The following is a 100,349-nucleotide window of genomic DNA, read 5'->3' as shown; positions in this document are numbered from 1 at the left end:
CAGCTTGCGGTAGGCCGCCTTTGCTTCAGCGGCAATCTGCTTCGAATACGTCAGCGTGTATTCGCCCCCGAACACCGCCGCTTCGTTCACCTGTGCGGCCAGCCAATCCGGCGTCAGGTCGAACGTCACCTCGTCCGCGACAAGCTGGACGCGCTCCTTCGGCAGCCCTTGCCCGTCCAGGTGCCGCTTCAACGTCAGCTGCACATGGCGTTCGATCTGCGTCTGCACCTGCGAGACGAAGTCCTGATGCAAGGCGGCCAGCCGTTGCTCCCGTTCGGCAGCCGTCTTCGCCGCCGAACCGAGCCAGCCGACCTTGAAGCCGGGCCGGCGGCTCTCCAAATACGCGTGAGCGAGGTCGCGCGTCGCCGCCGGGATGACGTTGGCGTTGTCAAGCAGCGCCGTCACATCCTTGCGGAGTAGAGTGAGCAGCGCATGGGGCAGCCCTTCCAACCGCTGCAGCTCGGCGGTGGCCTCACCGTATTCACGCTGCGCCGATTCCGCTTCTTCGTCTTCAGCCAAACGCGCATGCAGCGCTTCCTTGACCGGCTCGTTCGCCTCGGCCTGCTTGGCCGCATGAGCGAGCGCAAGCGCGCGGGCGGACTTCTCCAAGCTTTGCGCCACGAGTCCCTCACGCCGGCCGATCAATTCGCCGATAAGCCAGTCAAGCTTGCTCCATTCGCTGGCCGGATGATCGGGGACCTTGACGGACGTGTAAACGATCCCGTCCGGCCGTACGCCCCAGCTCGCGAACGCTTCCTGTACGCCGGCTTTATAGGTCTCAAGCTTCACTTCGTGCTCGCGATGTTTATCGATCATATTCACGATCAAATAGAGCGGCTTGCCCCATTCGGTCATTTTTTTCGTAAAAGCCAAATTGACTTCCGATTGCACATGATTGTAGTCCATCACATAGAAGACGACGTCGGCCAGATGAAGCGCCGATTCCGTCGACATTTGATGCGCGTCATCCGTCGAGTCGATCCCCGGCGTGTCGAGCAGCGCGGCATGATCCTTCAGGAACGGGATCGGGTACGTGATTTCTACCGTTTCAATCTGTTCCCCGTTGCGGCAATGAGCAGCCAGATCTTCCAGCGGCACCCGCTCGGACCGGGACGCATCGGCAGCTCCAGGCTCCGAATCCGTTCCCCCCCGGTACACGACTCGCGCTCCCGCCTCCCCGCTTGCGATGCTGACGATGTTTGCGCTCGTCGGGATGGGACTTGAAGGCAGCAGCGGATGCCCGCACAGCCTGTTGATCAAACTTGATTTTCCTGCGGAAAAATGCCCGCAGAACGCCAAATTCAGCCGTCCGCTCTCGGCTTTCGCCAGCAGCTGCTTCAGCTTGTTCGCGTGCTCGTAGTCGCCCGCTTGTTCCATAATAGCCTGTAACGCGTTAACCGCTTCAACGGGCGAAGCCGTGACTGCCGGCTTATCGCCCTCCTGAATCGCGGCCAGGTCCGATGATGTTGTCAGTACGCTTTTCATCCGATTGTCTACCCTGCCCTCTCTCTGATCGAAACGATCCGTACGAAGAAAAAACGAAAAGAAAAAACGAAAAGAAAAAAACCGAATCGCTTCGGTTTTAGTGTATCACATTTTCCGTCTCGGGAATAAATATTTCGAACACGTCGCGGTGTTGTAAAATCGTGATGTCCTTATCCTTCACTTTCATCACTACGACTTCCGGGCGCTGTTTCATACGGGTCAAGTAGTTTTCCGGCACGCTGCCGGATTCGGACACGATAATGCCGTCTACCTGCAGCTCTTCATTTTCTTGAAGCGGTGTCTGGAGCACCTTTTCGTAAATATCTGAAAATACCTCAAAGTCGTTCGTATACACCGAAATGCATTTCATTGTAATCCTATCCTTTCTTCGCTTGAATCTCGCGTTTGGTTTCTCGTTTAGTTTCTCGTTTGGGTCCCTTTGGTATAGGTTTCCTGTTTGTGCCCGTTTTCATACGTTTCTTTCCTTCACGGCATACTTCGACGAGCGGACAAATCTCGCATTTCGGCGTTTGAGCCTTACAGTGGTAACGACCGAAAAAAATGAGCCGGTGGTGCGTCTGCGTCCATTCCTCGCGCGGAACGATCTTCATCAGCTTCTTCTCGACTTCTAGCACCGAGTCGTTCGCGCCCGCCAGTCCAAGCCGCTTCGAGACTCGTTCGACATGCGTGTCCACCGCGATGGCGGGAACGCCGAAAGCGTTCGAAACGACGACGTTAGCCGTCTTGCGTCCAACCCCGGGCAGCTCCACCAGCTGCTCGTGCTCATGCGGCACTTCCCCGCCGTGCTTGTCCAGCAATATGGCGCACAACGCTTGAATGTTCTTCGCTTTGTTGCGGAACAACCCGATCCGGCGAATGTCCTGTTCCAATTCCTCCAGCGGCACGGCCAAATAATCTTCCGGTTTCTTGTACTTCTGAAATAACGTCGCGGTCACTTTGTTAACCGTCTCGTCGGTGCACTGTGCTGAAAGCAGGACGGCAATCGTCAACTCGAACGGATTGGAATGAGTAAGCTCGCAGTGGGCGTCGGGAAACATTTCTGCCATCGTGTCCAGGATCGCTCGCACTTGTGTTCGATTCAATGGCATCCCGCCCCCTCCTTCGAAGCTGCTGTCTATTTAGTTTACCGAATCATGGAACCCGAATCAATGAAATCTGATAAGAAAATAAGAATTTTTTACGAAATTCGTGTTAATAAGCGAAAAACCGCCTAACCAGCAGGAAATCCTACTAGCTAGACGGTTCCAATTCGTAAAAAGTTTCAATAAAGTGCGGTTAAGGCTTCTCAATTTCAACAATTTTATCGTCGATCACGAATACGTTCACTTCTTCGCTGTCGGCGAATGCGCCTGGCGTTACGGTTTGGGCGCCTTTATGCAGATAAGCGCGGGCAAACAAGTTATAACGATCTTTGCTGCCGTTTCCGATCGGTTTGAATACGACCTGATTCAAGACGCTGTCGAAGGAGGCGAAGGTTCGTTTCGCTGCGGCTGCAACGCGCAGGATCGTCTTCTCGCTTGCATCTTTCACGATCTCGACACGATCGTTTGCTTTCAACGAGGTCAAGGTCGCCGTGACGGTGCCGTCCGCTTGTTTGACCGTAAAGTTTTGTCCGAGCGGCAGCACGTGTACGCCGCCCTGGAAGTCTTGAACCGTTACCGTGCCGATGGACGCATCAACCGCGTTCACTTTCCCGCGAATCGTATTCAATATCGTAAGCTGATCCAGCTTGGCGCCGGTGAAGCTCACCTTCACATACTCATCGGTCAGAATATCTTCGAACGCGGCCGCAGGTTTATACGGGTTGACGATTTTATCGAGACTGTCCACCGTGAACGTCACCAGACCGCCGCCGTTCTCATCTTTTACGCTAACCTGTTTCGTGTTCGCATTCGTCACTTGCGTTTTGTACAGACTCGATTTCTTCACGGCGAATGAACCGATCATATCCTGCGTGAACAGAAGCGTTGCGCGTACGGGATCGCCTACCTTCAAATCGGCCAGCGTGCCGTTTGCTTTATCCTGCATTTCGACGGTAGCGCCCGGCGCTTTAAAGACCAGACTCTTGCCGCCCGCCGTACGGATCGTCACTTCGAAGGTCGCCGTATTCACTTGCGTGACCGTCGCATCCAGCGTTTGAGTCATTTCGAGGGCTACGATACGTTTTTTCGATACTTTCAAGTTGACTTTCTTGTTACGGTCCGTGTTCGTTGCGCCCGACTGGGTTCCAATAAACGTCGTTTGGAACTGCGAGACCGGCAGCGTCGAACCGGCATACTTGATCGTCGTTTCATCGGTGATCTGGAATGCATCGACCTCATCGTTGCCTTTGGTCACCGTCAGCACTTTAGACGTCGGTTCGTAATTGATAATGCCGGCGAACTCAATCGTTTCAACTTCGCGGCTTGTCACCGACACCTTCACGACCTTGTCGTTCAGCAAATCAAGCGTAAGCTCGTCGCCTTTCTCCAAATCGAACAAGCTTGCGGCCGATAACCCGTTGATGGACACGATCGCGTTATCGTTGACGAAATAAGAAGCGAGCGAGCTTCCTCCCGACTTCGTGATCGTAATGATTCGCGAATCTTTGCTGACATCGGCCGTGAGCGTCCCTTGTACCGTCGTCACCACGTCCGCCTGTTTCTTCACGGAAACGGACACAAGCTTATTCGCTTTCACCTCATACCCGACCGAATCGCCCACATGAAGCCTCGATAAGTCGGCCGGCGTTCCGTCCTGCAGCGTCACGAGAACGGGATCGACCAGGGAATACGTTTCGCTTTGGCCGCTCGTTTTCTCCAGCAGACTGATCACGTTCTGCGTCTTGTCGACGCTGAGCACCGTGCCTTCCGCCGTCTTGCTCAGCGGCACCTGCTTCACGACAATATGCGTAATTTTCGTTTCCTTCAGCAGCGTATTGCGCTTCAACTCGATGACGCTGCCGAGCGGAATGGAGCCAATGCTTTGGCCGCGACCGTCCTTATCCGTAACGGATACATTGGATGAAAGCTCGAACAGCTTCTTCTGATTGCCCTGCTGGACCGATACGATCATCTGATCCAGGAATACGTCGTTCAGGGTCGCTTCGACGATTTCCATTTTTTCCGATTCGTCCGTCAGTTCCACATACAAGGCGTTATTCAAGTTCTGCACCAGATACACTTGATTCGTCAGCTTGATTTGCGAAAGCGGTATGCGGCTGTCGTCTTTCGCATTGTAAATCACCGTATCGGCCGAAAGGTTGTATGTAATCGTTTCGTTTTTATCGTTCAGGACACTGATTTTCTTATCCGTCAGCTCCATCACGTATCCGATCGTAACACGCTCGGAACGCGTCGTCAGCTCTTTGTCCGCCCGGCTCAAGAACGTGGCCATCTGCGCCCGCGTTACTTTCCCGCCCGGTTTAAAGCCCCCGTCCTCGAAGCCTTGCACGATGCCGAGCAGCACAGCCGCATTCACGTAACCTTTAGCCCATGCCGAGAAATCGGCTGCGTCCGTGAACGGCACGGTCGAACTCGCGTGCTGCTTCGCCAAATCCGTTTTGTCGATTGCGCGGATAACCAGCTTGGCCACCCATTCGCGGGACGCATCGCGGGAACCCCAGACCGACTTGGCAGGCGTGCTCTCAAGCTCTTCCGCCGGCAAAATCAAGCCTTTGTCGAAAGCGTACGCGACGTAAGGTTTGGCGTAGTCGCTGACGAGCACCGGAAGCACGGTTTCCGCTTTGTTCGCCAGCGCTTCGTCCTCAAGCCCCATCATGCGGATGGCCATGATGATGACGTCCTGCTGGGAAACCGTATTCTCAGGCCGGTATTCCGCTTTCTCGTACCCTTGTATGATACCGAGCGACGCCAGCTTGGTCACGTGTTTGATCGCCCAGTGACTGGCTTCGACGTCGGAGAAGCGCAGCACGAGGCCGCTGCTGCTCGACGTCGTTGTCGGAACCGGATCCGCCGCGAAAGCGGATCCGCTGAAAGCCAGCGTCAGCGCCAGTACGGCAGCCGTCAGCTTGCGGGTTTGTTTCTTTTTCTTTCTGTTCATGTAAGGGCGAACTCCTCTCGGTCTCTTCGGATGTCAGTTATCGGATGGCTCTTACGGCTATCGTTTGATAGGATGCGGAAGCTCCATATGCCCCATCAAGCTTTCGACTTGTTTGCCGTCGAGCAAAATTTCAATCGTCTTCACTTCGCTGAATTGAAATAACGTTTTCTTCAAAGCGTCCAGCAGCATTTCTTCGCCCGGCGAGCCAAGACGCGCCGCGTCCGGCAGGGAGAGGTCGACGGTGACTTGACCGTCTTTCAGCACGGCCGACTTGAACGAGATCTCTTTGCACAAGGAGATCGTTGTATCGTCCGGCGTTTTTTTCAACTGATTCAACGCGGCCAAATATTGATCGGCCTCGTTCTTGAACTCGATCTTGGCTTGCTGCTCTACGAGCTTCGTGAACTCGGCGTCGCTGTAATACGTTTTAATGACCTTCGATATCTTGGACTGCTCGGACGCTGCGGCAGGCGCTTGTGAGTTCGAACCGCCGCCGGACGTTTGGCCTTGTTCCGTTTGGTGGGCGGGCTGCTTAGCCGTTTGGTTCGATTGTGTTCCGTTTAACGGTTTGGCTTGTCCGCACCCCGACAGCACGACCGCGAGAATGGCTGCGGCAGCTAAGGTATGACGCCAATGGTTTTGCATGGAAAACACTCCTTATTCCAGGTGAAGCTGCTTCTTGATGCCTCGTACGATGGCTGCAGCTACCTGGTTTTGAAAAGCATCTTGAAACATCAGTTCTTCTTCGGTCTTGTTGCTCATAAATCCGATTTCCAGCAGCACCGACGGCATGGTCGTTTCGCGGACGACGTGCAAATCCCCGAACTTCACCTTGCGGTCCGGGAAGCCTGTGGCGTTCAGCAGTTCCTGATGCATAATCTTTGCAAAAGGCAGGCTTTGCTCCGTGTTATAGAACGTTTCCGTTCCGCCGATTGATTCTTTGCTGCCGGAGTTGGCATGGATCGATACGAACAGATCGGCGTCCGCATTGTTCGCCATCGCGACACGGTCCTGCAATTTCACGAACGTATCGTCCGAGCGCGTCATGGCAACCTGAATGTTCGGCTCCTTCTCGAGCAGCGCGGCCACCTTCTTGCCGACCGCAAGGACGAACGTCTTCTCTTGACGTCCCGTCGCTTTAGAGCTCGTGCCCGGATCTCCGTCTCCATGACCCGGATCTACATAGACGAGAAACTTCGAACGCCGCTCCGAGAATTGAATCGAGAACTGACCCGGCTTATCGGAAGGCGTATAGCTGAATGGAACCTTCTTAGCCAAATCTACTACTATTCTAACGATAGAATCTTCTTTTGAAAATAGAGAGTAACGAATTTTTGATACCTTATCGTTCGCAAGCGCCAAGATTCCTTCGGATTGGCCGTTCATTACAGCCGTTAATGCGGTATCGAGCTCTACGCCGGGCACGTCGATAACAAGACGGTCCGGATTTGATAAACGGAAAATTTTCGGGTTTAACACGCTCTCGCTTGACGTGTGTACGACAAGCTCGTCGTTGTTCAGGGCAATCGCATAAACCGCATTCGGCAAAGTCGCGGCGTTACCCGCCCCGACCGGCAGCTCGCCTGCCTTCACCGGCTGTCCGTCCGGTACGGGCAGCACCGCCGTTTGATCTTTGCCTGCTCCGCCGCTCGCCGGGAGCTCTTGCTGCGATCCGCTTCCCCCGCCGTTCGGTTTCGGGTCGTCTTTCGCCGCTGGCGGCTGTCCCGAATTCGGGCTGCCCGGCTTTGAGGCAACGCCTCCGGCGTTAACGTCCGGTTGACCGGCTTCAACAGGCTTGGCGCCGCTGTCTTCTTGCTTGTACATAAAGACCGAGCGCGTCAGCTCGTCCCACGTCACTTTCGTATTCAATTGTTCGACCACAAAACGAAGCGGCAGCATCGTATTCCCGCCAATAATGACCGGCGGCGCTTCCAACTGATGCGTTTTTCCGTTCACCACGGCGGATGTTTTGTCGATAAACAGCTGGATACTCGTTTGTCCTTGATCGACGCTGACCTTCCGCTGCTTGGCATCCCAAGACACCTTGGAACCTAGAGATTCTGCGATAATCCGGACCGGCACGATCGTATTGCCGTTGACGATGCGGGGGGATACTTCGGGGACCAACTGCTTTCCGTTCATAAACAATTGAATCGACGGCGATTCGGCAAAAACGGCCGGAATCAGCAATAACGACAGCAGCAGCAGCGTAAACCAAGACGTTAGAAACTTCATCGTACACCTCGAACCTCAAAAATTTGACAATTTCTATTACTCTATTAGACTATGATTCGCCAAAAAAGTTGCAGGTTCGGTCATTTTTTTTGATTTCGCCGGAAATCATGCGAAAAAGGGGCAATCTCATCGGATTGCCCCTTGTTATTGTCTAAAATCTATGCGGTTTGCTGTGCAGCTTCAATCTTCTTGAGCAGTTCGCGGAACTGATCCCCGGACAACACTTCCTCAGCGGTCAAAATGTCCAGCGATTCCATGAACACCTGGCGATGACGCTCCAGCAATTCGCGCGTCGACTGCGTCAGCTCGTCCAAAATCGCCGCATTCTCCCTCATCAGCTCCTGCTTCGTCACCATATTGCGGTCGATGATCCCGAGCTTCGTCAAACCGGAATCCATCATCGTGCGAACCATCTGCAGCGCCTGCTCGAAATCGTTGCGCGAGCCGGTGCTGCGGCTACCGTAGAACATCTCTTCGGCCACGGAACCGCCAAGCGCGATCATGATCTGCTCTTCAATTTGCTGTTTCGTGTACAAATACTGGTCGGCCTGCGGATTGTGCCGTACGAATCCGAGCGCCTTGCCGCGCGGACTAAGAGACACTTGAGATACCGATCCCGGGCGAACGCATTCGGCCACGATGGCGTGTCCAAGCTCGTGCAGCGCGACCCGGTCCCGTTCCTCCTTCGTCGATTCGCGGTCCGTCTTCTCGCCCAGCATGACTTTATCGACGGCGAGCGACAAATGCCGGGCTTTGATCGTCTCGGATTGTTCGCGCATCGCATAAATCGCGGCTTCGTTCATGACACTCTCAAGCTGCGCGCCGGAGAACTGGAACGTCTCTTTCGCGACCGCCTCCAAATCGACATCCTCGGCGATCGGTTTATTTTTCGCGTGAATCTTCAGTATATGCAGACGCCCCTTCTTATCGGGCAAATCGACCTCAATATGCCGGTCAAATCGGCCGGGACGCAGCAAAGCGCTGTCGAGCATCTCTTTGCGGTTCGTCGCGGCCATAATCAGCACGCGCGGACTTTCAGTCGTATGAATACCGTCCATTTCGGTAAGAAGCTGGTTCAAGGTCTGGTCATATTCGCGTTGTTGACCGCCTTCCCGCTTCCCCCCGATGACGTCAATCTCATCGATAAAGACAATCGCGCTTTCTTTATTTTCCTTTACGGCGCGAGCGCGGGCTTCTTTAAATAAATCGCGAATTCGGCTTGCCCCGACACCGACATACATTTCAACAAACTCACTGCCGGAAGCCGCCATAAACACAGAATTCGTATAGTGCGCGGCCGCTTTCGCCATCAACGTCTTCCCCGTTCCCGGAGGTCCTGTCAGTAATATGCCCTTCAACGGCCGTATGCCGAGCTTCTTAATATCTTCATGCCGAATAATAAAATCAAGCGCTTCTTTCAGTTCCCGCTTCGCCCGCTCTTGTCCGCCAATGTCGTCGAACGTCATAAATACCGGAGATTTCGCTCTTGCCTTCCGGTCCGAGCTGAGCCCCATGCCGCTGCGGGCACGGCTCATATACAGGAAGGTACCCAAAATGACAGACATAAATACAATCGGGATGATGTTCACACCCAGGAAATATAAGAAAAAGATCACGACCGGCACGGCGCCGATCAAAATTTCTTTACCGTACTTACTCACTTGGCCACACCCCCATTTTCGCAGGCGTTCTAGGCAGCATGATATATTTGCTCGATTCACCGTCCGTTAACGTAATATAAACATACCGATCGTCCATTTCAGTCGTCGCGCGGATCCCGTTCGGGTCAGCTTCCGTATGCGCCTGCAGCGTCTTCGGAATTTGCGCGTATTGCTTCGTTTCCATCGCTTGCGCGACCTCGAACAACACCGAAGACCACCAGGCATCAAGCCGCGGCGAAGAACCGTTTTGCACCTTGATCTGAAGCTCGCGGTCGCCGATGACCGGCTTTCCTTCCGTTTGAATGGTGCTGTACACTTCCCGCAAGCTCTTGCCCGCGGCCAGTTTCACGTCAATGGCAGCCTTGTCCGCAGTCAAATGTGTAGATACGAGCTCAACGCCCTCAATCCCGTTGACGATCTTCTGCAGCGGATTTTCCATCGCATAGCTTTGATAGGCGAAATACCCTCCAAACAATAACGTAGAGGAGATTACAACGCTCAATATGACAGGTAAGAGACGTAACTTCATAAGCTGACGTCCCCCTTTCTTTGAATATATTTAATTGGGTGCCGCACAATTCGTATATCAACATTTCTGTATTGAAAGTATATCATATAATATATACGAGTTGTGTATACAAAGTGTGGCAATTCCAAAGCAACGCAAAACCGCCTCGGCTCGTGCATATGCACGAACCGAGGCGGCTGAGACCGGACTTTATTGGATGGACAAACGCCATGTATCGATCCAGGCGCCATCCTGAAACTGATAATAATCGTAAAAATGCTGTTCGCGATCTTGCCCTTCCGGTGTCAGCTTGTAGAACACTTCCCATACCGGCTTGTCGTTCATGATGCCGGGTGTCGCCCTGAGTATAGTCGCCGAAGGGTGCTTGGCCGTTACTTTAGCCGCAGCCTCGGACATCGGGATGCCGCTGGCAGCCATCTCCGTACGTATCTCGTTCTCGCCCACCCATACGTATACCGGCTGACCGAGCTTATTTTCCCCTGTAATGACCGTATACGACTTATCGCTTATAAACCTCTCGACCTTAACTGCTTTCGTCAGTACGGTCTTCTCATAAGCGCTGATTACAGCTGCGCGCTGTACGTTCCACTCATCGGCCGACACCGCGCGGTACAGCCAATTGAAACCGACCGCGGCGACAATCAATATAGCGGCCGCGGATAGCGACCATTTCCATCGTTTACGCACGGACGGCGCTCCTTTCTGGCGTTCGTTACACGCTCGTCAAACGTTCGAAACTGCGCTGCGCCTCAGCTTTGATTTTCTCTTCGTCCAACGTAAGACATTCCCCCTTGCGCACGACCCAGCGACCGTTAATGCAAACATCGGTCACATCGCGCGAACTTGCAGCGTACACCACATGAGAGATGACGTTCGTGCGCGGATAATAGTGCGCTTGGTCCAGATCCAGCGCGATAAAGTCAGCCTTCATCCCCGCGCTTAACGCGCCCACGTCGTTCAGCCAAATCGATCTCGCCCCGTCCAGCGTCCCCATTCTTAACGCTTCCGCAGCGGAAACCGCAACCGGATCACCGGATACCCCTTTATGAATTAACGCTGCAAGACGCACTTCTTCGAGCATGTCCAGATTGTTGTTGCTCGCCGCGCCGTCCGTTCCGAGCGATACCAGTACGCCCGCTTTCATTAAATCCGGCACACGCGCTACCCCGCTCGCCAGCTTAAGATTGCTGCCGGGGTTGTGAGAGACCCGGACGTCGTATCGCTTCAGAACGGCGATCTCCTCATCGGTCAAATGAACGCCGTGCGCAACGAGCGTCGGCCGCGAGAACACGCCGAGCTTCTCCAAGTGAGCAACCGGCCTAGCTCCGTACTGGTCCACATTGTCCTGCACTTCCCGGGCCGTTTCGGACATATGCGTATGAATCGGCAAATCAAGATCGTGCGCCGCCTGCACAATTCGCTCAATATAGTCGGGCGGGCATGTATACGGACCGTGAGGCGACATCATCGCCGTAATGCGTCCTTCGGCTTGTCCGTGCCAATCTTTGGCGAATTGGACGGCTTCAGCTAATTTAGCGTCCTGCACATCGCGCGGACATAAACCGATCACCCCGCGCGTCAGGCAAGCGCGAATTCCGCTTTCCGCGGACGCCTGAGCCACTTCGTTCATATGATCGTACATGTCGACGAAGGTCGTCGTCCCGCCTTTAAGCATCTCCAGTATCGAAAGCAGCGTCCCCGCGCGAACGTCCGCCGCAGTGAACCTGGCTTCCATCGGCCACATTTTTTCCTGAAGCCATACCTGCAGCGCCATATCGTCACCATAGCCGCGAAGCAGGGACATCGCCGCATGACCGTGCGTGTTGACGAATCCGGGCATAAACAGCTTGCGGCTGCCGTCGACCGTTTCGTCGAACGAATCGCTTGGATCCGGCGTGCCTTCCCCAATATGTACAATTCGCTCTCCTTCTACAATCATAAATCCGCGAACGAGCGGCTGCCGTTCATCCATTGTAATAAAAAGTCCGTTCGTAATTACCGTTCTCTTCATCGTTTCCGTTCCTTTCCTCTTCGCTACATTCCCGTTATCAATGTACAATTTCAACGACGCAAAATCAAGCAGCAAGCGGTGCGAGAGCCTTTCGCACCTTCACATGGAAGGATGCACATCATCATAGACGATTCTGGAGAAACTAGGATTGCATTCCGACATTCGAGTGTGTTATTTTTAATTTTGTGTTAATTTACCCCTTATTTCTACATAAACCGTAGTTACAGTATTTATATATTGTAAATTTACGATAAATTTAGGAGGCGAAAGCCATGTTGTTTACAAAAAAGAACGATACCGATTTTTTACTGCTGCTCATTAAGGCTTCTGAAAACACGCTGCAGGCCGCTCAAGTTTTCCGAACCGCCATGATGGGATCGGAGCCGCCGGCGAACTTCTACCCCCAGCTGCGGGATTTGGAGCATGCCGGAGATCAAATCACGCATCAAATTTTCAAGGGCTTGAATAAAGTGTTCATTACGCCTTTGGACCGGGAAGACATTATGGAGCTCGCTTCCAAGGTCGACGACGTGCTCGACGGAATTGAAGCATCGATCGCACGTTTTGACTATATGAACATTACGTTTACCGATAAATATATGAAGGAATTTTCTGCGGTGCTCGTAGCCAGCTGTCAGCATATCCTCGATGCCTTCAAGCTGCTGTCCAAGAAAAAGTATATGCAGCTGACGGAGCATACCGTGCAAATCAACAGCTTGGAAAATGAAGGAGACCGTTTAATGCGCGAGGGCATCCGTGAAATTTTCACCAATCCGAAAGATCCTTACCACGATTTTAAATTGAAAGAAATGTACGAACGCCTTGAGCAAACGACCGATGCCTGTGAAGATGTCGCCAACATCTTGGAGAGCGTTGTGCTGAGATACTCTTAACCTTGCCGGCCAGTCCGGACCGGTTAGTGGTAATATGCACAATGACTTAGGAGGAAATTATGTTAACCATATTGATTGTAGTCGTTGCTTTGGCGCTTCTGTTCGATTTTATCAACGGATTTCACGATACGGCCAATGCTATCGCTACTTCTATTTCAACCAAAGCGCTGTCACCGAGATTCGCCATCATCTACGCGGCCGTTTTGAACTTTCTCGGCGCAATCTACTCGTCAGAAGTCGCTAAAACGGTGGGCGGTAAAGTCGCGAATCCGGCTACCATTGAGAACGGTATTTATATCGTCATCGCCGCCTTGATTACGGCTATACTTTGGAACTTGCTCACCTGGTATTACGGCATTCCGTCCTCTTCTTCCCACACACTTATCGGCTCGCTTGCCGGCGCCGTCATTGCAGGCGCAGGGATGGACGCTTTAAACTGGTCCGGGTTTCGTGAAATCATTCTGATTCTTGTCTTATCGCCAATTGTCGCGTTCGCTACCGGTATCGTGATTATGTGGATTATCCGGTTCTTTATTATGTCGACCGGTAACCAATCGCGTTCCAAGCTCAATCGCACGTTCCGCATTTTCCAAATTTTCTCGGCGGGACTGCTTTCCTTTTCCCACGGCGGGAACGACGCTCAGAAAGCGATGGGGATCATCGTATTCGCCTTGGTTGCGATGAACCAGCAAGACACGCTGGACGTTCCGCTCTGGGTTAAATTAGCCGCTGCAACCGCTATGGGCCTCGGAACCTCAATCGGCGGATGGCGCATTATCAAGACGATGAGCCGTAAGCTGCTGAAGATCGAGCCGATCAACGGCTTCGCTTCCGACTTGAACTCATCGATCGTCATTCAAACGTCGACCCATCTCGGGATGCCGTTATCGACAACCCACGTCATTTCCTCCTCGATCATCGGAACAGGTTCCGTGATGAGATTCCATGATGTCAAATGGGCAACGGTAACACGAATGATCTTGACCTGGATCATCACAATTCCGATCAGTATGGTGATTGCGTTCCTCATCTACAAAATCATTTACGCATTCGTATAATAATAGGACAAGCCCGTGCCGGTTCGGCACGGGCTTGTTGTTATTCATTTATCGGATACATTAATCCAAATAATAAGCGAGGCTTTGCAGGTCCGTCGTGAAATCCGCATGGTGTACCCGTACATCGCTCGGCACTTTAATAATGAGCGGCGCAAAGTTCAAGATCGCTTCGACGCCCGCTTCGGTGAACTGGTTGGCGACCTGCTGCGCTTCCGGCGCAGGAACGGTAATAATCCCGATCCTGATCTGCAGCTCGCGAATCGTCGTCCCGAGCTCTTCCATCGGCTTTACTTTTAAGTTATTGATCGATTCGCCGATTTTGTTCGGTTGCGCGTCAAAGACAGCGACAATTTTCATGTTGTCTTTTAAATAAGCGTTGTAATTGCATAACGCGCGGCCCAAATTGCCCGCTCCGACCAGCGCGACGGGAATCACTTTATCAAGCTTCAAAATTTGTCTGATTTTCTCGATTAAATAATCGACATCATACCCGATGCCCTTCTTGCCGAATTCACCAAAATAAGCGAGATCTTTACGGATTTGGGCCGGATTCAGATCAAGTTTTTGTCCAAGATCCTGTGAAGATACGGTTGAAATATTTTTCTTGCTCAGCTCATTCAAGAATCGCAAGTAAATCGGCAGCCGTCGGACGACCGCCTCGGAAATTTTCATCGTTTTCATGCTTCGTTCTCCTCCATCCACCGCTTAATACGTGGAACCAACTGATTCGCAGTCATATGCTCGATCTTAGGTCCCGGCAGCGAATACAAGAAGTATTTCCCATAGTTCGTATCGATGACCCGGGTATCGTAAATAATGACGATCCCTTTGTCCGATGCGGTACGAACCAATCTTCCGAATCCCTGCTTGAAGCGAATAACCGCCTGTGGTACCGACAGCTTCATGAACGGATTCATATTCTTGGCCTTAAGCTTTTCCGTCTTCGCTTCCACAAGCGGATGCGTCGGCGGCTGGAACGGCAGCCGGACGATGGCCAGACAGGTGAGCGCGTCGCCCGGAATGTCGACGCCTTCCCAGAAGCTGCTCGTGCCCAGAAGCACGCAAGCAGGACTGCTCTGGAACATGCGCGTCAGCTTGCTTCGATTGCCGCTGTCCACGCCTTGTCCGAGCACGTTCACGCCGAACGGCGCCAGCATTTCCTTCAAACCGGCATGAACCGTCTTCAGCATGCGATTGGAAGTGAAAAGAACCAGCATGCGCCCTTTCGTTTCCAGCGCGACTTCGGCCAGCGACGGAATCAGGCGGTCGATAAACTCTTTGTCGCCCCCGCTTCCGCCGCGCAGCCCCGGAAAGTCCCGGGGGATAGCGACAAGCGCCTGCTCCCGGTAATTGAACGGCGAGGGAAGCTGCACCGTTCTCAATTGTCCGGATGGCTGCGATTCGTTCAGCCCCAGCTGTTCGCAGGTGTAAGCGAACGATTTGCCTACCGAGAGTGTGGCCGAGGTCAGTATTACGCTATCTTTCGGCTCGAAGAAATGCTGCTGCAGCAGCGAGCTGACATCGACCGGCACGCAATGCAGCTGAAGCGAGCGATTTTTGTTGTACAACCCGCCCTCTAACCAATACACATAGTTGTCGTCCGGCATCGTCATAAAGAAATGGAGCGCATCTTTATAACGATGAAGTTCTTTCACGGTGCCGCTTAAGTCGGTTACGACGCTCTGCACTTCGAATTCGTCCTGCACCTCTTTCAGCTCGCTGACGACCTTATCCAGCTTCTTAAGCGCTTCAAGCGCGTGCAGCTGAAAATTCTCTTCAAGCACCGCGAGCTTATCCCACCCGAGGGGCAGCGCGTCCTTCCTCACCCGAAGCACGAGGCCGCCGCCTTCCTGCTGAGCCGCCGACTCCCCGCTGCGCGATGTCAGCAACTGATACAGCAGTTCCGTCAGCTGCTCCCACTCTTCTTTCATCTCCATCACTTTCTCGACCGCGCGGTCGATCTCAGCGCTCCAGCCAGCCACGCGCGGATCTTCGTCCGCCTTCTGCAAACGAAAGCGGAGGCTTGACAATTGCCCGGAACGGCCGTCCTTATACAGCCAATGAAGCGTGTTCATTAACCCGTGATAGTGAAGCTCGATCCCCAGATGCTTGCTCGCCACTTCTTCAAAATGATGAGCCTCATCGATAACAAGATGCTTATAAGCAGGCAGCAGGCGGTTGTCCGCTTTCATATCCGTAAATAAGAGCGAATGATTCGTGATGATGACGTCGGCCGTGTTCGCCTCGTGGCGGGCTCGATGGTAAAAGCATTTTTTAAACCAGGGGCAGGCGCGATTCAGGCAAGAATCGGTGTCGCTTTCCACCGTATGCCAAAACGGCTTTCCTTTGTTGGCAAAGAAAAGCTCCTCGTCGTCGCCGTGTTTCGTTTCCCCGAGCCACACGAGCATCTGCCCGGCGGTAATCCGGTCTTCCTTGCCGTTCTCGAAATCGAGCGTGTTGATTTTGTGCTCGAACTTGCGCAGGCATAAATAGTGGCTTCGCCCTTTCAACAGCGCGGCCCGGAACCCGATCGGGAACAGCTCGTGCAGCAGCGGAATGTCGCGTTCCCGCAGCTGCTCCTGCAAATTGATCGTATGCGTGCTGACGAGCACCTTCTTATCGTGCTTGAGTCCGTAGTACAGCGAAGGAATCAAATAAGCCAGCGATTTGCCGGTACCCGTGCCCGCCTCCACCATCAGATGATGTCCCGCTTCAAAAGCGCTCTCCACCTCGCTGAGCATCGTCACCTGGGCTTCCCGCTCTTCATAAGCGTCAAACCGCCGTTTAAGCACATCCTTCAGCTGCTCGTAAAAGGCGGAGAAAGGCTCCTTCAACGTCTTCGCCTCATCCTCTTCGCGAATCGATTCCTCTTCGCCCCAATCGCCGACGCCCAAAGCGAATTGGCGGAAATACCGGTCCGCATCCGGATCGAGCGGCTGGTGCAGCTCCCGGTATTGCAGCATCTCATGCACGATCCAGCCGAAGTCGTTGGTGGATTCGGCAAAGATCATATCCAGCCGCTGCAGCGTCAACAAAGGAAGCCCCTGCAGCCGCTCCATGCAGCGAATCCAGATAAGCGCCGTTACTTCGGCGTCGCTGTCCGCTTGATGCGGCCGCTCGTGTTCGATGCCGAAAGCGTGAGCCACCATCGACAGCTGCAGGGTCGACAGCCCCGGGTACAGGACGCGCAGCGCATCGAGCGTGTCGAGCACGCGTCCGTCGAACGAGAAATAACCCGTTTCATCGAGCGCCCGCTGCAAGAACCCCAAATCAAACCCGATATTATGGCCGACAAGCGCCGTATCTTGCAGCAGCGGCACCATCTCGGCCATAACCGTGTCGATTGACGGCGCATCCTTCACCATAGCGTCATCAATGCCCGTAAGCGTTGTAATAGAAGAAGGTATACTCATACCCGGATTGACGAGGGAAGTATACCTATCCGTTATTTGCATATCCTCTATAATCATGAGTCCGACTTGGATAATCCGATCGGTTGCCAGACTCCCCGTCGTTTCAAAATCCAAAACCGCAAATTTCATCGGTGCCTTTCTCAATCCCTTCCTCCACTGTTCTCAATAAGCATACCACACAACGTGGAAAAAGGAATAGCAAACTTATTTCCGCAGCACAATCGGATGAGCGTTCTAAAGCGGCTGGCCCGACCTGCGGGACTGCGAGAACGTGAAGTGAAGCCCGCCCTGTTTCTCCCGGCACACGCCCAGGTCGATCAATGGCTCGACACTGGAAGGGTCAGTGCGGTAAGCTAAATTGAACAGCTCGCAAGCTTTTTCCAGATTGTTCTGCTTCACCTGAATACACCCCATCGCGTTTAACGAGATGGCTTTCAGCTTCAGGTTTTCCGTTAACTGCGACAAAAATTGGAAATGGGAATAGCTGTCTTCCGTATGTCCTTGATGAAAATACGACATGGCGAGGTAGATCCGGGCTAGCGTGAAGTCAGGCTGATTGTGCAGCAGCTCGGCAAACTGATCGATCGCTTCGCTATACATGTGCAGCTTGTAAAAGCCTTGCCCGCGCACGAATAGATCTGATCGTTTCGCCGCAAATTCCGGATCGAGCGGATCGGCGCCGCCCAGCAGGGAAACCATGCCGGTCGCCTGCATCATTTGGCCCAGCTTCTCTTCGAACAACAGCCATTCTTCAATACAGCTGTCACTCATTGCCTTCAAAGCCCGCAGCTTTTCCTTCAAATGCTTCCGCTTCACAGCGGTTGAGGACGGGTATTCCGACATCACTTCATCCAGCATTTCATTCATCGATGCAAACAGATGCTTGAACATACGCACATCCCACCTTTACGCCGCTTGGTAACATGGTATCTTCATTGTGCGTCTCCCCGTCCCGTTTCATTCGGCTTAGAGCACGGTGGAATGAATTTCTTCCTTCAATACGCTGACGACCTCGTTGCCTTCGCCCATAATGGCGATGCTCGGGGTATGCTTGCGCGCTTCTTCGTCCGTCATCATGGCATAAGATAAAATAATGACTTTATCCCCCGGCTGCACCAAGCGAGCCGCGGCGCCGTTCAGACAAATAACGCCCGAACCTCTCGAGCCTGGAATAATGTACGTTTCAAACCGGGCGCCGTTATTATTATTCACGATTTGCACTTTCTCGTTCGGGAGCATATCGAGCAAATCCAGCAGGTCTTGATCGATCGTAATGCTCCCGACATAGTTCAGATTCGCTTCCGTCACGGTAGCGCGGTGTATTTTCGCTTTGAGCATCGTGCGAAACACGGCGTTCGCCTCCTTATAGTTGGGTGTCCGCCGGCCTCTCGGGCCGGGACATGGGATAGGTGTAGGTTAAGGAATTCGGACGATACAATTATCGATCAAACGTGTCTTACCGAATTTGACCGCCAGCGCCACAATGATGCGTTCACCTTGTGTGAACGATTCGAGCGGTTCAAGCGAAGGGAACGCGAGAACCTCGGCATAATCGATTTCGGCTAACGGCGACCGGCGGATATGCGTTCGCACGTTCTCGATAAGCTGCTGCGGCGTTAAGCCGACGCCGCTCTCGGCAAGCGCCGTCTCCGCTTCGCGCAGCGCGGCCGACAATACGGTCGCCTGCTTCCGCTCCTCTTCGTTCAAGTAAACGTTCCGCGAGCTCTTGGCCAAGCCGTCCGCTTCGCGAATCGTCGGACACGGGACGATCTCCACCGGCAGGTTGAGGTCGAGCACCATTTGCTCGATGACGGCGACCTGCTGCGCATCCTTCATTCCGAAAAATGCGGCATCCGGCTGTACGATATGGAAGAGCTTGGCGACAACCGTCGCCACCCCGTCAAAGTGACCCGGCCGCGAAGCTCCGCAAAGCCGTGTGGTGACCTCGCGCACCGACACCATCGTCTTGATCGGCTGCGGGTACATTTCGGCGACTTGAGGCAGGAAAACGATATCCGTTCCAGCCTGCTCGGCAACGGCCAAGTCCCGCTCTTCGTCGCGGGGATAACGTTCGAAATCTTCGTTCGGACCGAACTGCAGCGGGTTCACGAAGATGCTCAGCACCACGATATCGCAGGAGCGCCGCGCCGCTTCGAGAAGCGAAGCATGTCCTTCGTGCAAAAAGCCCATCGTCGGCACGAAGCCGACGCGAAGGGACGGCTGCTCCGCTCTCCGCGAGCGGATGCTCTGCCGTAAGTCTGTTATATGCTGGATGACTTGCATCGTTATCGGATTCTCCCTCCGCCGTACAGATGGCTCGCTTCCTCTTCCGTCATGCGGAACGAGTGTCCTTCAGCAGGAAACTGTCTGGCCTTCACTTCATGCACGTACTGCTGCAACGCACCTCGTATCGTCTCACCGACGTTCGCGTAAGCCTTGACAAACCGCTTCGGCTGAACGTCCGCTCCGTAACCGAGCACATCGTGAAAGACCAGCACTTGCCCGTCACAGGACGCGCCCGCCCCGATCCCGATCGTCGGTATGGTCAACCGCTCGGTGAGCTGCTCCGCCAACTGGTCGGTCACCAGCTCCAGCACGATGGAGAACGCGCCCGCTTCTTCCAGTGCCCGGGCATCCTCCAGCAGCTTCTGAGCCTGCTCGCTCGTCTTTCCCTGCACCTTGTAACCGCCGATTTGATGAATCGATTGCGGCGTTAAGCCGACATGTGCCATGACCGGAATGCCCGCCTGCACAAGCGCCTTCACGACAGGCGCAATTTCCGCCCCGCCCTCCACCTTGACGGCTTTCGCAAGCCCTTCCTGCATGATGCGGGCGGCGTTGCGCAGCGTCTGGTCCATACTGCCGTGATACGTCATGAACGGCATATCCGTGACGACGAAACTGGATTGAACGGCTCTCGTCACGGCCTTCGTATGATAAATCATGTCATCCAGCGTGACCGGAACGGTCGATTCGTAACCGAGCACAACATTGCCGAGCGAATCGCCAACCAGAATGACATCGACGCCGGCTTGGTCGGCCAGCATCGCGGATGGGTAATCATACGCGGTAATCACACTAATCGGCGTTTTCTCTTGTTTCATTTTCCGCAGCTTGGCGGTAGTAATCGGTTTGCGCGTTTCCATGGGCAGCACCTGCTTTCTTCCGATTTTCGTCCGATGAACATAGTATTGCGATTCTTTGCCGGATTGTTGCGGAAGAACAAAAAAACCTTCCAGCTTGCCCGGGAAACGGGAGCTCAAAGGTTCACATGTCTAATTTCATATGATCCTTCTGTCTCGGTCCAATAGGCTCAGAGCAGAATCCGACATATTGCAAAAAAGTATGAAATTTTCGGTACATCATTCCATCATACCGTGAACACGGAACAAAGTGCAGTTCCTGCGAGGATACCGCCTTCGTTACTGCTCATTATATCAAACTTAACATGAAAAGTCATCTAAATTCAACGTCGCCCGAAAACATTTTGCGCACGCTGCCATCGTTTAGCCGGACGAGCAACGCCCCTTGCTCGTCGATCGCCTCGGCAAACCCTTCAACCGTCTCCTGCGGCATTCGGCACACGATCTCCCGTCCGAGCGAAACCGTCAACGCTTCCCACAGCAGCTTAATGGGCGCGAAGCCTTCCGAGCGATACAGCGCGTACAAGCGCTCCCATTCCGCCAGGAGCTCCACGAACAGCAGCGAACGGTCGATTCGACGACCGGCCGCGATCGCGAGCGATGTGGCAATTGCACGAATGTCGGGAGGATAGTCGTCCTCCGTCAAGTTGACGCTAATGCCGATGCCGGCGACAACGTGCTGCAGGGTGCCGTTCTCCACGTTCGCTTCCAGCAAAATCCCTGCGACCTTGCGGCCGTCGATCAACAAATCGTTCGGCCACTTAATCCCCGCATCGAGTCCGGTCACCTGCCGGACGGCACGGCATAACGACACGGCTGTCAACAGCGTAAGCTGCGGCGTTTGGGAAAGCGGCAACCAGTCCGGACGTAAAATAAGGCTGAACCACAGCCCCTTCCCTTTCGGAGAATGCCAGCGTCTGCCCATGCGGCCGCGGCCGGCCGTTTGCAATTCGGCAAGCACGACGGCTCCCTCCGGCGCTCCGGCTGCCGTAAGCTGCTGGGCGACGATTTGGGTCGAGTCGACTTCATCGCGAAGATGAAGCTGCCTGCCGAACCGCTCCGTACGCAGGCCGGCCAGCAAGGAAGGCAAATCAAACTTCTCCGGCGCCGACAGAAGCCTGTAGCCTTTGCGTGGAATCGCTTCGAATTGAAACCCCTGCTGCTTCAGCCGCTCAATCTGCTTCCAGACGGCCGTGCGGCTAATGTTCAGCTTACCGCTAAGCTCCTCACCCGAGATATAATCGCGGTCCGACTGCTTGAACAGCTCCAATAACCGATCTGTCATCGTATTCCCTTCTCCTGCATTTCGCCGTATAGTTCCCTTGCCGCTTGGATTAACGCTTCCTTCCGATTCGGCAGCGAGCCTAAAGCCGCCTGCCGGAGCAGCGCTTGCAGCAGCTTGCCCGTCCAGGGACCGGCTTTGCCCTGCAGCGCCTCCAGCACCTCTTGCCCAGTTACCGCCAAATCCCGCAGCCGCGCAACGGGCATTTCTGCAAGCCACGCTTCGCCATGCCGAATCCACTCCGTGAATATGGGGTGCGTCACCGTATCCGTACCGGCAGCGTGGCGTATATTCCGGTCCAGCTTATAAATAGTTCTTAACGTTTGCAATCCGTCGATCCCATATCGAAGCGCCGCTTCCACCCATAGCTCTCTGGCCTCATGACTCGGTTCTCCAGCATCCCTCACCGTGTATGCAGCCAGTTCATGCATAAGCCAGGCATTCGCCTCCACGATACGGCCGACCTCTTCGATTTGTTTCTTGGCGAACGTCAGCTTCCGCATATCCGTGTCATAGTCGCCTTGACCGGCGCCCAGTTTCAAGTACAGGTAAGCCAGACGATCCTCAAGCCGCGTAAGCTTCCTCAGATCAAGTTCTCCGACGCTATCGATCTCATCCAGTCTTGCCCAGCAAAGCTTTTCTTTGGTATGCGCAAGCAAACGGCAATCCTTCAGCAAGAGCATGGCTCCGCTCGGGTCGCTTCCGGTCAGCATCCGTTCCAATTCGGCTCGAATGCGTTCCATGGCGATATGCCTAAGCAGCGGCGCAGCCCCCAGCAAAGCCAACCAGGTGCCGGACTCCGGCTTCAGGCCGTACTCCGCGGCGAACCGAATACAGCGAAGCATCCGCAGCGCGTCCTCGGAGAACCTTTCTTGCGCCGAACCGACGCAGCGCAGGATGCCTCGCTCCAAATCCGCTTGTCCGCCGAACGGGTCGATCAGACGCCCGTTCAAATCCATCGCCATGGCGTTCATCGTAAAATCGCGCCGCTGCAAATCTTCGTGCAGGCTGTCGATATATTCGACCGAATGCGGGCGACGATAATCGGAATAATCCCCTTCTTTACGGAACGTCGTGACCTCGAACGGCTGCCGATGGACGACAACCGTAACCGTTCCGTGCTGAAGTCCGGTCGGCACGGTGCGCTGGAAAAGCGCCTCCACCTGCTCCGGCCGCGCCGATGTAGCGATGTCGTAATCTTTAACCGGTCGGCCGAGCAGCTCGTCCCGCACACAGCCGCCGACGAAGTAAGCTTCGAAGCCGGCTTCATTCAGCCGGGCCACGATTCCGAGCGCATGTTGTTTTAACGCCTGCCCCTCCGTCTCTTTCATGCCGCACTCATCCCTCTTAGCATTGTAGCGGCTTCTCCTGAAGCTCGCTCGGTACCGGTTTGCCCAAAACCCGGTAATACAGCGCTTCATACTGTCTCGAAATCACATCATTACAGAACGTATAACGCGCCCGGTGCAAGCAAGCCTCCCTCATCGTACGGTAAGCCGACTCATTCTTCAGCAGGTTGATTGCAAGCTGTGACATCTGCTCTACATCGCCGATTTCGGCGAGATACCCCGTTTCCCCATGCGTAATAAGCTCTGGGATGCCGCCTGCATTGGAAGCAATCGTCGGCACGCCGCACGCCATCGCTTCGAGCGCCACCAGGCCGAAGCTCTCCTTCTCCGAAGGCAGAAGCATCAAATCGGCCAATGACAGCAGCTGCGCGACATCATCCTGTTTGCCGCAAAACGTTACGCGATCCAGCAAGCCGAGCTCCTTCACTTTGCATAACACCTTGGACAGCTCCGGACCTTCTCCGACGAACAACAGCCGCGCAGGCATTTCCTGGCGAACCCGGTCGAAAATTTCAACCACATCGGTCACCCGTTTAACCGGGCGGAAGTTGGAAATATGTATCAATATTTTTTCGTCCGGATGCGCAAACTCCTTGCGTAAGCTCGTCACCTCGCGCGGATAATACACCCGTTTGTCGACAAAGTTGTAAGCGAGCTCAATCGGCTTCTCGATCCCAAGCAGCTGTCTCGTCTCTTGAATCAAATCTTGGGAAACGGCCGTCACCGCATCGCTTTCATTGATCGCGTACCGGATCAGGTCGCTGAGCGATTCATCTTGGGCGAGCACGGTAATATCCGTGCCGTGGAGCGTGGTCACGACCTTCAGCTCCGGCCCTACCATTTGCTTCGCCAATAAAGCGCAAACCGCATGCGGAATCGCATAATGGACATGCAGCAGGTCCAAATCCTCCAGCTTCACGACTTGCGCCAGCTTACTGGCGAGCGATAAGTCGTAAGGCGGGTATTTAAACACGTAGTAATCATTAACCTCGACTTCATGATAAAAAATGTTCTTATCGAATTTACCGAGCCTAAACGGCATGCTGTGGGTAATAAAGTGCACTTCATGCCCTTTTTCCGCAAGCAGCTTGCCGAGCTCTGTCGCGACCACCCCGGAACCTCCGAGCGTAGGGTAACAGGTAATCCCGATCTTCAACCGCTCCATGGGCGCTGCCTCCTTCTGCTAACGCTGCGATTCGCTTGACGTCGTTGGTTATAGTAGCTCCGTCATATAAGGCAGTTTGCTCATAAAGCCTTCGGCATACAACACCGAGCGTTTCTGTCCCAGCAGCAAATCGCGCGCTTCCACGCGTTCCATATAACCTTGATTCAACGGAGTGCTTACATAATCGCCGCCCGGCGCCGCCGTGAACTGCGTGCGGTAAGCTTGTAAAGCCAATCGTTTCGTATCGTAATAAGCGGTTACATCGACCATTACGTCAGGATCGATCGTATCGTTAATGAAATAGAAATAAGTCTCTGCAACTTGATGCGCCGGGAGCTCCGGCATGTAACGGCGAAGCTTGGCATTGAATACCGCCTCCTGCACCAGCTTGCTACAGGCGATATGATCCGGATGCCTGTCCTCCCAGTAAGGCGCAAATACGACGCGCGGCTTGCGCAGCCGTATTTCGGCCACGATCCGATCGATGAAGTCCGAACTTAAAGTAAGACCCCGATCCGGAAGCTTCAGATTGCTGCGGGCGGATAGACCCATAATGCGCGACGCCTCCTCGGCTTCGGCCTGCCGCGTATCGACTGTGCCGTTCGACGACATTTCGGCGAGCGTCAAGTCGCATATTCCGATCCGGTAACCGGCTGCCGCATGCTTGGCGATCGTGCCGCCCATGCCGATTTCCGCATCGTCGGGATGCGCCCCGAATATTAAGAAATCGAGCGTATCCGTCATTCTTCAATACCCGGCTTATATTTATGTACGAGCTCACGCCAGGCGAAATCGCCGCGGTCGAGCGCTTTAACCAATATTTCGCCCGTGGCGATATTGGTTGCGCACGGAATGCCCTGCACGTCGCACAAACGGAGCAGCGCGATAATATCCGGCTCGTGCGGCTGAGCCATTAACGGATCTCGCAGAAAGATGATCAAGTCCATTTCGTTGGTGGCAACCATGGCGCCGATCTGCTGATCTCCCCCAAGCGGACCGGACATGAAACGGTTGATTTGCAGCTTCGTTTTCTCCATAATGCGCGTGCCGGTCGTGCCGGTCGCAAACAGCTTATGATGCTGAAATACATGTTCATAGGCGGTCACGAAATTGACCATTTCGTCTTTTTTGCGGTCATGCGCAATGAGCGCGATATTCATTGTCATACGGATTTAGCTCCCCCTTAGGCTGTTGCAAACGGTGTTTTCGCGGTTAAAAAACGATTGGTATCGGGGCGAAACCGCAAAGATCGGCCTTGTCCCCGACTTCCGTCAATCGATGAAATGCTCGAAGCCGTAAACCATGCCTGCATATGTCATCACTTTCTTCACCGCAACGTTCACGCCGGGCATGTAACCCGCCCGGTCGTACGAATCGTGCCGGATTTTCAGGGTTTGGCCGAAAGCGCCGAACACCACTTCCTGCTGCGCAAAAATCCCTGGAAGCCTCACGCTATGTATCCGAAATCCGTCGTAGTAGCCGCCTCTCGCCCCTTCGATCGTTTCTTCCTCTTTCGGGTTGCCTTGTCTCAACTCGCCCCGCACTTGCGCAATCATCTCCGCGGTCTTGACGGACGTGCCTGAAGGAGCGTCAAGCTTCTGATCCCCGTGGTATTCGATAATTTCCACATGTGGCATATATTTGGCCGCTTGCGCCGCGAATTTCATCATCAGAATCGCACCAATCGAGAAGTTCGGCGCAATCAGCCCTCCGATCCCGGCAGCTTTACACTGCTTGTCCAGCGCTTCGATGTCTTCCGGGGTGAAGCCTGTCGTGCCCATGACCGGACGAACCTTGTGTTTAATGGCGAGCGCCGTATTAACGACGGCCGATTGCGGCGTCGTGAAGTCGACCATGACATCCGGGTTCGTTTCCACAAGCGTTAATTCCAAGTCGTTCGTCACCATGACGCCGCACGGATCGAGCCCGACAAGCCGGCCCGCATCCGTGTTCTTCGTCGATCGGTCCATCGCCGCTACGAGCTCGAGTTCCGGATCGGCAAGAACCATTTTTACAACCTCTCGTCCCATACGGCCGCTTGCGCCGGCAACCGCTACTTTAATCTTCGTTTGTCCCATAATCTCTTGAGTCCTCTCCTTCTGCACTCCCTAGGATGAAGTACGCCTCATATATTGTTTCCATTTGTGTTCATATTCCGAGAGCAGCCGGTTCCCGATCGAGTGCCCGGGATCAAGCTTCAGCAGCTCTTTCACGGCCCCGATCGCCAAGCTGTATTCGTCAAGCCGCGCATAAGCGATCCCTAGCAGCAGGTAAGCTTCTAACGACAGCGGGTCTTTCTCTACCGCTTGTTTCACTAAAGCAACGGCCAGCCAGAGCCGCTCATCCGATTCTTCGAACAATTTTTCCGCCTCAACCAACAACGCTTTTGCGCGCAGATGCTGCAAATGAAACGTATAGTGCTCATCCGTCGGCTCGAGCTTCACCGCTTGTTCCGCATGCCGGATCGCCTTCGACAATTTATTGCTGCGCGCGTAGGTAATCGACAGCTTGTAATGGTAAGAAGCGTTATTGGGATTCAAGGCGATGGCCCGTTCGAACCAACCGATAGCCTGTTCGAAATCGTGATTTAAGATCGATTCGTACGCTTTTTTAATTGCAAGTTCGCCATCCATTCCCCCATCTCCTTCCTACGTGCATACGGAGCCGGCGCATGGTACGACCGTACGGAAAAAAGGGTGATGGTACAGCATATGTAAGACGTTACGAATCGGTGTCCACTTTAGTCCAACGGTCGGCGTCCCGCGTACGGAATTTATGCATGACTTGATCATGCGCCTTCGTTAGATCGATGCCAAGCGAATTGGCAAAGCAAATCGTTATGAAAAGAATGTCGCCGAGCTCCAGCTCGATTGAATTGTCCGCTTCCGTCGGCTTTTTCGGTTTCTCGCCGAACCGGTGGTTCACTTCCCGCGCCAGCTCGCCGACTTCTTCCGACATCCTTGCCAGCATCGTCATCGGACGGAAGTAACCTTCCTTAAATTGAGATATGTATGCATCCACCTCGTCCTGGAGGTCTTTAAGCGAGCGTTCCTTGTCCATGGTTCGATCCGTCACCAGCCTTACTCAGGGTTCTGATGCTTGCATCACCGCAGAACATCAATACCATGTTAACGCAAATGGAGGTTCCGTGACAAATTATTTTTGTCGCGAAGCATACCGCCATGAACGGCGAGCCATATTAGGGAGGAACAGGAGGTGTTTCCGCCATGCTCTCCCCCCTATGGACGCCGCTTCGAAACCTTTTGCCTATCGCCATGGGGACTGCCGTTTATGCATTCGGTCTCCACTATTTCGTCATTTCCAACGAGTTCATGGAAGGCGGCATCACCGGTATCGCCCTATTGCTGAACTATATATTCGGCTTCCCCCCTTCCCTGACAACCCTTGTCATCAATATCCCGTTATTTGTTCTGGGCTGGCGTATCCTGGGCAAATCATCGATGTTCTATACGATTGCCGGTACGCTGCTGCTTTCATTTTTTCTTTGGTTAATGGAGCATTCCATTCGTGCGGGATGGATTGTACCGTTCCGGACGGAACATGATTTTTTTCTCGTATCCGCCTATGCCGGATTTACGTTAGGCATCGGACTCGGACTAGTGTTTCGGTACGGGGGAACGACCGGCGGCTCCGATATTGTGGCGCGCATCGCTCATAAGCTGAGGGGGTGGAGCGTCGGACGCATTATTTTATTCTCCGACGCGATCGTGCTTGCACTTTCGTTGTTTTTTTTGCCGAAGGAAAAAATTATGTATACGCTTGTAGCCGTGTTCATTACGACCAAAATGATCGATATCTTCATCGAAGGTGCCTACGCGGCCAGGGCATTCACGATAATCAGCGAGCGCGCCGACCGGTTGGCCGACGAAATTACGAACAGCTTGGACCGCGGGGTTACGCTGATTCCGGCGATCGGCGCCTTCTCCAAGCAAAGCAAGAACGTCGTCTACTGCGTCGTTGCCCGCAGTGAAATGAGAAGGCTTAAAGACCTCGTCCGAGCCGTCGATCCCCGTGCGTTTATTATCATCACAGAGGTGCACGACGTCGTCGGCGAAGGCTTTAAGCCTCTTTCCTAGCATCACAAGCTTATATGTAGCCGTCTTCGTTGCGGCGTACCGTAACAATCCCGTCGTTCTTCTTCGATAAACGCCAACCGGCGAAGCCCAGGGCGGCCAAGATGACCGAACCGAAGGCAAGCGTCCATAGAATCGGATTTTGTGGCTCCGGATACGGCAAGTAAGCCGTCGCTTCGCGCTTCATAAACAATTTGTCCAACATTTGCCGCATTGGCGGGACCGCGTTTAACACGTTACGGAACGGCATGCCTTGACTCATCGATTGCGATTTCACAAAAGCGACAAGCGAATCCATTCGCTCGACATCTTCGGCGGGCCGGCTGATCAGCAAGCTCGGGTGAATGATGCTGTAATGCTGCTCGAAGTGTGCGCTGGCATGCTGCAGGGACGTTTTATCGCTAGCTTTGGCCGTCTGTTCGATCACATTCACGTCATCCTGCAGCTGCTTGTAATATTGCAGCCAAAGCGGTTGGCTCGCGTGCGTAAGGGAATCGGTCGCCAAGCGAACTTTGGCCGCGGATATTTTCCCTGCATCCGGGTTAAATTTAACCGCTTGAAAGACGCGTTTAGCTTCGGTGATCGTATCAGTCAGCGCGTTCAGACCTTCCACCGACGTGATGCCCTCGAACCGTATTTGCGTGACCTGGTCGCTAATCTGCTGCAGCACCGCGCGGCTTCCCGGAATATCGCCCTGCTGGACCTTCTGGTACATCGTTTCCGCCGTTTCATTCAACAGCTTCACCTTCTGGAGCTGCTCTGGCGTCGGCTTAACGGCTGCCGCAGCATCCTGCTTGGCGGATAATGCGCAGCCCGCCAATAGCGGCAAAAACAATATGAGCGCCATGCTTACCCCGATCCACTTCATTTTCCCGAATCCGATCATCGGACATCCCCTCCTAAGTACAATTTATGGAGGGGTTGTCTCATTTAGACCGATTTGTGCTGTAAAATCCGTCCGTGCTTCCTATAGCGGATCAGCCAGATGATGATCGCGATTGCAATGCCGATGAAGCTAAGTCCCATTGTAAACAGTCGAATGGCGCCAAGATCGTCCAGCAAGGTTTCCGGCAGCCACGGAAATACCCCGGCGCCGTAATCCATCGCATCGTTCCAAAGCGTCCAGGCGGCGACGATCAACACCGCCCCAGGCATATACCGGTAAAATCTCGCATAGAGTAACGCTTCGGCGGCCATCCCCAGATGAGAAATCGTCAGCATCCAATCCTGCCAAACGATGCCGTCCCCTTGATAAGCGCCCGCCCAAATCATCGCTACAGCCCATACGCCGTATTTGAACGAAGTAATGAGCGCGAACGCTTCTATACATCCGCGCAGCCATCCGGCCCGTTCGGGCGGCACCGCTATACCGGTCTGCTTATCGACATTCCACAGCAGGAACCCAATAAAACAAGTAAAGAACAGGCTGGCGGTAGGACTATCCGGCACGAAGGGCAAGTACGCGTTGCCGAAATTTTCGGATGTAAAGAGGAGCTGCTTCCAATACCATTCATACCCGTAGACCGTGCCGAGGAGATTGATCACAAACAAGCTCCAAAGCATCAGCCTACTGCCCAAGAACGGCGTTGAAACATAGTACGACAAACGCCAATTGGTCAACGATAACCCTCCCAGCTTACTAAAAAACCTGACCGCTGCAAGCGATCAGGTTTTGTTCATGGTTATTTCTTCTGTTTGGCCAACCAATCGGCCAATTTGTCCATATCGTCTGCGGAAAGGCCTTTGGCGATGTTGGCGTCGTATTGCGCCGTCATATTGCCCTGGCCATTCTTGATGATACCGATGATTTCATCTTTACTATGCTTGTCGCCGATGCCGCGAAGGGCAGGAATTCCAGCGGAAGGCATTCCTTTCAACTCGCCGCCATGGCATTGCAAGCAAGTTGACTTCTGATAAATCGCTGCTGCCGGGTCATCCGGAGCGACGATTGCCGCAGCCTGCGCAGCGGGCTTCTTCGCCCCTCCGCCGCCAGCACCGCCGGCACCCTTGGACGCATGCATCTCTTCCTCGCGCTTAATGTGCTCCGGAACGAGATTTTTCTCTTTCAGCTCATGCTGATAGTGCTGCCAGGAATAAACCGTCAAGTAGGTGCATGCAATCAAGCTTACGAACATCAACGTCGAGGCGATTGGACGTTTGTAGAAACGTCTTTCTTTACCGGTATCGAGGAATGGTGCGAGCAACAAAGCACCGAACAAGATACCCGGAACGCCGACCGTACCGAGTACGACGTAATCGCCGGACGTGTATGGATATTTCAACAATTGGTACATAAACAGGAAGTACCAGTCCGGCATCGGAATGATTTGCGTGTTGGTCGGATCCGCCGGATAACCAAGCGGCGCCGCTTCGGACATAACCAATACCAGAATGCCGAGCAAGACGACAACCCCTACCATCCACTCTTTCAACAGGAAGTTAGGAATGAACACTTCCGATTTACCGGGATAAGCGGAGAAGTCTTGCGGAATCAAGCGCGTATCTTTCGCCCGTACGCGAGAGTCTCCCACGTAAACGATTTTTTCGTCAGATTTAGGTCCGTGAGCCACGTATCGCCCCTCCTTCTATTTTTTTCATGAACCGTAAACGGTGATCGTTCCTCCCCATCTTAGAGCGGCCCGGAAATCCCTTGCTTACGGATCATCAAGAAGTGTCCGGCGAGCAGACCAAGCAGGGCAGCCGGCAGGAAGAACACGTGTAAGGCGAAGAATCTCGTCAACGTTTGAGCTCCTACGATCTCGCCGCCTTGCAAGAACGACTTGGCGTAAGGTCCAATATACGGAGCGGATTCCACAATCTTCAACGTAACGCTTGTCGCGAAATAGGCTTTGTTATCCCAAGGAAGGAGATAGCCTGTCAACCCGAGACCCAACATAACGAAGAAAATCAACATACCTACAACCCAGTTCATCTCGCGAGGAGCTTTATACGAACCAGTGAAAAAGACGCGGAGCGTATGTAAGAACATCATCACGATAACCAAGCTCGCACCCCAGTGGTGCATCCCGCGAACGATAACGCCGAACGCCACTTTATGCTGCAGATAGTCAACGCTTGCATAGGCGTTGATAATATCCGGCACGTAATACATCGTTAAGAACATACCGGACAAAATTTGTATAACTGTGATAAAGAACGTCAATCCGCCGAAACAATAAACGAAAGCAGAGAAGTGATGAGCCGGGTTAACGTGCTCAGGCACCTCGTGATCCGCTACGTCCCGCCACAGCGGCGTGATATCCAGGCGTTCATCGATCCAGTTATAGACACTTTTAAACATCTGATGTTACGCCTCCTTATTACACCCGTTTGTTCGGACCAAGCTGACCGAGGTACACAAAGCCTTGCTCCACTTTCACTTCATACTCATCCAGCGGCGCCGATGCGACAGCCAGCTGTTTGCCGTCCGGCGTGTAGTGCGCACCGTGACAAGGACAATAATATTGATCCTTGTATTCCGGATTCGCATTCCAGTTTACGGTGCAACCTAAATGTTTACAGGTCGGATTCAACGCAAAAACTTTGCCGTCCTTGCCTTTCGATATCCACGCTTCCAGCTCGGGGTCGCTTTCAAACCAACCGTCGACCTGATGCACCGCGAATTTGAAAGATTTCGGCTCGTTCGTAATCTTGGATTCTTCCACAACCTTCACCCAATCGGCTTTCTTCTTAGGTTGAAGGACCGGATCCACCGCAAACCGAACCATCGGCACCAGCATCCCGGCACCCATGAAAGCTCCTGCGCCGCCAAGGGTGTAGGAAAGAAACTGGCGTCTGGACATTTCCCGACGTTTCACCGGTTTCTCGCCATGATGCTGCGAATCGTGATTCGTGTGATCGTTCATTCTCGTTCTACCCCCTTTTGCAACATATATCAGTCGTTCGACATAACTTTACACCATATACTAGGACATAACTAATAATAGCTTACGTCACTGGGTGCGTCAAGAATGGAGACATGACTATGCGCCTTGGAAAACGAGGCGGATCAAGCAGTTTTAACATAATTGTCACAACTGCTGCCGGCCGCCTCCAGCGTGCTCTTACATAGAATTTACACCCTTGGCGCAGAACATACATCGTTTACACCGATTGCCTGTCCCGCCAAAGCTCCGTCAGCTTGTCAGCGACCGAACGCCTCGCTTCTCCGCCTAACGCCGTCAGTTCTTCCTTCGTCATGGCTATGATCAGATCCGCCACTTCCGCACCCGCCGGCAGTCCGGCTTCCGCATGCCGCGATGCGGACACAAGCACGACATATCGGAACCCCGCGTCCTTTAGCCTTGCGCAGACGTCCTCAATCAGCTTTCGTGCCGAAGCCGCCGCTTGTCCCGTACCGATATAATGCATCGCCGGATACGTCACGATCCGTCCTTTGAAAGGAATTTCGATCAGGTCCAGCACATCGCGCAAATCTTCCAGCGCCGCCGCGGCTTCCCAGGGAGATTCGGAACCGTCAAGTCCCGTAACAGGCAGCACGCACGTGTCCAGATAGGGCTGAAGCTCCGACCAGTTTCCCGATTCGATTTCACTGAATTTCATCCGTTTCACCTTCTTCCCCGTTCCTTACTTTAACACAAAAAAAAGACATATGAAGGGGTTTCATATGCCTTTCGATAAAATGTCACGAATTGCCTTCTCTAGCAAGCCTGTATGAAGAGATCATATGCCCTGGGAGCGCAGCGTGTTTAGTTCGGTCGTTAGGGCAATAAAGGATTGTTCGTCACCCGCAGCCAAGGCCTGATCGATTTCGTTGTACAGCTTCTTTTCTCGATAGTCGCGTATAGCTTCATCAAGCATCATTTCAGCAAACAAACTTAGCATCATGTCGTTTGTCACGTTCATTTTGCCCATGAGTACCTACCTCCAAACCGGGTCATAATGAAATTTCATCTTTTTCCGAAAGCGGACGGGCCGCCTGCATTCCATTCAGGCGGACAACGGATTACGCCTGCAGGTTGCGATATTCCTCGCGCTTGAGGCAGTAGCTTTCCATCGTTCGTTTCATCCTGGCCAAGTCCGGTTCTGCAAGCTCGCGGACAACTTTGGCCGGCGAACCGAGGGATAGCGTGTACGAGGGGATCGATTTGTTTTCCGTAATTAGCGACCCCGCTCCTATTAAAGCATATTCACCGATCGAGGCACCGTTAAGTACAATAGCCCCCATCCCGATTAATGTGCCTTTGCCTATCCGGCAGCCGTGGATAATGGCGCCGTGTCCGACGGACACCTCCTCCTCGACAATAAGCGGTTCATCCTTGTTCACATGGCCGATACAGCCGTCCTGAATATTGCTCCGCTTGCCGATCCGTATGGGGGCCAAATCGCCCCGGAGCACCGTGTTGTACCAGATGCTCGCCCCTTCTTCAATCACCACATCGCCGATTACCTGAACGCCTGCGGCCAAAAACACGCTCTCGTGCACTTGCGGAAAAATCCCGTTGTAACTATGCAGCATTCCAACCACTCCATTTCATATATAAATTGGAGTGATTGTAGCAAGCCGATACCCGCTTGTCAAACATCCAGCACGAGGGGGTTCTCATCCGGCACATACGTGCCTTCAATGATACGGGATCCGAGTTTGGATATTTGGATCACCGTGCCCTTATGCTCGTCTTCCCCGATCCGTAGAAGCCCGAGATGCATCATCATCTGCAAGATACGCTGTTCCAGAATAGCGTCCGCTGAATCGTAGTAAAACGGACGGATCAACGGACCCAGCGTCTCTTTCAGCGACGACAGCGTCACCCACGAGCCGCCTAGCCGGTTCAGCCACTGGACGATGGACTGCAGCTGGGGAATAGGCCCTTTATAGAGCCTTAACCAGAATCGGTACACGTGAACCGGATCTTCCTTCCGATTCTCGATTACGGCCGCTTTCCCGCGCTCGGTCAACGCCAGCACCTGATGATGCTCGGTAATGAGATCGCTGAAATAGCAGTAATCGTAAATAAACGAGAACCGGTTCGGATAATCCCGAAACATGCGTCCGTACCCGAAACGCCATGCCGTTTTGCCGACAGGCTCCTCCCGAACGGCCAAACGCTCGAGAATCTGCTGCAAATTGCGCTTGTACATAACAAGCTCCGAGGTTAACATCACCTCTTGACCTTGCAAATAATGCAGGAAATGCCAAATGTCGTCCAAAATCAGCTTCTGTTCGTCACGATAGACGGACGGCTCATCCGTCAGCAGCATCCTCTCCTCGAACCGCTTCGAGAGCGCGGTAATAAATCTTCTCTTCAAATCCGCAGGAATCTGAAACAAATAGCGGGTTTGCTGCGAGTGCCCGTTGAACAACCAGCCGCGATGCTTAAACCTTGTAATCATCTCTCGCGGATTCCAATCGGTCTCGGCCTCATCTTTAACAAATTTGCTTTGCTGCACCCTCGCGAGCAATTCTTCCAAGCTGAATGAGCCTCGTTGATCGAACAGCAGCGAGTTCAGGAACCGGATGTCCTCGATGGTCAATTCATCAACGTACCGCTCGAACACGTCGCTTCGTCCCACTCGGGATAAAATCGACTGGATCAGCTCATGTTTGGAATGGTCGTTGCATTCGCAATCATACGTGCCGGCTATGCGGCTCAGATCATGAATGTCCGCGTAACTCAACATGTCGGCTAAATTCATGCTTGAATTCCCCCTAAACCCTCCTCCTGCACCTGCTGGAGTCGTTTCAACCTTACTATCCATTATGGGAATTTGTGCCGTTTTTAAACGTAGAAAAACAAACAAAGCTTTCACCTGCTTCATAAAGAAGCTGGTGAAAGCTTGAGTAGTCGTTATTTACGCGGGTTTACGGGCTAGTTTTAAGCGATGCGAGGTGTGCCGTACAATTAAGAAGACGGAACCGCCATCCGTCGTCAATCCGTTCCATGACCGTCAACGACGTATTCATGAGATGGCTTTCGAGCGTCAGTCGCCCGATCGATTCGATCACCGGTACGATATAACCGCCATGGCTGACGATTAAGATCCGTTTCCCGCCATGATCGCGTTCCAAATCGCTCAAGAACGACTGCCACCGCATCAGTAAAAGCTCGTCGCTCTCCAATCCAAGATCAAGCTGACGCCATTGTTCGCCCCAACGCGCCAATCGCTCATCCAGCGTCGTTCCTTCGAGCTGCCCGAAAGCCCGCTCTCGCAGCCGCGCATCGACGCCCAGCACCGGAGTACCTGTCGCTTGCGCAATTCGTTCCGCCGTTTCTCTTGCTCTCATTAAATCGCTGGTTACGATGCCATCCCAGGGCTCGCCTCTCAGCCGTTCGCCCAGCAGCCCGGCTTGAACCCGTCCGACCTCCGCCAGCGGCGTGTCCATCTGCCCCTGCATCCGTCCCGCCAAGTTCCATTCCGTCGTTCCGTGACGAATAAATCCGATGGTCGTCATGAATTACACTCCTTCTTTCAGTAACGGGTCCGGGATAACCAGTTCATAATGAGCAGCGTGCACGTCAACCCGAGCAAAGACAGAAAGAGCATATAATCCTGAAACGTATGAATCGGTCCGACCTGGTACATGAACGGTTTGTTGAACCCCTTCAGGCTGGCTACCGCCGTCGGCATCGCGTGGACATTCAACGACTCCGCTTGGCTGGATGCGACTACGACCGGATCGCCGATGCGTCCGAACACGGACGACTCCGGAGCGGCTGCTGTATCGTAGTGATGCTGCTCGTTGTTCAGGGATATCCAGAACGTAAACATAAACACGGTCACGCAAACGATAATGGCTGCCGTCAAATTCCGGCGAAGCTTCGCGGAAAAGTGATACAACCGTTCATTAACCGGAGTGCGCCAGCCTTCCTCTTCGAAAATCCGGCTCATAACGGCTGACGAGACGGTGCGTTCGCTCGCTCCGGCGGATTCCTCCACCGCAACGGATCGGATCAGCATCGTGCTTTCCTTCCATATGATATACTCTTCAGAGCAGCATTCGCAGTGCCTCATATGCGCATCCGCCGCCAGCCGTTTCGGATCGTCCTCGTGCAAATCCCAATACACGCCGAACAGCTCTTGAATGTCTTCGCATTTCATCGTCGATTCATCCCCTCATACTCCTCAAAGAGCGGTTCAAGAAAGTATGGCTCCAACTGGAGCTTGACGCTAGCTCTCGCCCTAAACAACAAAGACTTGACCGAACTGACCGTCTGCCCCAAAATATTCGCGATCTCCTGATAATCGAGCTGATCGTATTCCCGCAATATAAGGGCCGATCTTTGCTTCTCAGGTAAATTGTTGATCGCATCTCGAACCATCGTTACTTTTTCGTTCCGCAGCACCGTTTGCTCGGGCAGCGCTTCAGCCGCCGTCTGGGGAACGTAGCCGCTTTGCTCGAGCGAAACCTTGATGTTTTTATGTTTACGCAGCTCGCTTAGAACCGTATTGCGTGCAATGGTATACAACCAGGTGGAGAAGGTCGCCTCGACTTCCCGAAACGAATGCAGGCTGCGATAAGCCTTGTAGAACGTTTCGTTGCAAAGATCCTCTGCCAATGACTCCATTTGCGCGCTTTTCAGCATGTGAAAGATGAATGCCAATATTTTACGTTCATAGCGGCGCATCAATTCGTTATATAGTTCGACGTTTCCGTCTTTAATTTCTCGGATCAACTGGGAATCGGTCATGCCCTCGGCGACCCTCCTTGTGATTCCCCGCCTGCTCCCTTCGTCGCCACATGTTTGTACCGTCCGGGGAGCCAAAAAGTTGCGGTGATTCTTAAAAAAAATTTAGAATTCGTACTTCTATTCCGTATTCATTCGAGATCGGCAGTTAAAAATCCTGCTTTATCGACAGAAACAAGTATTTCTCATAAAAAAAGACCGCCTGAATATCAGGCGGTTGCACACAGTGCCATTATTCGGATAGGAGTGGAGAGAAACCATACTGTACTTTTATTATATGTATCCGTTTTCATTTTGTCAACGTTTTTTTGAAAACGTTTCCTTCCCAGGTGTAACGGGTTGTTCCGGCCAGCCGGACCTTCGGGTTCCATGGCAAAAGCCAAGAAAAAAGACTACACGTGAACCGCGTAGTCTTTCTTCAACAGCTCGAGCGCCTTGTCCATATCGGCTTCCTCGCGGAAGGATAATCGCAGTACGCCCGGCACGTCTTCCCGGCTTTCAATGATTTGAATATTGCTCAGGTTTACCCGATGACTGCCGAGCTGCGTTGTGATTTGACCGATCACGCCCGGATGGTCGGGGACGTCGACATAAATCTCGTAGAAGGAATGAATAACGCCTTTACGCCGCTCCGGAAGCCCGTTACGGAATGCCCCCGCACGCTGGAACTCCCGTTCGATTCCCGGCCCGTCCTCCTGCTCGATGAGCCGTATGAACCCAGCGATCTCCTTGTTCCAATCCTTCAGCAGCTGCAGCACGACTCCTTTATTATTGAGCAAAATGTCGCGCCAAATGATCGGATCGCTCGAAGCGATCCGCGTAATGTCGCGAAATCCGCCTGCCGCCAAAATTTGGTACAGCTCGTTCGATTCGTTGTAACGCGCAATCTGATTGACCAGCGCCACCGCTATAATATGCGGCAGATGACTGATCGCGCCGACGATCTCGTCATGCAGCACCGGATCCACCTTAACCAAATGCGCGCGCGTATGCTGCAGCAGCTCGGCCAGCCGATCGTAGGCGGCTTCCGGTGTAGAAGGATCCGGCGTCAGCACGTAGAATGCGTTCTCGAACAAGCGGGAGCTCGCCGCCTCGACGCCGGACTTTTCTTTACCTGCCATCGGGTGGCCGCCGATAAAGTGGGCGCCGCTGAATTGCAGCGCGGCCGCGCATGACGCAACCGACGCTTTGGTGCTGCCGACGTCGGTGATGATGCAGCCCGGCTTCAGCGGAAGCTTCGCAAGCCGGTGCAAATATTCTTCCAGCTTGCCGACGGGGACGCACAAAAAGATGAAATCGGCGTCCAACGCCGCCTCTTCCAGCGAGGTCGTCGCATAATCGACAACCTCGCGTTTTAAATATTTCTCGATAGAGCCAGGGTTGTTGGAATGACCCACGACTTGCAGTCCGGGCTTCCCTTTGAAGGAAAGCGCCAAAGAGCCGCCGATCAAGCCTACCCCGAATATGGCGATTCTCGTCATGAAACCGCCACTTCACGGAGCGCCAGCTTAAGCGCGTCTACAAACTTGTCGTTCTGTTCTTCGCTGCCTACCGTTACCCGAATCATGGTCGGATAACCCCAGCTCGGGTCATGGCGGACAATGATACCTTGGCGCAGAAGGCTTTGGAATACGTCATTCCCCGGACGCTTGACATCAACCATAATGAAGTTGCCGTTCGCGTCGAAATACGGCAGGCCCATTTCATCGAAGGCAGCGGTCAGCTGCGCAATGCCCTTGGCGTTTGCGTCACGGCAAAATTCGATGAACGCTTTATCTTTCACCGCAGCCAGCGCCGCTTTCTGCGCGTAACTCGTCGTATTGAACGGCTCGCGCACTTGATTGACGGAACGGATGACGTCCGGGTGACCGACGCCATATCCGATCCGCAGCGAAGCCAGGCCGAATATTTTGGAGAACGTGCGCAGCACGACGATGTTTTTATACTTATTCAGCAGCGCGATGCTGTCCGGAAATTGTCCGTTTACCGTGTATTCGACGTATGCTTCATCGAGCACAACCATCACATGATCCGGAACGGCATCCAAGAACGAAACGATTTCTTGCTCGTTCAGTATCGTCCCTGTCGGATTGTTCGGATTACAAATCCAGACGATCTTCGTACGCTCGTTCACCTTCGCCAGCATCGCTCCGAGGTCGTGCTTCCCGTCCGCATCGACGGAAACCTCGATCACGGTCGCCCCCTCCACCTCGGCATTATGCTTGTACTGCGGGAATGTAGGGAAAGCGGCAATGGTCTCGTCCTGCGGCGTCAGGAACGCACGGGCGATCATCAGAATAACTTCGTCCGAGCCTGCGCCGAAAATAATTTGGTTCGGCTGCACGCCGAGCTCGGCCGCTACCGCTTGAGTCAACTCGACGGCTCCGCCGTCGGGATAAATGCTCGTTTGTTCGACGGCGGCAATAATCGCTTCCTTCGCTTTCGGCGAGCAGCCGAACGGATTTTCGTTGGACGCGAGCTTAATGACCTCGGTCAGACCGAGCTCCCGCTTCACTTCGTCAATCGGTTTGCCCGGTTGATAGACGGGAAGATGCATAATATTTTGTTTAGGCTTCACTTCGTAAGTCACCTCATCGATCATAATCCGAACTGGGACCAGTTCCCTATCAATTCTCTCATAACTGCGGCTAAATGTTAAGCATTATATAAAGGCTCACCGGCATTGCCGTTTACGAAGCAGGCCCATCGGGTTTCGTTTATTCGATCAAGGCTTTGACGAAATTGCGAATTTGCAAGAGTCCTTCCGATTTGGCGTTCGGATCGGTAAGCTGAGGCAGCGCCTCTTCGATCTGCCGGACCAACGCGCTGCCGACGACGATACCGTCGCAAACCCCTGAGAAACGCTTAAACTGCTCGTTGTTCGAAATGCCGAAGCCGATGGCGACCGGCAAATCGGTCGAAGCCTTCACCGTGCTCAGGAACTCGTCGATCCCCGTATGGAACTCCGTGCGCGTGCCCGTCACCCCAAGCGACGATACGCAGTAGACGAAGCCGCTTGCGCGGGAAACGATTCGCTGTACGCGTTCTTTGGACGTCGGGGCGACAAGCGGTATCAAGTGGATGCCATACTGCGCGGCCATCGCACGCACCTCCTCGTCCTCCTCCATCGGCAGGTCGGGGATGATCAAACCGCTGATATCGCTCTCCTGCAGCAGCGGGAATATGCGTTCGAGCCCGGTTTGCAATACCGGATTAAAATAGGTGAACAAGATGAACGGCAGCTCGCAGCCTTCGCTGCGCGCCTGTTTCGCCACCTGAATGCAGTCGAGAATGGAGATGCGGCCGCCTTGCAGCGCGCGCAGCGAGGAGCGTTGAATGACAGGTCCGTCCGCTAGCGGATCGGAATACGGAACGCCCAGCTCCACCATGGCCGCTCCCGCTTCCTCCAATGTTTTGACGATATCGACGGACGTCCGCAAATCCGGATCGCCGACCGAGATGAACGGAATAAACCCGGACTGCTTCTTCTCACGCAATTCGGCAAACTTCTGGTCAATGCGATTCATGCGCGTTCCCTCCCAAATAGGACATGATCGCCTCAACGTCCTTGTCACCGCGTCCGGACAAGCTTACGACAATGATCTGATCTTTGCCGAGCTGCGGTGCGCGTTTGATCGTCTCGGCAATGGCGTGCGCGCTCTCAAGCGCCGGGATGATGCCTTCCGTACGGCTGAGCAGCTGCAAGGCGTCCAGCGCTTCCTGATCGGAAATCGGTACGTACTCGGCGCGCCCGGTATCCTTCAAGTGCGAATGCTCCGGACCGATGCCCGGATAATCGAGACCCGCGGAGATCGAATGCGCTTCCTGCACCTGACCATACTCGTCCTGCAGCAAATAACTGTACGAGCCTTGGAAGACCCCCTTCGTCCCGCGCGTCATCGTTGCGGCATGCTTCTCCGTCTCCACCCCGTGCCCGGCGGCTTCCACGCCGACCAAACACACGTTCTCATCTCCGATGAACGGATAGAACATACCGATTGCGTTGCTGCCTCCGCCTACCGCGGCAATGACCATATCCGGCAGACGTCCTTCCAGCTCAAGAATTTGTTTGCGCGATTCGTCTCCGATGATCCGTTGGAAATCGCGCACCATAAGCGGATAAGGATGAGGTCCAGTGGCCGAGCCCAATATGTAGTACGTATCGTCAACGTGGCTTACCCAGTAACGCAGTGTTTCGTTGCAAGCGTCCTTCAGGGTGCGCGTCCCCGAAGTGACGGGCACGACTTCAGTGCCCAGCAGGTTCATCCGGAACACGTTGAGCTGCTGACGCTTAATGTCCTCTTCGCCCATAAACACCTTGCATTCGAAGCCGAATAAGGCGGCAACCGTTGCCGTCGCGACGCCGTGCTGGCCTGCGCCCGTCTCGGCGATAATTTTCGTTTTGCCCATCCATTTGGCGAGCAGCCCTTGTCCTAGGGCGTTGTTGATTTTGTGCGCGCCCGTATGGTTCAAATCTTCGCGCTTCAAATAAATTTTGGCGCCGCCAAGCTGCTCGGACAAGCGTCCGGCATAATAAAGCGACGTCGGACGGCCGGAATAACGATGCAGCCAGTAGTGAAGCTCTTCTTTGAACTTGTCTTCCTTCGTATACGTTTTGAAGGCTTGCTCCAGCTCGATCAACGCATTCATCAGCGTTTCCGGGACGTAGCGTCCCCCGAATTTACCGAAGCGGCCATGCTCATCAGGACCGTTAAACAATCGATTTCACCCTTTCGACGAACGTCTTTATTTTCATCAGATCTTTGGCCCCGTCGGTTTCCACCCCGCTGGAAACGTCAACCCCGTCGGGATGGTAAGCGTCCAGCAGGCTGCCCACGTTATCCGGCCGCAAGCCTCCGGCCACGAGCAGCGGAATTCCTGCTTCGCGGCTCCACGCCAGATAGGACGGAATGACATGCCAGGCGAACGTCTTGCCCGAACCGCCGCCGTATAAGGGATCGAGCGTATCGAGCAAAATCCCGTCTATCGTCCCGAGATAAGGGTTAAAGCGATCGGCTATCGCCGAAACATCCGGCCCTGCCCCGGACGGTCCGTCCCCCGCTGCCGCGGCTTCATGCGGCAAAGAGAAGGCCTTTATCACTTCCACGCCGGGGTAGCGCTCCTTCACCGTGCGGCAGTAGTCGGGCGTTTCTTGCCCGTGCAGCTGCAGCACGTCAAGCGGCGCCTCCCGGAGTACGGCATCCAATTCCTCCAGCGCCGGATTGACGAACACGCCGGCCGCTTTCACGCGCCTCTCCGGGCTGGCTTCCCGCATCGCGGCGATCATCGCGCCCGCCTGCGCCGCGCTCACCTGCCGTTTGCTTCGGGCAAACACGAAGCCGACGTAGTCGACGGGGAGCCTGGCCACCTCGGCAGCCAAATCCGGCGTTTGCAGCCCGCATATTTTCACCAAGGCCATCTTCCGCTCACTCCTTGGACAACGCAGCGCCGCTCAGCGGGCCCATCAAGCCGTGCACCGCTTCCGTTACGTCGGGCTGACGCATGAAATATTCACCGACCAGCACCGCATGGGCGCCTGCCGATTGCAGCCGGCCGATTTCGGCCGCCTGCATAATGCCGCTTTCGCTGACGACCGTCACACCGCTCGGAATATAGCGAACGAGCTCTTCCGTCGTCCCAAGGTCGGTGACGAACGTTTGCAAGTTCCGGTTGTTGATGCCGACCATCGATGGCCCAAGCGTCAGCACGCGATCCAGCTCCTCGCGGTCGTGCACCTCAATCAAGACATCCAGTCCGATCGAACGGGCAATCGCCTGGAAGTCGCGCAATTGCTCCGTCGTCAGAATGGCCGCAATCAATAAGATCGCGTCCGCTCCGATGCAGCGGGCTTCGTAAATTTGCAGCGGATCGATCGTAAAATCCTTGCGCAGCAGCGGTACGTTCACCGCCTGCCGAACGCGGCTCAAATAATCGTTTGCGCCTTGAAAGTACGGCGCGTCGGTCAATACGGAGATGCAATCCGCTCCCGCCGCTTCATAGGCTTGCGCCAAACCGACAGGATCGAAGTCCTCGCGGATCAACCCCTTGGAAGGCGAGGCCTTCTTCACTTCCGCGATAAGCCCCATCGGGCGTCTCCGGCCCGTACTTAACGCGCGCTCGAACCCGGCGCACGGCGCCAGACCGGCGATCTGCTTCTCCATTTCGGCGATCGTTACCGATTCCTTTAATAAAGCGACCTCTTCGCGTTTCGTCGCAACGATTCGATCAAGAAACATGGCTCACGTCTCCCGTAAATTGAACTAGTTGGTCCAGCTTCAGCTTGGCCGCGCCGCTGTCTATCGCCGCTGCAGCCAGCTCTACCCCATGGCGGAGCGAGTCGGCTTTGCCGGTTACATAGAAGCAAGCTCCGGCGTTAGCCAGCACGATATCCCGGCATGCGCCCCGGCTGCCGGATACGATATCGCGGATAATGCCCGCATTCGTCTTCGCGTCTCCGCCGACAACATCTTTCATCTTATAACGAGACAGCCCCAGCTCTTCAGGCGTCACTTCAAACGTGCGAATGTCGCCGTCTTTCAACTCGGTCACCTGTGTCGCGTCGGAGACGCTGATTTCATCGAGACCGTCCAGGCTGGCGACGACCAAAGCGCGCTTCACGCCAAGCGCCTGCATGACGTGGGCAATCGTTTCCGTCTTGCCGCGGTCGAATATCCCAAGCACCTGCCGGTCCGCCCCGGCCGGGTTCGTCAGGGGCCCGAGCAGATTGAAGACGGTACGGAAGCCCAGCTCCCGGCGCGGTCCGGCAACATGCTTCATCGATTGGTGATAAAGCTGTGCGAACATAAAGCAAATACCGACGCGCTCCAGGCACAAAGCCGCCTGCTCCTGATTCAATTGAATGTTGACGCCGAGCGCCTCCAGCACGTCCGCGCTGCCGCTCTTGCTGGACATCGCACGATTGCCGTGTTTCGCTACGCGGATGCCGCCGGCCGCCGCTACGATCGCCGCTGTCGTCGAGATGTTGAACGTATCGGCACCATCCCCGCCTGTCCCGCACGTATCGAGCAGATTCGTCTGCCCGGTTTGCACGCGGTTCGATTTGGCGCGCATCGTCTCGGCAAAGCCGGCAATTTCCTCGATCGTTTCGCCTTTTATCCGCAGTGCGGTCAGCAGCGCCCCGATCTGTGTCGCCGTGGCTTCGCCTTCCATGATGACGTCCATCACATCGCGCGCTTCCGCTCTCGTCAAATGCTGCAAGCCGATCATCTTTTGGATCGCTTGCTGCACCGTCAATGTCGCCGTTTCCATCCTCGTATCCGCTCCTCTCAGCTTCGCTCGCCTTACTCGTAATAATCGTGATTGATCAATGCAAACTCGCGCGCTTCCGGCGCAAATACCGCTTCCGCCACACGAATCGATTTCAGCATACCCATCGCTTTATTGACCGTCTCCTGGTATTCGCTCTCCGGTACGGAATCCCACACGATTCCCGCACCCGTCTGTACGTAAGCTTTGCCGTTCTTGAAAATAATCGTGCGAATCGTAATGCACGTATCCAAATTGCCGGAAAAGCCAAGATACCCGATCGCTCCGGCGTAAGCTCCGCGGGCTTCATTCTCCAGCTCGGCGATGATTTCCATCGCGCGCAGCTTCGGCGCGCCGGAGACGGTACCGGCCGGCAGGCAGGAGATGAACGCGTCGTAGAAATCTTTATCCTTGGCCATTTTCCCGGTAACGTTCGAAACGATATGCATAACGTGCGAGTAACGCTCAATTTGCATGAAGGTATCGCATGTGACCGAACCGAACTCGGACACGCGTCCGATGTCGTTCCGACCGAGATCGACCAGCATCAAGTGCTCCGCGCGTTCCTTCTCGTCGGCAAGCAGCTCTTGTTCGAGCGCCAGGTCCTGCTCCGGCGTCTTGCCGCGCGGCCGCGTGCCGGCAATCGGCCGCGTCTCCACCTTATCATCTTCGACGCGGACGAGAAGCTCGGGGGAGGTGCCGACGATCACCTCGTCGTCCATTTTCAACACGTACATGTAGGGCGACGGATTCATCGTCCGCAGAATGCGATACACTTGAAGAGGCGATACTTTCGTTTCGATTTCGAACCGCTGGGACAGCACCACCTGGAAAATGTCGCCGGCGCGAATGTATTCTTTCGCCTGGTTCACGTTCGAGATGAACTGTTCCTTCGTCAAGTTCGACTTGATTTCGCCAAGCTCGACTTCGTCGGGAATCGCCCGGTGCGACATCGAGAGCGCCGGCAGCGGCCGGCGAAGCCGCTCGATCGTTGCCTCGATTTTCGCGCAGGTCGCTTCATACGCGGCCATAATATCGGCATCGGTGCCATGCTGCGGCACGTGAACGTTGGCGATAACCTTCAGCTGTTGTTTGAAGTGATCGAATACGATAACCTGATCGCAGAACATGAATTCGATGTCGTTCATCTGCATATCGTCGTGACGATGCTTCGGCAGCTTCTCATAATACTGCAGCAGATCGTAACCGAAGAAGCCGACCGCACCGCCGGTGAAGCGCGGCAAATCCGGCAGCGAAGGGCTGCGGAAGCCGCGAAGATAGCCTTTCAGCACTTCGAGCGGCTTCTCCTGCACGGTTTTCGTCCCTTCCGGCCCTTCGATCACCGTTTCGCCGTGCTTCGCACGAATCATCATGAACGGATCCGTTCCGATGAACGAATAACGCGCCCACTTCACACCGCCCTCCACGCTTTCCAGAAGGAACGAACGCCGTTCTTCGTAAAAGTGCTGGAACACGCGGATCGGCGTCTCCGTGTCGGCCATTAACGTGCGGGCCACAGGGATCAAGTTATACTCTTTCGCGAGACGGATGACCTCTTTGGCTTCCGGTGTGTACATCGCTTCATCTCTCCTCTACTCGTCTTCCACTCATCTTGGACAAAACTTGTGCCGTTAGATGCAAAATAAAAAGCCTCTACGCGAACGTAGAGGCGGTATTCAGCAGGTTTCGATGCATAAAAAGCGAACCACGGTACGCGAACGAAAACAAGCAAGGAAAGAGCCTAATGAAAACTCATCAGGTCTGTCTGCAACTGGGCGCTCCGCTTCGGTCGCATGATTCATTACGCTAGGACTCGACTCATCTCTGCTAAACTCGGCTATACTCTACTCGGCTCGTCTGCACCCGGCGACTCTCGCCGGCTGATTACTTTCAACTATACTACCTCAATTATGATTTTGTCAATTTGGATAAGTCCGGACGCAAACGCATCGCATTTTTCAAATAAACGTGTTTCACTTCATCCTGTTTCTTGTCCGTGTTGATCATCACCATCAAGCGGATACATTTGGGCAGGGCGCCCTCCACCGGAATTTCCACCGAGCACATCAACGGAACAAGCTCCCAGCCTTCCATTTGACGTATCGTGCGCGCCGGGAACGTAGCTGTCAAGTCTTGCGTAACGGTGACGAACACGCTGGCAATCTCATCCGGAACGATGCCGTTCTCGAGGATGATTTGATTCAGCAACTCGTTCGTTGCCGACAAAATTTCTTTCTCATCGTTATGCTCCACCGTAATCGCACCGCGAACTCCCCGTACAAACATGCCGTCAAGCCTCCTGTTTTAGGCGATCCACGATGTCTCGAACGAGATCCGCAGATACGTTTTTGTTAATTTCCACTTTGCCGATTTCGGTTGGGACAATATAGACCATCTTGCCTTCGTTAAACTTTTTATCGTGCATCATTGCGCGCATAATGGCATCCGTATCGAAATGCGCCGGAATCCGCGTCGGCAAGCCGAATTTGCGGAAAATGCGCTCGGTCGTCGTATACACGGACTCGGGGTTGCCGAGCCGCACGGATAACATGGCCGCGCCGACCATCCCGATCGAGATCGCCTCCCCGTGTAGCAGCTCATTGTATCCGGCTACCGCTTCCAGCGCATGTCCGATCGTATGGCCAAGGTTCAAAATCGCCCGCAGGTCGTTCTCCCGCTCGTCCTGGGACACGACCGCGGCTTTGACGCTGCATCCCTTGTACAAGCCGTATTGCAGCGCTTCCGGGTCTAAGCCGACGAGACGATCGGCATTGTCCTCGCACCATGCGGTAAACTCGGCATCCCAGATCAAGCCGTGCTTGATCATCTCGGACAAACCCGAACGAACGTCGCGATCCGGAAGCGTTCCCAACGTTGTCGTATCGTATAATACGAGCTCCGGCTGGTGGAACGCACCGATAATATTTTTGGCGAGCGGATGGTTGACCGCCACTTTACCGCCGACGCTGCTGTCATGGGCCAGAATAGTCGTCGGGATTTGCACGAAGCGAATGCCGCGCATATAACTGGCCGCCACAAATCCGGCCAAATCGCCGACGACGCCTCCGCCCAGCGCGATGATCGTCGACTTGCGGTCCAAACCCGCCTGCAGACAAGTCGTCACAACGTCTTCGAGCACTCGCAGCGACTTCGACTTCTCGCCGGAAGCGACGGTATGAACAGCCGTTCGAAAGCCGTCCTGCTCCAGACGTTGTTGAACCGCAGCCAAATGATGCTTGGCTACATGAGAGTCCGTAACGACTAACAGCGGAGACGCTTTGGAAATCCCGTGTTTCGTTAAATAAACGGCAATATCTTGGAGCAGCCCTTGCCCGATATAGATCGGATACGATCTGTCTCCGAGGTCCACTGTAAGCTCTCTGATCATTCTCCGACTCACCTGCTTAGTAGCTCTTGATCTGCGCCAAGTAGCTGTTATAGTTGTTGCGGATTTCCTCCAGCGAATCACCGCCGAATTTCTCCATGAACGCGCTCGCCACTTCCCAGGCGACGACGTTCTCCAGAATCACGCCGGCCGCCGGCACCGCGCACGTATCCGAGCGCTCGACCTGCGCCGTGAACGCTTCTTTCGAATCGATGTCGACACTCTGCAGCGCCTTGTACAACGTGGAGATCGGCTTCATCACGGCGCGTACGACGATCGGTTCGCCGGTTGTCATCCCGCCTTCGAAACCTCCGGCGCGGTTGGTTGCGCGGTAAAAGCCGCGGCCTTCCTCGAACATGATTTCGTCATGCACCGTGGAACCCCGACGTTCGGCCGCTTTAAAGCCGATGCCGAATTCGACGCCTTTGAACGCTTGTATCGATAGCACAGCCTGCGCAATCCGGCCGTCCAGCTTGCGGTCCCATTGCACGTGGCTACCGAGACCGGCAGGTACTCCCTCGATGATGCACTCGATCACACCGCCGAGCGTGTCCCCATCATTCTTGGCCGCATCGATCGCGGCGATCATCCGCGCTTCCGCTTCCTTGTCGGTGACGCGAACCGGCGACTCCTCGGTGATGCGGATCAGCTCGTCAATCGGCAGTTCCTGGCGTTTCACTTCGACTTCGCCGATGCGGATCACTTGTCCGGCTACCTTAATGCCGAACTCCTTCAGCAGCTCGCGGGCCATCCCGCCTACCGCCACGCGCATCGTCGTTTCGCGCGCGCTGGAGCGCTCCAGGATGTTGCGCAAATCGCGCTGGTTGTATTTCAGGCCGCCGTTCAAATCGGCGTGACCCGGGCGCGGGCGGTTCACGCGGCGTTTCGTTTCATCGTTGCCTTCGATCGGCTCTATGTTCATCACGGACGTCCAATGCTTCCAATCGTTGTTCTCGACGACAAGGGCAATCGGCGCTCCGGTCGTTTTGCCGTGGCGTACGCCGCCGACGATGTTCGCCGTATCCTTCTCGATTTGCATTCGGCGACCGCGGCCGTACCCCTTCTGCCTGCGGGCCAATTGGAAGTTGACCGCTTCAAAATCGATATTGATGTTGCTCGGAAATCCTTCAATGATAGCCGTCAGCTGCGGCCCATGCGTTTCTCCTGCTGTTAAATATCTCACGTGCTTTTCCCCTTTCGTTCCACGAAAAAGCGCTAAAGTGCGCATATCGGACGCTTTAGCGCTTTTATGTACTCCATTCCTTTGCCTAATTATAGTATAGGCTTGTCCCTTTGACAAGGAAATGCGGATACAAAAAATGCGCCGCCTGCGAGGAATCTCCCCCGGGCCAGCGCATGATGCCGCCTGCTTGTCCTGCCTTCTCAGCCGTTAACCGATTTCTTGCGAAGCGGCCGGCCGCCTTCCTTGCTTTTCGGATCGTCGACCATACCCATAATTTGCGGCGAATCGATTCCGAGAATTTGCGCGCATTCCTGCATGGTAATAATCCCCCGCCTATAGGCGGTGATCACTTTTCGCTTGTCCATTCGAGCCCTCCTGCTGCCGCCAGGCAATCCGCCTCAGACGCATTATATTCCTAGTATGGGATCGAATGGAAAGCTTTATTCACGTACGGGTTACACTTTGCGATAAAAGAACGTTTCCGCCGACTCCATCCCGTATTGACCCGGGTTGAAAATTTGCTCCGTACTGCCGACGAACAAGATGCCCCCCGGTTTCAGCGCGTTCGCAAATTTCTGATACAACAAATGCTTCGCTTCTTCCGTGAAATAAATCATGACGTTGCGGCAGATGATCAAATCGAAATTCGTCTCGAACGGATCGGTCAGCAAATTCCCCTTTTGAAACCTAATGCCTCGTTTCAAGGAATCGACGATATGGAACGTCAGGTTGTCCTGTTTGTAATATTGCTGCAAATATTTCGCCGGCACGTCGCGAACCGAGCGGTCGGAATAAACCGCCTGCTTCGCTTTGTCCAGCGCGCCTTCGTCGATATCGGTGGCGATGACGGTGCTGTCCGACAAAGCGTTCTGCATATCCAGAATCATCGCCAGCGTATAAGGCTCCTCGCCGGTCGAGCAGGCGGCGCTCCAGCATTTCAGCCTGCGCGTTTTCTTCAGCATCTCCGGCAAGAAGCGCTGCTCGAGCACTTCCCAGCGGTTCGGATTGCGCCAAAACTCCGACACGTTGATCGTCATCCGATCCAAAAACTCGTAAAACAACGCCTTGTCCTTCGTCATAGCATCGAAGAAAGCCGCGAACGTAGGGTAGCCCTTTTTCATCCGCAGGGTAGTGAGACGGCGCTTCATCTGGGCTTCCTTATACTGCGCCAAGTCGATGGATGTATAATCCTTCACTTTTTTGATGAATAAAAGGAAATCTTGGTCTTCCATCCCGTCAACTCCACCTCGTGTTTAAATCCACTTCTGAACGGCTTTCGTATAAGCTACGATTTCATCCGGGCGGAAGAAGTTGCCGATCTCGCGCTCCGCGCTTTCCGGAGAGTCCGAGCCATGAATTAAGTTTAATCGCGTATGTACGGAATAATCGGCGCGAATCGTGCCCGGCGCCGCTTCCAGCGCATCGGTTTTGCCGATCAGGCTGCGGGACAACGCGATCGCGCGGTCGCCCTGCCATACCATCGCAAACACCGGCCCGGACGTGATGAATTGAATTAACGGTTCGTAAAAGTCTTTCCCGCGATGCTCCGCGTAATGCGTCGCCGCTTGCTCCGGGCTCACCTGCAGCAGCTTCGCGGCTATCAGTTGAAGCCCTTTTTGCTCAAAGCGCTTCACAATTTCCCCAATCAATCCGCGCTCGATTCCGTCCGGCTTGATCATCAAAAACGTTCTCTCCATCCTAACCCTCTCCTCTCGATTGTTAAGCTGCGTCCTACCGGAGCTTCGCCCTTCCTTCGGTCCTTTGCTTCAATAGGTGCGGTTTCCTACGAAATGCGCAATGCCGACTAAATCCTTCTTCGCCTGAATGTCGGGCAATTCCTGCAAAACCCCGATCGCTTTATCGATATATTTCGAAGCGAGCGCTTCCGCGCGTGAAATGCCTTCGCTCTGCCGAATCATATCGAGAAAACGGCTGACATCCGTCTGACCGTCGCAAGCTTGAATTCTCGCCAACTCCTGCAGAAGATCAGGCCGGAGCTCCGGATTTTGCAGCGCGAAAATGACCGGGATCGTAATGTTGCCCTGCTTAATGTCGCTGCCCGGCGGCTTGCCGAGTTCTTTCTCGGTGCCGCACAAATCGAGCAGATCGTCGCGCACCTGGTAGGCCATGCCGGTGAAATAGCCGAACTTGTACAACAGTTTCGCCGTACGATCGGGCGCTTCCGCAGCCATCGCGCCAAGCTGGCAGCTGATCGCCAGCAATAAGGCCGTCTTCCGCTTGATGCGCAGCAAATAGTCGCGTACCGTCTGCTCGGTGTGATAGAAAAACCGGATTTGTTCCATTTCGCCGATGCTCATCTCGACAAGCGCCTTGGACATAATCTGATGGATAGCCGGATTGGCCAGCTTCGTCACGATGCTGAGCGCTTTGGCGAATATATAGTCGCCGGTGTACATCGCAATCCGGTTGTCCCATTTGGTACGAACGGTCAATTGACCGCGCCGCGTGCTGGCGTCGTCGATCACATCGTCATGGACGAGCGAGGCCATATGAATCAGCTCAAGCGGGACTGCGACATGCTTGATCCGTTCCAGATCGTACGTGCCGAACTTGCCGCCGAGAAGCACGAAGACGGGCCGTATCCGCTTTCCGCCCGCTTTGAGCAAGTGCAGCGATGCGTCGCGCAGCAGCGGATGATCGACGTCGATACTTCGTTCCAGCTCTTTTTCAATAACGTTGATATCTTTTTTTAATTTAGCGTATAAATCCAACAGTTTCATTCCGTCACCCGTGCTACCGAAGTATCTTCCCATAATTGCAGCGGAACTTCGTGATCCAGAAATCCGAGCTCCGCCGCATATTGAAAGTAAAGCTGCAGCCCGGCCCACTGCTTGGGTCCGAACTCATAACTAAGATTGGAGAAATAGTGATGCCAGTACTCGGAAGTGCCCCCGATCGCAAGCTGGGCTTCCCGAACGAGCGGAGTTAAGTCGGCGAGCGACTTGCGCTTGCTTTCCAGGAATGCTTCATAGATGGAACGCACCAGTTCCGGCTGTTCTTCCACCGTCTTCTTACGGATGGCACACACGGCGAACGACATCCATTGTCCCGTAAGGCGAGTCCACTCGGCTCCCAGGTCGGTCACGTAATAGCCGCAGTCTTCCCAACTCGAACGAATCGCATGATCCCCGATCAAGAGGCCCGCGTCGGCCATGTTCATCATCGTTTCCAAGATCGGAGCCTCATACACGTACACGGGTTCCACTTGATAAAACTTCTTAAGGATGATTTTCAACAAATTCACCGAAGAAGCCGAGGTTGTGGGCAGCGCAACGGTCACGCCGTCCAGCTGTTCGAGCGGCTTGCGGTGGAACAGCAGGATCGAATGCACGTGGCTGTACGCGCTGACCGACATGTCCGGAAACAGCAAACAATCGGCTGCCTGCTGGCCGTAGGCGAACGACGAAATCGGGCCGATGTCGATCTCACCTCTAGCCATCGCCTGGTTCAGCTGCGTCGGCACCTGCTGCAGCACTTCCACTTGATTCCCGAAAGCGTCCAAAGGAAAATAATGAAATAACGGCCAAACGTTCGTGAAATCAATTCGGCCGATCCGGATCGGCCTGCGGTTTATCGTCATGTGGCATACCCCATCTTTTGTACAATTGATGTTCGATCTCCATGCCGTCCAGCACTTTGCCTACAATAAAGTCGACCATATCGTCCATGCTCTGAGGGCCCTGATAAAAAGCGGGCATCGCCGGCAATATGCGTACCCCGAGGCGGGCCAGCTTCAGCATATTTTCCAAGTGAATGGCATGCAGCGGCGTTTCGCGAGGAACCAGAATCAGCTTTCGCCCTTCTTTCAGCATGACGTCTGCCGTCCGTTCCAGCAGGTTGTCCGATGCTCCGCTTGCAATCCCTGCCAAGGTGCCCATCGAGCAGGGGACGACCACCATCCCTTTCGTCAGGAAGGAACCGCTGGCCGTCTTCCCGCCGATATCCTGGTTGGGCGCATATTCAAGCGTTCCGGGCAGCTCCGCGAATTGCCGGTTCAGCGTGTCCAGCCGTTTCGAAGCATCCCAGCCGAGTTCTTCCTTCAATACCCGCCAACCGGCATCGGTTACGATCAAATGCACCGTTTCCCCTTGCGAAAGCAGAAAACGGCATAACCGTACGCCGTAAATCGCACCGCTGGCGCCCGTGATGCCGATAACCCAAGGCTTGCTCATGCCGTATGCACCACCAAATCAATGAACGTAAAGGCGAACATAACCATGCTTAAAGCGCTGTTCATCGTGAAGAATGCCGTGTTCACGCGGGTTAAATCGTTCGGTTTGACAATGAAATGTTCATAGAACAATAACCCGAACGAAACCACGACGCCGAGTAAATAAACCCATGTCAGCTCGGTTAAGAAAAACAGGCTTAACAAGCCTACGGCGGTAATGACATGGAACAAGCGCGCCAAAACCAATGCTTTCGGTATGCCGAACCGGCTCGGAATCGAATGAAGTCCTTCTTTCCGGTCGAACTCCGTATCCTGGCAAGCGTAGATCACGTCAAATCCGGCCAGCCAAAACATGATGGCGATGTAGAAGACGATAGCCGTCAGCGTGATCTCACCGGTGACCGCCACCCAGCCCCCGAGCGGCGCCAGCGCAATCGCCATGCCCAGAAACAAGTGACAAGCCCACGTAAAGCGCTTCGTATACGAATAAAACACCAGGAAGAATACGGCAACCGGAAGCAGCTTCATACAAATCGGGTTTAACTGTGCGGCCGCTATGAACAACAGGACGAACGAGAGAATAATAAAAATGATGGCTTCTTTCGAAGAGATCAGTCCTGCCGGAATGGCCCGCATGGCCGTACGCGGGTTGCGTGCGTCAAACACTTTGTCGATCACTCGGTTTAATCCCATCGCAGCGCTTCGCGCTCCGACCATCGCCAGCAAAATCCAGCCGATTTGGCCCCACGACGGAAGCTGCTGAAATTTCACGACCGAGCCGAGCAGCGCGCCCATGAATGCAAAGGGCAGTGCGAACAGCGTATGCTCGATCTTGATCATATCCATAAATATTCGGGTCTTTCTCCACATGTTGTTCAATCTCCCTCGGATCGTGCTGCCCCCTGCGGTTTCAGGCCGATATGCAGAGCCGCAATTCCCCCCGTAAGGGGATAGGCTTGAACGTCGGTTAACCCGGTTGAGCGGAAAATTTCCGCGAGCCGCTTATGATCCGGAAAGTGGATAAGCGATTCGGGCAGCCACTTGTATTGGTCGTAACGCTTGGCAATCAGCTTGCCGAGCAGGGGGAGAACCTGCTGAAAGTAAAAATAATAAATCGATTTAAACGGTTGCCATGTCGGCTTGGACAGCTCCAAAGAAACGACCATACCGCCCGGCTTGACGACCCGCCGCATCTCCTCGATCACTTTCACCAGATCAGGTACGTTGCGCAGCGCAAAGCCGATCGTCGCATAATCGAACGTATTGTCCTCGAAAGGCAGCTCCATGGCATTGCCCCGAACCAAGCGAATTTGCTTGTCCAAACCGATCCGCTTGATTTTGTCCGCGCCGACGTCGAGCATATTTTGACTGAAGTCGAGTCCGACTATCGAGCCGGTACCGCTCGCTTCCGCCAGACTGATCGTCCAGTCGCATGTCCCGCAGCATAAGTCGATCGCCGTGCTTCCCGGCTTTACGTTCATCTTGCGCATCGTAAAATTCCGCCAAGCCTTATGCCGGCGAAAGCTTAAGATGTCGTTCATCAAATCGTACTTGGGCGCAATGCTTTCAAATACGGAATGAACGAATTGTTCTTTCGTTTTGCCTTCCATCCTTGTCACCTCAAACTTCTTGTGTCGCCCTAGGCGCGTTCAAGAACGAACGGAATGTCTCGCCGATCGCTTGCAATTCCTTGCCCCACTTGTCGGGTTCTACCGTTTGCAGTTTGTCCTGCAGCTCCTTCATACAGCCTTCCAGCAGTTGATAGAGCTGTGGCGTCACCTTGTATTTGATCCAAATCGATCGCAGCTTCGCGGGATCCGGCTCGTCCGTCTGCAGCAATTTCTTCTCTTCCTTCGTCCCCCATTGCAGCACATGCCAAAAACCCCAGCTCTCCCGGTATTGCTGGGATGATTCGGAACGAATAATTTCCTGAAGCAGCACTTCGCAGCGCGTAAACAATCGCAGCAGATCGGCCCACATCGGATAGACGCCTTCGGCAAATAAAGCCTTGAACGATAAGAACAACTGGGTCTTCACATCGACCGATTGCTCGATGTAATCGTCGGCCGACAATTTAAACTGCTTCATAAGCAGGTAGGAATTCATCTTTAACCGGTTCGCTTCGCAGATCGCGCGCGAGATAATGCCGATTAAATCAATATGCCCCGCGTGAGAAAGCAAGTAATAAAAACGGCTGCTGAAATAGTCGCCGGCCAGCACCTTCAATTGACGCGACCTGGCCGACTTTATTTCTTTGTCGTCGTTGGTGATACTGACCGTATCGTGAGTGTCCAAGCCTAGCTGCACGAGACTTGTCACTAGCGTATAGAGCTCGCTGTAACCGGCAAGCGAGCTATGATTGTTCAAGAATGCGTACAACAGCCGCGCGCGCAATTCCGGAAAAACCGGCAAATCCGTATGCTGCCGGATCATGTCGTGCTCGATGTATGGTTTGGCGATTTCCGGTATCCGGTATGAATTCATATGTAAGCCTCCGAACCTTGCGTTAAATCCAGTTCCTTTAATCCAAATTATTATAGCATAAACGGAATCGTTTCGCATATTCACAACCGGCCGAAAAAATGACGGCTTCAGCTCTTCTGAAAAACGCGTTCCTGCCACTTCGGCGTATAGGTCATCCGGTAATGCGAATCGAGATAAGACTGAATCTCCTCGGCTCCCCTCGGGACGATTCTCGGCTCGCCTGCCAGCCATTTATCGCGGCGCGCGTCCGTGGCGACCAGCAGCTGCGGACTTCCCTGCGTTATCGATCCGTCGAGGACGCGGACAAGCACCTGATTGACGTTGTTCGAAGCCGAGAACATTGTTCTTGGAATTTCATATAAATCCTGCATCAAATCGGCGGAAGCCGTCGACTTCACGGCGAGCAGATCGATCGATACGATGCTGTGGCTCACTTCAACACGCCGAATACGTAAGTGCAGCGGCATCTTGGCGACGACATCTACGATATTCGACTCCGAGACGTTCACCGGTTTCTCCGTACGAAATACGCCAGCGCTTTCGTCCAGCTTCATGACGTATGATAAACCGACGGCAACAGCTGCAGCAACGATAGTCATCATAACAAAACGGGGGATCCATTTCATCACGGCTCGTTCCTCCTTAGGAAGGTAGACGACCGGCTGACGCTGCGCGCCTATAGGACGCTTACAACGGAGTCCAGCTGCCGCTTGACTCATGGCCTGTCTGTTATCATTGTACAACGAAAAAAAGCAGGCTATGCCTGCGCCTTCGAAGAAAAATTATTCCTGCGTGTCGATCGTGCCGTATTTCGTGAGAACGACCGCCTTGCCGCGGATCTTGACGGCTGACGTATGATCGGTAAATTGGGCGATCATCACCTCGCCTTTGTCCAGCTTTTCCGTATGATGAAACCGGGTATCCTGCCCGCGTGTCAACCCGATCACCTGCACACCGTTCTCTTTCGCTTTCACGATGAAATAGTCGTTTTGGTTCGTTTCCATCCCGCACGCTCCTTCAGCCCCACTATAGATAAGTTTAATCATGCAAAAAAAAAGCGGCGCTGTCAACCGCCGTTGTCCGCGGCCCGCTATGAGAACCGCCCGATCAGGCGGCTGCGGACTCGCTCACGTACGCTTTGGCTTTACGGTTGTAAGATCGCTTGATTCGCTCCGGCACGAGCTTAATCGCGAGCTTGATGAAGAAGTCGGCCAGCTTCACGGTGCCGTAAGCAAACGCCATCCCGGCGAGAACGTCAAGCACCCAATGAATTTGCAGGTACATCGTCGAGAAGATGATGGCGGAGCAGTACGTCACCATCATATATTTGAAGATGCGATCCTTCTCCCGAAGCGCAAGCAGGAGCATCGCAAACGAGATCGATGTGTGCATGCTCGGAAAGCAGTTCATAACATTGACCAGCAGATCGTTTTCGGTTGCGAACTGGCGGCCCAGCAAATCCGGTTGTCCCTTCACCCACCATACCTCGCGAAGCAAGATCAGGTTGTAGAACGGCAGGATCAGCGGGAACTGCAGCAGATGGCCCGATAATGCGTACGACATCATCTTCTTCACGCTCTTGGTCCAGTAGCTGCGAACGATGCAGATCCATAGCGACAGCACAAACCCGTAATTATAAACCCATACCATCGCCCGATCCAACAACGGATGGGTGAACGTGCGGGCCCAGCCTCCGCTGTTCAGCGGTATCGCGTTCATCTCGTCGTCCCAATTCCAGGGATGACGGTTATTCTCGAACATCCAGTTGGCGATTTTCCACCACAATCCGTTTCCGGAGCCGTAAAAGTAATATAAGATGCCAAGCAGCGGAATGCCGATCACGAAAAATCGTTTCCAATCGACATCGATTTGGTCTTTGCGCACCCCCATCAAACAAATGAGAAGCAGGATCCAGCATTCCGTGGTCCAATTGCCGACGACACCGATCCGCCAGACAAGAAAGATGGAAGCTAATATCCCGTACATCGTCCAATCGTTGGACCGGAGCCATCTTGTCCATAGATTCGTCTCTTTCAACTCTATAACCCCTTTTCCGTGAACAAATCCAGATCAGTATAGCAAATCTGCTGCGGGAATGCGTCATCAAATTATTGCATCATAAAAAACAGTTAAAGAAGACCGCCAGCCCCGGCGTATGCGCTCATACGTCAAAGCTGGCGGTCTTCTTTCGCTTGCTTTATCGGAGTAGCGGGATTCGAACCCACGGCCTCACCCACCCCAAGGGTGCGCGCTACCGGACTGCGCCATACCCCGTTCTACACACAGCACGCACGTTCCACTCGTGCATCACGATTATACTATGACCATAGCCATTCTTGCAACACTTTACCATCGATTCAGGCGGTCCCGTTGTTCGCCGATTTTCAGCAAAAAGGCGCTCGAATCGATTCGATTCAAACGCCTCGGGCATTGTGTTACGATGATGACTGAGGGTCGTCTTATGTAGAAGACGCAAGCTTTCGTCCGGAACTCTTATTGAATACCGTCACGAAGCGCCTTGCCTGGCTTGAATGCCGGGATTTTGCTCGAAGGAATATCGATTTCTTCACCGGTTTGCGGGTTGCGGCCTTTACGGGCGGAACGCTCACGAACTTCGAAGTTGCCGAAACCTACGAGCTGTACTTTGTCACCGTTTTGCAGCGCTTCGGAGATAGCTTCGAATACCGCTTCAACAGCTTTGGTAGCGTCCTTCTTGGACAACTCGCTGGATTCAGACACTTTATTGATCAAATCGGATTTATTCATGCGATTCACCTCCCCCCAAAAATAAGCGATCATCCTTTATTTCCTTTGTTAACCGTTTACCCGAAAAATATACATCAGATGTTAGTTTCTCCCTAACAAATCAACCTTATAGTAATACAGGAGTAGCGCTTTTTCAAGTAAAATTGCAAAAAATGCACCATGAGGGTGCATTTTCGCTAGTTTTTTATGCGTTTTCGTTACAAAATGATGGCGATCAAGCCGCCGGAACCTTCATTGATGATGCGCCCAAGCGTTTCTTGCAGCTTGTAGCGGGCATTATCCGGCATCATCGCCAATTTGCCCTGAATTCCTTCGCGTACGATGGAATGCAGCGAACGACCGAAGATGTCCGACTCCCAAATTTTAAGCGGATTGTCTTCGAAATCCTGCATCAAATAACGAACAAGCTCCTCGCTTTGCTTCTCCGTGCCGATAATCGGGGAGAACTCGGACTCCACGTCGACCCGAATCATATGAATCGAAGGCGCCGTCGCTTTCAGGCGAACGCCGAAGCGCGAGCCTTGACGGATCAGCTCCGGCTCGTCGAGCGCCATCTCGGCTAGCGTCGGCGGCGCTATACCGTATCCGGTCGTCTTGACCATCTCAAGCGCTTCGGCAAAGTGATCGTACTCGCGTTTCGCATGCGTGAACTCCTGCATCAGCTGCAGCAGGTGGTCTTTGCCGCGAATTTCGACGCCAACCACCTCCTGCAAAATTCGATCGTACAGCTCATCCGGCGCATAGAGATCGATCTCCGCCACGCCCTGACCCATATTCATGCCGGCTAACGCCGCTTTATCGATAAATTCGTACGCTTCGAAGTGCCCGACTACCCGGTCGACATCGCGTAATCGGCGTATGTCCTGCACCGTGTCGCGAACGGAATTTTCGAAGTTGGAACGGAGCCAGTGATTTTCCTCCAGCACCATGACCCAGCTCGGCAGATTCACGTTCACCTCATGAACCGGGAACTCGTATAACACCTCGCGCAGCACGGATGTAAAGTCGTCCTCTTGCATACTTGCGACGCTGACCGTTACGACGGGAACGTCGTGCTTGGCCTGCAGATCGCTGCGGAGCTGCAAAGCGCTGTCGCTTTGCGGTTTCGTCGAGTTTACAATGACGATGAACGGCTTGCCGACTTCCTTCAGTTCGTTGATGATGCGGTCTTCCGCGTCGATGTACGACGAGCGCGGTATTTCCGCGATTGTACCGTCGGTGGTAATCACTACGCCTAACGTGGCGTGCTCTTGGATAACTTTGCGCGTACCGATTTCCGCAGCTTCCTGGAACGGAATCGCTTCATCGAACCAAGGTGTGTTGATCATGCGCGGTCCGCTCTCATCCTCATACCCTTTGGCGCCCTCAACGACATATCCGACGCAGTCAACCAAGCGCACGTTGACGTTCAGCCCCTCCGCGACGTGAAGCTGCACCGCATTATTCGGTACGAATTTCGGCTCCGTCGTCATAATGGTACGTCCCGCTGCACTTTGCGGCAGCTCGTCGGTCGCCCGAATACGGTCGGCTTCGTTCTGTATGTTCGGAAGCACGATCGATTCCATAAAGCGTTTAATGAACGTTGATTTTCCCGTACGGACCGCTCCAACGACCCCCAGGTAAATATCCCCGCCAGTACGCTCTGCAATGTCCTTAAAGATATCCACTTTTTCCAATGAGAATCCCTCCTACAGGTTGTTTAAGACGAAACTCGTACACGATTCGGACTAGTACAACTATATGTTTGGCAGCTAAAAATATGATGACAGGCTCTATAAAATATTTCGATCACTCCCTGCTGTCCTTTAAATTCGCCCGCATATGCGGCTTATGGTTCATCCCTGACAAATATATGTTCAGTTTCAGACCGTTATTCTAGCTCCGCGAAAAAGAAAAACCCCTATCACCCGAATGTCAGGTTAATAGAGGTTTGCGATTTACGGCGTCGTAATCGGCGTCGGTTGTCCGTTTATCCAGCGGTAGGCGAGCGATCGTGCCGGCACGAAGTAAGATTCCTGAACGAGCAGGGCCCTGAGGTCTTCCTCCTTGGTCAGCTTCGTCTGCAGCTGCTTTTTGTCGATCAGACGCATGATTTCCGGGGCATAGTCGATCGTCACCGTACCGGAATCGTGCAGCAAGTACGAAAGTCGCACATTCGGCGAATAGACGCTGTGCACATCGGCAGGCTTACGATTCAACTTAGCGAAATCGATCGAATGGAAGCCCGGGGCCGCCGCATCGCCAAGAGGCAGTTCGCCCCCGTTTTTCGCTTTGTAATCGTCGACAGCCTTTTGCAGCTCGACCGTTTGCTGGAACGATATCAAGTCCATCATTTTCACAGTAGGTTTCGTTTCCACATCGACGAGCACGTACAAGGCGGTCCCCCCGTTCTCGAACGCATTCGCCGGAACCGAGCTTAAGTACGGACCTTTCAGCTTCTTGAAGTCGATCGGATATTTCTCATACAGCGGCGTCGTTTCTTCGCTGTTTTTGATCGGAAGCACGCCGGTCTTCGCTTTATATTGATCGATGGCATTTTGCACGACGAGCACGTACTCCCCGCTGGCCAATTGATTTTCTTTCCGCAATTCGTTCGGGTACATACAGCCGCTGATCCATAGCAGCAAGAACAGCAAGCCGCCGGCCCGCATCCAACCTTTCATCACCAGTCCTCCTCTTGTTGCTGATCCAGCAGCTTGCGGACCGCACTCTTCAACGGATCTTCCGGCACGGTCACGATCACCGGCGCTTGTCCATTCGCTTTCGCTTGGCAGGCGAGGCGGTATCCTTGCTCCTGAAGGCCGCCGAGTTTGTTGCGCTCGTTCGCATTCATCGGCTGCAGCCCGGTTTGCGCATCCGGATCAATGCAGACCTTGCACATCAAACAGGCCGCTTTGCCTGCGCAGCGTGTCCGTATGTGGACTTTCGCTCGCCGGGCCGCTTCGAGCAGCGTTGTGCCGGCCCTGGCAGGCGTCGACTTGCCGTCCGGCATAAACTTGATTTCAACGCTCACGGGTCCAGCCTCCTTCCCACTATCAAGATTCAAGCAGCGCAAATAGACGCCGGCGAAGCCGCTCGTCAAACCGATTGCGGTTCATCAAATCCGCCAACCCTGCAAGCTGCGCCTCGCGGCCCTCCCTGCGGCATGCCGCCGCAATCGCTTCATAGCGATCCGGACGTTCGCGGAGCACGTTGAATATAAGTTCGTGCACGAGGGGCATTAACCGCACGATGCGTCCGTTCCCAAGCGTATAGGTCCGTTCGAAGCGAGACGCCAAGTATTGCGCCTCGACCCGGTATTCGCTATCGTACGCGCGCACTTCAAACCCGCCGACAAGCTCGACATGAACGCCGTCCATGTCGTAGTGACTTAAGACGGAACGATAGATCGCCGTTTCGCTTTCTGCCTGCTCGTCCTTCGCATAAGCCGTCAACGCTCTGTGAACACCGCACGCGTCGTTGCGGTCGACGTATATGTCGAGGTCGCGCGGTTGCGCCGAGAGCGCAACACCCTGCAGCAGCAGCCCTGTACTGCCTCCAACGAGCCAAAGCGCGTCAAGCGGCCGAAGCGCGGCTTCCAGCGCTTCCAGCGCCGGTATCAACGGCCTGGCCATTACTTTCGGTTGTTCCCCATTTGATTTCAACGTCTCATCATCTTCCTGCTTAAAAATAAGGTTTGTGCGTGACGACAACCGTTCCGGCCTGCTTCAACTTTGCCTGGCAGCCGAGCCGGTACCCTTCCTCGAACTCCTCTGGCTCGAGATTATCAAGTTCTTCATCTGTCGGTGCGTTCAGCTGGTCCAGCCCCTCGCTTACGAGACAACGGCAGCGCGAGCATGTTCCGCGCACGCAAGAGAAGCCCCAATCGACTTCGTGCTTCAGGGCCATATCCAGTATCGTATAGCCAAGCTCAGGCTCAACCGTTTTTTTCACGCGACGTCCGTTCAGCGTAATCATCCCGTTCTCCTCCTATAACATCGATGCCATCATATAAACGAGGATCGGAATAAACAGCAAAAAGGAGATTACGGAAAGGATCACCCGCAATGCCCCGGTCGTTCGGGTGCGCGCATACGTAATCAGCAGCGAAGCGACGATCATCAACCCGATGGCGATGAAAGAAGCCCACATTTTGTCCAAAGAAGACATAACGTCAATTCTACCTCCAACCCAACAGCAGTAATATAGTTTCATCATATCATAAAAAAGGCACGAGCGCTCCGCATTCGCCGCTCATGCCATGAATCTGTAAAATATTCCGCTATTTTTTCATGATCATTTTCATCAGCTGTTCCATGTTGCTCTCGTTCATTTTGCTGCTTTTGATCGCCTGGATCAATTCATTCATCGTTTGTTCGGACACCGGCACGTTCACCAAATTGGAAACTTGCTGGATCAACTGCTTCAGCTGGGCATCGCTTTGCATCGTAGACGGCTTCACGCCGCTTGCCAGCTTGTAAATATCTTTCTCCGAAACGTTTTTGCCGGTTTTTTTCTTCACAACGCCGAGCACTTCTTTCGACATGTTTTTATTGGCCACGGTACAACCTCCTCAGACTGGAATAACGCCTTAGCCCTTATACACGCTAAAGAGAAAGTCTGAGTTATTATATGTTGGCGCGCTTCGGTCGGTGTAGGCGGAAGTCCTACCTGAACCAGGGCGTTTGCGAAGAATCGGCCACTTCTTCGATTTCGTGCGTCCGTCCGCGCCCCATCAAATCCTCGACGGCGGCACGCGGTTCCTTGCCGTCGAACAATACGTGATGCAGCTCCGTCGTGATCGGCATCGCAATGCCAAACCGCTCCGACAATCGGTAAGCCGCCTGTGTCGTCTTGACGCCTTCCACGACCATCCCCATGCTCTGCAGCACTTCGTCCAGGCTTAAGCCCTGAGCGAGCAGCGAGCCGGCGCGCCAGTTGCGGCTGTGCTTGCTGGTGCAGGTTACGACCAGGTCGCCGATGCCGGCAAGCCCTGCGAACGTAAGCGGATTCGCTCCCATAGCGGTGCCAAGCCGGGCAATTTCCGCAAGACCGCGTGTCATCAGCGCAGCCTTGGCGTTGTCGCCGAAGCCGAGACCGTCGGACAACCCGGCCCCGAGAGCGATAATGTTTTTTAGAGCGCCGCCAACTTCGACTCCGACGACATCCGGATTCGTATAGACGCGGAAATAAGAATTAATGAGAACGTCCTGCGCCTGTTCCGCCGCTTCCTTATCGATCGATGCGACAACCACCGTCGTCGGACATTGCTTGATGACTTCTTCGGCATGGCTCGGGCCGGACAAGACTACGATCCGGTTCGCATCGTAGTGCGGAAGCTCGTCGGCGAGTACCTCGCTCATCCGCTTCAACGAGCCGGCTTCGAACCCTTTCGTCGCATGGACGAGCAGCGTATCCGGTTGGAGAAACGGATTCAACTGCTTGGCGATTTCTCTCATCGCCGACGAGGGCGAAACGATGATAACCGCTTCCGCACCGGTCACCGCCTCTTCCATGGATTCGGTTGCGCAAATGTTCGGCGACAAAGCCGCATCGCTCAGAAAGCGGCGGTTCCGATGGTTCGTATTGATCTCGCGCACTTGTTCCGTGTTCCGAGACCATAACACGACGTCACGTCCGTTCTCCGCCAGTACGGAAGCGATTGCGGTTCCCCAGCTGCCGGCTACCAGAACGGCCGTTTTCGATGCTTGAGCCATCATTTATGCACCTCCGGTGTTGAGATTAGAGCTGTCTTCGGCCGCCGAGCTTGTTTTCTTGACCTTTTAACAGCTTCACAATATTGCTGCGGTGCCGGAACCAAGCAAATGCAAATAACAGCAGACTGAGCGCCAAAATTTCAACCGGTTTTCCCATCACGGCTAATAAAATCGGTAATAGTGCGGTAAACAGAAGCGAACCGAGTGAAACGTAACGCGTGATTGCGATAGCCGCTATCGCGGCAATGCCGGCGTACAGCGACGGCAGGAACGCAAGCGTTGCCATAACGCCGATCGTCGTTGCAATTCCTTTGCCGCCGCGGAAGCCGAAAAATACCGGCCAATTGTGACCGACGATGACGCTCATACCCGCAAGCACTTGCACAAGCGGATCTCCGCCGCCAAGCGCGTATCCGATCCAAACGGCGGCGATTCCCTTCAGCATATCGAGCAGCAGCACCGCGATGCCCGGACCTTTGCCGAGAACCCGCAGCGTATTCGTCGCCCCGGCGTTCCCGCTGCCGTGCTGCCGGATATCGATGCCCTTCAACCATTTGCCTGCCAAGAAGCTAAAGCTGATCGACCCGAGCAAATAACCGATCACTATCGAAACCCATCCCCACACTGGAGTCACTCCCGTCAATCCTCCTCTGACTTGCGTCTGCTGAAGATGCGCAGAGGCGTGCCCTCAAAGCCGAACGCGGCACGGATCTTATTCTCCAGGTAACGCTCGTAAGAGAAATGCATCAGCTCCGGATCGTTGACGAACAAAATGATTGTCGGAGGCTTGACGGACACCTGCGTCGCATAGTTGATGCGCAAACGTCTGCCCTTATCCGTCGGAGGCGAGTTGATGGCCACCGCATCCGATATAACGTCGTTTAACACATGGGTCGGGATGCGCAGAGCGTGCTGCTCGGCGACCTGATCAACGACCGGAAGCAGCTTGTGCAGCTTTTGCTTCGTTTTGGCGGACAAATAAACGACCGGCGCATAGGTCATAAAGAGGAAATGATCGCGAATTTTTTGCGTGAATTGGTGCATCGTCTTATCGTCCTTCTCCACGACATCCCATTTGTTCACGACGAAAATCGCCGCTTTGCCCGCTTCATGCGCATAACCGGCAATATGCTTATCCTGTTCGATAATTCCTTCTTCGCCATTGAACACGACAAGCACGACATCGGCTCTTTCGATCGCCTTCATCGCCCGCATGACGCTGTATTTCTCCGTCGTTTCGTACACCTTGCCGCGCTTGCGCATACCGGCCGTGTCGATAATGACGTACTTTTGACCGTCTTTCTCGAACGGGGTGTCGATCGCGTCACGGGTCGTGCCGGCGACATCGCTGACGATAACCCGTTCTTCGCCAAGAATCGCATTCACGAGCGACGATTTACCGACATTCGGGCGGCCGATCAGCGCAACCTTAATGACGTCTTCCCCGTATTCCTCGTCTTGCGAATCCGGAAAGTGTTTGGTCACAGCCTCCAGCAAGTCGCCGATCCCGGTGCCGTGAGAGCCGGAGATCCCGATGATTTCACCGAAGCCGAGGCTGTAAAACTCATAAATATCGTCGACGCGCTGCAAATTGTCCACTTTGTTGACGGCGACGACAACGGGTTTCTTCGCCCGGTACAACAGTTCGGCCACCTCGCTGTCAGCCGCTGTCATACCCGTTTTGGCGTCTACCATAAAGACGATGACGTCCGCTTCCTCGATCGCCAGCTCCGCTTGCATCCGGACGGACCGCAGAATCTCGTCCTCGCCTTCGATCTCGATCCCCCCGGTATCAATGATGCTGAACTCTTTATCTAACCATTCCCCGCGTCCGTACAAACGGTCGCGTGTGACACCCGGCTTATCTTCTACGATAGCTATTTTGTCTCCGATAATCCGATTGAAGATCGTCGATTTGCCGACATTCGGTCGGCCGACGATCGCAACGACTGGCCTTGCCATGAACTTCATTCCCTTCGTAACCACACACTGAATATGTCTAAAGCGATGCAAATCTGCCGTTTTCGCGCACGCAATTGAGCATTTTGGGCTTTGATATTATATCAAAATATAGGATACAAGTAAAACATGGAAAGGACGGGCTATTCCTTCCCTCCGCTATGCTTGACGATAATCATCGTGCCGTTCTGTAGATCGTGCGCCGATGCATCCAATATTTTTTCCAGCTTAAATGCCGTTTGCTGCTGATCCTGTTCATTCTCGGCTACGAAAATCGGAGCGCCCCCGCCGACTTTCTCCTTATGCAGCGTGACAACCGCCATGATTTGCCCCATCACACCCCCGCCTTTCCGTTATGTTCCTGCACATCCGCTTCGCTCGGCATGCGAACCGCGCTTTCCAGAATCGGAGAGCGCAATGCGACGCGGCGGGCTTTCTCGGCATCTTGCTCCTGCGGCAATATGAGCACCGCCAGCCTGCCGTCCTTCATGTCCAGCTTGGCGAGAGGCACCAAAGAAGGTTCGCCTTCGTCTCGATATACGCCCATAATCGTGGAGACGTCATGCAATATCGCCTGCCTTTGCCCCGGATTGGCGAGCGTCACTCGCGCATTTTTGTTTTTCGGCGTAAATACGAGTCCAAGCGCGCGTTCGCGTATGACGTTCTGGGTGTCTTGGAGCCCAACGTTCATGATGTAGATGTCGTCGACGAATAAATTCGGGCCGTCCAAACGCACGTGACCTAGCGACACATCCGCGATGTGTGCAAGATTTTTACCCGTCTTGAAATATTGGGTGATCGTCATGGCGGCTGCACCCGCGACAAATCCCCAATACCAGGGCACGATGATGCTGAAGAACGCGGTCGTAAACGCCGTGAAGATCACTAAATAGTTGCGCCCCTCGAACACCATTGCGATCCCTTCAATATAAGTGGATCCGCGGGGGACAAGCTCCATGCTGTCGATTTTGCTGAGGGTTTGCCGTTCCATGTTGCGGACGTCGCGGAATTGCTGTGCCGCCATGGCCAGGAACGTGATGGCCGTGTAGTTTTTTTCAAGCAGCGAGGGAACGGCCACAGCTCCCAGCCCGGCGGCAATGACGCCAAGCGAGAGGTGAATGATTTTGCCGTGCGGGTAAGTCGGATATTGCCGGTAATCGGTTCGCAGCATCGTCAACCGGGCCGCTATGCCGAATACCACCCCCATCACGATCCCCACCGTAAACTTCTGGTCTGCAATCCATGTCCACATGTCGCTGCCTCCTGCGCTCTAGCGATGATGTTGGTGTCGGCTCCCCCGTCTCAAGGCCGTCTGTCATTCCCGGCTAAGGCTTGCGGGTTCGCAACGTATCCGTGACGAGCCGCAACGTTTTTTTGCCTGCGGCGAGCAGCGACTCCAGGCCCAGGGAATAACCGCGGGCCGCAAACGCCGTTAACCACCAAAAGTCTAACAATGACGGCGTTCCGAACACCAGCTCTCCCTGATCCCGATGTGCGTACAAGTACATGCCTTCGCCGATCAGCAGCGCGGCTGCGAGCGCCGCCAGCTGCAAGGCCGCCGACCGAAGCAAAACCGCGTCGATGATCCCGATGAACAGCGCCATCGTCGCCTGGACGTTCCAGACAATCAGCGAAGGCATTAAGTGAAGCGTCTCCCTAAGAAAAAAGTAAACGGAGCCCATCAGCAGGGCCACCGAAAACACGTGGAGCTTCAGCATCATTCCCTTCGTACGCAGCACCGTCACCACCCCTGTCAAGATCAGGACGCCGATCGCGCCATTCACGGTGACAGGGCCCCAAGCGAAGCTTACCCTGGAAGCCAGGATCCATGAAACAAAAAAAAGAAGTAGACTCGTAGGAGTAATACCTCTTAATATGATGTCCTTCCACCCACTGGCGAATAAAATCAAAGAAACGACAACGAGCAATAAGGACAAATAACCCGCATTCATTCGCGTTCACCCGCAGAAAAAGCTTATTCCTCTCTTTTTCCTTAGTATGGCTGGTTGTATGAAATTTTATCAATGCTGGAAGTAGCCTTGCCGTGAAGCGTACTGGCGAATATCGATGTCTCTCGCTTGACACCATACGGCGTTTTCGCCCGTTATGACGACCGGCACGCGATGCAGCGCCGTTACAGTTCCGGCCCCAAGCGCCGTCATCAATAACCGCAGGTCGTCATGAAGCGTCTCGATGTGTCGGATCAAGGCTTCGGTGCCCTGCGTACGAAGCGTCCTGAGCAGAGCACCCGCCATCCCTACGCCGGAAGCCCCCAATACAAGCGCTTTGCAGACGTCAAGCGCGTTAGAGATGCCTCCGGTTGCGATCACATCCACGCGGTCTGTCCCTGTTCGGCGCGCCGCCTCCAGCACTTCTAGAAGGGCTATGCTCGTTTTCATACCCCAGTCGTTCAGCCAGTCAAGTGCCGAATCCCGCCGGGCGTTCTCAATCGCAGCAAAATTTGTGCCGCCCGTTCCTCCAATGTCAATCATCTGAACGCCGGCTGCGATTAACGCTTCCGCACTTTCCCGTGCCATGCCAAAGCCGACTTCCTTCACCATAACGGGAACGCCGACTTCGCTCACGATCCGACTGATCCGCTCCAGCATACCGGTAAATACGCGGTCCCCCTCCGGCATAATCAGCTCCTGCATGACATTCAGATGAATTTGCAGCCCATCCGCCCGCAGCATGTCGACCGCCTGCAGCGCTTGCTCGAGCGTCGCCTCGCTGCCCAAATTGCCAAACACGATACCATTGGGGTTCATCTCTCGTACAATGCGGTAACTGGCAGCGACCTCCGGGTTTTTGATCGCTGCCATTTGCGAGCCGACGGCCATGGCAAGTCCCTGTTCCCTGGCCGCAATAGCGAGCTCGCGGTTGATTTCTTCCGTTTCCCGTGCTCCACCGGTCATCGCATTAATAATAATCGGCGAACTCAAGGTGAGTTCGCCGATCCGTGTTTGCAATGCGATGCGTTCAAGCGAAGTATCCGGGAGACAATTGTGGATCAGCTTGATGTCGTCAAAGCCGTTCAATCCGCTTTGACCAAGCTGCAAAGCATGATGGACATGCTCCATTTTCCGCGGTATGCGCACCCTAGACTCCTCTTTTCCATCAATCGCTAGCTTATTTAAATTTGCTCAGTTTGTCGCCGAAACGCTCGCCGAGCGTCAAGTTCAAACCGTTCATTTCTTCATGGGAGACCGATTCTCTTTCGCGTTTCGGTCCGCGCTCGCCGCGTTCGCGCTCCGGTTTCGCCTCACGGGCCGGCGCCTCTTCCGTTTCCTTGATGCTTAAGGAGATGCGCTTATCGTCCGGGTTCATGTCAAGCACCTTAACCTGAACCTGCTGGCCTTCTTTCAATACTTCATGAGGAGTCCCGATATGACGGTGCGAGATTTGAGAAATGTGAACCAAACCTTCAACGCCTGGTGCCACTTCGATGAATGCGCCGAATTGTACGAGTCGTTTCACGGTACCGGTCACGATGTCGCCGATCTTGATGGTGTTCTTCACTTGCTGCCAAGGGCCAGGCTGCGTGGCCTTGATACTGAGGGAAATCCGCTCGTTCTCAGGATCGACCTTCAGCACCTGTACTTTGACCTGATCGCCTTCTTTCACAACTTCGGAAGGTGTCTCGACGTGATGCCAAGCCATTTCGGAAATATGAACCAGGCCGTCAACGCCGCCGATATCCACGAATGCGCCAAACTGCGTCAAGCGTTGTACGGTTCCGTTCAATTCTTGTCCGACCGTAAGCTTAGACAGCGTTTCTTTCTTCACCGCTTCGAATTCTTCATCCAACACGTCTTTTTGCGAAAGGATGACCTTGTTTTTCTCACGGTCCATCTCTTTGACGCGCAGGCGCAAAGAACGTCCTTTGTAGTCGCTGAAGTCTTCGACGAAGTTGCGCTCCACCATGGATGCCGGTACGAAGCCGCGCAAGCCGACGTCTACGACCAGACCGCCCTTGACCACTTCCGCGACCTTCGCTTCAAGGATCGTTTTGTTCTCCATGTCGGCAGCAAGCTTCTCCCAAGCTTTCTCCCCTTCGATCGCGCGTTTGGACAGCACAAGCGTTTCCTTATTATCGTTAATCGTGATGACTTTCAATTCAATTTCCTGACCCACTTCAACGACTTGCGTCGCGTCGTCCACTTGTACGGACGATAATTCGCGTACGGGAACGATGCCGTCGTACTTATAGCCGACATCTACAACCGCTTGCTCGGAATCGACTTTAATGACTTTGCCTGTGACGATATCGCCCTTCTTCAGAATGTTGACGTTCGCCATCGATTCCTCTTGGGATACCTCGGCAGCTTGCACTTCTTGATCAACTTTGGTTTCTTCAGACATGATCAAATACCCTCCTTAACAACCTAACGACATGTAATGGTTTATTTTTAGAAAAAATTACTTCTTTTATCATTTCTTAAGTATACCACGAATTCTCATTTCGATTCGTGACGACGAACCATCTCGCGAATGACCGTCATAATTTTGTCAGTTGCTTGCTCCAAACCTTCGGAACCCGCATCCGCAAACTCGCTGATATCGATCGCTGGGCCGTACACCACTTTCATCGGACGAAATAACGAATAATTGCCGATAATGGCCGCCGGAATAACGGTAGCGCCCGATTTAAGCGCCAGGCTTGCCGCTCCCTTCTTGCCCATGCCTCCCGCATTGCTTCGAGTCCCTTCCGGGAATACGCCGATAATCTCGCCATTCTTCAACAATTGCAGCGACAATCGGATCGAATCCTTACTGACTCCGCCACGCTTAACCGGAAACGCTCCGATGCGCGGCAGCACCTGCTTGAGCACGGGAAGCTCGAACAGTTCGGCTTTCGCCATGTAGTGCACCTTACGTTCAAGCAGGCTCCCAAGAACGGGGGGGTCCCAATTGCTCGTATGATTGGCGCACAATACGACGGCGCCTTCCTTCGGAATGTTCTCTCTCCCTTCCGCCTTCAAACGGAACATGACCGAGAACATCAAGCGAAACACACCGCGTAAAAAACGATACAGCATCCTACTTCCCTCCACCGATACGGCTCTTGCACAGCTCCAAAATGCGATCCACCACTTCCGGAATCGTCATCTCGGTAGTATCGATCAACACGGCATCCGGCGCCCTCTTCAAGGGCGAAACTTCGCGCTGCTCGTCCATTCGATCCCTTTCGGCAATATCCTGCATCAGCTGCTCCAGCGAAACGTCCGGCTGCGTATCGGCGATTTCTCTCAATCGACGCTCCGCTCGAATCCGTACGCTTGCCGTCAAAAACACTTTTACTTCCGCATTCGGCAGTACATGGCTTCCGATGTCCCGGCCGTCCATGACGACTCCCTTGCCCGCCGCCATTTCCTTCTGCTTACGTGTCAGCACCTCTCGGATTTCCCCAATGGAGGAAACTCTCGAAACATTGCCCGTCACTTCTGCGGTTCGAATCAGGCCCGTTACATCCCGTCCGTCTACAAAGACGGTCTGGCCGTTCTCACCCGGAGTCAAGCGGATATCGGTTCGCTTCGTAAGGGCGATCATCTCCGCCGTTTGTTCGTCACCCAGGCCTTCATCTAGAATCTTCCATGTCACAGCGCGGTACATCGCACCGGTATCGACATAAACAAAACCTAGGTTACCCGCCACCAGCCTTGCAATGGTGCTTTTGCCAGCGCCGGCCGGACCGTCGATTGCGATGTTAAACTTCTCCAAGTTGCGGCCTCCTAACCCGTTAAAGCGGACGAGCGATCTGAAAAAAAAACAGGCCGAAGCCTCGAACGTAGAAAATTATACCATAGTTTTCTTCAGAAATGCAAAACAGGGCCTCCATGCCTACCCCTTATCGAATTATTTCGTCCGGGAAGATACGTACGGATTCCCCTCCAGCCGTTCCACTTTCACGAGCAAATGCCGAAAGTACGGGATTTGCAGAATGGCCTGAGCACATATGGTAGCGGAGAGCAGCACGATCAGCACGATCGCCAAAACTCTCTCCACCCGTTTTGAGAACAACAAGAAAAGGTCTTCGTACCTACGGCTTGCAAGTTTATCATGCTTTCGGCTCATTCGAATCACTCCGCCTCTGGGATGCGGCTAGTTTCCCCGGCGTTTGGAAAATTATGCATTTATTTTTTGCGGCAATCGAGCTGCCGCTCAAAGCAATAACGAATGACTTTCTGACGCTCGCGGTCCGAAATCTCCGAGTATCGCATCATGACTTGCTGCCTGCCGGTTTCGAGCTTTTTCACGCGAACAATCTCGCTTTTGAATGGGACGTGTTCAGTTTGACCGTTCTTGAACGGCACCAGCAGCCAGCAGCTCACCATCTGTCCCGACCCGACCGGAATATAACCGTCGCACAAGAATGAAATCCCGCCGCCGCCGACATCGTCCGTCATCGAGACGAATTGAAACTGATCGGAGTACTTAACAGCGATCTCAAGCTCGGCCGGCACGCGCAGAAAGTTGCGGCGCTGCACCTTCGTGATCGATTCCGGCTCGGGCTTCTTAATGTGCACAAGACGTATGACGTCATCGGAGAAACCGAGCACCGATGAGTTGAAATAATTTTTCACCCCGCCGTCCGTCAAGTAATAAATCGACATCTCGTCTCCTGAATACAACCGCTTCAACCGTCCTGACTGCTCGCTGATCGGCACTTCCATGCTAATATAGGCGTCCGTGATGTCGGCGATTCTGGATTTATATTCCTGCTTCGCCTCTTCTTCGTCGATGGAATTGACTTGTATATGTAAAGTCTGATTGACTTTCGGAAGCAACGTTGCACACCTCCTGAAGGATGGTTGGCGGTTCTTTGGAACTAGTACCACCTTACTATTATATCACGCCAGGAAAATATGGGAAGCATGAATATTAAGGGACTTCACCCTGGCGGCAGCGCTCGTGGCGCTTGGCTTGCATAAAGAAAACCCGGATTGGATTCCGGGTTTCTTCCCTGTTATTGCCGGGCTACCTGCGCTTCTTCAGTGCGAATTTGATCGATCTTCTCTTCGACGCCCGAGTCCGCATTTATGTAGATCCGGTATAAGCCTCCGTTGACCCGACCGATGAATTGGTAGCATAGCACTTCTTCGTCGAGATCGTTACGAATGAGCGCCTGGCGGACGCTTTCCGCCTTAAAGCTCGGACTTAACGTCTTCCTCGCTTCCTCTGGAGTCAGTTTCGGGGCGGCGAGCTGGCGTTCTTTCTTGCCAAACACGTAATCGGTCGCCTCAAGTCCCGTCACATCTCCATTGTCGAGCGCCACTTTAACGGCAACCTTCTCCAGATAATTGATAACGTCACCGTTGCGCGAAGCGAAGGTGATGTTGGCCAGATTGCCGTACTCGTCATAACTGACCGCGGTCATATTCCCATAGCCGTGCTCGTCCAGAAATTGCGCCGCGATATCGCGGGCTTGCCGAAGGTCCAGGCTCTTGGTCGCCACGTCGCGCGAAGCGTTATACCATAGCAGCTGCCCTCCGATTTTGGAATAGTCCATGTGTACGCCGTCGTTTGTGCCCGGCTTGGCTACAGAGGCGCTGAACGATTCGTATTCGGTTCCTGTCCCGTTCTCCACCACCTGAACGGCGTTCGGGTCCTGCACGCCCACAAATTGTGCAGCCTTCTGTTTGATATCTTCAGCCGTCACGACCGAACCGGACAACATCTTCATATCCCGCTTCTGATACATGCTCATGACGGCGGGACTCCAATTGATCTCCGGGTACTCGCTCACTTTTTTGTCCATGGTGGCGAAACCGTCGATAATCGCATTATCTTGCGGTTCTTTCTCCGAGGCCAGCGCCAGCTCAACATCCATCCAGCGCAGGTTTTTCGCCATAACGGTCGACTGCACCTCGCGAAGATCCTTGGAGATTTGCGTCGCATGCTCGTAGAGCGTATTCAGCGTTTTCAGCTCGTCATCCGTCAAAGGCTGCTTGCTTAAGTCGCGAACCGCCGCACGATAGGAGAAATTGGACATCTTAGCCAGAAAATCCTCGGTTTTGTTGAAAGGAAGCAGGGTAAGCGGCAGCTGGCTGATCTCGTTTTGCGCCTGGCTCGTAATGCGCCATACGTTGATCAACCCTTTTTTATACGCGTCCTGAGAGGTGGAATTAACGGCCAACGTATTGCCGATCTCCGTATGCAGCTTATCCACATGGAACGAAAGATCGTGAAACGCACGCTGATATTGATTTTCCGCCTTGATCAGGACGGAGTTTTTCTCCTGATGCTCCAAGTACCCCCAGAAACCCGTTCCGATAAGAGCCACGAGCAAAATCGGAAACATCACGATGCTTAGCCTTTTGTACATGTGCGAACAATCTCCCTTCTTCAGCCAAACTTGGGCTTAGTTTTCGCCTGAAGGCAGTTGCTTTATGCAAGATGCGGTGCATGCAAAAAAACCGGCCATCGCGGCCGGCTTTTTCTACCGATTAAAAATCGTTCATTTCGATTTCGAAATCATGATCGTTGCTGCAAATGCACTGTTTGAAACCCGTATCGATTTTCCCTTTTTCTTTACGGCCTCTCAAAATAAATTTCTCGCCGCACAAATTGCAGCGAATAATGACTTTAACACGCGAATTTAGGGCGTTCATGGGCGTCCTCCGGGTCTCTTTATATAATAGGCTGCTACCTATTATTGACAATCGACCTAAATTTTAACCCGCTCCTCACGCGTCGCCATCCGCAGCGGCGATTTGGCGTTGGCTCGTTTCACCTTCAACAAGCTGCGCAGCCATAAGAACGTCATTAACGGGATCATGAACCAGACCCAGTAATTTTTGGAGACGAATAACGTATAGTCAAACACGCCGTGCCAGAAGAACGGCAGCCAAAATGCCATCGCCAAATGCCTGCTCGTTCGGTCGGAAGAAAATTTGGCTCTGCCGAAATGATACCCCATCATCACGCCGAACATGGCGTGTCCCGATACCGGCAGGAAGGCGCGCATCAGAAGCGCCGTGAAGTCGTAATCATTCAAAAAAGCGTACAATACGTTCTCCAAGGTGGCAAACCCTAAAGATACGGCGACCGCATACACGATACCGTCATACGGCTCATCGAAATTCGTATGTTTATAAATAATAAAATAGACGATAAACCACTTGAAAAATTCCTCAGGCAGCGATGAGGTAAGGAACGAAAACACGAACGGATGATCGCCTAAGCCTTGCACCAGGGTGCGCTGCAGCACCATAACCGGAAAGACGAGCAGCACGCCGAAGAAAAACAGCTTCAGCACGAACGAGATCGGCTCCGGATCGTACCGGTCCTTCAAATAAAAATAGGACAGCAGGGCGACACCCGGCGCAACGGCTGCAATCAGAAGTGACAGTATGCTCAGGTGCGATCCCTCCTATCCTCGGTTTCCTTCATGAGTTCATTATAGTCATTTTCGTTGTATAATGCCATCACCTCTTAGCGGATCGAAAGCCTTTACGCACCCTCCGGTGCGACGGGGCCAGCCTTACCGGCCTCCGTTACGGCTTCAAACCTCGCCTCTCGCTGGTTAAAGCGAAGCGGTACCCGGGCAAGCGGGCCGTTGCGATGCTTAAGCAGCTCCAGCGCGCAATTTACGACGCAGCCGTCCGTTTCTTCCGGCTCGCCGTGCTTCAAGCCGAGGATGACATCCGCAGATGCTTCTACGCCTTCCGGCAGCTTCTCGGAGCCCAGGTTGGACGGAATCGCGGCCAGCACCGGCCCTCCCCACTCCCTGGACCATTGCTTCAGCACATAGGCCAGCATCGTTTGATGCTCCGCGACCGATTGCGGCTGCCGCTGCAAGCCGGTCGTAGGCACGCGGTTCAAGTGGTCGATGAAGACGACAGGCGTCCGGCCGGCGATGCTTGCGATCCTCTCGATCGTAGCGAACACCCGGTCCATCGATGTTTCCAGCGAACACTCGATCGTCCACATCCATTTGCTGATGAATGCGTACTTCTTGTTCGCACGGCTCACTTCGTCCGGCGAAGCTTTGCCGCTCAGCACGCGATGCGGCTCTGTACCGATAATCCGGGCGATGCTGCGGGCCCACAGCTCGAAAGCCGTCATGTCCCATGACACGTATACGACAGGGATTTGCGAGAAAGCGATCTCGTCGGCAATTTGCTTCATCAGCATCGTTTTGCCGGAAGACGCCCCTCCTGCGATAAAATACAGCCCGGCACGAAGTCCGCCGATCAAGGCTTCATCCAGATTCGCGATTCCCGTCGTAATACCGGACACTTGGCCGCGGTAACGTTTCATATATTCTTCCGTATAGGCGGTAATGTTCTTCACATCGGGCGCAATCGGCAGCAGCAGCGCTTCCTCCATCGTTTCGTTCAGCAACTGCATGAAGGTGTCGAGCGGATTTTGCACCCGTACAAAGAAATCGTTCACATCCCGAATGGACTCGGGCAAATTGACGATAAACGTTTGCTTGCTGATCCCTTGCAGCTGACCTTCGATTTTCGCGCTTTCCCTTCGCCCCAGCTCGTCGTTGCCCAAGCAAATAAAAACCCGCTTATCCCGCAGCTTCTCCAGATGAGCATCCTTGAAGCTCATCCATGCCGAAGCGCAGACGGCCGGCAGTCGGGACTGCGCCAAGCTCAGCACATCGAAGATGCCGCCGCATAATATGACATCTTCCGCCTGCTCGAGCACCGGTTCATTAAACAAATAATCTTCGATCCCGAGCAGCGTCTTATATTTGGGTTCGCGGTTATCGATCGTACGTCCGATCAAATCGACGGGAACGCCTTCTTTATTCACGATCGGGATAATGATCCGATTCTCAAAGTAATCGCCCAGTTTCCCGGATTGGACGTAAAATCCGATCTTGCCCGGCTCGAAGCCGATTCGGTACTGCTCGACGGTTTCATTCTCGATGCCTCTGCGCCGCAAATAATGGTTCGCATCATCGCGAAGCTGTTTTTGATAATGGGACACCAGCTCTTCCAAGTCGAAAGTTGGCTTCGCCGCGCTCATGTTCGTTCCGCTCACCTGTCTAGTTCCTCCCCGCAAAAAAAGCATTCCTCAAAAACAGATCGTTTTTGCGAATGCTTTACCATGTATCTTATGCATGGAAACGGTAATTCCCGATAAAGCTTTATTGAAATTTAGCGCAAAGCGTTCCGACGGCGTCCTCGGCGATAACCGTCTTGCCGTATTCTTCCAGCACCGCTTGCGTAACTGAAGTCGCTTCCCCGTATTCCGACAACACGGCCACGACGGACTGCAGCTTCTTCTCGTCCATCGGTTCTGCATCAAGCAGCAGGATCCACTTGTTCTTGTAAGCGTACAACGTTCCTCCGTCAGTCAGCATCGGTCCGATGACTTTGGCGAGCCTCAACAAATCTTCGAAGTCATGAAACGCATACGTTACTTGATCCGTCTCATCCAACGTTAATTCCAGCTCGTACACTTCTTCTTCAAGTTCGTCTTCCAGCGTATCGTCAGATGAATTGAAGTTCATTTTCCCCCGCGTTACGATGACCATCATTCCTTGCGCCGGCATAGCGAGAACTTCCACGGCAAGCGGCCCGGTTGCGTCAAATCCTAGCTCCATATAAGCTTGATCCATCATTTCGCTGAACAGCTCATGAACCTTCGGGATTTCTCGCCACATGTCATCCTTCTGAATGCCGCGCTCCGTTAAGTCATCGAATGTGAGGAATATCCGTATCTTGTCCTGACTTAAACGCTCCATTTTCATACTGGATTCCTCCCTTGCCGACTTTAATAACAGCTTATGAAGTTTAGTTTATAAAGGTGTGCCGTGGGTCGTACGACAACCGCATCTGAATTAGGGCAGGCCCGATTTCTGCGGTCCTTGGACATGGATAAGAAAAGCTTGTATTCCATGCTACGACTATTATATCACAAACCCGCAAGAAAAGAACGGTTACCCTCTGAAAAATAGGCAAAAACATAAAAAGACACGGAGCACGTCCCGCTTGGGAACGACTCCGCGTCGATTGCAATCGAAAATGTGTGAGTGATTACCGTATTAGTGCGCGCGCTGCTCGCTTTTCTGCGAATTGCCCGCCATAATTTCGTCTACCGCCGCTCTCAGCTTCGGATCCTGGTTGACGATATCTCCGACCTTGTTCAGGCCGTCGGCCTTGAACAAATCTTCATCGATCGCCGTCTCTTTTTTATTCGATTTTGCCGCACTCGCGGTAGTCGTCGAAGCTTGTTTGAAAGAAGGCTGCGCTTCTGCCGTATTCTTCTTGGAGTTGCCCGATTGATTGCCGGTCGCGTTCAAGAAGCTGCTGGCCAAATCGCTGCCAGTCCATGCCGACCACGCAAAAGGTTTCGTCTTGTTCGCCACATAAATCGCCGCAGCAGCCCCAACGAGCCCGCCGAACAAAAATGCTCCCAGTCTCATAGCCATCCCTCCATTGTTGTGGTGTACGATTATATTTTCCGCTAGGAGCAGGGTAACCATGCATGATAAAATCAGGAAGTCAGTTAACTATTACGAAGACGGGAGTTTGAAAACGACAATGACTCACAAGATCCGGTTCACCTTCTCAGCAGCGGTCGCGCTGAGCGCCCTGCTCGTCGTGTCCTGCTCGAATTCGCAGCCGGCAGCGGCGCCTGTGCAAACTCCAGCCCCGGCGGCTACGGACTCTAAGCGGAACGCTGATTTGACCGCGCCGACAACCCCGGCCGCTTCCGACACACCGAACGTCCCGGGCGGCAGCCGCTCCGGGGAGACTGCCGCAACGAGCAACCTCGACAAGCCGGACCCTGCCGCCCCTCAGCCCGCGGCTAAAACTTACAGAATGAACCCGAAAACGTACGATATCGTTCCGATAGACGCGGCCGCGCACACGAAACAAGTCGTGCTTCTTACGTTCGATGACGGGCCCAAAGATTTGGAGCTTAACCGCTCGCTGCTGGATACGCTCGACAAGCATAAAGCGAAAGCGATTTTTTTCCTGAACGGGTACCGGATTAAACAGCATCCGGATATTGTCAAGCTCCTTGACGAGCGCGGACAAACGATAGGCAATCACTCTTGGGATCATATCGACCTGAAGAAGGAAAGCAAAGAGAAGGTCGATCGGCAAATCGGAGATGTGCAGCAAGCGGTAAAAGCGATTACGGGGAAAGCCCCGGCTTTCTTCCGTCCGCCGTTCGGCTCGGGAAGCGAGGAAGTCAGGGCTAAAGCCAAAGAGGAGGGGCTGCTGTACATGACGTGGTCCAACGGCTCCAAGGACTGGGAAATGACGGTAAAAAATAACAGTCCCGAGCAGGTTGTCGCAAACGTTCTCGAGCAGCTTCGACCCGGCAGCAATATTTTGATGCACGAGCTGCCCTGGACCGCGGAAGCGCTGGATACGCTATTAACCCGCTTGGAAGAACGCGGATACACATTCGTCGATCCGCAGTCCATCGATACGGCTATGCATTGATCCGCTGCCAGCCCCACACCAGCAGTCCGGCGACAAGCAGTACAAAAATCCAGAGCAGCGACCGATAAAAGAAACGCAGCCATTTTTCTTTCTCTGTCGGATGGACCACTTTGCGCGGCGGCAAATAATGATCCTCGGGAACATCGGACCCCGCCCTTGTTCCCGATTCCGGCTGTGTATGAGGCCGGTCGGCTAGGATGCGTTTGACGCTCATTTATGACTCTCTCCTGTACCTTAGAATGCACCCCATCGTGAAATCGATGAGAAAATGGGCGACGATCGGCGTCCAAAGCGATCCGGTTTGGATATAAATCCAGCCAAGTCCGTAACTGATGCTGAAGACGAGACCCGTCATCAGCCAGTGCTGCAAGTATCGGACGTGTATGGCCGCGAACAGAATGCTTGTCCAGTAAGGACCCCAGGAAGCCTGAATGGCGCCGCGAAACAGCAGTTCTTCACAAAGCGATACGACGAGCGATATGAGGGCGATGTGCCACAACGGCCTGTTGCGGAACAGCATCTCGTTAATGCCCCCGTCGTCCGTAACTTCCGGCGGCACCCATTGTGACACGAACAAATCGACGGCGAGCACGGCCAAGGCGAATAACACGCCCCACACGGCGATGCTCACCCCCGGAGCGGTGGAGAACATCGATAGCAGGTCCGGCTTCTGAAAAAACATGACGATAGCCGCGATCAGCAAAACGATCAATTGGGTAATATACAAATTGATCAGCAGCAGACGGTCGTTCATCTCCTGGATGTTAACCCGGTGAAACTTTAGTTGCTTAAAGTTGAATTTTTTCATGATGATTCCCTTTTTCGACAAATTATCCTATACTATTCAGCAGAGGAAAAGATTAGAGGTGCATATGATATGGAAAAACGGTTGAACCGAACGGACTACTTATTCGCCATCACCTTCATCTTTATGCTGGTCGTGGCTCTCGGGGCGTTTTTTTACGGGATAAAAATGGGACAAGATCGCGCCACGACCCAATATGAACAATTCATCGCGAAGCAAAATGAAGAAAAAAACGGATTCACCGCGTACCATCAGCAATACTTGGTGTCCTTCTATCATACCATTTATCAGCCTTACAGGGAATTTCATAAAACGTGGTTTGAAAAAATGGATGATTTGCAGACCAATCAATCCGCGGACGCGTCGCTGATCCTTAAAGATTTAGCTAAACAAGCGCAAGCCGCCTACGACGGGCTCGGCTCCAAGTCGTCGCCGGACTCCTCTCCTCTTCTGAAGGAAGCGCATACCGATTACATGAAAAGCTTGAAGCTGTTCAGTGAAGCGCTGCGCAATTATACGTCCAAGGCCAACGCCGTGTCCGGGCCGGACCTGGTCGCCCAGCTGCAGGCCGACGCCTACCTCGGCGAAGCGAAAAACTTCGCGCTTAAAGCCGAGAAGGAATATTACGACGCGATCGTCAAGTGGAACGAAACCGTGAACCCGCAGTTTAAAGCGATTGACGTGACGAAGCCGTTGAACGTCAAAGAATGGGGAGCGTTATCGCTCAATGTGAAGAACGATTATTTGGCCGGCTTCATGATGAGCGGCAAACAATTTCGTGCGTTTACGCCTCAAGATTTGAGCGCAAGAATCGACGATATGATCGCTTCCGGGCAAGCCAATAAAATGAACTTGACTGAAGTCTCCCAAATCGTCGACATGCTGCTTGCCACAGACGCCGTTCGGGCCGGCGACTACCTCCGCTTACGCAACAAATATTACGGAAATGAAACGCTGCCGCAGCTTCCGTTCTTTACAACAAATTAAACGTGTCCGAACCATAAACAACCTGCTGCAAGCTTATGAGCAGGTTGTTTTTTTGTCGTATTCAATCGTATTGAAACCCTTTCAATGCAGCGAGCGCAGCCATTCCGCCTTCCACATTGATCATATGCTCGAATCCCCGCTCGCTCAAATAATGACAAACGTTCGCACTGCGCACGCCATGCGCGCAAACGACGTAAATCGGACGATCCTTCGGCAAACTTTCCACCTGCTCCGGGATCGACATCATCGGCATCAATTGCAGCTCATCCCAATGATAAAACTCCCATTCCATCGGCTCGCGGACATCGATGGCAAGCGCACCTTCCAGCTCACCGCGCTCCAGCTTCCGTTTAAACGCGTCCGGACCAATTCTATCGAACGACATGTCAGCGCTCCTCCTCTGCTCTTTTGCTTAGGTACAGCTAACATTTTACTTCGGAATACGGATCGCGGCAACCGCAGCCCAGTTGCCGGCAATGGATGTGGACAACAATTTTTTCACAAAATTTTCGAAATTACAAATCGGTCTCCCTCCTATTGACAAGGCTAAAAATAACATGGTAAGGTAGGATTAACTTTAAGAGACATATTTCAACAAACGATGACGGAGCCAAGCATAAAGCGGAACGTACAGAGAGCCGGTGGTCGGTGCAAACCGGACGTTAACGATATGCGGAGCACTCCTGAGTTGCTGCCTCGAACGATCAGTAGTTGCAGCCGGTTAGAAGCCGTTACCATTCTCGGTCTGTTGCATGATAGACCTATGAAGGTCGCGCGTGTGAACGTGCGGCGAATTAGGGTGGTACCACGAGAATCAGCTCCTCGTCCCTTGTATACGCTAGACGTATCGGGATGAGGAGTTTTTGGTTTTTACAGAAAAGGAAAAACGGAGGGAAATGTAATGTTTAAAGTATTAGTCATGGATGGAATCAGCGACATGGGGATTCAACTGCTGTACGATGCGCCGGATGTGGAAGTAGATAAGAAGGTCGGGCTGTCCGAGGACGAGCTTGTCGCCATTATCCCGGATTACGATGCGATTCTCGTGCGCAGCGCCACGAAGGTGACCGAACGCATCATGAACGCAAGCAGCCGGTTGAAAGTCGTCGGCCGTGCCGGCGTCGGCGTCGACAACATCGACCTCGAAGCCGCTACGAAACGCGGGATTGTCGTCATCAACGCACCGGACGGCAACACGATCGCCACTTGCGAACTCACCTTCGCCATGATGATGTCGGTCGCCCGTTCCATTCCGCAAGCGTACAAGAAAACCGTCAGCGGCGAATGGGACCGCAAAACGTTCGTCGGCGTCGAGCTTCGCAATAAAGTGCTGGGCGTGCTCGGTATGGGCCGAATCGGAAGCGAAGTAGCGAAACGCGCGAAAGCATTCGGAATGGAAGTGCTCGGCTACGACCCGTTCCTGACCGAAGAGCGCGCGGAGAAAATCGGCGTGAAGCTCGGTTCGGTCAACGACATTTGCGCCAAAGCCGACTTCATCACGGTACACACGCCGTTGACGAACGAAACCCGCCACATGATCAGCCGCCCGCAATTTGAAATTATGAAAAAAGGCGCGCGCATCATCAACTGCGCACGCGGCGGCATCATCGACGAAATGGCGCTTATCGAAGCGATCGATACCGGCATCGTAGCCGGCGCCGCCTTCGACGTATTCGAATCGGAGCCGCCAGCCGCCGATCACCCGTTCCTGAATAATCCGAAAGTCATCGTAACTCCGCACCTTGGTGCCTCCACTGTAGAAGCACAAGAGAACGTGGCGATCGACGTATCCGAAGAAGTGCTGCACATCCTGCGTGACGAGCCGTTCAAAAACGCGGTGAACATGCCGCCGGTACCGGCAAACGTGCTGAACGCCCTGCAGCCTTACTTCAATCTGGGCGAGAAGCTCGGCGTGTTCCTCGGTCAGACGATCGACGGCGCCGTCAGCGAAATTACGGTCAACTTCGCGGGCGATTTAACGGACGTCGATACGTCCCCGCTCACCCGCTATATTGTAAAAGGCGTGCTCCAGAACCAGCTGGAAGGCGTCAATATCGTCAATGCGATGCATTTGGCCAAGACGCGCGACATCAGCATCGTCGTTCAAAAATCGTCCTCGTCCAAAACGTTTACGAATCTCTTGTCCGTCACGTTAAAAACGAAAAACGAACAACGCACGGTGGCCGGTACGCTCCTGTCCGGTTACGGCGAACGGATTGTGCAAATCGGCCAATACCCGGTCGATATCGCGCCGGAAGGCAACCTGCTGTTGATCTCCCATAACGACAAGCCGGGAATTATCGGTAAAGTCGGTACGCTGCTCGGCAACAACGACGTGAATATCGCTACCATGCAGGTCGGCCGTAAAGTGATCGGCGGATCGGCGATCATGGTCTTGACGACGGATAAGCAAACACCGCCGGACGTACTCGAACAGCTGGCGAAGCTCCCGGAATTAACCCATATTCACGAGCTTTCCCTGTAAGTCCCGATTGTTCCACGAACAACAAGAATATGTACGGTTTTTCAACAATAACAAAAACCCCTGCGGAAGCGAACCGGAGGGGTTTTTGTTATGTTTTACCGCTTTTGCAAGGTAAGATGATAGAAAATGTCGTTCCCTGGCCTGGCTGACTCTTCGCTTGTACCGTGCCCTGATGGGCTTCTACGATGTTTTTGACGATCGACAAGCCCAGACCCGTTCCCCCCGATGCGCCGCGTGTACGGGCTTTGTCCGCCTTGTAGAAGCGTTCGAAAATAAAAGGCAGATCCTCGGCCGGAATGCCGATGCCCTGGTCGGATACCTCGATGAGCACCGCTTCTTCCCCGCGCAGCTGTGTCTCCGAAGCGCGGATTTGAATCTCCGCCCGGGATGGCGTATGGCGCAGCGCGTTGTCGAGCAAGTTCGTCAGCACCTGCTCCAGGCGATCCTCGTCGGCTTGTGCCAGGGTCAGCGGCAGCTCGGGCAGCGCATACGTCATGGAGACGCCCTTTTCTTTGGACAAAGCGGCAAATTTGCGATGCACCCGCTTGATGAAGGCATGCACATCGAGCTCCCGGAGATGCAGCTCCATGTTGCCGGTTTCCATCTTCGCCAAGTCGAGCAAATCGCGTACGAGCCGACCCATCCGGAGCGATTCGTCATAGATCACCTGAGCGAGCTCCTGACGCTCCTCCGGCGTGGCCGCGATGTCGTCAAGCAGCGCTTCGCTGTAGCCCTGCAGCATCGACAACGGCGTCCGCAGCTCGTGCGACACGTTGGCCACGAAGTCCTTGCGCAGCTTGTCAAGCCGGTGCTCCTCCGTGACGTCGCGCATGACGGCCACGACGCCGCGCACGAGATCCTGCGAATACAGCGGCGCCATGACGACCGACCACACTTCGCTCTTCACGAGCAGCTTCGAAGTCATCTCACCAGGCTGCGCGATGACCCTCTTGAACAGCGGCTGCATCGGGCCCGGGATCCGGTTCCATTCGCCGCGGGGATACGACTGGGCTCCCGAGGTTTCCCCGCCGTCATCCAGCCAATCGATCTCGTTCCACTCCCGGATGATCCTCTCTCCCTGCGGATTCGTCAGGATGACGCGTCCCTCCGCATCGAAGGTGACGACGGCGTCGGCCATACTGCGCAGAACGCTTGCCAGATGCTCCTTCTCGTGGCTCAACGCTTTAATCGTATCCTGAAGCTGCTCGCCCATATGGTTGAAGGTCTTGCCCAGTTCGCCGATCTCGTCGGACGACGTGATCGGGACCCGGCTGCCGTATTCGCCCTCGGAGATCAGGTCGGCCGCTTTCTTCAAATTCAAGAGCGGCCGCGTAATGCGCGACAGAAGGAAGAAAGCGAAGAACGTCGTCATGAGAAAACCGGCGACCCCGACCACGACGAACAGCCTCTTCACATAGGCCTGGGTTTCTTCGGAAGACTGTGTCAGCTGGTACATGATCAGCGCGCCGGCCACGTTCGTTTGCGATTCATCCATGAACGGAACGGCGACCGCCGTATACGTGCTGCTCAGCGGAGTACGGGCCGCCACGTTTGATTTCCGGTTGTCGACCACTTCGCCGGCAAACACTTTTTGCAAATCGCTTTTGGTGAAAAAGTCGTCATACCGAACCAGCCTGTTGTTCGGCTGGCCGACCGGCGTCTCTTCCTGAAAATCTTTGGACACGACCAGCACGCTGGCCTCCTGCGCGTTCAGCAGCTCGTTCACGACTTGCAAATAGCGGCGTTCCTCTTTATGCAGCGATATTTCGCTCGCCACTTTAACGGCCAGCCGGTTTAACGTCTCCACCTGATCCTTCGACTTCGGGAACGACGTTTCAATAAATTTGAACAAAAAGACGCTGAGCGTCAACAGCACGACGACAACGAGTCCGATGATGGTCAACCACAGTTTGCCGACAACGCTTTTGAATATAAACACGTTACTTCGGCACCTCGAGCTTGTAGCCTACGCCCCAAACGGTCGTAATCATGGAGGCGGCCTCCGGCGACACTTTGTTCAGCTTCTCGCGAAGCCGCTTCACATGGGTATCGACCGTGCGCAAATCGCCGAAAAACTCGTAATTCCATACGTCCTTCAGCAATTCCTCGCGCGAGAACACTTTATCCGGCGAGACGGCAAGGTAATGAAGCAGCTCGTATTCCTTAGGCGTCAACGCCACCTCCTGCCCGCCTGCAGTAACCCGGTGCGCATCGTGCTCGATCACCAAATTCGGGAACACGATGTTGTTGCTGGAATTGACTTCCTTCGATAAATAGGCCGTTACCGACGAACGCCGCAAAATGGCCTTCACCCGGTAAATGACCTCCCGCGGACTGAACGGCTTGACGACGTAATCGTCCGCGCCCGATTCGAACCCCTGGACGCGGTTCGTCTCTTCGCCCTTCGCGGTTAACATAATGACCGGCGTCGATTTGACCTGCCGGAGACGGGCGCATACTTCGTTGCCGTCCATGCCGGGGAGCATCACGTCCAGCAGAATGAGATCGTAGTCGGATTCAACCGCTTTGCGCAGTGCCGTCTCCCCGTCCTCCGCCTCGTCGATGCGGTAGTTTTCTTTTTCCAAGTACATCCGCAGCAGCCGCCGAATCCGTTCTTCATCGTCAACGACCAGGATGTGCGTTTTCATATCCGTCATGGCCTATCTCCTCTTCAACTGGAATTAAAGGCAAACCCGTTTAAACGCCGGAATAGGAATGTAAACCGGCAATGACCAGATTGACGCCGATCAACGTAAACATGACGACGAGGAATCCGATCACCGAGAGCCAGGCCGAACGTTTCCCCTGCCAGCCTCGGGATAGCCGGAAGTGCAGGTAGGCTGCGTAGAACAGCCAGACGATGAGCGCCCACACTTCTTTCGGGTCCCAGCCCCAAAAGCGCCCCCATGCCTCATGCGCCCAAATCATGGCGAATATCAAGGCGCCCAGCGTAAAGATCGGATAACCGATGGCAATCGAGCGGTAGCCGATTTCATCGATATCGTCCGCATCGATCCCTTTCATCATCGGATGAAGCGCGGCGCCCAGCGGCTTACGAGCGATAAGCCGGAGCAGCCCATACAGAATCGCTCCGCTTAGCAGCGACCAGATCACCGTGTTCAGCTTCCTGCCTGCGTTCGCGCCCTTCATCCAGGACGGCGCTTCGAACAGCGGCTCCGACATCCCGAAGAACGGTGTCATCTGCACCGTTTCGGCTTGATGAGGTCCGACCAGCGGCGGCAGCACGTACGTCGTTTCCTGTTTCACGGTTTGTTCCACGTTGTTTACGTCCGTCACGATGACGTTGCTGGAGAACACCGCCTTGTAGCCGGAGCCGTTAAAGCTGAAGATAGCCGCGACGAAGGCGATGACTACCACCAAGATGAACAGCGTGAATTCCACACCGCGCTGCTCACGCCTGTCCTTTCGCTCCGAGCTGCTGAAATTGACGTTCTGGACCAGATACATCAGTCCGGCGGCAAAACCGACGGCGAAGAACGCTTCGCCCAGCGCCGCCGTCGTCACGTGGATTTTCAGCCAGTAGCTTTGCAGCGCCGGAATAAGCGGCTGCACCTCGTGCGGAAATACCGACGCATAGGCGATGATAATGATGGCAACCGGCAGGGCGAACACGCCGAGTACCGTAGTCCGATAAATCAGGAATACGACAATGAACGCCAGTACGACCATCATGCCTAGAAACGTCATAAACTCATACATGTTGCTCGTCGGAATATGTCCGGCCTCGGCCCAACGGGTAAAGAAAAACGTGGCATGACACAGAAAACCGACGATTGTGAGCGTCAGTCCGATGCTGCCCCATTTCTTGACGTACGTTTCCGGGTCCGTCACTTGAACCGATTTTTTACCTGTAATGCCGATGACGAATCCCAGCAATGCAAGCGAATACACTATGAAAGCTATCAGCAATGATGCGCTGCTCACGCTTGTTCCACCCTTCTTTCGAGCGCATTCGGATCGACCTCGATCCCCGTTTTGGCGAGGACCTGCGAAACTTCCTTGCGCAACCCGTACCAGTTTTTATTCGTATGCGCGCCGAGCGCCAGCTTGCCGTCGTCAATGCGCAGCCAAACCCGGCGATGATTCCAATAAAAGCCCATAATCAAACCAATCATCGAAATGGCGGTGCCGATCCAAATGAACGGCATCGCCCGGTCAACCCGGATATTCAAGTAGCTGATGTACTCGGATATTTTAACGTTCTCCATCGAACCGACCGCAAGCTCCAGCTTCGCACCAAGCGCTCCGTTAATTTCATCCTGCCGGAAATTGACTTTGTCGACTTGACGCGGGAAGTACATGTAAGGCTCACCTTGCGGCTGCAGTCCAGGACCTGTTATCGTGAAGACGAAAGCCGGCATCAGCGGGTCTTTCGATTTCGTTATCGGCATACCTTTGCTATCCAGCGCGAATTCCGGAAAATACGCTTTGAGCTTTAATTCGTACGGGCCGACCTTGTACTGTTCCTTCGGATTGTCCATCGAGAGTTCAAAGCTGCCATACGTTTCGCCGGTTTCTTTATTCTTCAACGATGGCTTGACCGAGATCAGCATCGGCGATGGCTTGAAGTCGAATTGATAAGCGAGCAGACCTTGATACTCAAGCGGCTTGTTCACGATGATGTCTTGCTTATGCACTTCCTTGAGCACCGGTTCCTTCGTCGGATCGTCGCAATCCGCCAGACAGGCGTATAACGTCGCTTTCGTTTCGTATACTTTCGGGACATCGAGTCCCTTGGAACGAAACTCGGCTGACATTTCCTCCGGCTTGTAATACTCCAGAGTAAACTTCTCGTTCTTCAAATAATAATTCGTCTCGGGAATTTTCACCAGCTTGCCTTCGGGAAACCCGATGTGCTGATCCATATGCCAGCCTGGAATGCTTCGCATCAGCACCGCACCAAGAAAGATAATAAGTCCGATATGATTGATGTAGGGCCCCCACCGGCTGAACCGGTATTTCTCCGCAAGCAGCGCCGTACCGTCGGTATACACGCGGTAACGGGCTTTCCGAAGCGCCTTGGCGGCCGTTTCCGTCCATACCTGCTCCGGCGCTGCTTCAGGCTGTCCGCCCGGTACTCCGCCAACAGGAATCGGGCCGGAATACGTCAATTTCTGACGGGTAATGAAGCTCAGATGCTTGCGGATTTGCTGCTTGCTTAACGCGCGATACAGCGGCAGCACACGGTCGAGGCTGCACACGATAAGCGACGTGCCAATCATGAGAAGCAATGTGATGAACCACCACGACTCGAACGTATGCGATAACCCGAGTAAATAATAAATGTAGCCCAATGTCCCGTAGGTTTGCTCGTAATAAACGGACGGGTCGATGTTGAGGAACGTGTTTTCCTGCGGATAAATGGTACCGAGCGCAGAGCCCAGCAGCGTGATGACAATTAAATAAATGGCGATTTTAACCGAGGAAAAAAAGTTCCATACCCGGTCCAACAGCCCGGGATTCGCCCGCTGCGAGCGTCTGGCCATGCCGTCGTATTTCATCTCGAGCGGCTCGGCCCCTCCTTCGTCCTCCAGCGGCTTGCCGCACGATTCGCATAGCAGCGTGGCGACGGGATTTTGGTGTCCGCATTCGCATTTGGTGTTGTGAATCATGTGTCCTCCTCGATTTATTGGAATGGGAGGCCGCTGCGGTTAGGATGGGCCTGCGGCTTTTGTTGAAATCGATGTTCTTGGAATCATCAACCCAAGCAGGGTAGAACGTCGATTTCAAAGGCAGCACGTAAACTCTCCGGCCTCACCCTAACCTCCGCTAAACCCGTTCAAATAAATCGCTCGTTATGAATAGTAAAAATAATCGTGCTTGCTTCGCTCCGGATCCGTTTAGCGGTGTAGCCTTACCTAAGACGGAAGCAAGGAAGAGATCGTTTGATCGATAAAGGCTTCGTCCATTTGCCCAACCCGGATGACTCCGATTTTGCCGTCGGGCTTAATGAAGAACGTCGTCGGATATTGCGACACGCCGTAACGCTTTCGTGTTTCTTCATTTTTGTCGAGCAAGATCGGGAAGGTCACCTTATATTGGTTAACAAAGTTCTCGACGGCCACCCGCGGCTCATTCAGGTTCAGGCCGAGAATTTCCACATTTTTTCCGGCCCATTTCTCCTTCTGACGTTCAAGCGCCGGCATTTCGTCCCGGCACGGCTCGCAGAACGTCCCCCAAAAATTAACGACTACGACTTTTCCCTTGAGCTCCGCAAGCTCCTTCATATTCCCGTCCAGGCCGACCAGCTTAAAGTTCGGGGCCGAAGCGCCTTCCGTCGGCTTCTTGTCGCTGAAGAACAAATTGTTCGTCAACGTCCAACCGCCCACGAGAATGACAACGGCAAAAATGGCAATTTGTATCCAAGTTCTATGTTTCCCCATCATCCCACACCTTCAAACCCGACTGTTTGTCCGTTCCTAACTTTATTATAGCGAAAATTGTCAAGCGTCGGATTCACCTTTTTGAATATTATGTGACTTGCCTTTCCCCATTTCGAGCGCTGCGGTACGCAATTCGTCCACTTCGTGCGGCGTTAAGCTCCGCGACTTGCCCCGGGGCACGCCGGTAAGCTGAAGCGGTCCGAACTGCACCCGTTTCAGCTTGACGACCGGATGATGAATGGCCTCGAACATGCGCCGCACCTGGCGGTTGCGGCCCTCGTAAATCGTAATCTTGACGACCGTTTCATTCTTCTCCGGATTCACGTCCTGATATTCCACTTCGGCCGGAGAAGTCATCCCGTCCTCTAACTTGATGCCGTCCCTCAGCTTGTCCAGCAATGAACCGTGCGGCACCCCTTTGACCGTCGCCAAGTACGTGCGGGGCACGTGATGCTTGGGGTGGGTCAACAGATGCGCAAACTCTCCGTCGTTCGTCAGCAAGAGCAATCCCTCGGTGTCGTAATCGAGCCGTCCGATCGGGTAAATCCGCTCCTTCAAATGTTTAAAGAAATCCGTCACCGTCTTCCGGCCTTCCGGATCCTCGGCACTCGTGATAACGCCCTTCGGTTTGTTGAACATCACGTAAACCTTGGACTGCTTGCGGATCGGCCTTCCGTCTACTTTAATCAAGTCTTGGCTCGCATCCACTTTGACCCCCAAGGTTGTTACCACTTGATCGTTCACCTGCACCCGGCCGGCGGTTATTAATTCCTCACATTTTCTTCTCGATGCGATGCCGGCTTCGGCAAGCACTTTTTGCAAACGTTCCATTTCTCTAGTCACCTCAAGCTAATGATACCTATCCTCGGGTGAAATCACAAGCTGAGACCAAGGAAAAGCAGCTCCGGGGCACGAGACGGAGTGCGGAAAGAGATCTTTCGGCCCAAAACCGTACGTTTCGGATAAACGCAAAACAAGCTTGTTCAGCACAAACCATTGCTCTTTCTCTTCGGGCGTCCGGATGCTGCGCGGTTCCGTATAGTCGCCTTCCAAGCAAATATGAATGTACAGCGGGTCCGTTTGGGCGGAAGAAGGGATGATGACGCCGTTCCTGGCGATAAACAGGTCATACCCTTTTCCGTTAATGGCGGGACAAGCGGAATGATGAATGATAATGCCGTAATACACCATACAGGTCACCTCTTCCGGGATCGCTGCCTTAGTATATGTACGGACAAAGGAGGGGGTGAAACGAAGGAAGCCATTACGCGGTAAACACCAAATAACAAATGACGATCGAGGCGATAAAGCCGACGGCGTCGGAGATCAGGCCGACCTTCAGGGCGTATCCCGCTTTACGGATGCCGATCGCGCCGAAATATACGGTAATGACGTACAGCGTCGTATCCGTACTGCCTTGAATCGTGGAGGCGATGCGCCCGACCATCGAATCCGGCCCGAACTGCGAGATGAGATCGGTCGTGAAAGCGAGCGATCCTGCGCCGGTAATCGGACGCAAGAAAGCAAGCGGGATGATTTCGCTCGGCACCCCGAATCGTTCACAAATCGGCTTCAGCCAGCCGATGAATAAATCCATCGCGCCGGACGCGCGAAATACGCTGATCGCCACCATCATGCCGACGAGGTGAGGAATGATGCGGATCGCCGTATCGAAGCCGTCTTTCGCCCCGTCCACGAACGATTCGTAGACGGGGATTTTCCGGTAAGCGGCATATAAAGGGATAAACACGATGATAACGGGAATCGCCCAGGCGGATATTAAGTTGACCCATTCATACACGGCGCCTCATCCTTTCCTCAAATCGCTCGGCGAATTTCGACTTCTGTACCATCGGTCGACCACGATCGCCGCCAGCGTCGAAATGAAGGTGGCCATTAAGGTCGTGCCGACGATTTCCGCGGGATTGGCCGAGTTGTAGCTCATGCGAATGGCGATCAGCGTCGTCGGGATCAAGGTAATGCTCGCCGTGTTCAGCGCAAGCAAGGTACACATGGCGGGACTTGCGATTTCCTTGTGCGGATTCAGCTTCTGCAGCTCCTGCATCGCTTTGATGCCCATCGGCGTAGCCGCATTCCCGAGTCCGAAAATGTTCGCGCTCATGTTCGACATGATGTATCCGAGCGCCGGATGATCCTTCGGGACACCGGGAAACAGCATGCGGACGACGGGGCTGAGCAGTCTGGCCATCGTTCGCAGCAGGCCTGCATCCTCGGCGATCCGCATCATCCCGAGCCAGAACACCATGATGCTGATCAGGCCGAAACAAACGGTGACGCCGCTTTTCGCGCCTTCAAAAACGGCCTCGGTCACCAAATCGATTCTTCCCTGAAATGCGGCGACGATGAATCCGGCAACGATAAAGAACAACCAAATAAAGTTGACCATAACTAGGCATGCCCCTTCCCTCCCATGATCGGACTGGAACCCTTGTCGTACGATTAATCGGTTTGTCCTGTGAACATCACCCGGGTGAATGCGCTTAAAATGTATAACCATCTATCCGAAAGCCGCCAACCGTCCGCATCCGACTCGGAGAATGCGAACGTTGACCGGTCCGTTGCGGAAAGCCGGGGACTATCCTTGGCTACAAGCGGTACGTTACCGATGGCTCTGCCGTTCAACGTAAACTCGATCCGTCCCTTCAAGCCCAGCTTGTAATCAGTGGAAGTGACGTCGTTCAATATCAGCTTGCGCTCGAATTTTCCGTTCTCCGCCTGCTCGGCCGGATATCGGAAAGGTGCCCCAGCCACGAATTCCGTGCCTTCAACCGGCTCCGCTTTGCCGATCAGCGTCGTGAGCGGGTAGTGCTCGAAGCCGTAATCGAGCAGCTGCGTATGATCGATCCAGTCATTCGGATCGTTCAGCGTGACAACGGCTAATTGTTGTCCGCCCCGCGTCGCGGAAGAGACCAGGCAGCGCTTGGCCAGCTTCGTGTACCCGGTCTTCACGCCGTCCGCCCCGTCGTACAGCGACAGCATTTTATTTTTATTGACCCAAGAGTAATCCCAGGATTCATTCGGATTCGGCACTTTTTTGACTTTCGTTTTGACGATTTCCTGGAAGACCGGGTTTTTCAATGCATAAGCAGTCAGTTTGGCCATATCGCTTGCCGTAGAGTAATGGCCTTCTTCATCCAAGCCGGACGGGTTTTTGAAGCTGGAGCGCGTCATTCCGATCATTCTCGCCTTCTCATTCATCATATAGGCGAAGCCCTCGACGCTGCCCCCCACATGCTCCGCTATCGTGGTTGCGGCGTCGTTGCCGGAACGAAGCATAAGTCCGTACAGCAAGTCTTTCAAATTCATCTCTTCATTCAGCTTTAAATAAATCGAGGAGCCTTCTTTGCCGAAGGCGTTCTTGCTGACTTTCGCCAAATCCGTCAGCTTGCCGTTCTCGATGGCCACGATCGCCGTCATGATCTTCGTCAAGCTGGCGATACGCATCTGTTTGTCCCCTTTGACGCTGTACAGCAGCCTGCCTGAGGTGACGTCGATCAGCGCCGCGCCTTCCGCGCTGGTGCTTATTCCCGGAGCCGCCTGCGCGGTCGGAATACCGCCGAAGCCGGCGGCGACAAGCCATAAGGCCAACAACAGAAACCATAGTCTTCTCATCATGATCCTCCCACCAAAACGTTCCTGTATCACCGGCGGACGAATTGCCCCGACACAAACAAACGATCGAAGGACAAGTTCGGCCTACTTGTACATGTATATGCGAATCGGGCCTGGTTATGTATGCATGCGGACGGTACACAAAAAACCGGCAAGGCGCAAATTCACCTTGACGGTCTTCGTTCTTGCAAGCTTTTAGGCTAATGGCCGGATGCAGTCCGGCTCGTCATAGGCAACGCGCCCGACTTCGGGCCGCACCTCGTAATAATCCATCCGCTCCGCCGGGAACGGTTCGAGCAGCGGCAGCAGCTCCGCCTGTTCGCGGACGCTGCGGTCGAGCCACACCTTCTCCCGCTCCCGGGTCAAAATGACCGGCATCCGTTCGTGGACTTCCGCAACTAATCCGTTGGCCGCAGTCGTCACAATCGTGCACGTATGCAGCTTGTCGCCGTCCTCCCCGACCCACGTATCGTAAAGCGCCGCCATCCCGAATAAGCCTCCGTCTTTCAGCACGAATCGCACCGGCTGTTTCCCCCCGCCGGTCTTCTTCCATTCGTAGAAGCCATCGGCAGGAATGAGGCAGCGCTTACGCGACAGCAGCGTTCGGAACGACGGCTTCTCCGCAACCGTTTCGGCTCTTGCGTTCATCATGCGCGCACCCGACTTGGCGTCTTGCGCCCATGAAGGTACAAGCCCCCAGCGGAGCTCCCCGAGACGGTTCGCCGCACGTTCGCCAAAGCCCTGTTCGCCGCCGAGAATCGCGGGGATCCACTGGCCGGGGGCGGCATTGTACCGCGGCTGGTATTTACCCGGTCTTCCATCCAGCAAAAAGCGCATCATCAGCTCATCCCACGAAACCGTAATCGTATACCGTCCGCACACGAGGCATAACTCCTTACTTATTGTTCCATTCGTCGCCTTTGCCGCAAAGCAAGCAAAAGCAGTCTACATCAACTATATTCCTTAGACCCGGAAAGAGCAATACCGCTTGATGGAACATGCAGCGGGGGTTATCCTTTCTCGAGCGGACAGCGGAATCGCATAAAGAAAGCTGCCCTGGACCGGGCAGCTTCTCGATAAAGTTAAACGATGAAATTTGGGTTCTCGATGTTGTTCGTTACGGATGTCGACTCTGTCTCCATAGTGGAGCCGGCTTTGCCGCCGTTTTTGATCATCGATTGAATGCGGTCGACCACTTGCGGCGCTGAATCGATAATTCGTTCCAGCAAGTGCGTTTGATTGTCGAGCGGCACGATCTTGACCCCTTGTTTGCCGACAACCAAAAATGCGATCGGGGTAATCGACACCCCGCCGCCGCTGCCCCCGCCGAACGGAAGCGCAACCGAAGCGTTCATCGCATCATGGCGGTTACCGCCATTCCCATTCGCATGCTCTTCCGCCGTGACGAACTCGCTGCCCCCTGCCGCGAAGCCAAAACCGACTTTGCTGATTGGCATAATGATGCTGCCGTCCGGCGTTTCGACCGGGTCGCCTACAATCGTATTGACGTCGACCATTTCTTTAATATTTTCCATGGCCGTCTTCATTAACCCTTGAATCGGATGCTCTGCCAACGTGGAAACCTCCTGTCTGAAGTCGGATTAAAGAACAGTTTTAGCTTAACCGGAGTACCTCCAGACTATGTAGGGGAAACAGAATCCGAAGTCGCGTCGCTTCGTTATTCAGGACGTCGGCATCAGCACACGGCGCCAAGCTTGCAGGCCGCCTTCCGTCTTGCGGACGCGCATCAGGAGCTGAACGCCTCCGGAAAGCAAATGCCAGATCCGGATACGAATCGTACAATCCCCTTCGGTCAAGAACATCATTTGATTAAAAACCGGCGTCACCTGCAGCTGCGGCTGGGTTTCCAAACGAATGTACCGGCATACAAACCCGAGCAGCGACGACTTCACCCCCCAGAGCGTCCCGACCAGAAAGGCTGTCTCAGGCGCATCCCCAATGCCGACCGACGTTTTCCAATTCAGCTTCGTACAATGGACATGCCGAAGCATCCGGCTCAGCCACTCGTTGAAATCGAAACAATGCGTCAGCAGTATCCGTACATCCTCGAACATCTGCTTGATTTTATCCGCGTTGATCGTTTCTTTCCGATCGGCAATCAAGCGCCCTGCCCCGGCGTTGACTTGTTCGGATTTCACTTCCAGCCCGGCGCGAAGACCCTTGAAACGGAGGGTCGGCACTTCATAGTGAAAACGGACGAGACCTAGCAGCGCCCTGACTTCAACGGAAATCTCGTCGTTCTTATCCTGATGGGTGAAGGCGAGTCGAATGTTCACCCGGCTTCCCAAGAGGAGAAGCAGCACGAAGAGCAGTCCCGCGGCCATCCAAACCCAAACCATGCTAATCTCCTCCCGCACGGCAAAATTCTGGGGAAAACACAAAAAACTCCCGGTACCGGAAGCTTGCCGCTTCATTTCCTCAGGAGTTAGTATGGCTTTACCTTGGTAAAACATGCACGTTTCAGAAGTCGTTCGACTTCGAAGACACGTCTTCGAACGTCATTTGCTCCCCTTCCAGCTTCTCGAACAACAAGCGCGTTTCCTCTTCCAGGTTGTCGTCGTTCTCGAACAAACTCGTTTCCGGCAAATCGGTCAAACTGCCCAATCCAAAATAGTCGAGAAACGATTTGGTCGTCCCGTATAAAATCGGTCTTCCCGGCGCATCCGCCCGGTCCACCTCTTGAATCAAATCCTTGGCCACCAGCGTCTGCAGCGCCCGGTCCGCCTTCACGCCGCGGATTTCCTCGATCTCGATACGCGTAATCGGCTGCCGATACGCAACAATCGCGAGCGTCTCCAGAGCCGCTTGCGAAAGCGACGTTCGAGAAGGGGAATACGCCAAGCGTTCGAAGAACGGCGCATGCTCCGGCACCGTGGACAACTGATACGTCCCCGCCAGCTCCACGATTTGAATGCCCCGCCCTTGCCGCTTCAATTCGCTTTGCAGGTCCAGCACGAGGTCGGTGACAAAAGCGGCATCTTGCTCCAGCACTTCGGCCAGCTGCTTGGCGTCGAGCCCTTCGTCTCCCGCCACGAACAGCAAACCCTCAATAACTGATTTCATCTGCCCAGAATCCATTTGCCGTTCCATCCTCCCGCACCTTTATCACGATATCGTCGAATAATTGATGTTGAAAACATACGATCTTCTTCACCTTCATCAGTTCCAGCAATGCAAGGAAGGTGACCACGATTGAATCCCTTGTCCGCTCCTGATCCAGGAGTTTGGAGAACAGGAGCTTCCCTCCGTGCTGCTCGAGCGCGCCAATGACCTGAAACATCCGATCCTTGACGGAAATTTCGTCTTTGCGGATTTTGGCAACCGCATTGCGGCTCTGCATCCGGCGCATCGCTTTGCGGAACGCCTGAACCAAATCGGAGACATGCAGACCTTTGACCGGATTATCCACAACGACGGGGACATAAGGCGTCAAGTCCTCGGGTTCGCGCGTATAAATCAAGCTGCGCTCCACTTCCTTGTCACGCAGATGATCGGCGATCGCTTTGTATTTGCGGTATTCGATCAGTTTGGCCACAAGCTCGGCACGAGGATCGTATTCTTCGTCCATCAAATAATCGTCGAAATCCAGATCAAGGACCGGAGGTTTCGGCAGCAGCATCTTGCTTTTGATCGAAAGCAGCGTCGCCGCCATCACTAAAAACTCGCTCGTGAATTCGAGCTCCAGCTCCGTCATGGCGTCCAGGTATTCCATGTATTGATCCGTAATGTCTTTAATCGGAATATCATAGATATCGACTTCCGCTTTATCGATCAAGTGAAGCAGCAAATCAAGGGGGCCTTCAAACGTTTCGAGCTTTACCGTGACCTTCATGTCGCTTGTTCCCCCTTGTTCCCCACTTCCCGCTAGTTTCTGCCCGCCCGCTGTAGATCTTAGCTGTATGGTTCGTTATTGTTTATTTAAACTGCTTAACCAGATTGGCCATCTCGATCGCTGTAACCGCGGCTTCCCAGCCTTTGTTGCCCGCCTTCGTGCCTGCCCGCTCGACCGCTTGCTCGATCGAATCGGTCGTCAGAACGCCGAACACCGTCGGCACGCCCGTTTTCAGCCCGACCGCAGCCACTCCTTTGGCCGCTTCGTTGCACACGTAGTCGAAATGCGGCGTTGATCCGCGGATGACCGCCCCCAGCGTAATGACTGCGTCGTAACGGCCGCTCTCTGCCATTTTCTGGGCGATCAGTGAAATTTCAAAAGCGCCCGGCACCCAAGCCAGCTCGATCTCGTCTTCTTCCACGCCGTGACGTTTCAACGCATCCAGTGCGCCTCCGACCAGCTTGCTCGTAATAAATTCATTAAAACGGCCTGCTACGATCCCGTATTTCAGACCTTTCGACACTAAATGACCTTCGTATACTTTCGCCATAATCTCACAACTTCCTTCCGAATTCAATATTTTTTTTGATGCGGCCAAACCCGCCATGCTTAATCTTGTGCAAAATTGAGCAAATGACCGAGCTTCGCTTGTTTCGTATGCAAATAGTGGGTGTTGTCTTCGTTCTCATCCATCTGAATCGGTATGCGTTCGATGACCTCCAGCCCGTAGCCTTCGAGTCCGCGAATTTTACGCGGATTGTTCGTGAGCAAACGGATTTTCCTGATGCCGAGATCCTTCAATATTTGCGCTCCAATGCCGTAGTCGCGCAGATCCGCGTCGAAGCCGAGCTTCAGGTTCGCATCGACCGTATCGAATCCCTCTTCCTGCAGCTTATACGCCTTCAGCTTGTTGATCAAGCCGATGCCGCGGCCTTCCTGACGCATATAGAGCAGCACGCCGGAGCCCGCTTCATCGATCTGCTTCAGCGCCGCGGCGAGCTGCGGACCGCAATCGCAGCGGTGCGAATGAAACACGTCGCCGGTCAAGCATTCCGAGTGAACACGCACCAGCGTCGGCGTGTCGGTGTCGATGTTCCCTTTGACAAGCGCCACATGCTCCTTCTGGTCGACGACATTCGAATACGCAATGGCCGTGAAGCTGCCGAAGTCGGTCGGCATCCGCACTTCCACTTCGCGGTTAATGAGTTTTTCTTTATAATTGCGGTATTTGATCATATCTTGAATCGTGATAATTTTCAAATCATGCTTTTGCGCGATTTCCATCAGGTCCGGCACACGCGCCATTTCCCCGTCTTCCTTAATGACCTCGCAGATGACGGCAGCCGGATACGCGCCGCACATCCGGGCTAAATCGACGGCCGCTTCCGTATGGCCCGCTCTGCGGAGCACGCCGCCCTTTTTCGCGATCAACGGAAAAATGTGGCCCGGCCGGCGGAATTGATGCGCCCTCGTCTTCGGATCAATCAACGCCTGAACCGTGCGGGAGCGCTCCGAAGCCGAGATGCCGGTCGTCGTTTCCGCATGATCGACGGAAACCGTGAAGGCCGTGCCGTGATAATCGGTGTTGCGCACGACCATCGGCGGTAAATCGAGCTCCTGAGCCCGCTCCTCGGTAATCGGTACGCATACGAGTCCGCGCCCTTCCTTGATCATGAAATTGATGATCTCCGGCGTCGCTTTCTCCGCCAAGGCAATGAAGTCGCCTTCGTTCTCCCGGTCCTCGTCATCAACGGCGATGATCACTTTGCCCAGCATCAGGTCGTAAATCGCCTCTTCGATCGAATGAAATTGAATCGGTGCCGTCATGTTCTCTCGCCTCCCACTAGTTTGGGTTACATAAACCCGTGCTCCGTCAAAAATGAAGCTGTCAGCCGGCTCTGCGGCTTGCCTTGTCCTTCCGGACCCGCGCCGCGGAAGCCCAGCAATCGCTCGATATATTTACCCAGCACATCGGCCTCGAGGTTTACTTCGTCTCCGGCCTTCTTGTGCTCCAGTATCGTCTCTGCCAGCGTATGCGGAATGATCGAAACGGTAAAATGCGCTTCCCCCGACTCGACGACCGTTAAGCTGATGCCGTCGATCGTAATCGAGCCGTGCGGAATGACGTATTTCATCATCCCCGCATCTCTCGGCTCCACCCGGAACACGACGGCGTTCTCTTCCGGCGTTCGACTCGTGATGATGCCCGTCGAGTCGACATGACCTTGTACGATATGACCGCCGAAGCGGCCGTTCGCCGCCATCGCCCGCTCCAGATTCACCCGAGCGCCGGTTTGCAGCCGTTCCAGGTTCGTTCGGCGGAAGGTCTCCGGCATCACATCGACGGTAAAACTTGACTCGTCGTAAGCGACGACGGTTAAGCACACGCCGTTCACCGCAATGCTGTCCCCCAGCTTCACGTCTTCCAGTATACGTTTCGCGCCGATGGTGAGCACCATGGCTTGGCCTTGTTTGGCGATGCGGCGCATCGTGCCGATTTCTTCGATAATGCCCGTAAACATCTTGTCATTCCTCGCTTTCGTACCGCGGATAACCGGACAAGCACACGTCCTCGCCGCAGCGTTCCACCTGAAGCCGTTCGAGCTTGATCGCCCGGCTCATCGTCTCGAAGCCGGGAAAATCGAAGTTGCCGGGTGCCAATGCTCCGCCGCCGATGATTTTCGGCGCCAGGAACAGCACCAGCTTATCGACGAGCCCGGCCGCCAGCAGGGCTCCGCTCAGCTTGCCGCCGCCTTCGACGAGCAGCGAGCCGATCTCGAGCTCGCCGAGCCGCCTCATGGC

113 protein-coding genes, 1 tRNA gene and 1 other annotated feature are annotated in these 100,349 nt (G+C 54.0%); of the genes, 7 read left to right on the top strand and 107 right to left on the bottom strand.

Annotated elements, in window-relative coordinates:
• The 10 genes from FKP33_RS14000 to FKP33_RS13955 form a co-directional block, all read right to left on the bottom strand.
• Nucleotides 1–1,485, bottom strand: a 1,485-nt coding sequence (locus FKP33_RS14000) for a dynamin family protein (protein WP_181410143.1), incomplete at its 3' end; no start/stop codon positions are given.
• Between the two features lie 97 nt (nt 1,486–1,582).
• Nucleotides 1,583–1,855: a hypothetical protein gene (locus FKP33_RS13995; protein ID WP_054797738.1), complete on the bottom strand. Its 273-nt coding sequence runs from the start codon at nt 1,853–1,855 to the stop codon at nt 1,583–1,585.
• A gap of 7 nt (nt 1,856–1,862) precedes the next feature.
• On the bottom strand, nt 1,863–2,594 hold the full coding sequence (gene nth / locus FKP33_RS13990) for an endonuclease III (protein WP_373423893.1): 732 nt from the start codon (nt 2,592–2,594) through the stop codon (nt 1,863–1,865).
• Between the two features lie 187 nt (nt 2,595–2,781).
• Nucleotides 2,782–5,547 (bottom strand): S-layer homology domain-containing protein, encoded by a 2,766-nt coding sequence (locus FKP33_RS13985; protein ID WP_141335496.1) that lies wholly within the window; start codon nt 5,545–5,547, stop codon nt 2,782–2,784.
• Between the two features lie 57 nt (nt 5,548–5,604).
• Nucleotides 5,605–6,192, bottom strand: coding sequence for a GerMN domain-containing protein (locus FKP33_RS13980; protein WP_141335495.1), 588 nt, complete (start codon nt 6,190–6,192; stop codon nt 5,605–5,607).
• Nucleotides 6,193–6,204: 12 nt separating this feature from the next.
• Nucleotides 6,205–7,782, bottom strand: a complete 1,578-nt coding sequence (locus tag FKP33_RS13975) for an N-acetylmuramoyl-L-alanine amidase family protein (protein WP_127607989.1) — start codon at nt 7,780–7,782, stop codon at nt 6,205–6,207.
• A 158-nt stretch (nt 7,783–7,940) separates the two neighbouring features.
• Entirely contained in the window at nt 7,941–9,296 is a 1,356-nt protein-coding gene (locus tag FKP33_RS13970; protein WP_372814461.1) for an AAA family ATPase, read from the bottom strand.
• A 139-nt stretch (nt 9,297–9,435) separates the two neighbouring features.
• On the bottom strand, nt 9,436–9,972 hold the full coding sequence (locus FKP33_RS13965; protein ID WP_127607988.1) for a hypothetical protein: 537 nt from the start codon (nt 9,970–9,972) through the stop codon (nt 9,436–9,438).
• A 189-nt stretch (nt 9,973–10,161) separates the two neighbouring features.
• The gene (locus tag FKP33_RS13960) at nt 10,162–10,659 is read right to left on the bottom strand and encodes a cell wall elongation regulator TseB-like domain-containing protein (protein WP_127607987.1); all 498 of its coding nucleotides are present in this window, start codon (nt 10,657–10,659) and stop codon (nt 10,162–10,164) included.
• A 25-nt stretch (nt 10,660–10,684) separates the two neighbouring features.
• On the bottom strand, nt 10,685–11,983 hold the full coding sequence (locus tag FKP33_RS13955; protein ID WP_127607986.1) for an amidohydrolase: 1,299 nt from the start codon (nt 11,981–11,983) through the stop codon (nt 10,685–10,687).
• A gap of 272 nt (nt 11,984–12,255) precedes the next feature.
• Between FKP33_RS13955 and FKP33_RS13950 the strand changes: the two genes are divergently transcribed.
• Together FKP33_RS13950 and FKP33_RS13945 are read left to right on the top strand one after the other, a co-directional pair.
• Complete coding sequence (locus FKP33_RS13950) at nt 12,256–12,876, top strand: DUF47 domain-containing protein (RefSeq protein WP_127607985.1); 621 nt, start codon at nt 12,256–12,258, stop codon at nt 12,874–12,876.
• 59 nt (nt 12,877–12,935) lie between these two features.
• Nucleotides 12,936–13,934, top strand: a complete 999-nt coding sequence (locus FKP33_RS13945; RefSeq protein ID WP_054797743.1) for an inorganic phosphate transporter — start codon at nt 12,936–12,938, stop codon at nt 13,932–13,934.
• 60 nt (nt 13,935–13,994) lie between these two features.
• On the opposite strand, the gene FKP33_RS13940 is transcribed toward FKP33_RS13945, so the two are convergent.
• From FKP33_RS13940 to FKP33_RS13875, 14 genes are all read right to left on the bottom strand, one after another.
• Nucleotides 13,995–14,615, bottom strand: a complete 621-nt coding sequence (locus FKP33_RS13940) for a redox-sensing transcriptional repressor Rex (protein ID WP_054797744.1) — start codon at nt 14,613–14,615, stop codon at nt 13,995–13,997.
• Nucleotides 14,612–17,476: an ATP-dependent DNA helicase DinG gene (dinG, locus tag FKP33_RS13935; protein WP_127608000.1), complete on the bottom strand. Its 2,865-nt coding sequence runs from the start codon at nt 17,474–17,476 to the stop codon at nt 14,612–14,614. The genes FKP33_RS13940 and dinG overlap by 4 nt, the downstream gene beginning before the upstream one ends.
• A gap of 105 nt (nt 17,477–17,581) precedes the next feature.
• Nucleotides 17,582–18,238 carry a tetratricopeptide repeat protein gene (locus FKP33_RS13930; protein ID WP_127607984.1) on the bottom strand — a complete coding sequence of 219 codons (657 nt, stop codon included), beginning with the start codon at nt 18,236–18,238 and terminating at the stop codon, nt 17,582–17,584.
• Between the two features lie 75 nt (nt 18,239–18,313).
• Nucleotides 18,314–18,697 (bottom strand): aspartate 1-decarboxylase, encoded by a 384-nt coding sequence (panD, locus tag FKP33_RS13925; RefSeq protein WP_054797745.1) that lies wholly within the window; start codon nt 18,695–18,697, stop codon nt 18,314–18,316.
• A gap of 66 nt (nt 18,698–18,763) precedes the next feature.
• Nucleotides 18,764–19,630 (bottom strand): pantoate--beta-alanine ligase, encoded by an 867-nt coding sequence (gene panC / locus FKP33_RS13920; protein WP_054797746.1) that lies wholly within the window; start codon nt 19,628–19,630, stop codon nt 18,764–18,766.
• 2 nt (nt 19,631–19,632) lie between these two features.
• Nucleotides 19,633–20,493, bottom strand: a complete 861-nt coding sequence (gene panB / locus FKP33_RS13915; protein ID WP_127607983.1) for a 3-methyl-2-oxobutanoate hydroxymethyltransferase — start codon at nt 20,491–20,493, stop codon at nt 19,633–19,635.
• A 310-nt stretch (nt 20,494–20,803) separates the two neighbouring features.
• Nucleotides 20,804–21,775 (bottom strand): biotin--[acetyl-CoA-carboxylase] ligase, encoded by a 972-nt coding sequence (locus FKP33_RS13910; protein ID WP_054800082.1) that lies wholly within the window; start codon nt 21,773–21,775, stop codon nt 20,804–20,806.
• Nucleotides 21,772–23,103 carry a CCA tRNA nucleotidyltransferase gene (locus FKP33_RS13905; protein WP_141335494.1) on the bottom strand — a complete coding sequence of 444 codons (1,332 nt, stop codon included), beginning with the start codon at nt 23,101–23,103 and terminating at the stop codon, nt 21,772–21,774. The genes FKP33_RS13910 and FKP33_RS13905 overlap by 4 nt, the downstream gene beginning before the upstream one ends.
• 16 nt (nt 23,104–23,119) lie before the next feature.
• The gene (gene bshA, locus FKP33_RS13900) at nt 23,120–24,286 is read right to left on the bottom strand and encodes an N-acetyl-alpha-D-glucosaminyl L-malate synthase BshA (RefSeq protein WP_141335493.1); all 1,167 of its coding nucleotides are present in this window, start codon (nt 24,284–24,286) and stop codon (nt 23,120–23,122) included.
• Nucleotides 24,287–24,334: 48 nt separating this feature from the next.
• Nucleotides 24,335–25,030: a bacillithiol biosynthesis deacetylase BshB1 gene (gene bshB1 / locus FKP33_RS13895; protein ID WP_054797748.1), complete on the bottom strand. Its 696-nt coding sequence runs from the start codon at nt 25,028–25,030 to the stop codon at nt 24,335–24,337.
• Nucleotides 25,027–25,446, bottom strand: coding sequence for a methylglyoxal synthase (locus FKP33_RS13890; protein ID WP_174817584.1), 420 nt, complete (start codon nt 25,444–25,446; stop codon nt 25,027–25,029). Before FKP33_RS13890 ends, bshB1 begins: the two co-directional genes overlap by 4 nt.
• A 111-nt stretch (nt 25,447–25,557) precedes the next feature.
• Nucleotides 25,558–26,364 carry a 4-hydroxy-tetrahydrodipicolinate reductase gene (dapB, locus tag FKP33_RS13885; protein WP_127607978.1) on the bottom strand — a complete coding sequence of 269 codons (807 nt, stop codon included), beginning with the start codon at nt 26,362–26,364 and terminating at the stop codon, nt 25,558–25,560.
• 30 nt (nt 26,365–26,394) lie between these two features.
• Nucleotides 26,395–26,919, bottom strand: coding sequence for a tetratricopeptide repeat protein (locus tag FKP33_RS13880; RefSeq protein WP_127607977.1), 525 nt, complete (start codon nt 26,917–26,919; stop codon nt 26,395–26,397).
• A gap of 88 nt (nt 26,920–27,007) precedes the next feature.
• Complete coding sequence (locus tag FKP33_RS13875) at nt 27,008–27,346, bottom strand: nucleotide pyrophosphohydrolase (protein ID WP_054797749.1); 339 nt, start codon at nt 27,344–27,346, stop codon at nt 27,008–27,010.
• A gap of 167 nt (nt 27,347–27,513) precedes the next feature.
• On the opposite strand from FKP33_RS13875, the gene FKP33_RS13870 reads away from it, so the two are divergent.
• Nucleotides 27,514–28,383 (top strand): YitT family protein, encoded by an 870-nt coding sequence (locus tag FKP33_RS13870; RefSeq protein WP_141335492.1) that lies wholly within the window; start codon nt 27,514–27,516, stop codon nt 28,381–28,383.
• Between the two features lie 10 nt (nt 28,384–28,393).
• On the opposite strand, the gene FKP33_RS13865 is transcribed toward FKP33_RS13870, so the two are convergent.
• From FKP33_RS13865 to ypeB, 57 genes are all read right to left on the bottom strand, one after another.
• Complete coding sequence (locus FKP33_RS13865) at nt 28,394–29,266, bottom strand: sporulation protein YpjB (RefSeq protein WP_141335491.1); 873 nt, start codon at nt 29,264–29,266, stop codon at nt 28,394–28,396.
• A 44-nt stretch (nt 29,267–29,310) separates the two neighbouring features.
• A complete protein-coding gene (locus tag FKP33_RS13860) occupies nt 29,311–30,000 on the bottom strand; it encodes a DUF1405 domain-containing protein (RefSeq protein ID WP_141335490.1) in 690 nt (229 codons plus the stop codon).
• 62 nt (nt 30,001–30,062) lie between these two features.
• Entirely contained in the window at nt 30,063–30,950 is an 888-nt protein-coding gene (locus FKP33_RS13855; RefSeq protein WP_127607973.1) for a c-type cytochrome, read from the bottom strand.
• Nucleotides 30,951–31,009: 59 nt separating this feature from the next.
• A complete protein-coding gene (qcrB, locus tag FKP33_RS13850; RefSeq protein WP_127607972.1) occupies nt 31,010–31,681 on the bottom strand; it encodes a menaquinol-cytochrome c reductase cytochrome b subunit in 672 nt (223 codons plus the stop codon).
• Nucleotides 31,682–31,700: 19 nt separating this feature from the next.
• Nucleotides 31,701–32,246, bottom strand: a complete 546-nt coding sequence (locus tag FKP33_RS13845) for a QcrA and Rieske domain-containing protein (RefSeq protein WP_054797750.1) — start codon at nt 32,244–32,246, stop codon at nt 31,701–31,703.
• Between the two features lie 238 nt (nt 32,247–32,484).
• On the bottom strand, nt 32,485–32,943 hold the full coding sequence (locus FKP33_RS13840) for a DUF2487 family protein (RefSeq protein ID WP_141335488.1): 459 nt from the start codon (nt 32,941–32,943) through the stop codon (nt 32,485–32,487).
• 120 nt (nt 32,944–33,063) lie between these two features.
• Nucleotides 33,064–33,255 (bottom strand): IDEAL domain-containing protein, encoded by a 192-nt coding sequence (locus tag FKP33_RS13835; RefSeq protein ID WP_054797751.1) that lies wholly within the window; start codon nt 33,253–33,255, stop codon nt 33,064–33,066.
• Between the two features lie 91 nt (nt 33,256–33,346).
• Nucleotides 33,347–33,859, bottom strand: coding sequence for a gamma carbonic anhydrase family protein (locus tag FKP33_RS13830; protein ID WP_127607971.1), 513 nt, complete (start codon nt 33,857–33,859; stop codon nt 33,347–33,349).
• A gap of 59 nt (nt 33,860–33,918) precedes the next feature.
• Nucleotides 33,919–35,037 (bottom strand): hypothetical protein, encoded by a 1,119-nt coding sequence (locus FKP33_RS13825; protein ID WP_141335486.1) that lies wholly within the window; start codon nt 35,035–35,037, stop codon nt 33,919–33,921.
• 166 nt (nt 35,038–35,203) lie between these two features.
• Nucleotides 35,204–35,794 (bottom strand): histidine phosphatase family protein, encoded by a 591-nt coding sequence (locus FKP33_RS13820; RefSeq protein ID WP_141335484.1) that lies wholly within the window; start codon nt 35,792–35,794, stop codon nt 35,204–35,206.
• A gap of 17 nt (nt 35,795–35,811) precedes the next feature.
• Complete coding sequence (locus FKP33_RS13815; RefSeq protein WP_054797754.1) at nt 35,812–36,441, bottom strand: anti-sigma factor; 630 nt, start codon at nt 36,439–36,441, stop codon at nt 35,812–35,814.
• A complete protein-coding gene (locus FKP33_RS13810; protein ID WP_141335482.1) occupies nt 36,438–37,031 on the bottom strand; it encodes an RNA polymerase sigma factor in 594 nt (197 codons plus the stop codon). Before FKP33_RS13810 ends, FKP33_RS13815 begins: the two co-directional genes overlap by 4 nt.
• A 389-nt stretch (nt 37,032–37,420) precedes the next feature.
• Nucleotides 37,421–38,509 carry a prephenate dehydrogenase gene (locus FKP33_RS13805; RefSeq protein WP_054799571.1) on the bottom strand — a complete coding sequence of 363 codons (1,089 nt, stop codon included), beginning with the start codon at nt 38,507–38,509 and terminating at the stop codon, nt 37,421–37,423.
• On the bottom strand, nt 38,506–39,606 hold the full coding sequence (hisC, locus tag FKP33_RS13800) for a histidinol-phosphate transaminase (protein ID WP_054797288.1): 1,101 nt from the start codon (nt 39,604–39,606) through the stop codon (nt 38,506–38,508). The genes FKP33_RS13805 and hisC overlap by 4 nt, the downstream gene beginning before the upstream one ends.
• 139 nt (nt 39,607–39,745) lie before the next feature.
• A complete protein-coding gene (gene trpA, locus FKP33_RS13795; protein WP_127607968.1) occupies nt 39,746–40,555 on the bottom strand; it encodes a tryptophan synthase subunit alpha in 810 nt (269 codons plus the stop codon).
• Complete coding sequence (gene trpB, locus FKP33_RS13790) at nt 40,542–41,747, bottom strand: tryptophan synthase subunit beta (RefSeq protein WP_141335481.1); 1,206 nt, start codon at nt 41,745–41,747, stop codon at nt 40,542–40,544. The genes trpA and trpB overlap by 14 nt, the downstream gene beginning before the upstream one ends.
• Complete coding sequence (locus FKP33_RS13785) at nt 41,740–42,447, bottom strand: phosphoribosylanthranilate isomerase (RefSeq protein WP_141335479.1); 708 nt, start codon at nt 42,445–42,447, stop codon at nt 41,740–41,742. Before FKP33_RS13785 ends, trpB begins: the two co-directional genes overlap by 8 nt.
• Nucleotides 42,448–42,454: 7 nt before the next feature.
• Nucleotides 42,455–43,264, bottom strand: a complete 810-nt coding sequence (gene trpC / locus FKP33_RS13780) for an indole-3-glycerol phosphate synthase TrpC (protein WP_141335477.1) — start codon at nt 43,262–43,264, stop codon at nt 42,455–42,457.
• Nucleotides 43,254–44,297, bottom strand: a complete 1,044-nt coding sequence (gene trpD, locus FKP33_RS13775) for an anthranilate phosphoribosyltransferase (RefSeq protein ID WP_054797267.1) — start codon at nt 44,295–44,297, stop codon at nt 43,254–43,256. Before trpD ends, trpC begins: the two co-directional genes overlap by 11 nt.
• A gap of 32 nt (nt 44,298–44,329) precedes the next feature.
• A complete protein-coding gene (gene trpE / locus FKP33_RS13770) occupies nt 44,330–45,871 on the bottom strand; it encodes an anthranilate synthase component I (protein ID WP_054797268.1) in 1,542 nt (513 codons plus the stop codon).
• Nucleotides 45,872–46,202: 331 nt separating this feature from the next.
• On the bottom strand, nt 46,203–46,580 hold the full coding sequence (gene aroH / locus FKP33_RS13765) for a chorismate mutase (RefSeq protein WP_127607964.1): 378 nt from the start codon (nt 46,578–46,580) through the stop codon (nt 46,203–46,205).
• A 4-nt stretch (nt 46,581–46,584) separates the two neighbouring features.
• Entirely contained in the window at nt 46,585–47,682 is a 1,098-nt protein-coding gene (gene aroB, locus FKP33_RS13760) for a 3-dehydroquinate synthase (protein ID WP_054797270.1), read from the bottom strand.
• A gap of 16 nt (nt 47,683–47,698) precedes the next feature.
• Entirely contained in the window at nt 47,699–48,862 is a 1,164-nt protein-coding gene (aroC, locus tag FKP33_RS13755; RefSeq protein WP_054797289.1) for a chorismate synthase, read from the bottom strand.
• 200 nt (nt 48,863–49,062) lie between these two features.
• A complete protein-coding gene (locus FKP33_RS27190; protein ID WP_164751817.1) occupies nt 49,063–49,227 on the bottom strand; it encodes a hypothetical protein in 165 nt (54 codons plus the stop codon).
• A 90-nt stretch (nt 49,228–49,317) separates the two neighbouring features.
• On the bottom strand, nt 49,318–50,094 hold the full coding sequence (locus FKP33_RS13750; RefSeq protein WP_127607962.1) for a CheR family methyltransferase: 777 nt from the start codon (nt 50,092–50,094) through the stop codon (nt 49,318–49,320).
• 21 nt (nt 50,095–50,115) lie between these two features.
• On the bottom strand, nt 50,116–50,559 hold the full coding sequence (ndk, locus tag FKP33_RS13745; protein ID WP_054797271.1) for a nucleoside-diphosphate kinase: 444 nt from the start codon (nt 50,557–50,559) through the stop codon (nt 50,116–50,118).
• A gap of 69 nt (nt 50,560–50,628) precedes the next feature.
• A complete protein-coding gene (locus FKP33_RS13740; RefSeq protein ID WP_141335476.1) occupies nt 50,629–51,603 on the bottom strand; it encodes a polyprenyl synthetase family protein in 975 nt (324 codons plus the stop codon).
• Nucleotides 51,600–52,463, bottom strand: a complete 864-nt coding sequence (locus tag FKP33_RS13735) for a menaquinone biosynthesis protein (protein WP_141335474.1) — start codon at nt 52,461–52,463, stop codon at nt 51,600–51,602. The genes FKP33_RS13740 and FKP33_RS13735 overlap by 4 nt, the downstream gene beginning before the upstream one ends.
• Nucleotides 52,423–53,055 carry a UbiX family flavin prenyltransferase gene (locus FKP33_RS13730; RefSeq protein WP_054799574.1) on the bottom strand — a complete coding sequence of 211 codons (633 nt, stop codon included), beginning with the start codon at nt 53,053–53,055 and terminating at the stop codon, nt 52,423–52,425. The genes FKP33_RS13735 and FKP33_RS13730 overlap by 41 nt, the downstream gene beginning before the upstream one ends.
• The gene (locus FKP33_RS13725) at nt 53,052–53,924 is read right to left on the bottom strand and encodes a UbiA-like polyprenyltransferase (protein WP_127607959.1); all 873 of its coding nucleotides are present in this window, start codon (nt 53,922–53,924) and stop codon (nt 53,052–53,054) included. Before FKP33_RS13725 ends, FKP33_RS13730 begins: the two co-directional genes overlap by 4 nt.
• A gap of 5 nt (nt 53,925–53,929) precedes the next feature.
• Nucleotides 53,930–54,664 (bottom strand): demethylmenaquinone methyltransferase, encoded by a 735-nt coding sequence (locus FKP33_RS13720; RefSeq protein ID WP_141335472.1) that lies wholly within the window; start codon nt 54,662–54,664, stop codon nt 53,930–53,932.
• 10 nt (nt 54,665–54,674) lie between these two features.
• A complete protein-coding gene (locus FKP33_RS13715) occupies nt 54,675–55,538 on the bottom strand; it encodes a heptaprenyl diphosphate synthase component 1 (protein ID WP_127607957.1) in 864 nt (287 codons plus the stop codon).
• 107 nt (nt 55,539–55,645) lie between these two features.
• Entirely contained in the window at nt 55,646–56,164 is a 519-nt protein-coding gene (locus FKP33_RS13710; RefSeq protein WP_127607998.1) for a hypothetical protein, read from the bottom strand.
• Between the two features lie 156 nt (nt 56,165–56,320).
• Complete coding sequence (gene mtrB / locus FKP33_RS13705) at nt 56,321–56,542, bottom strand: trp RNA-binding attenuation protein MtrB (protein WP_054799575.1); 222 nt, start codon at nt 56,540–56,542, stop codon at nt 56,321–56,323.
• Between the two features lie 103 nt (nt 56,543–56,645).
• The gene (locus FKP33_RS13700) at nt 56,646–57,575 is read right to left on the bottom strand and encodes a phosphatase PAP2 family protein (protein WP_054799576.1); all 930 of its coding nucleotides are present in this window, start codon (nt 57,573–57,575) and stop codon (nt 56,646–56,648) included.
• A 163-nt stretch (nt 57,576–57,738) separates the two neighbouring features.
• Nucleotides 57,739–57,812, bottom strand: a tRNA-Pro gene (locus FKP33_RS13695).
• Nucleotides 57,813–58,031: 219 nt separating this feature from the next.
• Nucleotides 58,032–58,304 (bottom strand): HU family DNA-binding protein, encoded by a 273-nt coding sequence (locus FKP33_RS13690; protein WP_054797290.1) that lies wholly within the window; start codon nt 58,302–58,304, stop codon nt 58,032–58,034.
• Nucleotides 58,305–58,501: 197 nt separating this feature from the next.
• The gene (gene spoIVA / locus FKP33_RS13685) at nt 58,502–59,980 is read right to left on the bottom strand and encodes a stage IV sporulation protein A (protein WP_054799577.1); all 1,479 of its coding nucleotides are present in this window, start codon (nt 59,978–59,980) and stop codon (nt 58,502–58,504) included.
• Nucleotides 59,981–60,241: 261 nt separating this feature from the next.
• The gene (locus tag FKP33_RS13680) at nt 60,242–60,967 is read right to left on the bottom strand and encodes a hypothetical protein (RefSeq protein ID WP_141335470.1); all 726 of its coding nucleotides are present in this window, start codon (nt 60,965–60,967) and stop codon (nt 60,242–60,244) included.
• Entirely contained in the window at nt 60,967–61,317 is a 351-nt protein-coding gene (locus FKP33_RS13675) for a 2Fe-2S iron-sulfur cluster-binding protein (RefSeq protein WP_244932946.1), read from the bottom strand. The genes FKP33_RS13680 and FKP33_RS13675 overlap by 1 nt, the downstream gene beginning before the upstream one ends.
• A 22-nt stretch (nt 61,318–61,339) precedes the next feature.
• Nucleotides 61,340–61,948 (bottom strand): nucleotidyltransferase family protein, encoded by a 609-nt coding sequence (locus FKP33_RS13670; RefSeq protein WP_258313446.1) that lies wholly within the window; start codon nt 61,946–61,948, stop codon nt 61,340–61,342.
• A 19-nt stretch (nt 61,949–61,967) separates the two neighbouring features.
• On the bottom strand, nt 61,968–62,261 hold the full coding sequence (locus tag FKP33_RS13665; RefSeq protein ID WP_127607955.1) for a 2Fe-2S iron-sulfur cluster-binding protein: 294 nt from the start codon (nt 62,259–62,261) through the stop codon (nt 61,968–61,970).
• A 12-nt stretch (nt 62,262–62,273) separates the two neighbouring features.
• A complete protein-coding gene (locus tag FKP33_RS13660) occupies nt 62,274–62,453 on the bottom strand; it encodes a DUF2768 family protein (protein ID WP_127607954.1) in 180 nt (59 codons plus the stop codon).
• 112 nt (nt 62,454–62,565) lie between these two features.
• A complete protein-coding gene (locus FKP33_RS13655; RefSeq protein ID WP_127607995.1) occupies nt 62,566–62,829 on the bottom strand; it encodes a stage VI sporulation protein F in 264 nt (87 codons plus the stop codon).
• Between the two features lie 121 nt (nt 62,830–62,950).
• The gene (locus FKP33_RS13650) at nt 62,951–64,000 is read right to left on the bottom strand and encodes an NAD(P)H-dependent glycerol-3-phosphate dehydrogenase (protein ID WP_127607994.1); all 1,050 of its coding nucleotides are present in this window, start codon (nt 63,998–64,000) and stop codon (nt 62,951–62,953) included.
• A 25-nt stretch (nt 64,001–64,025) separates the two neighbouring features.
• On the bottom strand, nt 64,026–64,634 hold the full coding sequence (plsY, locus tag FKP33_RS13645; protein ID WP_372812979.1) for a glycerol-3-phosphate 1-O-acyltransferase PlsY: 609 nt from the start codon (nt 64,632–64,634) through the stop codon (nt 64,026–64,028).
• Between the two features lie 5 nt (nt 64,635–64,639).
• Nucleotides 64,640–65,962 carry a ribosome biogenesis GTPase Der gene (gene der, locus FKP33_RS13640; RefSeq protein ID WP_141335499.1) on the bottom strand — a complete coding sequence of 441 codons (1,323 nt, stop codon included), beginning with the start codon at nt 65,960–65,962 and terminating at the stop codon, nt 64,640–64,642.
• Nucleotides 65,963–66,102: 140 nt separating this feature from the next.
• A complete protein-coding gene (locus FKP33_RS13635) occupies nt 66,103–66,294 on the bottom strand; it encodes a capping complex subunit for YIEGIA (protein WP_127607952.1) in 192 nt (63 codons plus the stop codon).
• The gene (locus FKP33_RS13630) at nt 66,294–67,211 is read right to left on the bottom strand and encodes a YIEGIA family protein (protein ID WP_127607951.1); all 918 of its coding nucleotides are present in this window, start codon (nt 67,209–67,211) and stop codon (nt 66,294–66,296) included. Before FKP33_RS13630 ends, FKP33_RS13635 begins: the two co-directional genes overlap by 1 nt.
• Nucleotides 67,212–67,284: 73 nt before the next feature.
• The gene (locus FKP33_RS13625) at nt 67,285–67,911 is read right to left on the bottom strand and encodes a YphA family membrane protein (protein ID WP_155614845.1); all 627 of its coding nucleotides are present in this window, start codon (nt 67,909–67,911) and stop codon (nt 67,285–67,287) included.
• Nucleotides 67,912–67,980: 69 nt separating this feature from the next.
• Nucleotides 67,981–69,057, bottom strand: coding sequence for a type 2 isopentenyl-diphosphate Delta-isomerase (gene fni / locus FKP33_RS13620; protein WP_127607949.1), 1,077 nt, complete (start codon nt 69,055–69,057; stop codon nt 67,981–67,983).
• Between the two features lie 31 nt (nt 69,058–69,088).
• Nucleotides 69,089–70,321: a 30S ribosomal protein S1 gene (rpsA, locus tag FKP33_RS13615; RefSeq protein WP_054799580.1), complete on the bottom strand. Its 1,233-nt coding sequence runs from the start codon at nt 70,319–70,321 to the stop codon at nt 69,089–69,091.
• A gap of 95 nt (nt 70,322–70,416) precedes the next feature.
• A complete protein-coding gene (locus tag FKP33_RS13610; protein WP_141335469.1) occupies nt 70,417–70,998 on the bottom strand; it encodes a lysophospholipid acyltransferase family protein in 582 nt (193 codons plus the stop codon).
• A gap of 1 nt (nt 70,999) precedes the next feature.
• Complete coding sequence (gene cmk, locus FKP33_RS13605; protein ID WP_127607947.1) at nt 71,000–71,680, bottom strand: (d)CMP kinase; 681 nt, start codon at nt 71,678–71,680, stop codon at nt 71,000–71,002.
• A 135-nt stretch (nt 71,681–71,815) separates the two neighbouring features.
• Nucleotides 71,816–72,034 carry a hypothetical protein gene (locus FKP33_RS13600; protein WP_054797279.1) on the bottom strand — a complete coding sequence of 73 codons (219 nt, stop codon included), beginning with the start codon at nt 72,032–72,034 and terminating at the stop codon, nt 71,816–71,818.
• Between the two features lie 59 nt (nt 72,035–72,093).
• A complete protein-coding gene (locus FKP33_RS13595) occupies nt 72,094–72,747 on the bottom strand; it encodes a flagellar brake protein (protein ID WP_141335467.1) in 654 nt (217 codons plus the stop codon).
• A 179-nt stretch (nt 72,748–72,926) separates the two neighbouring features.
• Nucleotides 72,927–74,285: a germination protein YpeB gene (ypeB, locus tag FKP33_RS13590; protein WP_127607945.1), complete on the bottom strand. Its 1,359-nt coding sequence runs from the start codon at nt 74,283–74,285 to the stop codon at nt 72,927–72,929.
• Nucleotides 74,286–74,349: 64 nt separating this feature from the next.
• On the opposite strand from ypeB, the gene FKP33_RS27185 reads away from it, so the two are divergent.
• Nucleotides 74,350–74,562 (top strand): hypothetical protein, encoded by a 213-nt coding sequence (locus FKP33_RS27185; RefSeq protein ID WP_155614842.1) that lies wholly within the window; start codon nt 74,350–74,352, stop codon nt 74,560–74,562.
• A 65-nt stretch (nt 74,563–74,627) separates the two neighbouring features.
• Here FKP33_RS27185 and prsW read toward each other — a convergent pair whose 3' ends face one another.
• The 4 genes from prsW to FKP33_RS13570 all read right to left on the bottom strand — a co-directional run bounded on the left by prsW (nt 74,628) and on the right by FKP33_RS13570 (nt 78,347).
• Nucleotides 74,628–75,320: a glutamic-type intramembrane protease PrsW gene (gene prsW, locus FKP33_RS13585; RefSeq protein ID WP_127607944.1), complete on the bottom strand. Its 693-nt coding sequence runs from the start codon at nt 75,318–75,320 to the stop codon at nt 74,628–74,630.
• Nucleotides 75,321–75,412: 92 nt separating this feature from the next.
• A complete protein-coding gene (locus tag FKP33_RS13580) occupies nt 75,413–76,960 on the bottom strand; it encodes a DnaB-like helicase C-terminal domain-containing protein (protein WP_236595932.1) in 1,548 nt (515 codons plus the stop codon).
• Nucleotides 76,961–77,066: 106 nt separating this feature from the next.
• A complete protein-coding gene (locus FKP33_RS13575; protein WP_054797281.1) occupies nt 77,067–77,672 on the bottom strand; it encodes a genetic competence negative regulator in 606 nt (201 codons plus the stop codon).
• Between the two features lie 294 nt (nt 77,673–77,966).
• Complete coding sequence (locus FKP33_RS13570; protein WP_127607943.1) at nt 77,967–78,347, bottom strand: hypothetical protein; 381 nt, start codon at nt 78,345–78,347, stop codon at nt 77,967–77,969.
• 58 nt (nt 78,348–78,405) lie between these two features.
• On the opposite strand from FKP33_RS13570, the gene FKP33_RS13565 reads away from it, so the two are divergent.
• Nucleotides 78,406–79,380: a polysaccharide deacetylase family protein gene (locus FKP33_RS13565; protein WP_236595933.1), complete on the top strand. Its 975-nt coding sequence runs from the start codon at nt 78,406–78,408 to the stop codon at nt 79,378–79,380.
• On the opposite strand, the gene FKP33_RS13560 is transcribed toward FKP33_RS13565, so the two are convergent.
• Together FKP33_RS13560 and FKP33_RS13555 are read right to left on the bottom strand one after the other, a co-directional pair.
• A complete protein-coding gene (locus tag FKP33_RS13560; protein WP_127607942.1) occupies nt 79,370–79,594 on the bottom strand; it encodes a hypothetical protein in 225 nt (74 codons plus the stop codon). The genes FKP33_RS13565 and FKP33_RS13560 overlap by 11 nt on opposite strands.
• A complete protein-coding gene (locus FKP33_RS13555) occupies nt 79,595–80,188 on the bottom strand; it encodes a type II CAAX endopeptidase family protein (protein WP_127607941.1) in 594 nt (197 codons plus the stop codon).
• Nucleotides 80,189–80,257: 69 nt separating this feature from the next.
• On the opposite strand from FKP33_RS13555, the gene FKP33_RS13550 reads away from it, so the two are divergent.
• Nucleotides 80,258–81,172: a hypothetical protein gene (locus FKP33_RS13550; protein WP_127607940.1), complete on the top strand. Its 915-nt coding sequence runs from the start codon at nt 80,258–80,260 to the stop codon at nt 81,170–81,172.
• A gap of 61 nt (nt 81,173–81,233) precedes the next feature.
• On the opposite strand, the gene FKP33_RS13545 is transcribed toward FKP33_RS13550, so the two are convergent.
• Nucleotides 81,234–81,557, bottom strand: a complete 324-nt coding sequence (locus FKP33_RS13545) for a rhodanese-like domain-containing protein (protein WP_054797283.1) — start codon at nt 81,555–81,557, stop codon at nt 81,234–81,236.
• Nucleotides 81,558–81,764: 207 nt separating this feature from the next.
• Nucleotides 81,765–82,005, top strand: a binding site (T-box leader).
• A 68-nt stretch (nt 82,006–82,073) separates the two neighbouring features.
• On the opposite strand from FKP33_RS13545, the gene serA reads away from it, so the two are divergent.
• Complete coding sequence (gene serA, locus FKP33_RS13540; RefSeq protein ID WP_141335465.1) at nt 82,074–83,657, top strand: phosphoglycerate dehydrogenase; 1,584 nt, start codon at nt 82,074–82,076, stop codon at nt 83,655–83,657.
• A gap of 88 nt (nt 83,658–83,745) precedes the next feature.
• On the opposite strand, the gene FKP33_RS13535 is transcribed toward serA, so the two are convergent.
• The 19 genes from FKP33_RS13535 to FKP33_RS13445 form a co-directional block, all read right to left on the bottom strand.
• On the bottom strand, nt 83,746–85,596 hold the full coding sequence (locus FKP33_RS13535; protein ID WP_127607938.1) for a HAMP domain-containing sensor histidine kinase: 1,851 nt from the start codon (nt 85,594–85,596) through the stop codon (nt 83,746–83,748).
• Between the two features lies 1 nt (nt 85,597).
• The gene (locus FKP33_RS13530) at nt 85,598–86,314 is read right to left on the bottom strand and encodes a response regulator transcription factor (RefSeq protein WP_054797284.1); all 717 of its coding nucleotides are present in this window, start codon (nt 86,312–86,314) and stop codon (nt 85,598–85,600) included.
• A 40-nt stretch (nt 86,315–86,354) separates the two neighbouring features.
• Nucleotides 86,355–87,602 (bottom strand): cytochrome c biogenesis protein CcsA, encoded by a 1,248-nt coding sequence (ccsA, locus tag FKP33_RS13525; RefSeq protein ID WP_127607937.1) that lies wholly within the window; start codon nt 87,600–87,602, stop codon nt 86,355–86,357.
• Nucleotides 87,599–89,290 (bottom strand): cytochrome c biogenesis protein ResB, encoded by a 1,692-nt coding sequence (gene resB, locus FKP33_RS13520; protein WP_141335463.1) that lies wholly within the window; start codon nt 89,288–89,290, stop codon nt 87,599–87,601. The genes ccsA and resB overlap by 4 nt, the downstream gene beginning before the upstream one ends.
• A gap of 246 nt (nt 89,291–89,536) precedes the next feature.
• Nucleotides 89,537–90,061, bottom strand: coding sequence for a redoxin domain-containing protein (locus FKP33_RS13515; protein WP_141335497.1), 525 nt, complete (start codon nt 90,059–90,061; stop codon nt 89,537–89,539).
• A gap of 60 nt (nt 90,062–90,121) precedes the next feature.
• Nucleotides 90,122–90,892: a pseudouridine synthase gene (locus FKP33_RS13510; RefSeq protein ID WP_127607934.1), complete on the bottom strand. Its 771-nt coding sequence runs from the start codon at nt 90,890–90,892 to the stop codon at nt 90,122–90,124.
• Nucleotides 90,893–90,910: 18 nt separating this feature from the next.
• Nucleotides 90,911–91,252, bottom strand: coding sequence for an N-acetylmuramoyl-L-alanine amidase (locus FKP33_RS13505; protein WP_054797286.1), 342 nt, complete (start codon nt 91,250–91,252; stop codon nt 90,911–90,913).
• A gap of 73 nt (nt 91,253–91,325) precedes the next feature.
• On the bottom strand, nt 91,326–91,862 hold the full coding sequence (locus tag FKP33_RS13500) for a spore maturation protein (RefSeq protein WP_054797287.1): 537 nt from the start codon (nt 91,860–91,862) through the stop codon (nt 91,326–91,328).
• Nucleotides 91,863–91,868: 6 nt separating this feature from the next.
• Entirely contained in the window at nt 91,869–92,468 is a 600-nt protein-coding gene (locus tag FKP33_RS13495) for a nucleoside recognition domain-containing protein (protein WP_127607932.1), read from the bottom strand.
• A 53-nt stretch (nt 92,469–92,521) separates the two neighbouring features.
• A complete protein-coding gene (locus tag FKP33_RS13490; RefSeq protein ID WP_372812969.1) occupies nt 92,522–93,697 on the bottom strand; it encodes a D-alanyl-D-alanine carboxypeptidase family protein in 1,176 nt (391 codons plus the stop codon).
• A 192-nt stretch (nt 93,698–93,889) separates the two neighbouring features.
• Complete coding sequence (locus FKP33_RS13485) at nt 93,890–94,576, bottom strand: SOS response-associated peptidase (protein ID WP_141335461.1); 687 nt, start codon at nt 94,574–94,576, stop codon at nt 93,890–93,892.
• 200 nt (nt 94,577–94,776) lie between these two features.
• Nucleotides 94,777–95,268: a GerW family sporulation protein gene (ytfJ, locus tag FKP33_RS13480; RefSeq protein WP_141335459.1), complete on the bottom strand. Its 492-nt coding sequence runs from the start codon at nt 95,266–95,268 to the stop codon at nt 94,777–94,779.
• Between the two features lie 108 nt (nt 95,269–95,376).
• Nucleotides 95,377–96,054 (bottom strand): DUF2953 domain-containing protein, encoded by a 678-nt coding sequence (locus FKP33_RS13475; protein WP_181410142.1) that lies wholly within the window; start codon nt 96,052–96,054, stop codon nt 95,377–95,379.
• Nucleotides 96,055–96,175: 121 nt separating this feature from the next.
• Nucleotides 96,176–96,793 carry an SMC-Scp complex subunit ScpB gene (scpB, locus tag FKP33_RS13470; protein ID WP_054798543.1) on the bottom strand — a complete coding sequence of 206 codons (618 nt, stop codon included), beginning with the start codon at nt 96,791–96,793 and terminating at the stop codon, nt 96,176–96,178.
• On the bottom strand, nt 96,762–97,547 hold the full coding sequence (locus FKP33_RS13465) for a segregation and condensation protein A (RefSeq protein WP_141335454.1): 786 nt from the start codon (nt 97,545–97,547) through the stop codon (nt 96,762–96,764). Before FKP33_RS13465 ends, scpB begins: the two co-directional genes overlap by 32 nt.
• Before the next feature lie 82 nt (nt 97,548–97,629).
• Complete coding sequence (gene ribH / locus FKP33_RS13460; RefSeq protein WP_054798535.1) at nt 97,630–98,097, bottom strand: 6,7-dimethyl-8-ribityllumazine synthase; 468 nt, start codon at nt 98,095–98,097, stop codon at nt 97,630–97,632.
• Nucleotides 98,098–98,156: 59 nt separating this feature from the next.
• The gene (locus FKP33_RS13455) at nt 98,157–99,374 is read right to left on the bottom strand and encodes a bifunctional 3,4-dihydroxy-2-butanone-4-phosphate synthase/GTP cyclohydrolase II (protein ID WP_127607928.1); all 1,218 of its coding nucleotides are present in this window, start codon (nt 99,372–99,374) and stop codon (nt 98,157–98,159) included.
• A gap of 26 nt (nt 99,375–99,400) precedes the next feature.
• Nucleotides 99,401–100,069 carry a riboflavin synthase gene (ribE, locus tag FKP33_RS13450; protein WP_127607927.1) on the bottom strand — a complete coding sequence of 223 codons (669 nt, stop codon included), beginning with the start codon at nt 100,067–100,069 and terminating at the stop codon, nt 99,401–99,403.
• 4 nt (nt 100,070–100,073) lie between these two features.
• On the bottom strand, nt 100,074–100,349 hold a 276-nt coding region (locus FKP33_RS13445; RefSeq protein WP_141335452.1), incomplete at its 5' end, for a RibD family protein.

The organism is Paenibacillus sp. tmac-D7, assembly GCF_006519665.1.
In the GTDB taxonomy this organism is placed as follows: domain Bacteria; phylum Bacillota; class Bacilli; order Paenibacillales; family NBRC-103111; genus Paenibacillus_G; species Paenibacillus_G validus.
The sequence above is the reverse complement of the archived record's forward strand: the minus strand, read 5'-3'. Positions and strand labels throughout refer to the sequence as shown.

What these genes read in the sequence shown, in the direction of transcription:
- FKP33_RS13970 (WP_372814461.1), bottom strand. Translation starts at nt 9,296, where the DNA reads ATGGGGCTCAGCTCGGACCGGAAGGCAAGAGCGAAATCTCCGGTATTT.
- FKP33_RS13950 (WP_127607985.1), top strand. Translation starts at nt 12,256, where the DNA reads ATGTTGTTTACAAAAAAGAACGATACCGATTTTTTACTGCTGCTCATT.
- FKP33_RS13820 (WP_141335484.1), bottom strand. Translation starts at nt 35,794, where the DNA reads ATGACGACCATCGGATTTATTCGTCACGGAACGACGGAATGGAACTTG.
- FKP33_RS13750 (WP_127607962.1), bottom strand. Translation starts at nt 50,094, where the DNA reads ATGGAAGACCAAGATTTCCTTTTATTCATCAAAAAAGTGAAGGATTAT.
- FKP33_RS13715 (WP_127607957.1), bottom strand. Translation starts at nt 55,538, where the DNA reads ATGAATTCATACCGGATACCGGAAATCGCCAAACCATACATCGAGCAC.
- mtrB (WP_054799575.1), bottom strand. Translation starts at nt 56,542, where the DNA reads ATGGAAACGAACCAAAACGACTATTTCATCGTGAAAGCGAAAGAGAAC.
- FKP33_RS13875 (WP_054797749.1), bottom strand. Translation starts at nt 27,346, where the DNA reads ATGGACAAGGAACGCTCGCTTAAAGACCTCCAGGACGAGGTGGATGCA.
- ndk (WP_054797271.1), bottom strand. Translation starts at nt 50,559, where the DNA reads ATGGAGAGAACGTTTTTGATGATCAAGCCGGACGGAATCGAGCGCGGA.
- FKP33_RS13690 (WP_054797290.1), bottom strand. Translation starts at nt 58,304, where the DNA reads ATGAATAAATCCGATTTGATCAATAAAGTGTCTGAATCCAGCGAGTTG.
- FKP33_RS13835 (WP_054797751.1), bottom strand. Translation starts at nt 33,255, where the DNA reads ATGGGCAAAATGAACGTGACAAACGACATGATGCTAAGTTTGTTTGCT.
- FKP33_RS13955 (WP_127607986.1), bottom strand. Translation starts at nt 11,983, where the DNA reads ATGAAGAGAACGGTAATTACGAACGGACTTTTTATTACAATGGATGAA.
- FKP33_RS13575 (WP_054797281.1), bottom strand. Translation starts at nt 77,672, where the DNA reads ATGAAAATGGAGCGTTTAAGTCAGGACAAGATACGGATATTCCTCACA.
- bshA (WP_141335493.1), bottom strand. Translation starts at nt 24,286, where the DNA reads ATGGAGCGGTTGAAGATCGGGATTACCTGTTACCCTACGCTCGGAGGT.
- FKP33_RS13735 (WP_141335474.1), bottom strand. Translation starts at nt 52,463, where the DNA reads ATGACGATAAACCGCAGGCCGATCCGGATCGGCCGAATTGATTTCACG.
- FKP33_RS13740 (WP_141335476.1), bottom strand. Translation starts at nt 51,603, where the DNA reads ATGAAACTGTTGGATTTATACGCTAAATTAAAAAAAGATATCAACGTT.
- FKP33_RS13805 (WP_054799571.1), bottom strand. Translation starts at nt 38,509, where the DNA reads ATGACGAGAATCGCCATATTCGGGGTAGGCTTGATCGGCGGCTCTTTG.
- FKP33_RS13655 (WP_127607995.1), bottom strand. Translation starts at nt 62,829, where the DNA reads ATGTCGAAAGAAGTGCTCGGCGTTGTGAAGAAAAAAACCGGCAAAAAC.
- FKP33_RS13890 (WP_174817584.1), bottom strand. Translation starts at nt 25,446, where the DNA reads ATGAATATCGCGCTCATTGCGCATGACCGCAAAAAAGACGAAATGGTC.
- FKP33_RS13910 (WP_054800082.1), bottom strand. Translation starts at nt 21,775, where the DNA reads ATGACAGATCGGTTATTGGAGCTGTTCAAGCAGTCGGACCGCGATTAT.
- FKP33_RS13815 (WP_054797754.1), bottom strand. Translation starts at nt 36,441, where the DNA reads ATGAAATGCGAAGACATTCAAGAGCTGTTCGGCGTGTATTGGGATTTG.
- FKP33_RS13945 (WP_054797743.1), top strand. Translation starts at nt 12,936, where the DNA reads ATGTTAACCATATTGATTGTAGTCGTTGCTTTGGCGCTTCTGTTCGAT.
- FKP33_RS13830 (WP_127607971.1), bottom strand. Translation starts at nt 33,859, where the DNA reads ATGCTGCATAGTTACAACGGGATTTTTCCGCAAGTGCACGAGAGCGTG.
- FKP33_RS13870 (WP_141335492.1), top strand. Translation starts at nt 27,514, where the DNA reads ATGCTCTCCCCCCTATGGACGCCGCTTCGAAACCTTTTGCCTATCGCC.
- resB (WP_141335463.1), bottom strand. Translation starts at nt 89,290, where the DNA reads ATGATTCACAACACCAAATGCGAATGCGGACACCAAAATCCCGTCGCC.
- FKP33_RS13730 (WP_054799574.1), bottom strand. Translation starts at nt 53,055, where the DNA reads ATGAGCAAGCCTTGGGTTATCGGCATCACGGGCGCCAGCGGTGCGATT.
- FKP33_RS13995 (WP_054797738.1), bottom strand. Translation starts at nt 1,855, where the DNA reads ATGAAATGCATTTCGGTGTATACGAACGACTTTGAGGTATTTTCAGAT.
- der (WP_141335499.1), bottom strand. Translation starts at nt 65,962, where the DNA reads ATGGCAAGGCCAGTCGTTGCGATCGTCGGCCGACCGAATGTCGGCAAA.
- FKP33_RS13545 (WP_054797283.1), bottom strand. Translation starts at nt 81,557, where the DNA reads ATGTCGTTCGATAGAATTGGTCCGGACGCGTTTAAACGGAAGCTGGAG.
- FKP33_RS13650 (WP_127607994.1), bottom strand. Translation starts at nt 64,000, where the DNA reads ATGGCTCAAGCATCGAAAACGGCCGTTCTGGTAGCCGGCAGCTGGGGA.
- panB (WP_127607983.1), bottom strand. Translation starts at nt 20,493, where the DNA reads ATGGAAACGCGCAAACCGATTACTACCGCCAAGCTGCGGAAAATGAAA.
- FKP33_RS27190 (WP_164751817.1), bottom strand. Translation starts at nt 49,227, where the DNA reads ATGGACAAGCGAAAAGTGATCACCGCCTATAGGCGGGGGATTATTACC.
- ypeB (WP_127607945.1), bottom strand. Translation starts at nt 74,285, where the DNA reads ATGTACAAAAGGCTAAGCATCGTGATGTTTCCGATTTTGCTCGTGGCT.
- FKP33_RS13865 (WP_141335491.1), bottom strand. Translation starts at nt 29,266, where the DNA reads ATGATCGGATTCGGGAAAATGAAGTGGATCGGGGTAAGCATGGCGCTC.
- FKP33_RS13505 (WP_054797286.1), bottom strand. Translation starts at nt 91,252, where the DNA reads ATGGTGTATTACGGCATTATCATTCATCATTCCGCTTGTCCCGCCATT.
- FKP33_RS13810 (WP_141335482.1), bottom strand. Translation starts at nt 37,031, where the DNA reads ATGACCGATTCCCAGTTGATCCGAGAAATTAAAGACGGAAACGTCGAA.
- FKP33_RS13490 (WP_372812969.1), bottom strand. Translation starts at nt 93,697, where the DNA reads ATGATGAGAAGACTATGGTTTCTGTTGTTGGCCTTATGGCTTGTCGCC.
- nth (WP_373423893.1), bottom strand. Translation starts at nt 2,594, where the DNA reads ATGCCATTGAATCGAACACAAGTGCGAGCGATCCTGGACACGATGGCA.
- FKP33_RS13985 (WP_141335496.1), bottom strand. Translation starts at nt 5,547, where the DNA reads ATGAACAGAAAGAAAAAGAAACAAACCCGCAAGCTGACGGCTGCCGTA.
- FKP33_RS13610 (WP_141335469.1), bottom strand. Translation starts at nt 70,998, where the DNA reads ATGCTGTATCGTTTTTTACGCGGTGTGTTTCGCTTGATGTTCTCGGTC.
- FKP33_RS13825 (WP_141335486.1), bottom strand. Translation starts at nt 35,037, where the DNA reads ATGAATTTAGCCGACATGTTGAGTTACGCGGACATTCATGATCTGAGC.
- FKP33_RS13555 (WP_127607941.1), bottom strand. Translation starts at nt 80,188, where the DNA reads ATGAAAAAATTCAACTTTAAGCAACTAAAGTTTCACCGGGTTAACATC.
- FKP33_RS13720 (WP_141335472.1), bottom strand. Translation starts at nt 54,664, where the DNA reads ATGGAAGGCAAAACGAAAGAACAATTCGTTCATTCCGTATTTGAAAGC.
- FKP33_RS13930 (WP_127607984.1), bottom strand. Translation starts at nt 18,238, where the DNA reads ATGTTCAAGCATCTGTTTGCATCGATGAATGAAATGCTGGATGAAGTG.
- qcrB (WP_127607972.1), bottom strand. Translation starts at nt 31,681, where the DNA reads ATGTTTAAAAGTGTCTATAACTGGATCGATGAACGCCTGGATATCACG.
- FKP33_RS13710 (WP_127607998.1), bottom strand. Translation starts at nt 56,164, where the DNA reads ATGAAATGGATCCCCCGTTTTGTTATGATGACTATCGTTGCTGCAGCT.
- ribH (WP_054798535.1), bottom strand. Translation starts at nt 98,097, where the DNA reads ATGGCGAAAGTATACGAAGGTCATTTAGTGTCGAAAGGTCTGAAATAC.
- FKP33_RS13625 (WP_155614845.1), bottom strand. Translation starts at nt 67,911, where the DNA reads ATGAATGCGGGTTATTTGTCCTTATTGCTCGTTGTCGTTTCTTTGATT.
- FKP33_RS13475 (WP_181410142.1), bottom strand. Translation starts at nt 96,054, where the DNA reads ATGGTTTGGGTTTGGATGGCCGCGGGACTGCTCTTCGTGCTGCTTCTC.
- FKP33_RS13965 (WP_127607988.1), bottom strand. Translation starts at nt 9,972, where the DNA reads ATGAAGTTACGTCTCTTACCTGTCATATTGAGCGTTGTAATCTCCTCT.
- aroH (WP_127607964.1), bottom strand. Translation starts at nt 46,580, where the DNA reads ATGTTTGTACGGGGAGTTCGCGGTGCGATTACGGTGGAGCATAACGAT.
- FKP33_RS13840 (WP_141335488.1), bottom strand. Translation starts at nt 32,943, where the DNA reads ATGAAATTCAGTGAAATCGAATCGGGAAACTGGTCGGAGCTTCAGCCC.
- FKP33_RS13785 (WP_141335479.1), bottom strand. Translation starts at nt 42,447, where the DNA reads ATGGCCTTGGTGAAAATATGCGGGCTGCAAACGCCGGATTTGGCTGCC.
- FKP33_RS13905 (WP_141335494.1), bottom strand. Translation starts at nt 23,103, where the DNA reads ATGAAAGAGACGGAGGGGCAGGCGTTAAAACAACATGCGCTCGGAATC.
- aroB (WP_054797270.1), bottom strand. Translation starts at nt 47,682, where the DNA reads ATGATCAGAGAGCTTACAGTGGACCTCGGAGACAGATCGTATCCGATC.
- FKP33_RS13940 (WP_054797744.1), bottom strand. Translation starts at nt 14,615, where the DNA reads ATGAAAACGATGAAAATTTCCGAGGCGGTCGTCCGACGGCTGCCGATT.
- FKP33_RS13665 (WP_127607955.1), bottom strand. Translation starts at nt 62,261, where the DNA reads ATGATTACGCTGAACGGACGTCGCGTGAAAAAAACGGTTGAGCCTGAG.
- rpsA (WP_054799580.1), bottom strand. Translation starts at nt 70,321, where the DNA reads ATGTCTGAAGAAACCAAAGTTGATCAAGAAGTGCAAGCTGCCGAGGTA.
- FKP33_RS13510 (WP_127607934.1), bottom strand. Translation starts at nt 90,892, where the DNA reads ATGGAACGTTTGCAAAAAGTGCTTGCCGAAGCCGGCATCGCATCGAGA.
- FKP33_RS13845 (WP_054797750.1), bottom strand. Translation starts at nt 32,246, where the DNA reads ATGAACGATCACACGAATCACGATTCGCAGCATCATGGCGAGAAACCG.
- FKP33_RS13565 (WP_236595933.1), top strand. Translation starts at nt 78,406, where the DNA reads ATGCATGATAAAATCAGGAAGTCAGTTAACTATTACGAAGACGGGAGT.
- dapB (WP_127607978.1), bottom strand. Translation starts at nt 26,364, where the DNA reads ATGGGACAAACGAAGATTAAAGTAGCGGTTGCCGGCGCAAGCGGCCGT.
- FKP33_RS13975 (WP_127607989.1), bottom strand. Translation starts at nt 7,782, where the DNA reads ATGAAGTTTCTAACGTCTTGGTTTACGCTGCTGCTGCTGTCGTTATTG.
- FKP33_RS13880 (WP_127607977.1), bottom strand. Translation starts at nt 26,919, where the DNA reads ATGGATGGCGAACTTGCAATTAAAAAAGCGTACGAATCGATCTTAAAT.
- FKP33_RS13560 (WP_127607942.1), bottom strand. Translation starts at nt 79,594, where the DNA reads ATGAGCGTCAAACGCATCCTAGCCGACCGGCCTCATACACAGCCGGAA.
- FKP33_RS27185 (WP_155614842.1), top strand. Translation starts at nt 74,350, where the DNA reads ATGCAAGATGCGGTGCATGCAAAAAAACCGGCCATCGCGGCCGGCTTT.
- FKP33_RS13660 (WP_127607954.1), bottom strand. Translation starts at nt 62,453, where the DNA reads ATGTCTTCTTTGGACAAAATGTGGGCTTCTTTCATCGCCATCGGGTTG.
- FKP33_RS13455 (WP_127607928.1), bottom strand. Translation starts at nt 99,374, where the DNA reads ATGACGGCACCGATTCAATTTCATTCGATCGAAGAGGCGATTTACGAC.
- FKP33_RS13635 (WP_127607952.1), bottom strand. Translation starts at nt 66,294, where the DNA reads ATGGGGCAAATCATGGCGGTTGTCACGCTGCATAAGGAGAAAGTCGGC.
- FKP33_RS13725 (WP_127607959.1), bottom strand. Translation starts at nt 53,924, where the DNA reads ATGTGGAGAAAGACCCGAATATTTATGGATATGATCAAGATCGAGCAT.
- trpA (WP_127607968.1), bottom strand. Translation starts at nt 40,555, where the DNA reads ATGAATCGCATTGACCAGAAGTTTGCCGAATTGCGTGAGAAGAAGCAG.
- serA (WP_141335465.1), top strand. Translation starts at nt 82,074, where the DNA reads ATGTTTAAAGTATTAGTCATGGATGGAATCAGCGACATGGGGATTCAA.
- FKP33_RS13465 (WP_141335454.1), bottom strand. Translation starts at nt 97,547, where the DNA reads ATGAAGGTCACGGTAAAGCTCGAAACGTTTGAAGGCCCCCTTGATTTG.
- scpB (WP_054798543.1), bottom strand. Translation starts at nt 96,793, where the DNA reads ATGGATTCTGGGCAGATGAAATCAGTTATTGAGGGTTTGCTGTTCGTG.
- trpD (WP_054797267.1), bottom strand. Translation starts at nt 44,297, where the DNA reads ATGGAAACGGCGACATTGACGGTGCAGCAAGCGATCCAAAAGATGATC.
- FKP33_RS13550 (WP_127607940.1), top strand. Translation starts at nt 80,258, where the DNA reads ATGGAAAAACGGTTGAACCGAACGGACTACTTATTCGCCATCACCTTC.
- FKP33_RS13980 (WP_141335495.1), bottom strand. Translation starts at nt 6,192, where the DNA reads ATGCAAAACCATTGGCGTCATACCTTAGCTGCCGCAGCCATTCTCGCG.
- FKP33_RS13680 (WP_141335470.1), bottom strand. Translation starts at nt 60,967, where the DNA reads ATGAAAGGTTGGATGCGGGCCGGCGGCTTGCTGTTCTTGCTGCTATGG.
- FKP33_RS13515 (WP_141335497.1), bottom strand. Translation starts at nt 90,061, where the DNA reads ATGGGGAAACATAGAACTTGGATACAAATTGCCATTTTTGCCGTTGTC.
- FKP33_RS13495 (WP_127607932.1), bottom strand. Translation starts at nt 92,468, where the DNA reads ATGGTCAACTTTATTTGGTTGTTCTTTATCGTTGCCGGATTCATCGTC.
- ribE (WP_127607927.1), bottom strand. Translation starts at nt 100,069, where the DNA reads ATGTTTACGGGCATTATCGAAGAAATCGGCACGATGCGCCGCATCGCC.
- FKP33_RS13630 (WP_127607951.1), bottom strand. Translation starts at nt 67,211, where the DNA reads ATGTGGACATGGATTGCAGACCAGAAGTTTACGGTGGGGATCGTGATG.
- FKP33_RS13570 (WP_127607943.1), bottom strand. Translation starts at nt 78,347, where the DNA reads ATGAGACTGGGAGCATTTTTGTTCGGCGGGCTCGTTGGGGCTGCTGCG.
- panC (WP_054797746.1), bottom strand. Translation starts at nt 19,630, where the DNA reads ATGCAAGTCATCCAGCATATAACAGACTTACGGCAGAGCATCCGCTCG.
- trpC (WP_141335477.1), bottom strand. Translation starts at nt 43,264, where the DNA reads ATGTTTCTTGATCGAATCGTTGCGACGAAACGCGAAGAGGTCGCTTTA.
- dinG (WP_127608000.1), bottom strand. Translation starts at nt 17,476, where the DNA reads ATGAAATTTGCGGTTTTGGATTTTGAAACGACGGGGAGTCTGGCAACC.
- trpE (WP_054797268.1), bottom strand. Translation starts at nt 45,871, where the DNA reads ATGTACACACCGGAAGCCAAAGAGGTCATCCGTCTCGCGAAAGAGTAT.
- bshB1 (WP_054797748.1), bottom strand. Translation starts at nt 25,030, where the DNA reads ATGACGGATACGCTCGATTTCTTAATATTCGGGGCGCATCCCGACGAT.
- FKP33_RS13530 (WP_054797284.1), bottom strand. Translation starts at nt 86,314, where the DNA reads ATGACGGATATGAAAACGCACATCCTGGTCGTTGACGATGAAGAACGG.
- FKP33_RS13600 (WP_054797279.1), bottom strand. Translation starts at nt 72,034, where the DNA reads ATGAGCCGAAAGCATGATAAACTTGCAAGCCGTAGGTACGAAGACCTT.